This window comes from Massilia sp. (assembly GCF_031995545.1).
Classification (GTDB): Bacteria; Pseudomonadota; Gammaproteobacteria; order Burkholderiales; family Burkholderiaceae_D; genus Telluria.
Genome location: NZ_DAMAGA010000005.1, coordinates 1 through 115343 on the forward strand (window position 1 = coordinate 1; position 115343 = coordinate 115343).

Below are 115343 nucleotides of genomic sequence, written 5' to 3' on the forward strand. Positions count from 1 at the left end.
CTTCGGTAATCTCGAGTACGTTCTTATTGTGGAACGACCTGTTGTCCTTGCGCAGACGCGCGAAGGCAAGCCAGGGTTCGAGCACCATCCGGTAGAAGGCAAAGCCGCCATCGCTGCGCAGGAAACGGAACTCGGTGATATAGCCGTTGAAGTAGCGCTGGGACCCGTCTTCCCGGACCAGGGAGATCGTCACCATTCGGCCCATCAATATTTTTAGAGGAATGCGCGGATCGTCCGACAGCACCTCGATGTCAAAACGGAAACTGCGCGAGACCTCCTCATGAGCGACCAGCTTGTTAGGAAGAAGAATCGCGGGTGGCCCGTCCTTGAACGGAAAGTCGAGCCGCATGAGACGATGGTGTTGTGATGCGTCGCTGAATGCTGACAGCGCGGCGTCGACCGCGATTTCCAGACTTTCGCCCATTGATTGCCTCCGATTGCCTTGGCCACAGCACACGTGAAAAGACCAGCAGCCAAGTTACCCCGACGTTGCTAAGTAGAACTTGAGCGGCCTCAACACGATTTCCCTGCTTCATTTCTGAAGTCTTTAGGCGGTTTGCGGGAGGAGTAATGGAAAGAACGTCAGCTGGTAGCGCTGGCGGTCAAGGCGTAGTGAGCAAAATTGCGACGCCGTTCGAGTTTCAGGCGCTGGAAGGGCGGCTCAAGCTGCTGGCGTCGGGAGAGGCGCTTGGGGACTCGCGCAAAGCGGCGGGTGATGCTGCTATTGCGTAGGGTCGGCGGCTCTGCCGCCGACTCGTTGGTTGTTACTGGCTTCGCTTATGCGCCGGATGACCTCGCCGCCAACTACCACCGCGTCGGCGGCGGAGCCGCCAACCCTACGGGTTCACGCGCAGCAGGCGCACGCCGTAGATGTCAAAGCGATTCGACGGCTGTGCGCCGCCGGCGCCGCTGAAGCTGCGGTTGCTTTCGAGGTAGCTCATGTTGAAGAAGTCGGTCATCTCCAGCTTGTAGCTTCCCGGCTTCAGCTGCGCTGCCAGCGGCGTTGAGTACACGCTCGGCGTATTCGTCTTGAGCAGCGGTGCGTGCGGCAGCTGGATCACGCCCTGGGCCACCACCTTGCCGCTGGCGTCCTTCAAGGCCAGCCATTTGACGCCGTTGCTCACGCCCAGGTTCACCTGGTTGGCGCCGTTGTGATAGCGCACCTGCAGGCGGTAGCTGCCCGGCTGCGTTACCGCGATGCGCTCCACGCTGAAGCGGTCGTTCGGCTGGCCCCAGGCGGCCAGGTGCGGCCGCGTGAAGCGGGCATCGGCGGCGGTGGGTTTGAGGTTCGACGTGACGCGCGCATCGGTGACGGGAATCTCGATGCCCGCATCGACGCAGCGCGGCATGCTGTGGTGACTCACGTTCCCGCTGTCGGTGAAGCGTGCCTCGAGCGCGTAGCACGACGCCGCGCCGCCCGTACGATCGACCCAGTCGCCGGCTTTCAGATCGCTGGCGACAAGCTTGCTGTCGCGGTAGACGCTGTAGCTGACGTTGTCCGCATTGCCGCCGGCGCCGATGCCGACTTTCACGCCGCCTGACGTCAACTGCTCCAGACTCGCGACGACCGGCTCGCGCGGCCCGAATGCCACGCTCGATTCGACGTATGGATCGGCGTTCACGCGGCGGATCTGTTCCTGCCCCGTCACCAGCTTGCCGAGCGTGATCTCGATGCTGTTGGTCTCTCCCAACTCCGCCAGACGCACGGTCTCCTTCACCGGCTTGCCATTCAGGACAATCCGCTCTACCGCATAGTGTCCGTTGACCGCACTTGCAGCAGGAAGCCGCAGCAGCACGTCGATACGCTTGCCATGCAGGCGCAGGTCGTTCAGCGCAATACGGTCGGTGTCGCCAAAGGTCTCGCGGCGCAGCTTGGCCGTAACGAAAGGACGCAGCGCGATGCCATCATCCTGCGCCGTCACGCCGAACACGTTCTCGATCACCATGCCGAGATAGCCGCCCACGGACCACAACTGGCGCCGCGAATTGATCACCGGCCCGATCAGCGACGGATTTTTCTCGTCGAGCAGAAGCGGTTGCCCTGACAGCCACTCCAGGTTTTCCATGTTCGACAGATTGACCGCCGCCCCGCGCATCAGCGACTCGTAGGCAGCATCGGCCACCGCCGCGTTGCCGGCGCTGGCCGCCGCGCGCAGGCCGTAGGCGGTCACGAACGGCCAGATCGAGCGGTTGTGATAAATCGGCGCGCCGAGCTGCTGCGGCCAGATCATCGGCGCGCCCATCGGGCCGTGCGGGTAGTGCGCCAGGATCGAGGCCGCGCGTTCGGCGTCGGCCACGCCGGTGATGATGGCAAGTGCTTGTCCGAGCCAGTCGAACTTGTGCAGCGGCGCGTCGTCCAGGTGGCCGGCGGTGAGGCTGCTGTACATGCCGGCGTCCTTCAGCCACAGGCGCTCGTTGATGGCGCGCTTCAGGTCTGTCGCCCATTCTTCGTAGCGCTGCGCGCGCGGTGCGTCCTTGTGCTCGCGCGCCAGTTTGGCGGCCAGGCGTAGCGCCTGGTAGTACACCACGTTGGTGGACAGCGCCCTGGAGCTGGCCATCGACGCCAGGTCGCCCGGAATCCAAGATGCGTAGGTCTGGTCGCGCCAGTCGAGATAGGACTGTTCGCCCGTGTACAGGCCGGTCTTGGCGTCGAACGCCGCCACGCGGTCGATGTCGATCGTGTTCGACAGCGCCTTCAGGGCACGCGCCGCGAATGCCGCGCGCTCGGCGGCGGGCAGGGTGCGCAGCGTCTCTTCGGCAGCGAAGGCCCAGGTCAGGCGGTCGGTGCTGACCGGCCAGCTGCCGCCGCTGCCGGTGTCCTGCACGATCTGCAGGCCGTCCCGCGTGCCCGAGATCTGCGGCGCCGGTTTGATTTCGGGACGCCAGCTGGATAACTTGAAATCGAGTGAATTACGTACCCGCCCCGGGTCGAGCAGGGCCAGGCCCAGGTCGGCCGCGTATGACAGGTCGCGGGTCCAGACATAGGCCCATTTCTCGCCGGTCGAGAAACAGTCGCAGTCGATCGCCTGGCCGCCATTGTAGTTGCCGTCCTTGATCTGGCTGACGGAATTCAGCCGCATCTCGGTGCCGGCCAGCGCGAACAAGGCGTCGAAGGCCAGGTTGCCGCTGCGCACGCGCGGCAGGCCTTCCTGCTCGGCGTACTCCACGTGTTGCGGACCGGGGTCGCGCAGTGCCATGGTCGACGACTGCACGTAGCGCCGCAGCGGCGTGGTCGCATCCGGCGTCGAGTAACGCACGGTTTCCTGCTTGCCGTCCCAGGTCGGCCAATGCTGGAGCGCCTGCTCGCGATGGCCGGCGTGCGGATCGGGCGCGTTGGCCGACTGCGCATCGGCGATGCGCGCGACCTTCAGTACCGGCTTGCCCGGAGTGGAGGCGTCGACCGTGAAGCGGTAGGTACCGGTGCGGCGCACGAACAGGAAGGTCTCGGGACCGGACTGCTGCTCGATGTCGTATGCCTGGTCCGGCGCCACGCTGGTGCTTTTATCGGGATCGATCACCCATTCCCGGCCCCAGTCGCCGGTGCCGAGCTTGAAGGCGTGGTTGCCGGGGCTGACCAGAATGTCCGCCTGATACACGCTATTCCCCTTGGCGACCAGCGGACTGGCGGTGCCCCAGCCATTGAAGGCGCCGCGCACATACAGTTCGGAGATGTCCTGCGCCGCGGCCGTGCCGCAGGCGAGGAGGGCGGCCAGCGCGATCAGGCGGCGCCGCATCATGGCTGGCCTTGCGGCTGCTGCAGCTCCAGCACCAGCGCTGCGCGCGCCGGCAGGCGCAGCTTGCCGCGCAGGTCGTAGGCCTGGCCGGTGAGGGCGTCGGTGCCGCCGGCGACGCCGTCCAGCATCTCGCGGAAGCGCTCGGTGTCGAGCGTCATTTCCTTGCTGTTGTTGTTGAAGACGACCATGACTTTCTTGTTGTCGTTGTAGCGGAAGTAGACCCAGGTGTTGTCGCGCGGCGCGTAGTGCATCATTTTACCGTCGTGGATCACCGGCTGGTCCTTGCGCCAGTTGGCCAGCTTGCGCACGAAGTCCTGCGCCGCGCGTTCCTTGACCTTCAGGCCCTTGCCGCTGAAGGCGTCGACCCGGTCGCCGGCCCAGCCGCCCGGGAACGGGGTGCGGTAGGTGGCGTCGTTGCGTTCCTTGGTTTCGCTGGTCATCAGGATTTCGTCGCCGGTATAGAACTGCGGGATGCGCGGCGCGGTCATCATGAAGATCATGCTCATGCGGTACTTGTCGAAGTCCTCGCCCACCACGCTGTAGATGCGCGACATGTCGTGGTTGTCGGCAAACAGCACCAGGTTGCCCGGTTCCGGGTACAGGTAGTCGAGCGACAGCGTCTCGTAGACATCATTGAACACATTGCCGCCCTTGGTATCGGCCAGGGCGTTACGCATCGCCTCGGCCACCGGGAAGTCCATCAGGCTCGGGGTGTAGGCGCGGTAGCCGTCGTGATTGACCTTGCCGCGCTGCCAGTAGGCGACCACCGGCACCTTGGTATTCCACTCCTCGCCCACCAGGTTCAGCTTCGGATATTCGTCCATCAGGCGCTTGGTGTACTGGGTCAGGAAGGCCGGGTCCGAATAGCCGAAGGTGTCGATGCGCAGGCCGGACAGGCCCGCGTACTCGATCCACCAGATATTGTTTTGGATGAGGTAATTGGCCACGAAGGCGTTCGACTGGTTCAGGTCCGGCATGCTCTGCACGAACCAGCCGCGGGTGAAGTTGTCGGCGTCTTCCTTCGACGCGTACGGGTCCTGCACCGCGGTATGGTTGTGGTGGGTCGGGGTGAACTTGTTGCCGTAGTTGATCCAGTCGGCGGTCGGCAGGTCCTTCATCCACCAGTGGTTGCTGCCGATGTGCGACAGCACCACGTCCTGGATGATGCCGATGCCCTGCTTGCCGGCTTCCTTCGACAGGCGGCGGAAGTCGTCGTTGCTGCCATAGCGCGGGTCGATCTTGTACAGGTCGGTCGCGGCGTAGCCGTGATACGAGAAGGCGCGCGAGTTGTTCTCGACCAGCGGTGTCGGCCACAGCTGGGTGAAGCCCATGTCCTTGACGTAGCCGAGGCGGTCGATCATGCCCTTGATGTCGCCGCCGTGGCGGCCCAGGCCGCCTTTGCGGTCGAGCTTGTCCGGCATGCCTTCGACGCTGTCGTTGGACGGGTCGCCGTTGGCGAAGCGGTCCGGCATGACCTGGTAGATGGCGTCCTTGCTGCTGAAGCCCTGGCGCTCGCGCGAACCGGGGTCGCGCGCCAGTAGGCGGTAGGTGTAGCTCGCCGTGCGGCCAGCGCCGCTGAAGGCGATCTCGATGTCGCCCGGACGCACCTTCTTGTCCAGCACCAGGTCGATGAACAGGTAGTTGCGGCTCTGCACCCGCGACACCGAGGCGATGCGTACGCCCGGATACGACAGCGACGGTTCCAGGTCGGCGATGCGTTCGCCATGGACCATCAGCTGCAGTTTCTGGTCCTGCATACCGGCCCACCAGAACGGTGGCTCCATATGGGCGATCGCAGGGGATTGGGCGTGGGCGGCGAGCGAGGCGGTACCGAGCAGGATGCAGGCAAGAATATGTTTCATGATTTTGCAATCCCAGCATCAGGAATGCGCCACGTAGTCTCACTACATGAGTACGCGCATTCCATGCACTGTGGATAGTCTCCGTTGTTGTCGTGCCGGAAGATTACTATAGAAACGTTTTTCCAAGCTTAACGAAGGCTAAATTGGTTTACTCGAACTACATGTGTTTTATGAAACCGTTTTCACCTAAAGATAATCTGAAGATTAGCAGGTTTTCGTGGCTAAAACAGTGTGTATTCAGGTTCGTAAAATGCATCAAAACATAGTTATCAGGAAATTTTGTAGTGAAATTACGATTTTCGAGAATGGCGTTTGTAGCTTAATCACAACGAAATTAGTGTGCGCCATGCCCGTATGTATCAAAAGCATGCCATCATCCTCAGAACAAAGAACTCAGCGATTGCGAATCTAGTTTTAGTACAGAGCGTGCGCTGGACATAACATGTTTAAACCGAGGAGACGCATGAAACCCATCGCTACCAAGCGTGCCGGCGCACCCGTTCGCCGTGCTTTCCAGCTCAGCCCAGTCGCCGCAGCCTGCACCGTCCTGCTGTCGGCCTTCGCAGGCAATGTGTACGCGCAAGCGTCCGGCAGCGAAGCCCAGACCACCGTTGCTCCCAACACCCCGGTAACCGCCGCCGAAACGCCGGTCCCGGCCGACCAGGCCACCGCGCCGTCGACCGCGTCGCCGACCCCGGCCGGTTCCAACGCCACCGCGTCCACCTCCAACTCGGCCACGCCGAACTCGGCCGCACCGGCACGGGTGCAGGTGACCGGTATCCGTTCGGGTATCGAAGCCGCGATCTCGGTCAAGCGCAATTCGAATTCCATCGTTGAAGCGATCTCGGCCGAAGACATCGGCAAGCTGCCGGACCAGAGCGTCGCCGAATCGATCGCGCGTCTGCCGGGCGTGACCGCCCAGCGTAGCCGCGGTTCGGGACGCGCGTCCGAAATCTCGGTGCGCGGCCTGTCGCCAAGCTTCAACGGCACCCTGCTCAACGGCCGCGAAATGGCCTCGACCGGCAACGCCCGCAATCCTGAATTCGACCTGTTCCCGGCCGAACTGATGGGCGGCGTGACGATCTACAAAACCCCGGACGCGAGCGTCATCGGCCAGGGCCTGGCCGCGACCATCGACCTGAAGACCGTGCAGCCGCTCGACTTTGGCAAGCGCGTGATCGCCGTCAACTACAAGAAGAGCCGCCTGGGCGTGCGTACTTCCGAAGAAGGCGATGGCGACCGCTTCTCGCTGTCCTACATCGACCAGTTCGCCAACCGCACCATCGGCGTCGCGGTCGGCCTGACCTCGTATGACGAAACCGGCGGCGAACAGCGCAAGTTCGACGCCTGGGGCGGCAGCACCGCCGAGCTGCCGTACAACGGCCAGAACGTGCGCGTGCCGCTCGGCTTCACCGCCGACACCGAAACCGGCTACCACAACCGCGACGGCGCCTTCGCCTCGCTGCAATGGCGCCCGAACCGCAACTTCCGTTCGACCGTCGACCTGTTCTACTCGGCCGGCGAAACCGGCTTCAAGCGCACCGGCCTGGAAGGCGCGATCGGCGCCAACACCTCGGGCCGCTACGACCCGGCCGGCGTGCTGACCAATGCGACCATCGCCAATGGCGTGGCCACCAGCGGCACCCTGACCAACTACAAGGGCATCGTCCGCAACCACATCGAATCGGCCGAAGACGACCTGAAGACGGTCGGCTGGAAAAACGAACTGAAACTGGGCGAGTGGAACACCAGCGCCGACATCACCTGGTCCAAGGCGACCAAGCTGAGCTCGCGCTACGAAACCACCGCCGGCCTGCCGGGCAATGCGGCCACGCTGGACACGATTTCGTGGACCGGCTTCAACGGCGGCAACTTCACCGATGTGGCCTACCGCACCGGCCTGAACTACGCCGATCCGAATGTCGCCCAGCTGACCGACGTCAATGGCTGGTCGGGCACCGAAACCGCGCCGCTGGCGCAAGCCGGTTACCTGGCCCAGCCTTACATCGACGACAAGCTGAAGGCGATCCGCCTGAACGCCAAGCGTTCGGTCGAATGGGGTCCGGTCTCGGCCTTCCAGTTCGGCTATAACTACACTGACCGCGAGAAGCGCCGCAGCGGCGAAGAAGGCCGCCTGGTCATTGGCGACGGCCTGTACGGCGCGATCCCGATGCCGGACAGCACCCCGAACACCGCCGGCACCACCGGCATCCCGGTCGCCTCCTGGAACCCGCTCGGTTCGCTGGGTACGGTGTACCAGTTGGCGCCGAAGGTCAACGCCGACATCCTGACCAAGCTGTGGGACGTCAAGGAAACCGTGCAGACCGCCTACCTGATGGGCGACCTGAACGGCGAGCTGATGGGCTTTGAATTCCGCGGTAACGTCGGCACCCAGTTCGTGCATACCAAACAGCGCGGCGGCGGCTATAACAGCGGCAACTGCACCGGCGAAACCGCCGACACCTGCCCGGTGGTGCGCGTCGATGAGGGCACCGACTACTGGGACGTGCTGCCGAGCCTGAACCTGTCGTTCGACCTGACCAATGACCAGGTGCTGCGCATGGGCGTGGCCAAGGTGCTGTCGCGTCCGAGCCTGGACGACCTGCGCGGCGGCCTCGGCTTCGGCGTGAACACCGGCGTCGCCAATCCGTTCCTGAGCGGCGGCGGCGGCAACCCGACCCTGAACCCGTTCAAGGCCAACCAGTTCGACCTGTCGTACGAAAAGTACTTCGCCAAGAAGGGCTATGTCAGCGTTGCCGGCTTCTACAAGAAGCTCGACAGCTTCATCCTGCGCACCCCGTCGGAATACGACTTCGCGCAGTACGTGACCCCGACCACGCCGCTGCCGGCAACCGGTCCGTTCGCAGGTTCCACCGTTGGCGTGCTGAACCGTCCTGAAAACGGCGACGGCGGCAGCATCAAGGGTTACGAGCTGGCGATCAACATTCCGCTGGAAATGGTGAGCTCGTGGCTGGACGGCTTCGGCATCATGGCCAACCACTCGGACACCAAGTCGGCGATCAACATCCCGGCGCTGGGCTTCGGCAACGTGCAGACCGCGGCGCAGTCGATCCCGCTGCCGGGCCTGTCGCGCAAGGTGAGCAACCTGCGCCTGTACTACGAGAAGAACGGCTTCCAGATCGCCGCCGCGGCGCGCAAGCGTTCGGACTTCCTGGGCCAGTCGCCTGACTTCTCGGACACGCTGCAGTACACCTTCGTGAAGGGCGAGACCATCGTCGACTTCCAGATCTCGTACGAGATCCAGAGCGGCTTCGCCAAGGGACTGGGCATCTTCGCCCAGGCCAACAACTGGAACAATGCACCGTACCAGGAGTACACCGACAGCCGCGACTCGGTCACCCGCCGTGTCGAGTACGGCCGCACTTATCAGTTCGGCGCGAACTACAAGTTCTAATCACGGGGTTTCCAACTTCGGGCAGGACTACAATGCAACCCCTGACGGCGCCAGCCGCAGGGGTTGTTTTTCATTTGACGGGATTTCCAGGCAGGGCAGGGACATGCAGAACACACCAATCAAGGACATCGTCATCGTCGGCGGCGGCACCGCCGGCTGGATGACGGCAGCGGCGCTGAGCAGCATGCTCAACGGGCGCTTCAATATCCGCCTGGTCGAGTCCGACGAGATCGGCATCGTCGGCGTGGGCGAAGCGACGATTCCGATGATCCAGCGCTTCAACCGCGTGGTCGGCATTGACGAGAACGAATTCATGCGCGAAACGCAAGGCAGCTTCAAGCTGGGCATCGAGTTCGTCAACTGGGGCAAGCTGGGCGAGCGCTACATGCACGGCTTCGGCCGCGTCGGCCAGGACTTGGCGACGGTGCCGTTCGAGGGCTACTGGCAAAAGATGCGCGCACTGGGCAAGGCGGCGCCGCTGGGTGAATACTCGATCACGCGCATGGCGGCCAAGGCCGGCAAGTTCATGCCGCCGTCGAACGAAGTCAAGAATTCGCCGCTGGGTGATATCGCCTATGCCTATCACTTCGATGCCAGCCTGTATGCGAAGTACCTGCGCAAGTTGTCCGAGCAGCGCGGCGTGACCCGCATCGAAGGCAAGATCACGCGTGCCACCCGGCGCGAGCCGGACGGCTTCATCGACGCGGTCGTGCTGGAAAACGGCCAGCGCGTGGAAGGTGAACTGTTCATCGATTGCTCGGGCTTCCGTGGCCTCTTGATCGAGCAGACCTTGGAAACCGGCTACGAAGACTGGACCCATTGGCTGCCGGCCGACCGCGCACTGGCGGTGCCGTGCGAATCGGCCCCAAGCATCACGCCGTACACCCGCGCCACCGCGCACAAATCCGGCTGGCAGTGGCGCATCCCGCTGCAGCACCGCACCGGCAACGGTCACGTCTACTGCAGCCGTTTCATCAGCGACGACGAGGCGGCGGCCACGCTGCTGTCGAACCTGGACGGCCAGGCGCTGGCCGATCCGCGCCTGATCAAATTCCAGACCGGCATGAGGAGGCAGGCCTGGAACCGCAACGTGGTGGCGATCGGCCTGTCGAGCGGCTTCCTCGAGCCGCTGGAATCGACCAGCATCCACCTGATCCAATCTGGCATCGCGCGCCTGGTCGAGCTGTTCCCGGACAGCCGCTTCAGCGCGACGGACCGCGACGAATACAACCGCCAGTCGCGCTTCGAATACGAGCGCGTGCGCGACTTCATCATCCTGCACTATCACCTGAACCAGCGCACCGATTCGCCGTACTGGACTGAATGCGCGAATATGGCGATCCCGGCCACGCTGCGCCAGAAGATGGACCAGTACCGCTCGCGCGGTCGAGTGATTCGCGAGAACAATGAGCTGTTCTCGGAAGTGGGCTGGCTGCAGGTGTTCGAAGGGCAGAACATGGCGCAGGACGGCTACCATCCGCTGGCCGACACGCAGGGTGAAGCGGATATTGCCGACTACCTGGAAAGCGTGCGCAGCGTGATCGCCAAGTGCGTGGAGGTGATGCCGTCGCACGATCAGTACATCGCGCAGCATTGCGCGGCGCGCAAGATGTAAGCGCAGTCATGCGCAGTTCAAAAGGCCGCTTCGTGCGGCCTTTTTTTCGTCCGTCGATCCGCGCTACGGCTATTTTCTGTCTGCGTAGTAAGTTTACAGGTATTGGTTTTGGTTATGAAGGTTTTACTACGAGATTCGCACCAACATGGTGCATGTACGTAATTTCTGCACAAATGTGCAGCATATGTAGTGCTACTACAAATCGGAAAAATCTCTCCTGTAGTCGAAATGCAACGCCATTCCCCTTGTTTTACGGTATGGATCGCAAAACCATGCCATTATCGCTACCGCAATGGACTCCCGTTGACAGTGCATCTAGTTTTAATACAGAATCGCGGCCAACATGCCAATTGTCTAGAGCAATGATCCACAGCTCTAAGCCAAGCGAATAACTGCTTGCGGGAATTGCGCTGAGACACTACATCGATCCATCTGAGGGGACACATGAAATACTTCGCTTCCAAGCGTGCCGCATTCCAGCTGAGCCCAGTGGCGGCCGGCTGCGCCATCTTCGCCACCATCCTGGCCGGCAGCGCTCACGCGCAGACCGCGAGCACGGGCGAAGCCGCCAATCCGAACCCTGATGCACCAGTCACCACCGTCACCGTGACCGGCATCCGCCGCGCGATCGAAGATGCGATCGCGGTCAAGCGCGAATCGACCGGCATCGTTGAAGCGATCTCGTCGGAAGACATCGGCAAGCTGCCGGACGTCTCGATCGCCGAATCGCTGGCGCGCCTGCCGGGCCTGTCGGCCCAGCGCGTGAATGGCCAGGCGCAGTCGATCAGCATCCGCGGCACCTCGGGCGACCTGTCCACCGCGCTGCTCAACGGCCGCGAGCAGGTCACCACCAGCTCGGACCGCACCGTCGAATACGACCAGTACCCATCCGAACTGATCAACGCCGTCACCGTGTACAAGACCGGCGACGCCAGCGTGATCGGCCAGGGCCTGTCCGGTACCGTCGACCTGCAGACCATCAAGCCGCTGTCGCTGCGCGAGCGCACCGTCACCGTCAATGTGCGCGGCGAAAAGAATTCCAAGGGCGAGATCAGCCCGGGTGCACCGGACACCGGCAGCCGCGTCAGCGCGTCCTACATCGACCAGTTCGCCAACCGCACCATCGGTGTGGCAATCGGCTACGCGCGCCAGGACAAGCCGAACGTCGGCCAGCAATTCGAAACCTGGGACTGGGTTGACCAGGCCGACGGCAATCCGGTCAAAGTGCCTAAGGGCATGAAGTCGATGGCGATCACCGGCGACCAGGTGCGCGACGGTCTGATGGGCGTGCTCGAGTTCCGTCCGAACCGCAACTTCAGCTCGACCTTCGACGTCTACCACTCGCGCTTCGACCAGGAAGAAATCCGCCGCGGCATCGAGATGCCGCTCAAGGATGACGGCAGCGTCACCTTCGCCGGCAATGTGGTGAACGGCACCATGGTCAGTGGCACCGCCAGCAACGTCAATCCGGTGGTGCGCAACAACCGCATGACGCGCGAAGACAAGCTGACCGCCTTCGGCTGGAACAACCGCTTCAGCTCGGGCGACTGGGTCGGCATCGTCGACATCAGCCGCTCCAAGGCCGACCACAAGGAAGAGCTGATCGAGATCAACGCCGGCCTGCCGACGCGCCAGACTCTCGACTTCAACTACAACGGCGGCACCATCCCTACCCTGGGCCTGAGCGGCATCTACACCGACCCTGCGCTGCTGCGCATCGGCGGCCAGTTCGGCGACGGCTACGTCAACGCGCCGTACATGACCGACAAGATGACCTCGGCGCGCGCCAGCATCGAGCGCAAGTTCGACAACGCCTACTTCAGCAGCCTGGAACTGGGCTTCAACGTGTCCAAGCGCGAAAAGGAAAAAGAGCACCTGGAAACCGGCTTCACCAAGCTGGGCGACGGCAGCTTCGCACCCGACGTGCTGAACGGCGTCCAGGGCCTGTTCGGCCTGCAAGATTCGCTGACCTGGGACATTGACCGCGTCCTGGCCGGCAACTTCGCGCCGTACACCCCGGCCGTGCTGGTGCCATGGGGCGCGACCAAAAACTGGTCGATCGACGAAAAGGTCAAGACCGGCTACGCCAAGCTGAACATCGACACCGAACTGATGGGCATGGCGCTGCGCGGCAACGTCGGCATGCAAGTCATCAAGACCGACCAGAGCTCGACCGCGAACACGCTGCGCGCCTGGCCGTTCGCCGACCTGGTGCCGCTGACCGACGGCAAGAAGTACACCGACTACCTGCCGAGCCTGAACCTGGCCTGGAGCCTGCCTGAGCAGCAGTTCATCCGCTTCGGCGCCGGCAAGACCCTGGCGCGTGCCAAGCTGAACCAGCTGAACGCGGCGCTCGAAGTCGGCCTGACCCAGCAGACCACCGGCACCCCGTGGGGCAACGGCGGCAACGCCCAGCTCGACCCGTGGCGCGCCAAGCAGGTCGATCTGTCGTGGGAAAAATACTTCGGCAACCGCGGCTATGTGTCGGCGGCGGGCTTCTACAAGGACCTGTCCTCGTACATCTACAGCGTGACCGTGCCGCGTGACTTCTCCGAGTTCAACCTGCAGGGCGCGACCAGCCAGATCGGCACCATGACCCAGCCGATGAACGGCGAGGGCGGCAACCTGAAGGGCCTGGAATTCGCCGCCTCGGTACCGCTGGAGATGGTGCACCCGATGCTGAACGGCTTCGGCGTCACCGCCAACGCCTCGTTCACCAACAGCGAGATCTCGATCGTCGACCAGCGTTTCGGCAGCATGGCGATTCCGCTGCCGGGCCTGTCGAAGCGCGTGTTCAACGTCACCGCCTACTATGAGAACGACGGTTTCTCGGCGCGTGTCAGCCAGCGTTATCGCAGCGACTTCGTGGGCGAGATCGGCGGCATCGGCGGTGCGACCGAGCTGACCTATGTGAAGGCGGATAAGGTGGTCGACCTGCAGCTGGGCTACGACTTCAAGCAGATCGAAGGCCTGTCGGTGCTGTTCCAGGTGAACAACCTGACCGACACCGCGTTCCGCAGCTATGCCGGTACCGAAGACCGTCCACGCGGCTATGCCAAATATGGCCGCCAGATGCTGTTCGGCCTGAACTACAAGCTGTAAGTTTCACCGCCGCCGCGTGCGGCCGCATCAGCCCTTGCCGGCAGCAGTGCCGGCAAGGGCTTTTGTTTTTCCTGCATGTTTGGCGCGTTTCGCGCGGCCTGCGCGTGGTCCCCCGACCACAATCGGGCACGCCAACAGGGGCAACAGCGTAAAATGTCGCCTTTCGTATCAATATAATGAGCAACTCTTCCATGTCCGACACCCCCATCCCATCGTTTTCCGACCTCAATCTCTCGGCGCCCGTCGTCAAGGCGTTGAAGGATGTCGGCTACGAGACGCCGTCGCCGATCCAGGCCGCCACTATTCCTTTGCTGCTGGAAGGTCGCGACGTGCTGGGACAGGCCCAGACCGGTACCGGCAAGACCGCCGCCTTCGCGCTGCCGATCCTGTCGAACATCGACATCAAGCAGGCCGCGCCGCAAGCGCTGGTGCTGGCGCCGACGCGCGAGCTGGCGATCCAGGTCGCCGAAGCCTTCCAGAGCTACGCCGCCCACATCAAGGGCTTCCACGTGCTGCCGATCTACGGCGGCCAGAGCTACGGCCCGCAATTGTCGGCGCTGCGCCGCGGCGTGCACGTGGTGGTCGCGACCCCGGGCCGCGTCATCGATCACATCGAAAAGGGTTCGCTGGACCTCTCGCAGCTCAAAACCCTGGTGCTGGACGAGGCCGACGAAATGCTGCGCATGGGCTTCATCGACGACGTCGAGCACATCCTGCAGCAGACCCCGGCCACGCGCCAGACCACGCTGTTCTCGGCCACCATGCCGCCGGCGATCAAGCGCATCGCCAAGACCTACCTGAACGAGCCGGCCGAAGTCACTGTGGCGGCCAAGACCGGCACCGCCGAGAACATCACCCAGCGCTACTGGCTGGTGTCGGGCATGCACAAGCTGGACGCGCTGACCCGCATCCTGGAAGCCGAGCCGTTCGACGGCATGATCATCTTCGCGCGCACCAAGCTCGGTACCGAAGAACTGGCGACCAAGCTGCAGGCGCGCGGCTTCGCGGCCACCGCCATCAACGGCGACATGGCCCAGCAACAGCGCGAGCGCACCATCGAGCAGCTCAAGAACGGCAAGATCGACATCCTGGTTGCCACCGACGTCGCCGCGCGCGGCCTGGACGTGGAGCGCATCAGCCACGTGATCAACTACGACGTGCCGTCGGACCCGGAAAGCTATACCCACCGCATCGGCCGCACCGGCCGCGCCGGCCGCAGCGGCGACGCCATCCTGTTCATTACCCCGCGCGAGCGCGGCCTGCTCAAAGCCATCGAGCGCGCCACCCGCCAGCCGGTGTCGCCGCTGGCGCTGCCGACCATCAAGGCGGTCAACGAAGTGCGCATCGCCCGCTTCAAGGACCAGATCCGCACCACGCTGGCCGAGGGCGGCCTGGACGCGTTCCGTTCGCTGATCGAGGACGTCGAGCGCGAAGACAATGTGCCGATGATCGAGATCGCGGCGGCCCTGGCCAAGCTGGCGCGCGGCGACGAGCCGCTGCTGCTGGAAAAGCCGGACCGCGAAGCGCGTCCGGAAGGCATCCCGCTGCCAAGCCAGCGTGAATTCGGCGGCGAGCGTGAGCGCGCGGTGCGTGAACCACGCGAACCGCGCGGCGACTGGGAAGAGCGTCCGTCACGTGCGCCGCGCGAACCCGGCTTCAAGAAAGAGCGCGTGGCACGCGAGCCGGAACCGGGCATGGCCACCTTCCGCATCGAAGTCGGCTACACCCACGGCGCCAAGCCGGGCAACATCGTCGGCGCGATCGCCAATGAAGCCAACATCCCATCGAAGTACATCGGCCGCATCGAGATCTACGACGACTACAGCACGCTCGACCTGCCGGACGACATGCCGTCCGACCTGGTCGACCATCTTAAGACCGTGTGGGTGGCCGGCCAGCAGCTGAACATCACCCGCGACGGCGAAACGCCGGCGGCGCCGTCGGCCAAGAAGCCGTATGCCAAGAAGGGTGGGGACCGCCGCGTGGCCGAGAAGCCGGCAGGTGGCAAGAAGCCGCATCGCAAGGGCACGTCGCAGGGCTAATCGGGCGGCGTGCATGCCCGCGCTGTTGATAACCACTGTTAGCTTTAAAACCGTCATCCCCGCGCAGGCGGGGACCTAAGTTTCCATGCACACCACTTATGTCAAACGCGAGTGGCAGCGCAACGAACTTGGGTCCCCGCCTTCGCGGGGATGACGTTTTGGGGGAGCGGGCATTGTCGAGTTGAGGTAAAAGCGCTGCTGTTGTTTGACTACAAAATCCATCCTCACACTCATTTGCGACACTCTTCCTTCTATATACCATCCACAATTGACACCCCCATACCACCATGTTATTTTGCTACAGATACGCTAGCCGGACTGTAGTCTCATATCATCTCCGGCCACGCACCTAACGCACCACCGGCACGCCAGCTTAGCGGCCGCGCATTCACAGTAGAGCCCGACATAATCGCGGGCCAGATTGGGGACACACATGGATATGCAAACCAGCGTGCTCAAGCCGCGCCTGTCGTTCTGGCAGCTGTGGAACATGAGCTTCGGTTTCTTTGGCATCCAGTTCGGCTTCGCCCTGCAGAACGCCAACACCAGCCGCATCTTCGCCACCCTCGGCGCCGACCCCGAAAACCTGTCCTGGTACTGGCTGGCCGCCCCGGTCACGGGCCTCTTGGTGCAGCCGATCATCGGCTACCTGAGCGACAACACCTGGCACCCGAAATGGGGCCGCCGCCGTCCGTTCTTCTTCATCGGTGCCGTGCTGGCGGCGATCGCCCTGTTCCTGATGCCTAATTCCACCGCGCTGTGGATGGCGGTGGCCGTGCTGTGGATGATGGACGCCGCGATCAACGTGTCGATGGAGCCGTTCCGCGCTTTCGTCGGCGACAAGCTCGATCCGTCGCAGCAGACCGCCGGCTATGCGATGCAGACCTTCTTCATCGGCTGCGGCGCGGTGATCGCCTCGCTGCTGCCGACCATCTTCGAGAGCATGGGCGTGTCCAACTCGGCCGCCGGCGGCGTGATTCCCGAGACCGTGCGCTATTCGTTCTACGCCGGCGGCGCGATCTTCTTCCTGGCGGTGTGCTGGACCGTGTTCACTGCCGACGAACTGCCGCCGGCCGATATGGAAGCTTTCAACCGCGAGCGCAAGCAATCGCGCGGCCTTGGCGTGGCGCTGAAAGAGATCGTCGGCGGCTTCGGCCAGATGCCGAAGACCATGGTGCAGCTGGCCTTCGTGCAGTTCTTCACCTGGATCGGCCTGTTCGCGATGTGGATCTATACCGGCACCGCGGTGGCCGACAGCATCTACGGCACCCGCGACGCGCAGTCGCTGGCCTACCAGGAAGCCGGCAACTGGGTCGGCGTGCTGTTCGCCGTGTATGGCGGAGTGTCGGCGCTGGCCGCCTTCCTGCTGCCGGTGTTCGCGCGCTACACCAGCCGCAAGACCGTGCACGCGGTATGCCTGGCCATCGGCGGCATCAGCCTGGCCAGCATTTATCTGGTCAATGACAAAACCGGATTGATCCTGCCGTTCATCGGCATCGGCCTGGCCTGGGCCTCGATCCTGACCATGCCGTACGCGATCCTGGCCGGTTCGCTGCCGGCCAAGCGCATGGGTTATTTCATGGGCCTGTTCAACTTCTTCGTCGTGATCCCTCAGATCGTCAGCGGCATGCTGCTGGGGCAGATCAGCATCCACGTGTTCGGCGGTCACGCCGTATTGACGCTGGTGCTGGGCGGCGTGTGCATGCTGATCGCGGCGGTGCTGACGCTGCGCGTCACCGACAAGGCGGCGCCGGTCAAGGCTGCCATCTGAAGTCTGGCTTCACGCCGCGCGACGTCATTTTCGCGGCTGTCGTATCGTAACGTTTTATCAACATATGCCGGGATCGCTCACGCGCTCCCAGCGTATGGCAACGTTCACTGACAGGAGCACAGCATGACCATCCAGACCGTCGCGACCACGCCGTTCGCGGGACAACGTCCCGGCACGTCGGGACTGCGCAAGAAGGTGCTTGAATTCCAGCAGCCAGGCTACCTGGAAAATTTCGTCGAATCGATCTTCCTGACCCTGGGCGCCGGCAAGTGCCGCCACCTGGTGGTGGGCGGCGACGGCCGCTACTTCAACCGCGAAGCGATCCAGACCATCCTGCGCATGGCCGCCGCCCACGGCGTCGAGCGCGTGCTGGTGGGGCGCGGCGGCATCATGTCGACGCCTGCCGTGAGCTGCGTGATCCGCAAGCACGCCTGCTACGGCGGCATCGTGCTCTCGGCCAGCCACAATCCGGGCGGCATCGACGGCGACTTCGGCATCAAGTACAACACCGAAAACGGCGGCCCGGCGCCGGAAAAAATCACCGACGCCATCTACGAGCACACGAAGACGCTGAGTGCATACCACATCAGCGACGCCGCCCCGGTCGACCTCGATCACATCGGCACCACCCGCATCGAGAACATGACGATCGAGGTGATCGACCCGGTCGCCGACTACGCCGACCTGATGGGCCGTCTGTTCGACTTCGACGCCATCCGCGCCCTGTTCGCGAGCGGCTTCCGGATGCGCTTCGACGCCATGCACGCGGTCTCGGGCCCGTACGCCAAGGCAGTCCTGGAAGGCATCCTGGGCGCGCCCGCCGGCACCGTGGTCAACGGCGAGCCGCAGGAAGACTTCGGCGGCGGCCACCCGGACCCGAATCCGGTCAACGCTGCCGAACTGATCGCCGCCATGGCCGCTCCAAATGCGCCCGACTTCGGCGCCGCCTCCGACGGTGACGGCGACCGCAACATGATCGTCGGCCGCGGCATCGCCGTGACCCCATCCGACAGCCTGGCCATCATCGCCGCCAACGCCACCGTGGCCCCGGGCTACGCCGGCGGCATCACCGGCATCGCGCGCTCGATGCCGACATCCACCGCGGCCGACCGCGTGGCCAAGGCGCTCGGCATCTCGTGCTTCGAGACCCCGACCGGCTGGAAGTACTTCGGCAACCTGATGGACGCCAACCTGGCCACGCTGTGCGGCGAAGAGAGCTACGGTACCGGCTCGTTCCACATCCGCGAAAAGGACGGCCTGTGGGCCGTGCTGTTCTGGCTGAATCTGCTGGCGGTGCGCAAGCAATCGGTGGAGCAAATCGTGCAGGAACACTGGGCCAGATTCGGCCGCAACTACTACTCGCGCCACGACTACGAAGCCGTCGACGCCACGGCAGCGAATGCCATGATGGACGCACTGCGCGAACGCCTGCCGGAACTGGCCGGCCAGACCCTGGACGGCCACCACGTGTCGCAAGCCGACGATTTCGCCTACAACGATCCGGTCGACGGCTCCACCTCGACCAAACAAGGCATCCGCATCGTCATGAGCGACGGTTCGCGCATCGTGTTCCGCCTGTCCGGCACCGGCACCGAAGGCGCCACCGTGCGCCTGTACCTGGAGCGCTACGAAGCCGATCCGAGCCGCCACGATCTCGACACGCAGGAAGCGCTGACCGGCCTGGCGCAGGTTGCCGAAAACGTCTCCGGACTGCGCCAGCGCACCGGCCGCAGCGAACCCACCGTCGTCACCTGATTTCACCCCCACCAACACAGGAACCCGCATGAAACTACCCGTCCTTGCCGCCTCCATGCTGCTCGCCTTCGGCGCCATGTCCTCAGCTCAGGCGCAGGCGCCGGCATCGAACGGCAAACCGTTCGTCTGGGAGAACGCCACCGTCTACTTCCTGCTGACGGACCGCTTCAACAACGGCAACCCGGCCAACGACAGGGCGTATGGCCGCAAGGACGATGCGGCAAAGCTGCGCGGCTTCATGGGCGGCGACATCGCGGGCATCACGGCGAAGATCAAGGACGGCTATTTCAGCAACCTGGGCGTGAACGCGATCTGGCTCACGCCGGTCATCGAAAACATCCACGGCTCGACCGACGAAGGCACCGGCAAGAGCTATGGCTTCCACGGCTACTGGGCCAAGGACTTCACGGCGCTGGACGCGGCCTTCGGCACCGAGGACGAACTGCGCACGCTGGTCGATACCGCGCACGCGCAAGGCATCCGCATCATTTTCGACGTGGTGCTGAACCACACCGGCCCGGTCACCGCGCAGGATCCGGTGTGGCCGAAGACCTGGGTGCGCACCGGTCCGAAATGCACCTACAAGGATGCCAAGACCACGATGGATTGCACCCTGGTCGACAATCTGCCGGACATCCTCACCGGCAGCAACCAGAACGTCGAGCTGCCGCCGCAACTGGTGGCCAAATGGAAGAAGGAAGGCCGCTACGAACGCGAGGTGAAAGAGCTGGACGACTTCTTCAAGCGCACCGGCTACCCGCGCGCGCCGCGCTACTACCTGATGAAGTGGCACAGCGACTGGGTACGCAAGTTCGGCATCGACGGCTTCCGCGCCGACACCGTCAAGCACACCGAACCGGGCATCTGGAAGGAACTGAAAAAAGAAGCCAGCCTCGCATATGAAGACTGGAAGCGCGCCAATCCAGCCAAGCGCCTGGGCGACCTGCCGTTCTTCATGACGTCCGAAGTCTACGGCTACGAGATCAAGCACGCGCGCAGGTATGACCTGGGAGGCGGCATGACCGTCGACTACCTGGCGCAGGGCTTCGACAGCATGATCAACTTCAGCCTGCGCAGCGATGCCAGGCAGGGCTACGAAAAGGTGTTCTCGGACTATTCGAACATCCTCAATGGCGACATGAAAGGCTTCTCGGTCCTCAACTACATCAGCTCGCACGACGACGGCAGCCCGTTCGACCCGCTGCGCGAGCGTCCGCTGGAAGCGGCCAACAAGCTGCTGCTGGCGCCCGGTTCGGCCCAGATCTACTACGGCGACGAGACCGCGCGCCTGCTGAAAGTGGAGGGCGCCGAGGGTGACGCCACCCTGCGTTCGTTCATGAACTGGGATGAACTCAAGAACAACGCCCAGCGCGGTGCCTACCGCGTGGCCGACATCCACGACCACTGGGCGCGCCTGGGCCGCTTCCGCGCCGCCCACCCGGCGGTCGGCGCCGGCGTGCACCAGATGCTGGCGCAAAGCCCGTACACCTTCAAGCGCACCTGGGAAAAGAATGGCGTCAGCGACCGCGTGGTGGTGGCGCTCGATCTGCCGGCCGGCAAGCCGACCGCGATCTCGGTGCGCGGCGTGTTCAACGACGGCCAGACCGTGCGCGACTGGTACACCGGCAAGAGCGCCACCGTCAAAGACGGCAAGGTGCAGTTCGAACTGGCCGCGCCGGTGGCGCTGATCGCCCAGGACTGAGTCGCCCCGCGCTCCCTCTACGATAAATCCATTACCCGCGCCGCATATTTTACTGCCGCGCGGAATTGGCCTTGCTGGTTTTTCTGTATTTGTACGAATGCTGTTAAGCTAGCAACAAATTCGTAGTGCATGGAACCGTGCACCGACAGAGTGTGCGGCCGTGACGCATCGCCCGATGCGGCAGAGGGAGAGCAACATGACGAGTAACATCGCAAGAGTGCGGATGCTGTACCGGCTGGTGCGCAGCAGGACACGCCCGGTCGCGCAGGAGGCGGGCGCCCTGCATGGCATCGAAGCGCTGCGCAACGATCCGGGTCCCGGCGGCGTGGTGCTGACCGACCCGCCCGACGCCAAGCTCGATTACATCACCCGCCTGGCGGTGCAGGCCACCGGCGCCGACATCGGTGGCATCAGCCTGATTTTCCAATCCCAGATCTGGCTGCCCTCGCGCATCGGCGTCGAGGCTAGCATCCTGCCGCGCGCCGGATCGTTCTGCCACAGCGCGGTGGAAGAGGGCGCGGGCAGCTGCTGGTTCGAGGTCGACGATGCGCGCGGCGACCCGCGCTTCGCCGCCAATCCGCTGGTGGCGGGGCCGCCGCACTACCGCCACTACGCCGCCGTGTCGCTCAAGGGCGACAGCGAACACCTGCTCGGCACCCTGTGGGTGATGGGGCGCGAAGCGCGCCGGCTCGACGCCGCCCAGCAGGCGCAGATGCGGCTGCTGGCGCGCATCATCGTCGACATGCTCGAGCTGCGCTATTGCGATCCGGTGTCGGGCATGTTCAACCGCTCGGTGTTCCTGCACCACCTGCAGCGCATGCTGGGGCAGGAGGACAACACCACCGTCACCGTCGGCCTGATCGACCTGATCGGGTTCCGCCAAGTCAACGATTTATTCCGGCGCGAAGCGGGCGACCGCATCCTGCGTCTGATGGCCAAGCGCCTGGAAGCGTGGGGCGAGGGCGCCCTGCTCGGCCACCTCGGCGCCGACCAGTTCGTGTTCGCGCTCACCAGCCTGCCCGACCAGCATGAGGCGCGCATCCAGGCCCTGTGCCGGGCGATCGACCAACCGTTCGAGGTGGAGCCGGGCTGCATGCACACGCTGCATGCGCGCATCGGCCTGCGGCGCGAAGTCACGCCGTACGAAGGCACGGCCGGCGACCTGCTCGATGCCGCCGATATCGCGGCCTCCTCGATCCGCCAGCACCGCGACAGCAGCGTGGTGCACGAATACGACAGCGCCCTGGTGGCGCGTGCGCGCCTGCGCTACGAACTGCGCGAAACCATCCGCGGCGTGCAGCGCTTCGGACGCCTGGAAGTGCATTACCAGCCGCAGGTGGACGTGGCGCGCGGACGCCTGATCGGACTGGAAGCGCTGGTGCGCTGGCGCCATCCGGTATATGGCCTGGTGGGGCCGGCGATGTTCGTGCCGCAGGCCGAGAATTCGGGCCGCATCTTCGAGCTCGACATGCACGTGCTGGAACTGGTGTGCCACGACATCGCGGCCTGGCGCGCGCGCGGCCTGGACGTGGCGCCGGTGGCGCTGAACTTCTCGCGCGCTTCCCTGATGCACGGCGAGATCTTCGCGCGTCTGGCGCGGGTACTGGAAGACACCGGCGTGCCGGGCGAGCTGCTCGAATTCGAGGTCACCGAAAGCCTGCTGCTCGACTCGCAGCAGCTGCTGCACCAGCGCGTGTCGGCGCTGCGCGCGCTCGGCGTGCGCGTGGCGGTGGACGATTTCGGCACCGGTTACTCGAATCTCGATGCGCTCACCAGCTTCCCGTTCGACCGGCTGAAGGCCGACCGCCAGTTCGTGCACGGCGTGGCCAGCGACGCCCGCACCGCCGGCGTGTTCGCGCTGATCCAGGGCATCGCCGCCGTGTTCCACGCCGAGTTGCTGTGCGAAGGGCTGGAAGACGAAGCCGACCTGGCCTGGCTGGCGGCGCGCGGCGTGCACTGCGTGCAGGGCTGGTACTTCAGCCGTGCGCGCCCGGCGCCGGCGATCGAGTGCGTGCTACGGCGGTTCCAGGATGCGCGGGCGAGCCGGCTGTCGGTGCCGGAGATGCGCGCGCTGCTGGCCTAGTGATGTATCGGACGCGCATGCAATTGCGCTAGACTGGTGATTCCGTCAACTTTGATTGAATTGCCATGCCAGTCTTTACACGCATCGCACGCGCCGTCGCGGGTGTCAGCTTCGCGCTCGCGCTCCTGCCCGCGCAGGCGGCCGCCGCGGCCACTACTTCGGCCACTGCGGAGCCGAGCTACGGCCCCGAACTGGAAGGCTTCCAGTACCCGGAACCGACGCAGCAATACCGCTTCAAGTCGCAGGGCGTCGACCTGCAGATGACCTATATGGACGTCAAGCCGGCCAAGCCGAATGGCAAGACCGTGGTCCTCATGCACGGCAAGAACTTCTGCGGCGCCACCTGGGACGGGACCACCAAGGAACTCACCAAGGCCGGCTACCGCGTGGTGGTGCCGGACCAGATCGGGTTCTGCAAGTCGACCAAGCCGGCGCACTACCAGTACACCTTCCAGCAACTGGCCGACAACACGCACCAGCTGCTGCAGTCGATCGGCGTCACCAAGGCGATCGTGCTGGGCCACTCGACCGGCGGCATGCTGGCCACGCGCTACGCGCTGATGTACCCGCAAGCGACCGAGCAGCTGGTGATGGTCAACCCGATCGGCCTGGAAGACTGGAAGAACCTGGGTGTGCCGTCGCTGGGCGTGGACAAGTGGTACAAGCGCGAGCTGAATACCTCGGCCGACAAGGTGCGCAACTACGAGCGCACGACCTACTACAACGGCCAGTGGAAGCCTGAATACGAAACCTGGGTCCAGATGCTGGTCGGGATGTACCGGGGTAAAGGCAAGGAAGTGGTGGCGTGGAACTCGGCGCTCATCTACGACATGATCTACACGCAGCCGGTGGTGTATGAATTCCCCTTGATCAAAGTGCCGACCTTCCTGCTGATGGGATTGAAGGATACGACGGCGATCGGCAAGGACGCGGCGCCGGAAGCGGTGCGGCCGAAGCTGGGGAACTATACGGTGCTGGCGCAGAAGACCAAGGAGGCGATTCCGGGTTCTGTTCTCGTGACCTTCCCGGAGATGGGGCATGCGCCGCAGATGCAGGATCCGGTGCAGTTCCATCGGGCGCTGCTCAAAGGCCTGGTACGCTGATTGGTGGTGTAAGGTGTAAGAGCGGCTCGTGGTCCGAGCCGCTCCCACCGCCGCCCACGTGTTTCGTGCCCGCCCCGAAGTACGCACCACCCCATTTGTTTGCAATTCGTTCAATGGTATCCTTACAAGATGACCGTTGACCCCGACACCCCCGCCACCAAACCCACGCGCGCCGCCTTTGCCGACGGCCCGCGGCTGCTGGCCGATATCGGCGCCACCCACGCGCGCTTCGGCCTCGAAACCGCCCCCGGCGTGCTGGGACGCGTGGCCGTGCTGCGCTGCGACGACTACGACGGCATCGTGCCGCTGCTGCACGCCTACCTCGAGCAGCATCTCAGTCAGCACCCCAGCCAGCGCATCAACCATGCCGCCTTCGCCCTGGCCAATCCGATCAGCGGCGACTTCATTCGCATGACCAACCGCGACTGGCAGTTCTCGACCGACGAGGTGCGCCGCACCCTGGGCTTGTCGACGCTGCTGATCGTGAACGACTTCACGGCGCTGGCGATGGCGCTGCCGGGCTTCCAGCCGAAAGACCTGATGCAGGTCGGCGGCGGCGCCCCGCAGACGCACGCGGTGTCGGGCGTGCTGGGACCGGGCACGGGCCTGGGCGTGTCGGGCGTGATCCCGACCATCGACGGCTTCGTCACCCTCGGCAGCGAAGGCGGCCACGTCAACTTCGCGCCGAGCGACGAGCGCGAATTCGCGATCCTGCAATTCGCCTGGCGCGAGTGGAAGCACGTGTCGAACGAGCGCCTGATCTCGGGACCGGGCATGGAGCTGATCTACCGCGCGCTGGCCCAAAGGAACGGTGTGGAAGTGACGCCACGCAGCGCGGCCGACATCATCGGCGGCGCGCTGGAACAGAACGACGCGCTGTGCCTGGAAGTGCTGGAGTGCTTTGCCGGCATGCTGGGCAGCGCAGCGGCCAACCTGGCGGTGACGCTGGGCGCCTTTGGCGGCATCTTCATCGGCGGCGGCATCGTGCCGCGCATGGGCGAATGGTTCGCGAACTCTCCGTTCCGCGCCCGCTTCGAAGCCAAGGGCCGCTTCACGGATTACATCGCCCAGATCCCGACCTACGTGATCAAGACCCCGAACCCGGCCCTGTACGGCGTGTCGGCGATCCTGTCCGAGCACCTGCGCGGACGCAGCGGCGCCAACACCCTGATGGACCGCGTGCAGCAGCTGCGCCACGAACTCTCGCCGGCCGAGCAGCGCGTGGCGGCGCTGGTGGTCGACCATCCGCGCAAGGTGCTGTCCGAGCCGATCGCCGAGATCGCGCGCCTGGCCGACGTGTCGCAGCCGACCGTGATCCGCTTCTGCCGCTCGCTCGGCTTCCAGGGCCTGGCCGAATTCAAGCTAAAGTTCGCGGGCAGCCTGACCGGCACCATCCCCGTGCGCCACAGCCAGGTGCGCCTGACCGACAGCACCCACGACCTGTCGGCCAAGGTGATCGACAACACGGTGTCGGCGATCCTGAAATTCCGCGACCAGCTCGACGTGCATGCGATCGACCGCGCGATCGAACTGCTGCGGCGCGCGCGCCGCGTCGAGTTCTACGCGATGGGCAATTCGCGCGTGGTGGCGCTGGACGGCCAGCACAAGTTCTTCCGCTTCCGCATCCCGGCCGCGCTGTACGGCGACTCGCACCTGTTCAACCTGGCCGCGGGCCTGCTGGGACCGGGCGACGTGGCGATCGCGATCTCCACCGCCGGCCAGCTGCCCGAACTGCTGGAAGCGGTGGACACGGCGCGCGCCGCCGGCGCCGACGTCATCGCCATCACCAGCAGCAAGTCGGCGCTGGCGAAGAAGGCCAGCGTGTGCCTGGCGGTGGACCACAGCGAAGACAGCACCACCTTCCTGTCGATGATCTCGCGCATCCTGCAGCTGCTGCTGATCGACATCATGTCGGTCGGGATCTCGCTCGGGCCGCAAGGGGAGGGAAGCCAGAACGACATCGAAGGGCGCCGCCTGCTGATTTCGCACCTGGACATCTGACCGGTCACGCCAGTGTCACAACTGGCCTCCACACTGCCGTCACGTCCTTTACCGGAGTACGCCGTGCGGCAACCTGTCTCGCTCCCTGCCTGCCTGCTGGCAGCGCTGCTCGCCGGCTGTGCCGGCTCCGCGCCCGACCTGAAGAACCCGGGCCCGTCCTGGCCACCGTCGCCGAGCGTCACCGCCCATCGCGGCGCTTCCGCGCTGCGTCCCGAACACACGCTGGCTGCCTACCGCAAGGCGATCGAGGACGGCGCCGACAGCGTCGAACCGGACCTGGTGGCGACCCGCGACGGCGTGCTGGTGGCGCGCCATGAGAACGAGATCTCCGGCACCACCGACGTCGCGCAGCATCCGCAGTTCGCCGCCCGCAAGACCGCCAAGACGGTCGACGGCGTCAGGATCGAAGGCTGGTTCACCGAAGACTTCACCCTGGCTGAACTGAAGCAGCTGCGCGCACGCGAACGCATTCCCCTCAACCGTCCGGCCAACACAAGCTACGACGGCCAGTTCGCCATCCCGACGCTGCAGGAGATCGTCGACCTGGTCGCGAGTGAAAGCCGGGCGCGCGGCCGCGTCATCGGCCTGGTGCCGGAACTGAAACACCCGACGTATTTCCAGTCGATCGGCCTGCCGCTGGAACGGCGCCTGGTCGAGGTACTGGACGCCAGCGGCTATCGCGGGCGCGACGCGGCGGTGCTGATCCAGTCGTTCGAGGTGTCCAACCTGAAGGCGCTGCGCGCGATGGGCAGCTACCGCCTGGTGCAGCTGGTCAGCGCGCCGGACGAAGCGCCGTACGACGCGGTGGCTGCCGGCAGCGCGCTGACCTATGCCGACATGATCACCCCCGCCGGCCTGCGCGCCATCGCCGCCTATGCCGACGTGGTGGCGCCGCTCAAGAACATCGTCATCCCGCGCGACGCCGCCAACGGCCTGGCGGCGCCGACCCGCTTCGTAGCCGATGCGCGCGCCGCCGGGCTGGCAGTGCACGTCTGGACGGTGCGCCCGGAAAACCCGTTCCTGCCGGCGCCGCTGCGCGCGCCGCCAGCGGATTCCCCCAGCGTGCGCGGCGACGCCGGCGCCGAAATCCGTGCCTATCTCGATGCGGGCGTGGACGGCATCTTCAGCGACGACCCGGCGGTCGGCCGCGCCGCGGTCGATGGATTTATTCGGCGCCGATGAGTTTTACTCTTGGTTTTGGAAATAAATCACTGTGCATAAATCCAGTTCTTGACAATCTGTATTGACAATTGTCCAGCAACCGTCTACGCCACGCGACGTTGCTCTCGGAAATTGTAGTTGCCGTCAGGAACGCCATGCTAAGATTTCGCCGTGGCTGCCCCCGTCCCCGGCACCTGTCGATTCGCCCGGCCCAGACCCGCCGTCCACACTTCCGGTTACCCACACAGGACCTGCATGGTTTCCACCACTTCTACAGAACAAGCCCGCCTTTGTGCGCTGGCCGAACTCGATATCCTCGACACCCCTGCCGAGACCCGCTTCGACCGCTTCACGCGGCTGGCGGCGATGACGTTCGACGCGCCGATCGCACTGGTGTCGCTGGTCGACGCCGACCGCCAGTGGTTCAAGTCGCGCCATGGCCTGGCGGCGCCGGAGACCCCGCGTTCGCTCTCGTTCTGTGCCCATGCCGTCGCCGCCGGCGGCATGCTGGTGGTGCCCGATGCTGCTGCCGATCCGCGCTTCGCCGACAACCTGCTGGTGACCGGCGAACCGCATATCCGCTTCTACGCCGGCCAGCCGGTGTACAACGAAGGGCAGGCGGTCGGTACCCTGTGCGTGATCGACACCAGGGCGCGCACCTTTTCAAGCGAGCAGCGCGCGGTGCTGGCCGACCTGGCCAGGCTGGTCGAGGCCGAACTGAACCAGACCCGGGTGGTGGCCGCGCGCATGCTGGCCGAGCAGGCGCTCAAGTCGCTCAACACCGAACTCGAAGGCCGCATCGCGGCGCGCACCGCGGAGCTGGAAGAAAAGGTGGCCCAGGCCGAGGCGGCCGAAGCCCTGCTGCGCCAGAGCGAAGCCTGGAACCGCACCATCATCGCTTCCTCGTTCAGCGGCTTCATCGGCGCCGACAGCGAGGGCCGGGTGGTGGCCTGGAATCCGTCGGCCGAGCGCATCTTCGGCTGGACCGAGGCGCAGGCCAAGGGCCGTCCCCTGGCCGAACTGATCGTGCCGGCGCCGCAGCGTGCGGCGCACCTGGACAATATGCGGCGCCTGGTGGAGCTGGGCGAGGGGCCGTACCTGGCGCGCAGCGTGCAACTGGCGGCGCTGACGCACAGCGGGCGCCAGATCACGATCGAGATGACGCTGGCAACCCACGTCTGGAACGGCGCGCGCTATGTCGGCGCCTTCGTCAACGACATCTCGGAGCGCATCCGCATCCAGCAGCAGATGGAAGAGAAGGAAGAGCTGCTCGACGCGGTGCTGGAATCGATCGACGTCGGCGTGGTGGCGTGCGACGCGGTCGGCAACCTGTCGCTGTTCAACCGCAGCGCGCGCGAATTCCACGGCTTCGACCTGAAGGCGGTGCCGGCGGCGGAATGGCCGCAGCATTATTCGCTGTTCCATGCCGACGGACGCACCGCGATGACGATGGACGAAGTGCCGCTGGTGCGCGCCCTCAAGGGCGAGGTGGTGCGCAACGGCGCCATGGTGATCGCCCCGTCCGGGCGCGCGCCGTACACCCTGATGGCGAGCGGCCGTCCGCTGCGCAGCGCGCAGGGCAAGACCCTGGGCGCGGTGGTGGCGATGAAGGACATCACCGAACTGAACGCCTCGCGCAACCGCGTGCTGGAAAGCGAAAACCGCCTGCGCACCATTACCGACAACCTGCCGGTGCTGATCGCCTACCTCGACCACGAACAGCGCTACGGCTTCGCCAACGTGGTGCACCAGTCGTGGCTGGGCAAGACGTCCGAGCAGATCGTCGGCCTGACCATGGTGGAAGCCTTCGGCGAAGAATACTACGGCCCGCAGAAGGAAGCGATCGACGACGCCTGGCAGGGCAAGGCCTCGCAGTGCGAGCACGACATCATCCGCAAGAAGCATGCGCGCATCGTGCACTCGACCTTCCTGCCACACGTGCGCGACGGCGCCGTGGTCGGGGTCTATATCCTGACCACCGACGCCACCGCGGCGCGCATGCACGAGCGTAACCTGCATGCGCTGGCGCATACCGACGCGCTGACCGGGATCCCGAACCGGCGCCAGTTCGAGCTCGGCCTGCAGAGCGCGGTCGAACGGGCACCGTCGCGCGAGAAGGGCTTCGCCCTGTTCTACCTCGACATCGACCACTTCAAGGCGATCAACGACACCCATGGCCACGCGATCGGCGACATGGTGCTGGTGGAGTTCGCGCGCCGCGTGCGCAACGTGGTGCGCAGCTCGGACCTGGTGGCGCGCCTGGCCGGCGACGAATTCACCGTGCTGCTCGAGGAATGCGGCTCGCCGCGCGACGTCGAGCTGGTGGCCAAGAAGATCCTGCAGGCGCTGGAAGCACCGTTCATGGCCGGCAGCCACGCGCTGCGGATCGGCGCCACGATCGGCATCGGCCTGGCCGACGCGCCGGGCGTGACCGCCCAGGGCATCGGCGAACTGGCCGACCGCGCCCTGTACCAGGCCAAGGCGGCCGGCCGCAATACCTTCGCCATCGCGCGCATGGCCGAGCTGCTGCCGCTGGATAATGCGGCCTGATATCCGGTAGTATTCCACCCTCGGACCCGCCGTGGCGGCGGGTCCGCTCCCCCTTCCTATTCATCGATCGCCGCGATTGATGAATTGGCATCATAAGCCCATGCGAATTCACGCATGAGTGCGCAGTTGATCTTCACTTAACATCGCTTCTTTACCTGTCGGGCCGAGGGATGGCGGACTGCGTCCGTCGTTCGTGGCCTGTTGACCATGAGCTGAAAGGAAGCGACATATGGATGCCCGCAAGGATGCCCCCACGCTGGACGATACCCAGGACATCAATCACACCAGGCGCAACGTCCTGATCACCGGTGCGCTGTCGGCCACGGCCGCCGCCGTGCCGACCGTCGCCTCGGCCCAGCCGGGCGGCGCAGCGGCCGCACCGGCCAGCACCCCGGCCCCGGTCAAGGCCAAGGTCGCGCTGAGCGTGAACGGCCAGCGCCACGAAATGGAACTCGACACCCGCACCTCGCTGCTCGACATGCTGCGCGAGCACCTGCACCTGACCGGCTCCAAGAAGGGCTGCGACCAGGGCCAGTGCGGCGCCTGCACCGTCATCGTCGACGGCCGCCGCATCAATTCCTGCCTGTCGCTGGCGATCATGCACGACGGCGCCCAGATCACCACTGTGGAAGGCCTCGGCACTCCGGACAAGCTGCACCCGATGCAGGCCGCCTTCGTCAAGCACGACGGCTACCAGTGCGGCTACTGTACCCCGGGCCAGATCTGTTCGGCCGTGTCGGTGCTCGACGAGATCCGCAAGGGCATGCCGAGCCATGTCACCGGCGACTTGAACGTCAAGCCACTGCTGAGCGTCGACGAGATCCGCGAGCGCATGAGCGGCAACATCTGTCGATGTGGCGCCTACTCGAACATCGTCGACGCGATCGCCGAAGTGGCGGGCGGCGTCGCCGGTGCGAAAGGCGGTGCAGCATGAGGGCCTTTACCTACGAACGCGCCAAGACGGCGCAGGAAGCGGCAGCGGCAGCGGTACGCGTGCCGGGCGCGCGCTTCATCGCCGGCGGCACCAACCTGCTCGACCTGATGAAGCTCGAGATCGAGACCCCGTCGCACCTGATCGACGTGAACGGCCTGGATCTGGACAAGATCGAAGCGACGCAAGAGGGCGGCCTGCGCATCGGTGCGCTGGTGCTCAATGCCGACCTGGCGGCCGACGCCCGCGTGCGCAAGGACTACGCGGTGCTGTCGCGCGCCCTGCTGGCCGGCGCCTCGGCCCAGCTGCGCAACAAGGCGACCACCGCCGGCAACCTGCTGCAGCGTACCCGCTGCCCGTACTTCTACGACACCAACCAGGCCTGCAACAAGCGCGTGCCGGGCAGCGGCTGCTCGGCCATCGGCGGCTTCACCCGCGGCCACGCCATCGTCGGCCACAGCCAGGCCTGCATCGCGACCCATCCGAGCGACATGGCGGTGGCGATGCAGCTGCTCGACGCCGGCGTCGAGACCGTGAACGCGAACGGCGCGCGCCGCACCATCCCGATCGCCGACTTCTATCGCCTGCCGGGCAATACCCCGCACATCGAGAACAGCCTGGCCCCGGGTGAACTGATCACCGCGGTGACCCTGCCCAAGCCGCTGGGCGGCAAGCATTACTACCGCAAGGTGCGCGACCGCGCCTCGTACGCCTTCGCCCTGATTTCGGTAGCGGCGGTGGTACAGCCGGACGGCAGCGGCCGCGTCGCCGTGGGCGGCGTGGCGCACAAGCCGTGGCGCGTGGCAGCGGCCGATGCGGCCCTGCCGCAAGGCGCCAAGGCGGCGGCCGCCCAGCTGCTGGCCGACGCCCGCACCGACGAGCACAATGCGTACAAAGTCGTCCTGGTCCAGCGCACGCTCAATGCCGTGCTGACCGATGCCAAGAAAGGCTGACCATGAAATTCACCAAACCCGCGACCACCAATCCGATCGACCGCATGCAGGTGGTCGGCAAACCGATCGACCGCATCGACGGCGCCCTGAAGACCACCGGCCTCGCGCCCTACGCCTACGAACAGCACAAGGCGGCGCCGAACGCCGCCTACGGCTATGTGGTGGGATCCGCCATCGCCAAGGGCCGCATCGTGTCGATGGATATCGCCGCAGCGCGCCGTGCGCCGGGCGTGATCGCCATCGTCAATGCCGAGAATGCCGGCAAGCTCGAGAAGGGCAACTTCAACACCGCCAGATTGCTGGGCGGCCCCGAGATCCAGCACTACCACCAGGCGGTGGCGCTGGTGGTGGCCGAGACCTTCGAGCAGGCGCGCGCCGCCGCCTCGCTGGTGAAGGTCGAGTACGCGAAAGAGCAGGGCGCCTATGACCTGGCCGCGGCCAAGGATTCGGCCACCATCCCCGAGAAGCACGATCCAATCTCGAAAGCCGGCGACTTCGAGAAGGGCTTCGCGGCGGCGCCGGTCAAGCTCGACCTGACCTACACCACCCCAGACCAGAGCCACGCGATGATGGAACCGCACGCGTCGATCGCCAGCTGGGACGGCGACAAGGTCACCGTGTGGACCTCGAACCAGATGATCAACTGGGGCAAGAAGGACATGGCCAAGACGCTCGGCATCCCGGAAGCCAATGTGCGCCTGGTCTCGCCGTACATCGGCGGCGGCTTCGGCGGCAAGCTGTTCCTGCGTTCGGAAGCGCTGCTGGCGGCGCTCGGCGCGCGCGCGGCCAAGCGTCCGGTCAAGGTGGCGCTGCAGCGCGCCCTGATCATGAACAACACCACCCACCGTCCGGCCACCATCCAGCGCATCCGCCTGGGCGCCAACCGCGAAGGCCGCATCACCGCGATCTCGCACGAAAGCTGGTCGGGCGACCTGCCCGAGGGCGCACCGGAACCGGCGACTCAGCAGACCCGCCTGCTGTACCGCGGCGCGGATCGCCTCACCCAGCTCAAGCTGGCCAAGCTGGATCTGCCGGAAGCGAACGCGATGCGCGCGCCGGGCGAAGCGCCGGGCATGATGGCGCTGGAAGTGGCGATCGACGAGATGGCCGAAAAACTGAAGATGGACCCGGTCACCTTCCGCGTCATCAACGACACCACGGTCGACCCGGAAAAGCCGGGCCGCAAGTTCTCGGTGCGCCGCTACGTGAATTGCCTGCGCACCGGCGCCGACAAATTCGGCTGGAAGAATCGCAAGGAAAAACCGGCTTCGGTGCGCGACGGTCGCTGGCTGGTCGGCATGGGCGTGGCCTCGGCCTTCCGCAACAATATCGTGATGACCTCGGCCGCGCGCGTGCGCCTGGAAACCGATGGCAGCGTGACGGTGGAAACCGACATGACCGACATCGGCACCGGCAGCTACACCATCATCGCCCAGACCGCGGCCGAGATGCTCGGCCTGCCGGTCGAGCGCATCAAGGTGCTGCTGGGCGACTCGGACTATCCGGTGGCGGCCGGTTCGGGCGGCCAGTGGGGCGCCAACAGCTCGACCGCCGGCGTGTATGCGGCCTGCGTCAAGCTGCGCGAGCAGATCGCACAGAAGGCCGGCCTGGATGCGGCCAAGGCCGAGTTCACGGGCGGCAGCGTGAGCGCGGGCGGGAAATCGGTCGACCTCAAGCAGATCGCATCCGGCGGCGCCATCACCGGCGAAGACAAGATCGAGTTCGGTGACCTCGGCAAGACGTGGCAGCAATCGACCTTCGGCGCCCACTTCGTCGAAGTCGGCGTCGACGTCGATACCGCCGAGATCCGCATCCGCCGCATGCTGGCGGTGTGCGCGGCGGGCCGTATCCTGAACCCGAAGACCGCGCGCAGCCAGGTGATCGGCGCCATGACCATGGGCGTCGGCGGCGCCCTGATGGAAGAGCTGGCGGTGGACAAGCGCCTCGGCTTTTTCGTCAACCACGACCTGGCGGGCTACGAGGTACCGGTGCATGCCGACATCCCGCACCAGGAAGTGATCTTCATCGACGAGACCGATCCGTACTCGTCGCCGATGAAGGCCAAGGGTGTCGGTGAGCTGGGCCTGTGCGGCGTCGGCGCGGCGGTGGCGAATGCGATCTACAACGCCACCGGCGTTCGCGTGCGCGAGTATCCGGTGACGCTGGATAAGCTGCTGCGCAAGATGCCGGACGTGGCGTAAGCGCCGCCCCGTTTCATGATGTTCGGAACCGTAATCGGGTTCCGACTCATGATCGTGGCTCATAGGGCCATGTAAATCCGGCCCCGTTACAGGGGCCGGTTTGCCGTTACCATGTTCGCAAGCTCGTCGCGGGCGCTGTTCCTGATAATGGGGACAGCGCCCGCTGCCATTCAAACCTGTCTACTCATCCGAAGGAGCAATCCATGTCCGTCAAAGCCTACGGCGCCCACGCCGGCGACCAGCCGCTCGAACCCATCGACATCACCCGCCGCCAGCCCGGCGCGCACGACGTCCAGATCGACATCGCCTTTTGCGGCGTATGCCACTCCGACCTGCACCAGGTGCGCGGCGAATGGGCCGGCACCAGGTACCCGTGCGTGCCGGGCCACGAGATCGTCGGCCGCGTCTCTGCGGTCGGCGCCCACGTCAAGAACTTCCAGGCCGGTGACCTGGTCGGCATCGGCTGCATCGTCGACAGCTGCAAGGAGTGCCCGGATTGCGGCGACGGCCTGGAAAACTATTGCGACAACATGATCGGCACCTACAACTCGCCGACCCCGGACGCGCCGGGCCATACGCTGGGCGGCTACTCCGAGCAGATCGTGGTGCACGAGCGCTACGTGCTGCGCGTGCGCCATCCGGAAGAACAGCTGGCCGCCGTCGCGCCGCTGCTGTGCGCCGGCATCACCACCTATTCGCCACTGCGCCACTGGAACGCCGGTCCCGGCAAGAAGGTCGGCATCGTCGGTATCGGCGGCCTGGGTCACATGGGCATCAAGCTGGCGCGCGCGATGGGCGCGCACGTGGTGGCGTTCACCACCTCGGAAAACAAGCGCAAGGACGCCGAAGCACTGGGCGCGCATGAAGTGGTGGTGTCGAAGGATGCCGACGCGATGGCGGCCCACGCCAAGTCGCTCGACCTGATCGTCAACACGGTCGCCGCCCCGCACGACCTGGACGCGCTGCTGCAGCTGCTCAAGCGCGACGGCACCATGGTGCTGGTCGGCGCGCCGGCCACGCCGCACCCGTCGCCGAATGTGTTCAACCTGATCATGAAGCGGCGCGAGATCGCCGGCTCGATGATCGGCGGGATTCCGGAAACCCAGGAGATGCTGGACTTCTGCGCCGAGCATGGCATCGTCGCGGACATCGAGATGATCCGCATGGAAGAGATCAACACCGCGTATGAGCGCATGCTCAAGGGCGATGTGAAGTACCGCTTCGTGATCGACAGCGCGACGCTGGCGGCGTAAGTCCGGCCAGTTCCAACCCGCCGTTTCCGCATTCGCAGGAACGGCGGTCTTGCAGCATCCCGCACGCGTCTTTTCCTCTCCCCCGACTTTCGATATTTTTCTTGCCGCGCGAGCGGCATGGCTTCGTATTTTCTAACAATAATGACTCCACCCTCTGCAACATCCACCACCCAGGCAACGCTGCCGGCCCAACCCGCCGCCTGGGGCGCCGTCCTCGCCATGTCGCTCGGCGCCTTCGTGCTGGTCGCTTCCGAATTCATGCCGGTCAGCCTGCTCACGCCGATCGCCTCCGACCTGCGCATCACCGAAGGCCAGGCCGGCCAGGCCATCGCGGTCTCGGGCGCGTTTGCCCTGGTCACCAGCCTGTTCATTTCCATGCTGGCCGGACGCCTGGACCGCAAGCTGCTGCTGCTCGGGCTGACGCTCTTGATGATCGTCTCCGGCACCATCGCCGCCTTCGCGCCCAACTATCCGGTGTTCATGATCGGCCGCGCCTTCATCGGCGTGGCGATCGGCGGCTTCTGGTCGATGTCGGCCGCGATCGCGATGCGCCTGGTGCCGCCGGACGCGGTACCGCGCGCGCTGGCCATCCTCAACGGCGGCAACGCACTGGCGACCGTGGTCGCGGCGCCGCTGGGCAGCTTCCTCGGCGCGGTGATCGGCTGGCGCGGCGCCTTCTTCTGCCTGATCCCGTTCGCCGCCATCGCCCTGGCCTGGAAGGCCGTGAGCCTGCCGGCCATGCCACCGAAGAAAGCCGCAGGTGGCGCCGGCGTATTCGCATTGCTCAAGCGCCCGCCGGTGGCGCTGGGCATGGCGGGCGTCGGCCTGCTGTTCATGGGGCAGTTCGCGCTGTTCACCTACCTGCGCCCGTTCCTGGAAACGGTAACGCGGGTCGATGTCTCGACGCTGTCATTGATGCTGCTGCTGGTCGGCGTCGCCGGCTTCGTCGGCACCACGTTGATCGGCTCATTCCTGAAGGATGGCCTGTACCGCACGCTGGTGGTGATGCCGCTGCTGATGGCGGCAATCGGCGTGGCGCTGCTGGCGTTCGGCCACTCGAGCGCGATCACGGCGCTGCTGCTGGGATGCTGGGGCCTGATCGCCACCGCGGCGCCGGTCGGCTGGTGGACCTGGCTGGCGCGTTCGCTGCCGCAGGATGCGGAAGCGGGCGGCGGTTTGATGGTGGCGGTGGTGCAGCTGGCGATCGCGCTCGGCGCGACCGTGGGCGGGGTGCTGTTCGATGCCAGCGGTTATGCGCTGACGTTTGGCGCCGCCGTCGTGGTATTGATACTGGCGGCGCTGCTGGCCGCGCTGGCGGCGCGCGCCGCCGGCCGCGCGTCGACCTGAATCAGCCCTTGTAGCGGATCGCGTCGATCACCAGCCCGAGCGCGCGCGACGAATGGCGCCGGCTCGGGTAGTAGGCATGCAGGCCGGGGAAGGACGGGCACCAGTCTTCCATCACGCTTACCAGGCGGCCTTCGCGCACATGGTCGCCCACCACGTCCTCAGTCAGATAGGCCAGGCCCGAGCCGCTGAGCGCCGCATTGCGCATCTGGTACACGCTGTTGAAGGTGAACTGGCCGCGCAGGCGCGCTTCGATCGGACGGCCTTCCTGCAGCAGTTCCCAGGCATACACGCCGCCCTTGCTGGCCAGGCGCAGCTGCACGCAGTTGTGCTTCATGAGGTCCTGCACCGACGTCGGCACCGGACGGTGCGCGAAGTAGGACGGCGAACCGACGATCATGGTCTTGATGTCGGGCGTCAGGCGCACCGCGATCATGTCCTTGTCCACCTGGTCGCCCCAGCGCACGCCGATGTCGTAGCGCTCGGCGGCGATGTCGATCATGCGGTAGTCGCTGCTGATCTCGACCTGGATGTCGGGATACTGCGGCAGCACCGGGGCCAGGCGCGGCCACAGGAAGTTGTCGATCACGTGATCGGTGGAAGTGATGCGGATCAGGCCCGAGGGCTTGTCGCCCAATTCGCTGATGGCGGCGATCTCGGCGTCGATCTCCTGCAGCCGCGGCGCCACGTTCTGCAGCAGCCGTTCGCCGGCCTCGGTCGGCGACACGCTGCGCGTGGTGCGCGTCAGCAGGCGCACGCCCATGCGCGACTCGAGCGCGCGCACGATGTGGCTGAGCGCCGATTGCGTCATGCCCAGCTTGGCCGCGGCGCGCGTGAAGCTGCGCTCGCGGGCTACCGCCAGGAAGACGAGGATGTCACTGATATTGTCGCGCGCCATGCGGTGGGAATCCGGTAGAAGTCGGGTAGAAGAAACGCTTGATTCTACCTGTCCGTCCGACATGGCGCTGGCGAGCGCCGGATCCTCAGTCGGCCACGAACACCACGGCGGTGCGCGCGGGAATCGTGAACGTGCCGCTGGCGCTGTCATAGCGTGCCTGGGCCGCGCGCTTGTCGGCCGCGCTCTTGGCCGTATGCACCGGATGCAGGCGCAGGCGCTTGCCGCGCAGGGTCTCTTCCTTGACCGTGCGCGCCGCCTTGTCGACGTTGACCAGGTACGTCAGGCTGCCGAAGCGCGCGCCCGGATAGCCGCGGCCGTCGATCGATGCCGCCAGCACCGTCGGCACCTGGCCGGGACCGGTGTTGAAGAAGCGCAGGCGCTTGACGATGTCGTCCGAGGTGCGCAGGCGCAGCAGCGTGGTGCTGGCGCGGATTTGCAGCAGGTCGCGGAAGGCATCGCGCGCGAAGGCGATGTCGGCAGGCGCCGGCTTCAGGGCGGCATTCGCCAGCAGCGGCTTGAACAGCGGCCAGTCCTTGGCGTTGTCGTCGGCGGGCGGCAGGCCGGTGCCGAAGAAGTTGTCCTGGTAGGTCCAGTCGAGGCGATTGAACCAGTCGCCCGAATTGAAGCTGTTGCGGTCGAGCGACTTGGAACGCAGGGTGTCGATGCCGGCGTGGTAATAGGCCACGCCCTGGCTGAAGGCGTTGATCGCCATGCCCAGCACCTGCACCCGCGCACGTTCGGCGGCGGAGGTATTCACCGGGAGCTTCAACACGTTGATGTCGTACAGCGTCTGGTTGTCGTGGTTCTCGACGTAGTTGACCGCTTCGCCCGGTTCTCTAGCGTAGCCGGCCGGCTGGTTGCCGCCATAGACGATGCTCTCCAGGCGGCGCGTCTGGCCGTCGAAGGTCTGCATCGGGAACGCGCGTACCGAGCCGGCCAGGCCGACTCGGATCAGGTCCGCGGCTTTCAGCAGGTCGCTGTGCTGGCGCCCGCCGCCGAAGCGGTTCGGATCGTACACCAGGCCGTTGATGTAGCCCTGCTGGCGCAGCACGGTCTCGCCCGAGTCGCCGGGCGAACCGCCGCGCACGGCGTCGCGCGCGCGGTCGCTGAAGGTGCCGATGCCGCTGCCGTTCAATGACAGCTGCGAGGCCTGCACGAAGCGCGCGCCGTCGGCGACTTCGCCGAAGTTCCAGCCTTCGCCGATCAGCTGCACATGGCGGCCGGCGGCGCGGTCGACTTCGCGTTGCAGGCGTTCCATCGCAGAACGCGGCTGGTGGCCCATCAGGTCGAAGCGGAATGAATCGATCTTGTAGTGGCGCGTCCACAGCACGCTTGAGTCGATCATCAGCTTGGCCATCATGGTGTTCTCGGTGGCCGTGTTGAAGCAGCAGGTCGACGATTCGATGCCACCCGTCGCATTCAGGCGGTGATAGTAGCCCGGCACCACGCGGTCCAGGATCGATTTCTCGTTCTGGCCGGCGATGAAGGTGTGGTTGTAGACCACGTCGGTGCCGACGCGCAGGCCGGCATTGTGCAGGTCCATCACCATTTGCCGGAATTCGACGATGCGGCGCGCACCATCCTGCGGGTCGCTGGCGTAGCTGCCTTCGACCGCGTTGAAGTGCTGCGGGTCGTAGCCCCAGTTGAAGCAGTCGGTGTGGGCGGTCTTGCGGATCAAAGCTTGTTGCGTTTCGCCGTCCGGCGCGCCGGATGGCTGGGGCAGGGCGCAGCCGAGTTCCGGGATGCTGCCGATGTCGTACACCGGTAGCAGGTGGATGTCGGTCAGGCCCGCCTTCGCCAGGGCGCGCAGATGCTTCATGCCGTTCGAGTTGGTCTCGGAGAAGGCGCCGTACTTGCCGCGCTTGGCTTCCGGTACAGTCCCGTCGATCAGCGAGAAGTCGCGCACGTGCAGCTCGTAGATCGCCATGTCGGTCTGCGCCTTGACCGTATCCGGCGCGCGGGTGGCGTCCCAGCCCTGCGGCTTGAGGTTGGCCGCGTCGAGGTCGGCCACGTAGCTGCGCTTCGAATCCGCATTCAGGCTGACCGAGTACGGGTCGGTGACCATATTGCGTACCAGGCCGGCGCCGTCGACCACCACATCGACCGCGTACTTGTAATAGGTGCCGGAGAGGTCGCGCGGCACGCTGGCGCTCCAGGCGCCGGTGTTCGGCTCCAGTGCCATCTGCTGCACCGCGCCCGCCTTGCCGGTGGCGCTGTCGTAGGTGCAGAGCGCGACCTGGCGCGCGGTCGGCGCCCACAATTTGAAGCCGGTCTGTCTGGCGCCCGGGGTGGCGCCCAGGTCCGGGATGTTCTGGGCGGCGGCGTACAGGTCGTCCAGCGCGCCGGCCGATTGCAGGCGCGTGGCGGCGATCACGACTCCGTCAGCGCCTTCCTGCACCAGTACCAGCTGGCCGCGGTGCAGTTCGGGCAGGCGCGCCAGGTCGGCGTCGTTCACGGCCAGCGTGGCGCCGGGAGCGACATACTTGAAGCGGGTCGCGACGGCGCTCGGCACCGCAGTGCCGGAGACGTTCAGGGCCAGGTAGCCGGCGGCGCCCGCGACCTTGCTGCCCGGTTTGGCGACGATGGCACCGGTAGGGGAGTGGTACAGGCGGAACGCGCCATCCTGGGCGGCGCCGGGCCAGCGCACCAGGCGCCGGTCGAGCCAGACCGCGCGCGCGTCCAGCGTCTCGCCGGAGGCGTTCAGGACTTCCTGGAACGATGGGCTGTCGCAGGCTTCGAGCGGGACGGCGGCGTAGGCGGACGAGGACAGCGAGACCGCGATCAGGGCAAGGTGTAGTTTATTCATACGATCAGGCAGCGGTGCCGCGGTAGTGGTCGACCATCTTGTAGCGCGTCGCGTACCAGCCGAAGGCCAGCGCCGACAGCAGCGCGAAGCCGGCGAAGAAGTACATCTGCGCCGCCATCACGCCCATGCCAGTGCCTTCGATGTACGACACCACCGATTCGTTCTTGACGCTGGCGTTCACGATCAGCACCCACAGGTTACCGACCGTCACGGCCAGGTACCACAGCGCCATGATCACGCCCTTCATCGAGGCCGGGGCCTGACTGTAGGCGAATTCGAGGCCGGTGGCCGAGACCAGTACTTCGCCCAGCGTCAGCAGCGCATACGGCGCGATCTGCCACGCGATCGACAGGGCGTCACCGGCATCCAGTTGCATCTGCAGGTAGCCGACCACGATCCAGGCCAGGGCCGAGAACACGATGCCGGCGGTCATGCGGCGCAGCGGCGTCGGTTCGATGCCGATCGAGCGCAGCATCGGGAACAGGGCGAAGTTGTTGAACGGGATGAGCAGCATCACCAGCAGCGGGTTCAGAGCCTGGACCTGGGCCGGGATCACGTCCCAGGTCCAGCCGAACAGGCTTACCTGGGTGGTCATGGCGTTGGCCTGCACGATCCAGGTCGAGGCCTTCTGGTCGAACAGCGACCAGAACGGGGTCACCAGCGCGAACACGATCAGGATGCGCAGCACGGCGCGCACGCCGGCCACCGCGTCGTCGGGGTGGATGCCGCGCGCGCGATCGAGCTGCATCGAGGCGCCGATGCCGCCGAAGGCCATCACCAGCACCAGGGCCATGCAGGCGGCGATCACGAAGCCCCATTGCGGGATCATCGCCAGCGACACCAGCGCGCCGATGGCGCCGATGGCGGCCACCATCAGGCCCGGACGGCCTTCGCCGTCGCGGCGTGCCAGCAGCGCGGTGCGCGCCACGCGCATGAACGAGTGCGGATTGGCAGGCGCCGGCGGCACGTGCACGTATTTCTTCTTGCCGCTCCAAAACACCATGGTGGCGATGAACATCAGGATGCCCGGCACGCCGAAGGCCCAGGCCGGACCGAAGTCGCGCAGCAGCAGCGGCATCAGCAGCGACGCGAAGAACGAGCCGAAGTTGATGATCCAGTAGAAGGCGTCGAACACGACTTTCGCCTTGTCCTTGTTGGTCTGGTCGAACTGGTCGCCCACGAAGGACGCCACCAGCGGCTTGATGCCGCCCGAGCCGAGCGCGATCAGGAACAGGCCGAAATAGAAGCCGTTGACGTTGTCCTCGAAGATGGCCAGGCAGGCGTGGCCGGCGCAATACACGAGGCTGAGCCAGAACACGGTGTTGTACTTGCCAAAGTAACGGTCGGCCAGCCAGCCGCCCAGCAGCGGGAAGAAGTACACGCCGATCACGAAGGTGTGGAACACGTGCTTGGCTTCACCGGTGCGCATGTCTTCCGGCAGGAACATCAGCAGGGTGGTGATCAGGAACGGCGTCAGGATATTGCGCATGCCATAGAAGCTGAAGCGTTCGCAGCCTTCATTGGCGATGATGTAGGGAATCTGGCGCGGCATGCGGCCGGAAGTCGGTTTGGCGAGATCGGTCATGAGCCGGTTCCTTGAAAATGGCAAACAGACGCGATGCTATGACGAGGCTGCCTTGTTTTGCAATAAAAATATCGCTGTGAAACAAAGGCGATACATTCGCGCGTAGTTTAATTACAAAGCAGTCGCAATGGAAACGTTTTCGTTACGCTAAGCGATTGAAAGTAAAGGAAATGTGTGTCGGATTTGCCGGTTTGAGCCAATTGTCAGCCCTTGGTGCATCATGTATATTGCCTAAAATTTTAAAAACACCGGAGCAGCCATGACCCAGATCCCGACGACCGACAACCCGCACTGGTGGCGCGACGCCATCATCTACCAGGTGTATCCGCGCAGCTTCCAGGACAGCAACGGCGACGGTGTCGGCGACCTGAACGGCATCACCGAGCGGCTCGACTATATCGCGAGGCTGGGCGTGGACATCGTCTGGCTGTCGCCGTTCTTCAAGTCGCCGATGGCCGATTTCGGTTATGACATCTCGGATTATTGTGACGTCGATCCGTTGTTCGGCACCCTGGCCGACTTCGATCGCCTGATCGCCAGGGCGCACAGCCTGGGCCTGAAGATCATGATCGACCAGGTGATGTCGCATACCTCGGAAGCGCATCCGTGGTTCGTCGAGAGCCGCGCCAGCCGCGACAATCCGAAGTCCGATTGGTACGTGTGGGCCGATCCGCTCCCGGACGGCAACCCGCCCAACAACTGGCTGTCGGTGTTCGGCGGCTCGGCGTGGCAGTGGGATACGCGCCGCAAGCAGTACTACATGCACAACTTCCTGGTGAGCCAGCCGCAGCTGAACTTCCATAATCCGCTGGTGCAGCAGGCGCACCTCGATGCGCAGCGCTTCTGGCTCGAGCGCGGCGTGGACGGCGTGCGCATGGACGCCTGCGTGTTCCACTTCCACGACCGCCAGCTGCGCAGCAATCCGCCGGCGCTGGTGCGTGACACCTCGACCGTGACCGACGTGAACCCGTACGGCATGCAGGCCCACATCTACGACAAGACCCAGCCCGAGAACATCGCCTTCATGGAGCGCCTGCGCGCCCAGCTGGACGAATTCGGCGCGGTCTCGATCGGCGAGATCAGTTCGGACGACGCGCTGGCCCAGATGAACGAGTACATGGCGGGCGGGAACAAGCTGCACATGTGCTACAGCTTCAACTTCCTGACGCCGGTGTTCACGGCGCAGCATATCCGCACCCAGGTCGAGGATTTCGAGCGCCGCGTGCAGGAAGGCTGGGCCTCGTGGTCGGTGGGTAACCACGATGCGATCCGCGTGATGACGCGCTGGGGCAATGCCGGTGCGACGCCGGCGCGTCCTGCGCTGGCCAAGCTGGTGCTGGCGATGCAGCTGTCGCTGAAAGGCACGCCGTGCCTGTACCAGGGCGACGAGCTGGCACTGACCGAAGCCGACGTGCCGTTCGAACTGCTGCAGGATCCGTACGGCAAGACCTTCTGGCCCGAGTTCAAGGGCCGCGACGGCTGCCGCACGCCGATGCCGTGGCAGGCCGATGCGCCGCACGCGGGCTTCACCGAAGGCACGCCATGGCTGCCGGTGGAGCCGTCGCACGCCGCCGCCGCAGTCGACGTGCAGGACCGGGATCCCGAATCGATGCTGAATTTCCAGCGCCGCTTCATCGCACTGCGCCGCACCCTGCCGCAGCTGACGCACGGCGAGATCGCCTTCTTCGACGCGCCGGAACCGGCACTGGCGCTGCGGCGCGATCTGGAAGGGGAGGCCAGTGTGCTGGCGGCCTTCAATCTGTCGCATCAAGAAGTCAGCTTCGACTGGCCTGCCAGCGCAGACGCGACCGGGCTGCAGGTCGAGGGGTTGGCCGGCAGCGCTGCAGGCGGACGGGTGACGCTGCCGGCCTATGGCGCCTGGTTCGGCACTGTGTCCGCAATATAAGCAGAACCGATGCAGGCGCCGCTGCAGGCCGCATCTCCTGGCGGCTGTCCGGCCCGCACCCGCGCGCCGGGCAGCCGGCGCGATCGATCTGGTTCAGCGACGATCGAGAAAAATCGGACTGTCAGTTCTCTTCCATATGCTACTCTTGATTGGATCGGCACCGGAATATCGGTGAGCAAACCACAGCTAGTCAAGGAGAATATCCGTGAAGAGATTGATGGACCGTATCAAGCGCAGCATGAACCCGCCGCATGCCGTTCCCGCGGCGCGCTCTCAGCTGGAAGACAACGAGACGCAACGCATCATCCAGGCCGACGGCGATGCTGTCCGCCATGTCATCACCGACATCGGCGGCAAGCCTTATCGCATCGAGTCCGATGATGATTATCTCGAACACATCCAGGGGGCCTTCGAGCCGCACATGGTCGAGTTGTTCGATACGCTGCTCACGCCATCCGATATCGTGCTCGACATCGGCGCCAATATCGGATGCACATCGATCCTGTTCGGCAGCCGCGCCCGCCAGGTTTTCAGCTTCGAACCGTCTCCGACCACTTATCGGCTGCTCGACAAGAACGTCACGGCGGCCGGGCTGGACAATGTCTCGCTTCACAATATCGGGTTGGGCAAAACCCCTGGCCGGTTCGAACTGACGTTTTCGGCGAACAACCGCTCAGGCGGATTCGTCTCGAACCAGACCAGGGCGTCGGCCGGCCATCAGGTGGAACCCATCGAGATCGCCCGTGGCGACGACTTCCTGAGCCGGGCCGGCATCGATGCGGTGGACTTCATCAAGATCGATGTCGAAGGTTTCGAGCGCGACGTCATCGAGGGCTTGCGCAAGACGCTGGCGGTTTTCGAGCCGACGGTCACGCTGGAATTGAATCACTGGTGCCTGAATGTCCTGCAGCGCACCTCGGTGCCGGATTTCCTCGACTTCCTGCGCAGCGTCTTTCCCTGCCTGTATGCGGTGGATCTGGACGATATCCGCAACCTGCACGATGGCGACGAGGCATATCACGTCATGTTTTCCCACGTGGTCGGCGGCTTCAAATATCCGAACATCGTCGGCGCCTTCGATCCGGCGCGGTTGGCCGCATTCGGCGCCAGGTTCGGACGGACGATCGGCTAGCTCAGTTGGCGCTCTTGAGGTCGACCCGTTCGATCGTACGGCGCCACTCCTGCAAACTCAGCAGCGTATCGGTATCCGTATCCTCCACCAGAATCTCGCCTCCCTCCTGCGCTACCAGGAAGCTCTCGCGCCGCTGCACATCCTGCACACGGTCTTCGACAAAACTGAGCTGGTAATACTTCTTGCCATTGATCTCGCGCGGCACCGGATCGTCTTCGATCACGGCGCCGTGCGCCTTGCCGCGCGAACGGGTTTCGATCTGTTTCGACCAGGCCTGCAATTCGGGCAGGGCCAGCAGCGCCGCCATGGCCTGGTCCCTGGTCTGCACCGGTATGTCGGCCACGGCCGGCGCTGCCGGCGCAGGCTTGGGCGTCTCGCGTTCGGCGCGCTTGCAGCCTGCGAACGCGCACGACAGCGCAAGGGTGGCGGCGAGCAGGCGCAGGGAAGGACGGACAGCGGCGCGTGAGAACATGGAATGCCTCGTGAGGTAAGGCGGTCATACTAAACCATGCGTGTTTGAGCAGCAACTTGGCATGTCCCTACGGATTGGCGGTAGGCTGCGTCAGTCGCCCGGTCATGCGATGCCGCGTTGTCATGGAAACCACCACAAATGCGTTTGTAGATTTTCCATGTGGAAACAAATTCAACATTTGCGCCACGGATTGGCGCTTATTTGTTATGGGGCGGCAATTTACTATTAGAAATACTGCTATCCTGTAGGATCACTCCTACTTCAGCTCTGCAATGGATTTTCGCACCGCCTATACCCGCCGTTTGGAAAAATCCTCCCGGCGTCAGAAACGCCTCGGCACGCTGGCCGTGTTCGGGGTTGCGGCCGGTGTCGCTGCGCTCATGCTCCCGGAGTTGGCTGCATCGCACGACGAGCAACGGGTGAGCAGCAGCGCCGGCCTGGCGCTGGCGGCGGCGCCGGTCATCGGTGCGGGATCGGCCGCGCAAGGTGCCGCCTCACCGCGCCGTGTCTATCCGTACTCGATCATTCCCGGCGGCGTCTCCGGCGCCGCGGAACTCAAGCGCGTCATCCGGGCGGACCGGGTGGTAGCGGCGCACTATGCCAACTTCGATGCCGACAAGGCCAGGGAAGTCACCGTGACCAAGCCGCGCGCCGTGCACGTGTCGTACCGCAAGGGCGACCAGGTGTTCTGGACCGCGAAAAAAGTCATGCTGGCGCAGGGCGAAACGCTGCTGTCCGACGGCAGCAACGAAATGCGCGCGCGCTGCGCCAACCGCATTTCGGACACGCCCCAGTTTCCCGTCGAAGCCCATGGCCCGAGCGAAGAAGAACTCGACACCGTGCTCGCCGCTGCCAGCGGCGAACAGGGCATGTTCCTGGCCGCGTCGGCCGGGGTCGATGGCGATGGCGGCGGCAGCGGTTCGCGCTACCCGCTTGGCTACTTCCCGGATGGCGCCGGCCTGGTGCAGCCGGCAGCGGCACTGGCCAGCATGCGCTCGGCCACGCCGTCAGTGCCGCAGGCCGACCGCTCGGCCCTGTATGACCTGAGCACCGGCAACCGGATCAGCCGCACGGCGCAGAGCAGCGCCTCGGAAGGGGACGCGGCTGCAACGCCAGCCATCGGTTCTTCCGGCAGCGGGTCGACCGGCAGCGGCGGCGACACTTCCCAGGCGCCGGGCGACGCCAGCGCGCCCGCGACGGGCGGTGCCGGTACGCCGGCCGGTGGCGATCCATCGACCGCACCCGCTACCGGCGATCCAGCCACGCCGGGCACCGGCAATGGCGGCACCGGCACCGGCACCGGCGGTAATGGTGGCGCAGGCGGCCCTGCGACGGGCGGCAACGGCGGAACCGGAGGCCCTGGTACCGGCAATACTGGCAACGGCAACGGCGGCGACAGCAAGGACGGCACCGGTTCCGGCGGCCAGCCATCGACGCCGCATCCGGAATCCGGTCCCGAGGTGCCGCCGCAAACGCCGGGTACTCCGGGCGCACCGTCCACCCCGGGCAACGCCGAGCTCCCGGCCGCACCGACCGAAGTACCCGAGCCCGGCACGCTGTGGCTGGCGGGTGCCGCGGTGGCGGCGATGCTGTGGCTGCGCCGCAAAGGGTCGCGCGCGCAGCATTGAAACACCAAGGCCGCACGACCGCGGCCTGACCGCCGGACGACAAAAAGCCCGCGAGGCGTGAACCTCGCGGGCTTTTTGTTTGGCTTGAAAGACCGGTGCGCCGCGTGGCGCCGCACCGGTTTTCAGGCAGGGCCGTGGCCCGGCAGATTACATCATGCCGTCCATGCCGCCCATGCCACCCATACCGCCCATGCCGCCCATACCGCCGGCCGGCTTGTCTTCGACGACTTCCGAGATCATGCAGTCGGTGGTCAGCATCAGGCCGGCGATCGACGCTGCATTTTGCAGGGCCGAGCGGGTGACCTTGGCAGGATCGAGCACGCCCATTTCGACCATGTCGCCGTAGGTGCCGTTGCCTGCGTTGTAACCGTAGTTACCGGTGCCGGCCAGGACTGCAGCGACCACGACCGACGGCTCGTCGCCGGCGTTCTGGACGATCATGCGCAGCGGCTCTTCCATCGCGCGCAGGACGATCTTGATACCGGCTTCCTGGTCAGGGTTGTCACCCTTGATGTCCAGCGAAGCGCGGGCGCGCAGCAGAGCGACGCCGCCGCCTGGCACGATGCCTTCTTCGACGGCTGCGCGGGTTGCGTGCAGCGCGTCTTCGACGCGGGCCTTCTTCTCTTTCATCTCGACTTCGGTGGCTGCACCGACGCGGATCACGGCAACGCCGCCGGCCAGCTTGGCCACGCGCTCTTGCAGTTTTTCGCGGTCGTAGTCCGAGGTCGCTTCTTCGATCTGGGTGCGGATCATCTTGACGCGGCCCTCGATCGATTCAGCCTGGCCGGCGCCGTCGATGATGATGGTGTTTTCCTTGCCGACTTCGACGCGTGCAGCCTGGCCCAGTTCCGCCAGGGTGACTTTTTCCAGGGTCAGGCCGACTTCTTCGGCGATGACCTGGCCACCGGTCAGGATGGCGATGTCTTCCAGCATGGCCTTGCGGCGGTCGCCGAAGCCAGGTGCCTTGACGGCGACGGTCTTCAGGATGCCACGGATGTTGTTGACCACCAGGGTCGCCAGCGCTTCGCCTTCGATGTCTTCGGCGACGATCACCAGCGGACGGCCGGCCTTGGCGACTTGCTCCAGCACCGGCAGCAGGTCACGGATGTTCGAGATCTTCTTGTCGCACAGCAGGATGAACGGCTGTTCGTGCACGGCGACTTGCTTGTCCGGGTTGTTGATGAAGTAGGGCGACAGGTAGCCGCGGTCGAACTGCATGCCTTCCACGATGTCCAGCTCGTCGTTCAGCGACTTGCCGTCTTCCACGGTGATGACGCCTTCCTTGCCGACTTTTTCCATCGCCTCGGCGATACGCTCGCCGATCGAGGTTTCCGAGTTGGCCGAAATGGCGCCGACTTGCGCGATTTCCTTGGTAGTGGTGGTCGGCTTGGCGATCTTCTTCAGTTCTTCGACGGTCGCTGCGACGGCCTTGTCGATGCCGCGCTTCAGGTCCATCGGGTTCATGCCGGCGGCAACGAACTTCATGCCTTCGCGCACGATGGCTTGTGCCAGCACGGTTGCGGTGGTGGTGCCGTCACCGGCGTTGTCGCTGGTTTTGGAAGCGACTTCCTTGACCATCTGCGCGCCCATGTTCTGGAGCTTGTCTTTCAGTTCGACTTCTTTCGCGACCGAGACACCGTCCTTGGTGACGGTCGGGGCGCCGAACGAGCGCTCCAGCACGACGTTGCGGCCTTTCGGGCCCAGGGTCACCTTGACCGCGTTGGCCAGGATGTTGACGCCTTCGACCATCTTGGCGCGCGCTGCGTCGCCGAACACTACTTCTTTAGCTGCCATTTGTTATTTCTCCGAATTTCGTGAATGAGGTCAGGGAATTACTGCGCCACGACGGCCATGATGTCTTCTTCGCGCATCACCAGCAGCTCTTCGCCGTTGACCTTGACGGCCTGGCCCGAGTATTTGCCGAACAGCACGCGGTCGCCGACTTTGACTTCCAGCGGACGGACCTGGCCGTTGTCTTGCACTTTACCGTTACCAACGGCGAGGACTTCGCCCTGGTCCGGTTTTTCTGCCGCGGCATCAGGGATGATCAGGCCGGACGCAGTTTTGGTTTCCTGGTCGAGGCGCTTCACGATAACGCGATCGTGCAGAGGACGAAGGTTCATGCAAAACTCCTTAATATTCAATGGATTGACTAGCGTTTTTTGACACCGTCGCAGCAACTTCGAAACGCTGCGCCGGCTGCAAAGAGTTGTTAGCACTCTCTACTAACGAGTGCTAATTATAGGGACGATAAATTGCCATTTCAAGCTGCAATATTGCTAAATTAGCTGGGGCATTTGAGTTGGATCAATCGTTTTGTTGGATCTTGCACAATATATAGTGGAAAGCTTCGCCACGACATGAACGTATTGGCAAGAGCCGGGCAGAGTACACTGGCTGGGACTTTCATGCCGCACGCCTGTCCCGAGCGACCGTGGAAGTCCGGGTCCGGTAACGTGATTCGATTGACGGAAAAACCATCTCGATCCTATAGTGTCGAATGATTTCCGAATTCCAAGACCTCTCAGACAAAATCGACCGGCTCGCCCAGCTGACCCAGTCGCTGCGCGCCGAGAACTATCTGCTGCGCCAGGCCAACACCCTGCTCAGCGCCGAGAACCTGTCGTTCAAGGAACGCCTGTTCGCGGCCCAGCAGCGCATCGAGGCCATGCTCGACGAGCTGCCCAAGCCGCCGGGCGAGGAAGCGGAAGGCGAGGGCGCCGCCGCCGACGCCGCCGATACTGCTGCCGGTACCACTTCGAACAACGGCGCGAACAACGGCGCGAACAACAGCGAGGCCGCGCGATGATCCATCTCGACGTCACCATCATGGGCATGTCATACCGCCTGGCCTGCCGCCCCGGCGAAGAGCGTACCTTGCGCGAAGCGGTGAGCTACCTCGACGGCAAGATGTGCACCCTGCGCGATTCGGGCAAGGTCAAGGGCACCGACCGCATCGCCGTCATGGCCGCGCTCAGCGTCGCCGCGGAATTTTTATCGGTCAAGTCGCCGCAAGGGCCGTTGTCGGACCTGTCGATTCTCGAGGTCAAGCAAAAACTCGAGTCGATGCATGCCGTCCTGGACAAGGTTCTTTCGCCGCAGGAAAATCTGGTTTAAAAGTTCGGGTGAGCCCGAATCCGTTTGACAGGACGGAACAAAAGAGTAAACTGCGCTCTACCCTGCGGTGTTCGAGATTTGCCATATATTCCTTGAACCATTCTTACGCATAGGTCGTGGAACAAGTTCGATGGGCGTGAGCGTCGCTAGTCCGACGAACCCGAAATTGATCTGACCGTGACCGCCTTGAACCGTTTTGGTTCAGGATGCCGGCAAAAACGGCACATGCGGGGCATGAACACACAAGCGGTTGCGCACTCTGTACGCAGCCGCTTTTTTTTATGCCTGTCCGCAGCACGATGTACGAAAGAGAGGCGCGATGCGCTATTGGTTAATGAAATCCGAACCGGACGACGTCAGCTTCGACGACGTCCTGGCCGCGCCGCGGCAGACCGTGTCCTGGTACGGCGTGCGCAACTACCAGGCCCGCAACTTCATGCGCGACGCCATGTCGGCCGGCGACGGCGTCCTGTTCTATCACTCCAGCTGCGCGGTGCCCGGCGTCGCCGGCATCGCCGAAGTCGCCAGCGGCCCGTATCCCGACGCCACCCAGTTCGACCCCGCCAGCAAGTACCACGACCCCAAGGCCACGCAGGAAACGCCGCGCTGGATCTCGGTCGATGTGCGCGCAGTCGAACAGGGACGCTACCTGCCGCTGTCCGAGATGCGTGCCATCGCGGCGCTGGAAGACATGGTGCTGCTGCAGAAGGGCAGCCGGCTGTCGGTGTCGCCGGTGACCGAAGGCGAGTGGAACGCAGTGGTCGCGCTGGTGCGCGGCAAGGAGGCGTGATGGACCCGCTCCTGATCCTGGCATTGCTGGCAATGGGTACCTTCGGCGGCTTCGCGGCCGGCCTGCTCGGCATCGGCGGCGGCATGGTGCTGGTGCCGTTCATCACCATGATCTTCACCGCGCGCGGCTTCCCCGATTCGCTGGTGGTGCACATGGCGATCGCCACTGCGCTCGGCGTGATCCTGTTCACCTCGATGTCGTCGGTGCGCGCGCATCACAAGCACGGCGCGGTACTGTGGCCCGTGGTCAAGCTGCTGGCGCCCGGCATTCTGATCGGTTCCTGGATCGGTCCCTGGATCGGCAAGCAGATGGACACCGCCGTGCTGGCGACGTTCTTCGGCTGCTTCGTCGCCTACTCGGCGACCCAGATGCTGATCGGGAAAAAACCGGCGGCGGCGCGCGAGCTGCCCGGCAAGGGCGGCATGTTCGCGATGGGCGGTTTCATCGGCGTCCTCTCGGGCCTGGTCGGCGCCGGCGGCGGCTTCGTCTCGGTGCCGTTCATGACGCGCTGTAATGTGCGCATTCACAATGCGGTGGCCACCAGTGCGGCGCTGGGCTTTCCCATCGCGCTCTCGGGCACGCTGTCGAACATCTATTACGGCTGGGGCGAGCCGGGACTGCCGGCGTGGTCCCTTGGCTTCATCTACCTGCCGGCGCTGGCGATCATCGTGGCCGCCAGCGTCGTCATGGCGCCGCTCGGCGCACGCGCCGCGCACAAGATGCCGGTGCGGCAGCTGCAGCGCATCTTCGCGGTGATCCTGTATGCGCTGGCGGCGTACATGTTCTGGAAGGCGGTCAACTAGGAACGCCAGTTGCGGTCACTGCGCCGGGATGTCGAGCGCTTCGTGTGCGCGGCTGGCAGCCACGCCGACCTTCTCGCCACCGCCCATCAGGAAGATCCGGTTGCCGACGACGGCCGTGCCGTGTCCATGGCGTGGCGTCGGCATCGGCGGCAGGGCCGACCAGCGGTCCGACGCCGGATCGTAGACCCAGGCTTCGGCGAACACCTTCCGCTCCGGCACGAACTGTTCGCCGCCAAAGGCGTACAGGCGCCCATCATGGGAAGCCGCCGCCAGGCCGCCCTGGGCCAGCGGCATCGGTGACTTGGTTTCCCAGCGGTCAAGGGCAGGGTCATACACTTCCAGGGTCGCTACATTCACCGGACGTTGACCGCCATTCGGCTGCACCACCATCTGGCGGCCACCCACCACGTAGATCTTGTTGCCGATGACCGCTGCGGCGGCGCTGTTGCGCGCAGTCGGCGCATCGGCGATGCGCTTCCACTGGCCGGAGCGCACGTCCAGCACTTCGCCGCGATTGGTGTCGGCGTGCTGGCTGATGTGGACCGCATCCGCGCTGGCCGGCATGCGGCCGCCGATCAGATAGATCCTGTCGCCGATGGCCGCCACCACGCCTTCGGCGCGTGGCTGCGGCAGGGCGGGGCCCGGCGTCCAGCGATCGAGTTTCGGATCGTAGACGAACACCGTGGCGTGCGCGCGCCAGTCGGGAATCGCGCCGGAGAAGCCGCCGATGCCGTAGACCTTGCCGCCGGCGGCGGCCAGCGCGATGTGGTGCCGGCCTTCGGGCAGCGGCGACAGCTTGCGCCACGTGTTCGCTGCCGCATCGTAGGCTTCGACGTACGCGGTAAAACCTGGCGCATCGGACAGGATGCCGCCCGCCACATAAATCCTGCCATCAAGGACGGCCGGATAGATTTCCTGGCGCGCCAGGCTGGCGTCGGCCACGCGCGACCAGCGCGGCGCCGATGGCGACGCGGCGTCCGGCTGTGCGGGGGATGGGGTGGAAACGGCGAGCAGTGCTGCGGCCAGCAGCGTCGGCAGGATGGCGTTCAAACGGTGTCCTCGAATATTGTCATCGCCCGGTGCAGGCGACGCACATGTAGCTCGCTACTATACCTGCAGTGCTAGGCGCGCCGCATGCGCTGGCGGTCCAGCGGCAGGTCGCGCATGCGCAGGCCGCAGGCATCGAACACCGCATTCGCAATCGCCGCCGCGGCCGGGCCCTGCGCCGCTTCGCCGGTGCCCAGGAACGGCTGGCCGGGGCGGTCGATCAGGTGCACGCCGACCGTGTCCGGCACCTGGGTGAAGCGCAGGATCGGGTACGAGGCCCAGTCGACGGTCAGCACCTTCTGTTCGTCGTAGCGCACCTTTTCGAGCAGCGTCCAGCTGGTCGATTGCACGATGCCCCCTTCGATCTGGTTGCGCACGCCGTCCGGGTTGACGATCTCGCCGCAATCGACCGCCGCCTGCGCGCGCACGATGCGCACCAGGCCGGTCTCCAGCGCCACCTCGACTTCGACCGCCAGCGCGCAGTAGGCCAGCAGATTCTTGTAGCGCGCAAAAGCGAAGCCGCGTCCGCGCCGGGTAGTGCCCTGTGGGCGGCGGTAGCTGCTCCAGCCGAATTTGGAAGCCGCCAGCTTGACCACGTCGATCGCGCGTGGGTCGCTCAGATGGCGCAGCCGGAACTCGACCGGGTCGGCATTCGCGGCGCGCGCCAGTTCGTCCATGAAGCTCTCGATCGCGAACACATTGCAGTAGGCGCCCAGGCCGCGCAGGGCCGAGGTGCGCAGGATCGCCTGCGGCTGGAAGTGGTGCGTCACGCGCGCGTTGGGGATCGCGTAGTACGGAATCGCATTACGGTCGCCGCTGCCTTCCGGCTGCGGGCTCGGTTTCGGCACCGGCGGCGTGAATGGCCTGGCCAGGTGCGTCGCGGCCAGCAGGTTGCCGGCCTTGCCGGGACGCTGGTTGTGCGACGGCGTCAGCACCGCGTACTGCCAGTCGGCGATGCGGCCATCCAGGCCCAGCGTGGCGGCGACGTCGACCACCATCGCCGCGCCGAGCGGCTCCCATGCATGTTCTTCCTCGCGCATCCACTGCACCCGCACCGGCCGGCCGGGCAGGGCGCGCGCCAGCAGAGCGGCGTCGGCCGCGACATCGTCGGCGCCATTGTGGCCGTAGCAGCCGGCGCCTTCGAGGTGGATGCAGCGGATCGTGCCGTCCTTTACGCCCAGCAGTTCGGCCAGCGCGCCGCGCAGCGGGAACACGCCCTGCGAATGGGTCCACACGGTGTAGCGCCCGTCAATGAATTGCGCCACCGCGCACGACGGGCCGATCGAGCCGTGCAGCTGGAACGGGCGGGTATAGGTCGCGCGCAGGGTCTTGCCGGGAGTGCCGGGTGCGCCGCGTTCCAGGATCGGATAAGGTTGCGCCGGCTGGGCGCGCACCAGCGAGGCGATGTCGGGGTGCTTCGGCAGCGACGCCGGCGTCTCCCAGCGCGCGGCGCGCGCCAGCGCGGTGGCGGCTTTCACGGCGCGGTATTCGCCATCCGCGATCACGGCCAGGAAGCGGCCGTCGCGCACCACTTTCAATACGCCCGGCAGGCGCATCACGGCGGCGCTGTCGACCTCGATCAGGCGCGCCGCCTGCGACGGCGGACGCACCACGCGCGCGTGCACCATCTGCGGCAGGCGCAGGTCCTGGATATAGGCGCGTCCGCCGGTGAGCTTCGGGGGAATGTCGACGCGCGGTACCGATTTGCCGATCGCGGTTTTCGGGCCCGGTGCCGGCGGCGCCGGATCGGGCGTGGCGCGCACGTGCAGCTCCTGGCCCGTGACCAGCTGACCGAAGGTGACGCGGCCGCCGCCCGGCGCGACGAAGGCGCCGTCCTTTAGCGCCAGCATGGCCGCCGGGACCGAGAGGCGCGTCGCCGCCAGTTCAGTCAAACGCGCACGCACCTGGCCGGCCGCGTGGCGCAGCGCGGTGCCGCTGTCCTTCATCGAATTGCTGCCGGCGGTGAGGCCTTCGTCCGGTGTACGTTCGGTGTCGGCGGTCACCAGAAGCAGGCGGCCGACGGGCAAGCGCAATTCGTCGGCCGCCACCTGCAGCAGGGCGGTCTTGATGCCTTGTCCCAGTTCGACCTTGCCGGTGAAGACGGTGATGCGTTCATCGGCGCCGATGCGGATCCAGGCGTCGAGCCACGGGGTCTTGTCCAGGCTTTTCGGCAGTTCGCCGGATGCCGGCCACGCCGGCATCGCGAACGACAGTGTCAGTGCGCCGCCGGCCGCAATGAAGCGGCGTCGGCCTGCATTGCAGGGCACCTGTTCGCTCATCGCTGCGCTCCGCCTGGGGTCCTGGCCAGCACGTCGGCCGCGCGCCGCACCGCGCGCAGGATGCGCATGTGGGTGCCGCAGCGGCACAGGTTCGGTGACATGTGGGCGCGGATCTGGGCGTCGGTCGGCCGGGGCGTACGCTCGAGCAGGGCGCTGGCCTGCATGATCATGCCGGCGATGCAGTAGCCGCACTGCGCCGCCTGCTCGTCGATGAAGGCTTGCTGCAGCACGCCCGGCTTGTCGCTGCTGCCGAGTTCTTCGACGGTGCGCACGGCGCGCGTGCCGACGCTCGACACCGGCACCAGGCACGACATCGCCGGCTTGCCGTCCACCAGCACCGTGCACGAGCCGCACTGACCCAGGCCGCAGCCGAACTTGGCGCCATTGAGTTCCAGGTCGTTGCGCAGCACGTACAGCAGCGGCGTATCGGGGTCAAGATCGACGGCGTGCTGCTTGCCGTTGACCTGCAGGCGGTAGGTGGTCATGGTGCTCTCGCTTTGCGGACGGCGTCGTCCAGGTCGGGCCAGGCCGGCTGGCCGGCGCCGTACTTGCGCAGGTAGGCGGCCAGCGCGCCGGTCTGCTCGTCGGTCAGAATCGTGCGGTAGCCGGGCATCCAGCGTCCCGGTTCGCCGTCCGGCGGCAGGATGCCGTCGTCGACGATGTGAATCAGGCTGCGCGGATCGGGGTCGTACAGCGCCACCGCCTTCTGCAGCGGCAGCGCGGTGCCGGAGCTCGGCGCGCGGCCGGCGTCGTGGCAGCGCGCGCAGGAGTTGGCGTACAGCGCGTAGCCGGTGCGCATGCGCTGCAGGTCGGGGTCGTCGGCTTTCGGTTCGGGCAGCGATCCGGCCTGCTGCGCCGGGGTGCTGCGTGCGGGCGCCTGCGCCAGGTGGCTATGGGTCCAGGTGGCCAGCGCGGCGACGTCGCGTTCATCGGCCTGCGCCAGGTGCATCACCACGTCCTGCATCGGGCCGCCGGCCACTGCGTGGTCGTTGGCGATGCCGGTGCGCAGATAGGCGTGCAGCTGTTCGCGCGTCCATGGCAGCGGCGACGGCGCGCGCGCGTTCAGGGCCGGGGCGTACCAGTCCTCGGCTTCGCCGCCGTCGAGCGGCCGCGACAGGTCGGGGCCGCCCAGCATCGTGCGCGGGGTGTGGCAGGCGGCGCAGTGGGCCACCGCGCCGGCCAGGTAGGCGCCGCGGTTCCATTCGGCGGACTGCTTCGGATCGGCTTCCCAGGCCGTGTCGTCCAGGTACAGCACGTTCCAGAACGCGACCAATGGGCGGAAGCCGAACGGGAAAGTCATGTCGTTGTCGCGTGCCGGCGCGTGGATGGCGGGGCGCGTCATGAAATACGCGTACAGGTCGTCGATGTCGGCCTGGGTCATGCGCGTGTAATGGTTGTAGGGGAAGGCCGGATACAGGTGGTGGCCGTCGCGCGAGACGCCCTTGCGCATGGAGCGAGTAAAAGCGTCAGGGCTCCAGCGCCCGATGCCGGTTTCGGGGTCGGGCGTGATGTTGGTGCTGTAGACGGTGCCGAACGGCGTTTCCATCGGCTTGCCGCCGGCGAACGGCTTGGCCAGGTCGGGCGTATGGCACGAGGCACACATGCCGAGCCGCGCTAGGTTGGCGCCGCGCGCGATGCGGGTCTGGTCGAACGAAGGGGCGGCGGTCAGCGGCGCGATCGCCGGGCGCCACATGATGGCGAAGGCCACGCCTGCGAGCACGATGGCCGCCGCAAGCAGCCACTTTCCGACATGCCGCTTGCGTCGAGGGTGATCCATTCAGGGCTCCGATGGGTGGAGCCCCATTCTCGGGGAGGCGTGGGCGGCGCTCTGTGCGCTCGCCCACTAAACAGCAGGGGAATGCCGTCAGGCCGCCACCGGCTGGCGCGGCGCCTGGCGATAGGCCCACGCCAGCATGATGAGTGCCGCCACGATCATCGGCAGCGACAGCACCTGACCCGAGGTGATCGGCAGGCCGAACACGGTGGTTTCCCAGTCCGGCACGCGGAACCACTCGGTGAAGAAGCGCGCGCACCCGTACAGCAGCGTGAACATGGCGCCGACCGCCAGGCGCGGACGCGCCTTGCGTGCGAACAGCCACAGGATGATGAACACCAGGATGCCGTCCACCAGCATCTGGTACAGCGGCGACGGATGGCGCGGCCCCGCCACGCCCGGCCACAGCATGGCCCACGGCAGGCTCGGATCGGCCAGGCGGCCCGGCAGTTCGGCGTTGATGAAGTTGCCCATGCGGCCGCACGCGTAACCCAGCGGCACCAGCGGCGCGATGAAGTCGTACACGTCGAGCAGGTTGCGCTTGCGTTTGCGGGCCCACAGCGCCATCGCGATCAGGACGCCCAGGAAGCCGCCGTGGAACGACATGCCGCCGCGCCAGATCATGAAGATCTCGGCCGGATGCTGCAGGAAGTACAGCGGCTGGTAGAACAGCACCTCACCCAGACGGCCGCCCAGCACCACGCCCAGCATCCCGTAGAACAGCATGTCGTCCAGGTCGTCCCTGGTCCAGCCTTGCGCGGCCACGTGCGGCATGCGGATGCGCACCCGGCCCAGGATGATGAACAGGGCGAAGGCGAGCACGTACATCAGGCCATACCAGTGGATCTGCACCGGTCCGAGCGAGAGCGCGATCGGGTTCGGCTGCGGGTGAATCAGCATAGTCAGTCTTTCTTTATCAGGTCCAGGAATCCCTTGAGGACGGGCGAATCGTTGTCGCGGCGCCAGGCCAGGCCGGTTTCGGCCAGCGGCGTCGGGTCCGATAACGCCCGGTATTCTACGCCCGGCCGCATCAGGTTCGACACGGATTGTGGCACAAGTGCCAAGCCCATGCCGCCGGAGACCAGGCTGACGATGGTCTGCATCTGGATCGCTTCCTGGCCGATCGTGGGCGTCACGCCGGCCGCGCGGAAGCACGCCAGGATGGCGTCGTGCAGGCTCGGGGCCAGCGCGCGCGGGAAGATCACCAGCGGCAGCGGCGGCAGGTCGCGCAGGCGCACCGGGCCTGGCCTAGACAGCGCATCCAGCCCGCTCGGAGCGCACAGCACCAGCGGTTCTTCCAGCACCTTCAGATAGTCCAGCGCCGCGTCCGGGGCGCCAGTCTGCAAGGGGATGACGAAACCGGCGTCGATGCGGCCGGCCAGCAGTTCCTCGAACTGGACGTCGGACGTCGATTCCTGCAGCACCAGCTGGACTTGCGGATAGGCCGCGCGGTAGCGGCGCAGCATGTCGGGCAGCAGGCCGAGGCCTGCGGTGGAGACGAACGACAGCGCCAGGCGGCCCGCTTCGCCGCTGGCGGCGCGCCGCACCAGTTCAACCAGGCTAGAACTTTGCTCGAGGATGCGGCGTGCCTCGGGCAGCAGGGCGCTGCCGGCGGCGCTCAAGCTGACGGTGCGGCGGTTGCGCAGAAACAGCGGGGCGCCGAGCAGGTCTTCCAGGTTGGCGATGCTCTGCGACAGCGGCGGCTGGGTCATGTGCAGGCGCCGGGCGGCGCGGCCGAAGTGCAGTTCTTCGGCGACGGTGACGAAGTGGCGCAGCTGGCGCAGTTCGGGATGCATTGATATGTGCTACGTATGGACGCGATTCGGTGATACGTCCAATGTATCACATAGAGAGATTGGCTCAGCGGCGCTTGTCGAGCGACTTTTTCACGCGCTCGCTGCGGTGCTTGTCCTGCAAATCGTGCTCCTTCTTCTTGTCGAGGCCCAGCATCTTTTCGATGAACTCGAACCAGATGAAAGCCACCACCATCAGGCCGATGATGTACCACCATGACAGGTCGGCGAAACGCCATACTTCAAAGCCGCGCAACGCGACCAGAGCGACGATGAACAGGATCAGGCGCATGGTTCAAAACTCCTTCGAAGCTGCTATCTTACAAAGAAACCCGCTGCAAGAAGATGCTCTGTGGAAAATTAAAGACGTTTGGGCCGCTGTCAGGTGTTACCAATGCCGCGTCCAGGTTACAGAGTGTATCGGTCTGCGGTTCGCTTGAGGATTGCAGGTAGAATCGCTTCAGTGATAAACACGGAGAATTTCATGAAGCGCTCGCTGTCGTTATGTGTGATGTTGTCGGCCCTGGCCTCTGGCGGCGCGTTCGCACAGGCCGACCTGGCGAAGGCCAAGAACTGCATGACCTGCCACACGGTGCAGACCAAGCTGGTCGGCCCGGCGTACAAGGACGTGGCGGAACGCTACGCGGGCCAGAAAAGCGCCGAGGACAAGCTGGTGCAGAAAGTGCTCAAGGGTGGCGCCGGCGTCTGGGGTCCGGTGCCGATGCCGGCCAACCCGCAGGTAAGCGAGGCGGAAGCGCGCAGCCTGGTCAAGTGGGTGCTGTCGACCAAGTGATGTCCTGAGTAGTTACCCGATTCGAGAAAGCGCGCCTGCGTCAGCACGGCGCGCTTTTTTCATGGGCCGAATTACAGTCGACCCTAAAGCTGACTCTTGCATTGAGGCGGCCGCGTTTCTTGTGTAAGATGCTCGTTTGGGTGCGTTCATCCTTCCAAGGGATGACGTTAAACGGGAAACCGGTGACACCGCTTCGCGCGGCCATTCCGGTGCAGCCCCCGCTGCTGTAAGCCTGACGACTCCGTCGATACGCCACTGCCTGGTTCACACCGGGCGGGAAGGCACGGAGAAGGATGAAGGCGAGCCAGAATACCGGCCCGAATCGCCAGCATCATTCCCCGGGGTGACGGGAAGCCGCTGTCGGCCGGCTTCGCGCTCCTGAACCCTGTCGACCGTCCTTCCGCCTCCCCGCATGGTGTCCTTATCGACCATTCGACGGGAGGTTTCGAATGCATATCATGGAAGGTTTCCTGCCGCCGGCGCACGCCATCGGCTGGGCCGCCGCTTCTTTGCCTTTCCTGGCCTTCGGCCTGCGTAGCGTCAGCCGCACGCTGGCCACGCATCCCGAACAGCGCATGCTGCTCGGCGTCGCCGCCGCTTTCGCTTTTCTTCTTTCCGCCCTCAAGCTGCCGTCGGTGACGGGCAGCTGCTCGCACCCGACCGGGATCGGCCTCGGTGCGCTGCTGTTCGGCCCCGCCGCCATGGTGCCGGTGGGGTTCGTGGTGCTGCTGTTCCAGGCGCTGCTGCTGGCGCACGGCGGCATTACCACGCTCGGCGCCAACGTGTTCTCGATGGCGGTGGTCGGCCCGTTCGTCGCCTACGGCGTGTTCCGCGCGGCGGCAGGCGCCGGCGCATCGCGCTCGGTGGCGGTGTTCCTGGCCGCCTGCCTGGGTGACCTCGCCACCTACGTCACCACCTCGATCCAGCTGGCCTGGGCCTTCCCCGACGCGGTCGGCGGCTTCAGCGCATCGTTCGTCAAGTTCGCCGGCATTTTCGGCCTGACCCAGGTGCCGATCGCGATCAGCGAAGGCCTGCTCACGGTGCTGGTGGTGAATGCCATGGCACGCTTCAACGCGCACGAGCTGCGCGCGCTGCCGGTAATGGCGATGGAGAAGAAGGCATGAAGCTGCGTACCGTATTGATCTGGAGCGCCATCGTGCTGCTCACCGTGCTGCCGCTGTGGTTCGCCAGCGCGCCGCCGGCCGAACCGGGCGCCGAGGCGCCGGCCATGTTTGGCGGCGCCGACGAACGCGCGCAGCAGGCCATCGGCACCGTCGCGCCGCACTACACGCCGTGGTTCGAGCCGCTGTTCGAGCCGGCCAGCGGCGAGATCGCCTCGCTGCTGTTCGCGCTGCAGGCGGCGATCGGCGCCGGCGTGATCGGCTACTGGCTCGGCACCTCGGTGACGCGCGAGCGCGTGCGGCGTGAAGCTGCGGAGTCCCATGCTGATTGAGACGGCGGCCTACGCCAGCCGCTGGCGCCCGGTCGCGCCTTCGGCCAAGGCGCTGTTCGCATTATGTGGGATCGGCGCTGCCTGGATCGCGCACAGCCCCTCAATGCTGGCGGCGCTGGCCTGCATGCTGGTGTTGACCGCATTGCTGTTCGCGCGTGTGCCGCTGCGCACCTATGCGGTGCTGGCGATCGCGCCGGTCGGCTTCCTGCTGTTGTCGTGCGTGGCCATGCTGGCCGGTCCCGGCGCGGACGGGCACTGGGGCTGGCATGGTGCGCCGCTTGATCTGGTGGCGCGCACCGCCTTGCGCTCGCTGACGGTGCTGGCTGCGCTCCTGGGCCTGGTGCTCACCACGCCGCTGCCTGACCTCATCAACCTGCTGCGCCGCGTACGCACGCCGGAACTGCTGCTCGACCTGATGGTGCTGTGCTACCGCATGCTGTTCGTGCTGCGCCAGGCCTGGGACGATGGTGTGCAGGCCCAGCGCGCGCGCCTGGGCTATGGCGGCTGGCGCCATGCCTGGCGTTCGATGGGCCTGTTGGCCGGCCAGATGGCGGTGCAGGTGTGGCAGCGCGCCTCGGCCCTGCAGATGGCGGCCGACGCGCGCGGCTACCAAGGCGCGCTGCGCTTCCTGCCGGCGGTGTTCCCACAGGCGCGTGCGCAGAACCTGCGCGCGGCACTGGCCGGAGCGTTGCTGCTGGCGCCGGCCATCGGAGACCGCCTGTCATGAATCCTGTGCTCGCCCTCGATGCGGTGAACCACGTGTTCGCGGACGGCAGTGCCGGCCTGCGTGGCTGCAGCCTGTCGTTCGAACGCGGCATGCGCCACGCGCTGCTGGGCGCGAACGGCGCCGGCAAGACCACCTTGCTGCAGCACCTGAACGGCTTGCTGCGACCGAGCGCCGGCACGCTGCGCTGGGACGATCAGCCGTTCGACTACAGCCGCGCAGGACTGGCCGAATTGCGGCGCCGCGTCGGCCTGGTGTTCCAGAACCCGGACCGCCAGCTGTTTTCGGCCCAGGTCGAGGAGGACGTTTCTTTCGGCCCGCTCAACCTCGGCCTGGATGCCGCCATTGTCCGTGCCCGCGTGGCGTCCGCGCTGGAAGCGGTCGGCCTGCAGGGGCAGGGCAGCCGCGCCGTACACCACCTGAGCTTCGGCCAGAAGAAGCGCGTCTGCATCGCCGGCGTGCTGGCGATGGAACCCGACGTGCTGCTACTGGACGAACCGATGGCGGGCCTGGACGCGCCGATGCAGCACGAACTGGCGGCGCTGCTCGACCGTCTGGCCGCGCGCGGCGTCACCGTGCTGCTGTCTACCCACGACGTCGATTTCGCCTACCGCTGGGCCGATCGCATCCATCTGATGGCGGACGGGCGCTGCATCGCGTCCGGTCCGACGCAGCAGGTGGCGCGCCAGGAAGACGCGTTGCGCGCGGCCGGCCAGCGGCTGCCGGCGGCGCTGGCGCTGCACGCGCTGCTGGCCGAACGCGGCGTGCTGGAATCCGGCTCGGCGCCACGCAGCATCGACGCAGTGCTCGACGCGCTGCGCTCTACCCATCCACAAGAGACGATTACATGACGGCAGAAACGACCCCGCAGACCCCAGGCAAGATCTGGTTCGTCGGCGCCGGCCCGGGCGACCCGGAACTCATCACGGTCAAGGGCCAGAAGCTGCTGGCGCAGGCCGGCGCGGTGCTGTTCGCCGGTTCGCTGGTCGACCGCGCCGCCACCCTGTACGCCCCGGAAGGCTGCGCGATCCGCGACTCGAAGGACATGACACTGGAAGAGATGACCGCCTGGCTGATCGACCAGGCTAGATGCCACGCGGTCGTGGTGCGCCTGCAGACCGGCGACCCGGGCCTGTACGGCGCGCTGATCGAGATGGCGCGTCCCTTGACGGATGCCGGCATCGAATGGGCGGTGGTGCCGGGCGTGTCGTCGGCGATGGCCTCGATGGCGGCCGCCGGCGAGTCGATGACGCTGCCCGAAGTGACCCAGACCGTGATCCTCACGCGCGTCGAAGGCCGCACCCCGATGCCGGAAGGCGAAGACCTGGCCAGCCTGGCCGCGCACCGCACCACGATCTGCATCTTCCTGTCGATCACCCTGATGCACAAGGTCGAGAAGGCGCTGCGGGAAGCCGGCTGGCCAGAAGACTCGCCGATGCTGGTGGTGCACAAGGCCAGCTGGCCGGGCGAGCAAAAAATCCTGCGCGGCACGCTGGCCGACATCAAGGCACGCTGCCGCGAGGCCGGCGTGGCCAGCCAGGCGATGATCGTCGCCAGCCCGACGCTGGGCGCGCTGCACTGGGAAACCCTGGTGCGCTCCAAGCTGTACGACCCCACCTTCACCCACCGTTTCAGAAAGGCCAGCGCATGAGCGCGGCGACCACGATGCAATCACCTGTCAACTTCATGCCTTCTTCACTCAACGGCGGCGACACCATTCTCATCGTCGGCCACGGGTCGCGCGAGGATTCCGGCAACCAGGAAATCCGCGAATTCACCGAACAGTGGCGCGCCCAGCGTCCCGACTGGCGCATCGAACTGTGCTTCATCGAGTTCGCGCCGCCCGAGATGAACGCCGCGCTGCTGTCTGCCGCGCGCAGCTCGCGCCGGGTGCTGGTGGTGCCGCTGATCCTGAACGCGGCCGGCCACGTCAAGATGGAGATTCCGGAAGCGATCGAAGGCGCGCGCGCCGCCTGCCCGCAAACCGAGATCCTGCTGGCGCCGCACCTGACCGCGTGCGACCCGATCCTGGCGATCCTCAAGCGCCGCCTGCGCAAGGCGATGAACGCGCTCGACATGCCCGATCCGACCAGCACCGGCGTGGTGGTGCTGGGACGCGGCTCGTCCGACCGCGGCGCGAATGGCGAGATGGCCAAGATGGCGCGCTGGCTGATGGAAGAGGGCGACCATGAACTGGTCGACCTGGCCTTCACCGGCATCACCTGGCCGCGCCTGGAAAAAGTGGTGGCGCGCCAGGTGCTGCTGGGCATGCGCCAGGTCGTGGTGCTGCCGTACTACCTGTACACCGGCACCCTGATGCAGCGCATCCACCGCCAGGTCGAGCACCTGCGCGGCCAGTATCCGCAAGTGCGCTTCTTCTGCGGCGAGCACTTCGGCTTCGAGAAGGAGATCTTCGCGCTGATGGACGAGCGCGTGGAAAACCTGCGCGCGGGGGTACCGGATAGCCGCCTGCCATGCGACGGCTGCAGCTACCGTGAGCTCGCCCATGAGATGGGGCATGGTCACTCGCATGCGCACACACACGATCATGGACATGTGCACGGGCCGGAGCATGCGCACGAGCATCCGCATGGCCATGAACACGCGCACGGCCACGACCACGCACACGATCACGCACATGGCCACGACCACGCACACGATCATGGCCACGATCACTGTCATGACCACGACCACGCACATACCGCCAAGGAGCAGCCGGCATGAGCACGATTAACACCGTCACCGAGCAGCTGACCCGCGCCGGCCAGGCGATCGAGCATGACAGCTTCGCCATCATCGACGCCGAAGTCGGCCCGCATGCCTACACCGAAGGCCAGTGGCCGATCGTGCGCCGCATGATCCACGCGAATGCCGACTTCGACTTCAACGGCCTCACCGACTTTCATCCCGACGCGGTGGAGGCAGGCGTGCGCGCCATGCTGGCTGGCGGCGCGCCGGTCGTGGCCGACGTCGAGATGATCTGCTCCGGCCTGTCGAAGCCGCGCCTGGCGCACTTCGGCATGTCCACTTACCAGTTCATCAGCGACGCCGACGTGATCGAAACGGCCAAGCTGGAAGACACCACGCGCGCGGTGCAGGCGATGCGCAAGGCGCACCGCAAGGGTTTACTGGACGGCGCCATCGTCGGCATCGGCAATGCGCCGACCGCGCTGATCGAGCTGGTACGCCTGATCCGCGAAGAGGGCGTGCGCCCAGCGCTGGTGGTCGGCATGCCGGTCGGTTTCGTGTCGGCGGCCGAATCGAAAGACCTGATGGCCGAACAGCCTGACGTGCCCTGGATCGTGATCCGCGGCCGCAAGGGCGGCTCGACGCTGGTGGTGGCGGCGCTGCATGCGCTGCTGTCGCTGGCCGAGGCACGACAAAAGGCTGCCTGACGAAGTGGACATCCAACCATGGGCATGAAAGACAAGGCGGCCGAACGCGGCACGCGCACCGGCTTCACCACCGGCGCCTGCGCCGCCGCCGCTGCGCGCGCGGCGGTGCTGGGCATGGCCGGCCAGGGCGTGCCCGAGGAAATCGAAAGCCTGCTGCCTAACGGTACCCGGGTGCGCTTCGCCGTTCAGGACGGCCGCAGCGACACGCAGTCCGCCCACGCGATGGTGATCAAGTTCGCCGGCGACGATCCCGATTGCACCGACGGCGCCCACATCACGGTCGACCTGCGTTTGCTGCCCGGCCAGGCCGGCGAAGTGACCTATGTCGCCGGCGACGGCGTCGGCACCGTCACCATGCGCGGCCTGGGCCTGGAAGTCGGCGGCCCGGCGATCAACCCGGTCCCGCGCCGCAATATCGCCGACAACCTGCGCGAAGCCGCGCCCGCGCTGCTGCAGCAACACGGCATCGAAGTCACGGTCAGCGTGCCGGACGGCCAGACCATGGCCAAGAAGACCACCAATGCGCGCCTGGGCATCCTGGGCGGCATCAGCATCCTCGGCACCACCGGCATCGTCAAACCGTATTCGACCGCCGCCTGGCGCGCCAGCGTGGTGCAGGGCGTGCAGGTGGCGGCGACCACCGGCCACGACGTGGTGGCCTTGACCACCGGCGGGCGCACGGAGACCTTCGCCATCGGCGCGCTGCGTGCGGAACGGCCCGAGTTGCCGTCGGCCTGCTTCGTGCAGATGGGCGACTTCCTGCGCTACGCATTGGACGAAGCCGTGGCGCAAGGCATCGGGACGGTGGTGCTGGCGGTCATGGTCGGCAAGCTGACCAAGATCGCGCAGGGCGAGACCATCACCCACGCCAACCGCAGCGAAGTCGATACCGACCTGGTGGCCGCGATCGCGCGCCAGATCGGCGCCGCGCCGGAAGACTGCGACGCCATCGCGGCGGCCGAGACCGCGCGCTTCGGCGCCGAGTTGATGGTCGAGCGCGGACTGGGCGACGCATTCCACCACGCGCTGGCGCAGGCCGCGATCGACACACTGACCGCGCCCGACCGCTATGGCCGTGCGTTCCAGCTGCGCGTGCTGGTGTGCGACTTCAGCGGCGTGCAGGTGGCCGACGTGTGGTCTCTGCCCGCGTTGCCGCAGGAGCGCCCGGCAAGCGCGGGCCGCATCGGCATTGACCACCTGCCCGAAGCCGACACATTCCATCAATAACGCCATGGACACCATGCTGAAAGATCCCAATCCCTGCCGCGTGATCGGTGTGCTCGACGATGGCGCCGCCAGCCTGAGCCCGACCGCGCTGGCTTACATCCGCAATGCCGACGTCGTGATCGGCGGCGCGCGTACGCTGGCGCTGTTCGAGCGCGAGTTCAAGCCGGGCGCGCTGCGCCACGACCTGACCAAGCGCCTGAAGGAAGTGCCCGAGTGGGTGCGCGCCGCGCGCAACGACAACCTCGGTTGCGTGGTGCTGGCCACCGGCGACCCGCTGTGCCACGGGATCGCGCCATACCTGGCGCAGCACCTGTGCGTCGATGCGCTCGACATCCTGCCGAACCTGTCGACGCTGCAGCTGGCCTGCGCCCGCGTCGGCCTGGCCTGGCAGGATGCGCGCATCGTCTCGGTGCATGCGCGCGATGCCGGCGAATGGACGCGCGGCAGCGCGCCGACGCACGGCTTGTACGCGCTGGCGCAGGCGCTGCGGCGCGAGTCGCGTTTGCTGGTGTTGACCAGCCCCGATAACTCCCCCGACCGCATCGCGCGCCTGCTGCAGGCCGAAGGCCTGGCCGGCGACTTCCACATGGCGGTGGCCGAGAATCTGCTGCAGCCGGAAGAGCGGGTGGTGGCCGACCTGAATCCCGACGACGCTGCCGGCATGCGCTTCGCCGACCTGAACGTGGTGCTGCTGTGGCGCGTGACCGCCAGCGCGAAGCCGGTACGCTTCGGCCTGATGGACAGCGAGTTCGCGCAGCGCCAGCCCGAGAAGGGCCTGATCACGAAGCAGGAAGTGCGCGCGGTGAGCCTGGCGCGCATGCAGCTGCGCCAGGACAGCGTGGTGTGGGACATCGGCGCCGGTTCCGGCTCGGTGGGTCTGGAAGCGGCACGCCTTTGCCCGGACGGCCACGTGTGGGCGACCGAAAAGAACGAGCTTGATCACGCCATCGCCGGCCAGAATCACGCCGCCTTCGGCATCAGCAACTACAGCCTGTTCCATGCCAAGGCGCCGGAAGGACTCGACACCTGGCCCGACCCGGACGCCGTCTTCATCGGCGGCTCGGGCGGCGAACTGGCCGGCCTGATTGCCATGATCCTGGGGCGCCTGCGCCCGAACGGTTCCTTGGTGATGAACTTCGTCACGCTGGAAAACCTGGCCACGGCCACCGCCACGCTGCAGTCGATGCAAGAGCAGGGCGTGAGCTGGGACGTGCTGCAACTGCAGGCCGCGCGCAGCAAACCGATCCTGCACATGCACCGCATGGCGGCCGAGAATCCGGTGTGGATCGTTTGCGCCCGCAAAGGAGAAGCCCAATGAGCGGCACCCTGTGGGGCATCTCGCTCGGCCCCGGCGATCCGGGCCTGATCACGCGCGCGGCGTGGGAAGCATTGCAGCGCCGTGACACCATCTGGGTGTATCCGGCGCGCAGCGGCAAGACGCCGAGCTACGCCTTCGACATCGTGGTGCGCGCCGGCATTGAGCCGCCTCTTGAGCACACCCAACTGCTGTTCCCGATGACCCATGACGGCGAGAAGCTGGCACGTGCCTGGCTGCGCGCCGCCGAGACCGTGCTGCCCTGGCTGCGCGCCGGCCGCGACGTGCTGTTCCTGGTCGAGGGCGACGCCAGCACCTACGCCACCTTCGGCCACCTGGCGCGCACCGTGCGCGCATTGGACGACAGCATCGCCACCCCGATCGTCGCCGGCGTCAACGCCTTCACCGCTGCCTGCGCCATGGCCGACGTGCCGTTCGCCGAGCAGGACGACACGGTCGCCATCGTGCCGGCCGCGTACGGCGTCAGCGCGGTCGAGCGCCTGCTGCCCGACTTCGACACGCTGGTCTTGATGAAGGTGAAGCCGATCCTCGACGAATTGATCGAGTGGCTCGAACGGCGCGACCTGCTGGCCGGTTCGCACTTCATCGAACGCGTCGGCGCGCCGGACGAGCGGCGCTACAGCGGCGCCGAGATCCTCCTGCTTCGCGGCACCAAGGTCAGCTACCTGTCGCTATTAATCGTCAAGCACAACCACCGCATCCGCGGCGAACGCATCAAGGGCTGCCTCAAGAAAAGCAGCCCATTACCTCTACCTACGGAGACCGCATGAGCAATCCATCCATCCAGGTCGTAGCAAATACGCCGCGCGTGTGCCTGGTCGCCATCACCAAGCACGGCGCCGCGCAGGCTGCGCGCCTGGCCGCCGACCTGCCCGACGCCGCGATCTGCACCTCGGCCAAGTTCGCAGCCACCTTCAGCGACGTCGCCAACCCCGTGCGCGCCTACGACGGCGCCCTGCGCGACGAGATCGCGCCGCTGTTCGCCGACTACGATCAGATCGTGTTCTTCGTCTCGCTCGGCGCCGTGGTGCGCCTGATCGCGCCGCACCTGCGCAGCAAGGACGAAGACCCGGGCATCATCGTGGTCGACGACGCCGGCCAGTACGTGATTCCCGTCCTCTCGGGCCACGTTGGCGGCGCCAACGAATGGAGCGAGCGCATCGCGGACCTGATCGGCGCCGCGCCGGTGCTGACCACGGCGTCCGACGTCGGCCGCACCATCCCTGTGGACATCCTCGGCCGCCACCTGGGCTGGCGCGTGGAAGCCCCGAAGATCAACATTACGCGCGTCTCGGCGCACGTGGTCAACGGCGAGCCGATCGCCTTCGTGCAGGAAGCCGGCAGCCCTGACTGGTGGACCCGCCCGACGCCACTGCCCGACACCATCCACCGCTTCGAACGTTTCGAAGATGTCGATCTGGATAAGCATGCGGCCGTGCTGTGGGTGACGCACGCCGAAGTACCACAGGAGCAGTGGGACGCATTGCACGAGCGCCTGGTGGTGTACCGCCCGCCACAGGAAACCGTATGACGAGTTTCACCGTCGGCCTGGGCTGCGACCGCGGCGTGGCCTTAGTGACCGTGCGCGAAGCGGTGCAGGCCGCGCTGGTGCAGGCCGGCGCGCGTCCGGAGCAGGTGGCGATGGCAGCGTCGATCACGATCAAGCAGGACGAAGCCGCGCTGCTGGCGCTGGCGCAGGAACATGGCTGGCCGCTGGTGTTCTACCCGCCCGAGAAGCTGGCGCAAGTGGCGGTGCCGAATCCGTCGGAGACGGTGCGCAAGTACACCGGCACGCCGTCGGTCAGCGAAGCCGCGGCGCTGCTGGCCGCCGGACCAGATACCCCGATGGCCGCATTGGTCGTCGAAAAACACAAACACCGGGGCGCGGACGGCCGCAACGCCACCGTCTCGATCGCAAGGAAAGACTGATGACTACTGAAACCGAAGTGCAGGCGCCGGGCGCCGGCAAGATCATGCTGGTGGGGATCGGCCCCGGCAGCGTGGAGCACATGACCCAGCGCGCGCGCGACGCCATCGCCGAAGCCGACGTGGTGATTGGCTACGTCACCTACATCAAGCTGGTGGCCGACCTGATCGAGGGCAAGGAGATCATCCGCAAGTCGATGACCGAAGAACTCGACCGCGCCGTCAGCGCACTGGAAGCCGCGCGCGCCGGCAAGAAGGTGGCGCTGATCTCGTCCGGCGACGCCGGCGTGTACGGCATGGCCGGACCTACCTACGAGGTGCTGTTCCAGTCCGGCTGGACGCCGGACGACGCGGTGCAGGTCGAGATCATTCCGGGCGCTTCGGCCCTGAACAGCTGCGCCGCCCTGGTCGGCGCGCCGCTGACGCACGACTTCTGCGCCATCTCGCTGTCCGACCTGCTCACGCCGTGGCCGACCATCGCGCGCCGCCTGGACGCGGTGGCGATGGCCGACTTCGTGGTCGCGCTCTACAACCCCAAGAGCGGGCGCCGCACGCGCCAGATCGTCGAAGCGCAGCGCCTGTTCCTGCGCCACCGCCGTCCCGACACGCCTGTGGCGATCGTGAAAAGCGCCTACCGCCGCCGCGAGAACATCGTGTTCACCACGCTCGACAGCATGGCGGAAGCCGACATCGGCATGCTCAGCACGGTCCTGATCGGCAACAGCAACACGTTCATCCGCAACGGCCTGATGGTGACTCCGCGCGGCTACGCCAACAAGTACGACATGCAGGACGGCGGCGCCACCCGCGAAGGCGAACGCGCCGGCCGCTCGCTGTCCACCGGCCTGCTCGGCTGGCTGGACAACCTGGCCGCCGAACATGCGGCCGGCGACAGCATCGAGACGCTGGCCGCGCGCTACCGCCTGCCGGCCGACTACATCCAGTCCACCCTGGACGAACCATGGGAAGCGCCAAGCGCCGTCCCGAGCGAGGAGAGCGAAGCATGAGCACCATCGACACCACCCAGACCGACGCCCCGGCGCAGCCGGTAAAGCCGAAAATCGGCAGCTACCACCGCCACCTGCTGGTGTGCACCGGCCCGCGATGCAGCGAAGACGGCGCCTCGCAGGCGCTGTTCGACAGCCTGGGCGACAAGTTCAAGGCCAGTGGCCTGAATAGCGGCCCGCTGCGCGTCAAGCGCAGCCGCGTGAGCTGCTTCGCCGCCTGCAAGGGCGGCCCGATCGTGTGCGTGCAGCCGGACGGCACCTGGTACTACAACGTCACGCCCGAGAACATGGACCGCATCATCGACCAGCACCTGTGCAAGGGCGAGAAGGTCGAAGAGCTGGTGTTCCACCAGGCCGGCGAAACGGACGGCGATGCCTGAACACCGCTTCGGGCAGGAGCAGGTCGATGGCGTCTACCGCGCCATCGCCGAGCGGCGCGACGTGCGCCACTTCGTGCCGGGTGCGGTGGACGAAGCGCTGCTGGCGCGTCTGCTCGCGGCGGCGCACCAGGCGCCCAGCGTCGGGCTGATGCAGCCGTGGCGCTTCATCCGCGTCAAGAGTGCGGACCTGCGCGAGCGCATCTGCACGCTGGTCGAAGAAGAACGCATCGCCACCGCCGATGCCCTGGGCGAGCGCGGCGCCGAATTCATGCGCCTCAAGGTCGAAGGCATGCGCGACTGCGGCGAAGTGCTGGTGGCGAGCCTGATGGACGGGCGCGAGCGCCACGTGTTCGGCCGCCGCACGCTGCCCGAAATGGACCTGGCCTCGGTTTCGTGCGCGATCCAGAACATGTGGCTGGCGGCGCGCGCCGAAGGCCTGGGGATGGGCTGGGTATCGCTGTTCGATCCGCGCAAACTGGCGCAGCTGCTCGGTATTCCCGAAGGAGGCAAGCCGATCGCCATCCTGTGCCTGGGCCAGGTGGCCGAGTTCTATCCGGCGCCGATGCTGGAGCTGGAAGGCTGGGCGCGACGCGCGGAGCTCGGCGACCTGGTTTCCACCGACCGCTGGTAACCCTCAGCGGATCACGTCCATGCGCGTGCGTTTGCCGCCTTTGTAGGTGTACAGCGTCAGCGCGCCGTTCAGGATGTCGCCCGACGGATCGAAGCCGATGGTGCCGGTCACGCCCTCATACCTGATCTTCTTCAGCTCCGGCAGGTACCTGGCCGGTTCGGCCGACTTGGCGTTCTGCATCGCGGTTGCCATTACCATCACCGCGTCGTACACGTAGGGCGCGTACAGCTGCACCTCGATCCCGGTCTTCTGTTTGAAGCGGGCGCGGAAGTCGTTCATCTTCTGTTCCTGGGCGCCGCCTTTGACGCCGCCGGCTTCGGCGCATACGACCTTGCCTTCGCCGACGGCGGGACCGGCCAGGCGGCCGAGCGCTTCGGTGCACATGCCGTCGCCGCCCATGAAGCGCGCGTCGATGCCGAGTGCACTGATTTGCTTGAGCATCGGGCCGGCCACCGCGTCCATGCCGCCGAAGAAGATCAGGTCGGGCTTTTTGGCGCGGATCGCGGTAAGAATCGCCGTGAAGTCGGTGGCGCTGGCGGTGGTGAACTGCTTGTCGACGATCCGCACGCCCGGTCCCTTGGCCGCGCGCGCAAATTCGGCCGCCACGCCCTGGCCGTAGGTGGTGCGGTCGTCGATCACGGCGATGTTCTTCACCTTGAGCGTCTCGACCGCGTACTTGCCGAGCGTGCCTCCCAGCTTGGCGTCATTGGCCACCACGCGGAACACACCCGGGAATTTCTGTTTGGTGAACAGGGTGGCGGTGGTGGCAGGCGAAATCTGCACCATGCCGGCGTTGTGGTAGATGCGCGAAGCCGGCACGCTGGTGCCCGAGTTCAGGTGGCCGACAACGCCATTCACCCTGGCATCGACCAGCTTCTGGGCCACCGCCGTGCCTTGCTTGGGATCGCTGGCGTCGTCCTCGGCCAGCAGCTGCAGCGTGACGCGCTGGCCGTTGATCGTGAAACCCTTGGCATTGAGTTCGTCGATCGCCATGCGTGCGGCATTTTCGTTGTCCTTGCCGAGGTGGGAGTTGGGACCGGAGACCGGGCCCACGTGGCCGATTTTCACGACCTGCTGAGCGTGGGCGCTACTGGCGCAAGCCAGGGCGATGGCGAACGAAGCGAGCTTGGTGCTGGACCGCATGGTGTCTCCGTGAAGTGAGAACTGCGCAGGGCCGCTGGCGCGGCTGACCAGGAATTACGGAGCAACGTTACCGTAAATATCGCTTCAGGAAAAGGGGGATGGCGCGCCGGCGTAGGGTGGACGGCCCGGCCGCCCACCCTACGGTGCCAATGCCAGGTTGCGCTCAGCGCGTGATGCGGCGCTTGGCCACATCCTTGAGCGCCTTGCCCAGCCCGCGCACGCCGGCTTCGCTGCTGGCGGCGACATAGCCGCGCGCGTAGGCGGCCTGCTTGGCGACCTGGCTGCTGCCGCCCTTGAGTTCATCGAGCAGGTGCTCGGCCACGGCCAGGTCGTTCAGTGCGCCGAGGCGGTCTTGCAGCCCCTCGAGGTGGCCAACGTAGCGCTTGACGCGGCGCGCCGGCAGCAGGTCGCGGAAGAATTCGGCGGCGTAGCGCGCCTTCTTGGCGGCGATGCGCACGCGGTGGCGGCCCGGCGCGTCCGATTCGTCCAGGCCGTCGATGCGTTTGGCCAGGCGCTTTTCGGCCTTGCGCAGCAAGGGCAGGGCGCCTTTCCAGGCGCGTTCGTGCAGCGGCGAATCCTTCGGCAGCACGCCGTCGGGACGCCAGCGGCGCTCCTGCAGCCAGTCGTTCAGTTGCGCCATCAGCTCGTCGAAGCGCGGCTCGCGCAGCACGAACAGGATCTGGGCGTGGTGGGCCACGGCGCGTTCATGGGCGGCCTGGCGCAGCGCGGCGGCGTCGATGCCTTGCACCTTTTCGAGGGTGGATTCGGTGAGCACGTCCCAGTCGCGCGCGGGACCGAGTTCGCCGGACAGCCACTCGATGCCGGCGTGCAGGGCGACCGGTGGCGCGGCCAGGTCTTCGAACATGGCCAGCAGCGCGCGCAGGCGGCGCAGGCCGACCCGCATCTGGTGCAGGCTCTCGACGTTCTTGTGCAGCACGCCGGGGATGTTGGCTTCGATCTGGCGTACGCAGTTGACGCCGATGCACTGGAACGCATCTTCCAGCGTCATGCGCGCGCGCAGGCGCACCGGTTCCGCCTTGACCGGACGGATTTCCGTCGGCGCCTGGGTGGCCTGTGGCTCGTTGGCGGCCTGCTCGCCGGAGGTTTGTTCCAGTGCCGGTTGTTGTTCCTGGGCGGGCTTATGCAGGTCGGGCTGCAGCTTGGGTTGCACTTCGTCCGTAGCCTGTTTCGGTTTCTGTTGGTTGGCCATACGTCATCCTTTCACTGTGGCGCAGCGGCGTATCGGACGCACGCTGACGACTTCGGGTTAATGAACTCATCATACTCCCGCTGTCGTTACGTGTTCGCTCATCATGACAGGACGATGACATGCTCATTCCCGCAGGGCGGGGAAGGCGTTGACGTGGATGAACGGATACGAAGGCAGGTCGGCCGTGCGCGCGGGCAGGCAAGTAGCGGCGGCGATGGTCAGCGCGATGACGGTCGGTTTCAGCATGACGGTCATTGTGAGCCAATGGAAGGCCAGCTCAGCTAATCTCGACGTCAATGTCTAGATCGTGACCACATCGCATGCGGACGGGATAATCGCGGTCGTCAGGCAAAACGCCGGTAGGCGCGGTCGCGGAAGTAGCGCACGATGGCGTCCGGCCCGGCGCTCGGATCGCACAGCGCGACGTGGCCGTCGGGCCGCAACAGGTAGTGGGCGTTGCGCATGAAGCCGGCTTCCTCGTAGCCCGCGCTCCAGGCGTATTCACGCAGGGGCATCCCGTGCAGATCGCACCAGGTGCGCAGGGCGTCGCCGGCGGTGCCATAAGCCTGCACCTGCCAGTCGATGCGCTCCAGCGGCGCGTGGTTGTCGGCGCCATCGTCCGTGCGCACCCACGGCAGCCGGTCGCCGGCCTTGATCGCCCCCGTGCCGCCCACGCTCAGGGGGCTGTCGTGGTAGCTGATCGTGATCTGCGAGATGATTCGGAACAGCAGCTCGCGCACCGCGTCGATGCCATAGGCGACGGTGGCGAACAGCGGCGCGATGTGGATGCGCACGAAGTCGGCCAGGTTGCCCTCGGCGGTGATGAAGGTGAACATGCGGTCGGTGGTGTCGACCAGCTTGCGTGCAAAGGCGATGCGCTCGCTCTCGTAGCTGTCGAGCAGGCTGTCGGGCGCTTCGCGCCGCACCACGGCGGCCAGCTTCCAGGCCAGGTTGACGGCGTCGCCGATGCCGGTGTTCATGCCCTGGCCGCCGGCCGGGCTGTGCACGTGGGCGGCGTCGCCGACCAGGAATACCTGGCCGCTGCGGTAGTGGTTCGTGATCCGATGGTGCACGCGGTAGGCCGAGAACCAGTGCACGGTGTCGACCTCGATGCCGAGACTGGTCAGGGCGCGGTGGGCGACGTCGTCGAAGGTCCAGCTGGCCGGGCCGTGCGCGCGCTGTTCGGGCGAACGTTCGCGGATGGTGCCGACCAGGCGCGCGCGGCCGCTATCCGTATAGGGCAGCAGGATCACGAAGTCGGCGGTCTCGAGCGACAGGTGCACTTCGCCGTCCGCGGCCGGCCCGCGCGCATCGACGTCGGCCACATAGAACACGTGCTCGTAGGTGCCGCCCGCGAAGCCGGCGCCGAGCTGGTTGCGCACCACCGAACGGGCGCCGTCGCAGCCGGCCAGGAAGCGCGCCTCGCATTCGCGCTCGCTGCCGTCCGGGTCGCGCAGGCGTGCCAGCACGTAGTCGTCGCGGTCGTCGAAAGCGACGAGTTCGACCGGGCGCTGGACCCGCACCCCGGCCAGCTCGAGGTGGCGGATCAGGAGCTGCTCGTGGCGGTCTTGCGGATAGACCAGGATGAAGGGATAGGGCGTGAGCCGCGCGCCGGCCGAGCGCAGCGGCAGGTGGGCCTTGCGCTTGCCGCGCACCCACAGGTTGATCGCATCGTTGCGCTTGCCGGCGGCGACCGTCTCGTCGGCCAGGCCGAGCTGGCGGTACAGTTCCAGCGTGCGCGCCTGCACCGCCATCGCGCGCGAGGTGGTGCCGGGTTCGGCCGCCTTGTCGACGATCGCGACCTTGATGCCCTGGTGCGCCAGCCACAGGGCCAGCACCAGCCCGGTTGGCCCCGCGCCGGCGATGAGTACGTCGACCTTGTCCATGGCGCCACCCCCTCTGTTTCTAGATGCCGGGGCGGCGGATTGGTTCCCGGCCGGGCTTATTCGACCACGAAGGCCAGGTCGCGTCCGTTTTGCGCCACCTGGCCCGAGTAGTCGGCCGCATAGATGCGCAGCGTGTAGCTGCCCGGTTCCAGCGTGTCGATCTTCCAGGCGCCGGTCTCGATCTCGCCGTCGCGCATGCGGTTGTGGAGCGCGTAGTCGAACTGGGTCGAGGCGCTGCCGTACACCGTGATGCCGCTGGTTGGCGCATACACAGCCTTCACTGCATCGGGATTGCGCGGCAGGCGGTCGTACACCTGGGTGATCAGCGGCTGCTCATAGCCGGGCAGGGCGGAGCCGTCGGCGCGCAGCAGCTGGTAGCCCAGCTTGTACAGGCCTAGCTTGCGCCGCGCCAGGTTGCCGTTGACCTGGTCATAGGCATTGACCACCACCTGCAGCTCGCCCAGCGTGCGCGCCACCCGCAGCGGCTGGCCCTTCTTCGCCGTGATGCGCTTGCCGGCACTGTCGTACAGGGCAATGCGCTGGATGGTCGGCGGCACCGTGTCGGTAAAGCCGACGAACGGCAGCGTCAGCGGATTGACCACCGTGCCGCCCTGGTAGTAGTCGAGGTGGACGTGGGCCATGGCGTTGATGGTGCCGAGCGCGTCGCCGACGGCGAAGCGGGTGCCGCGCGGCACGCGCACGCGCTCGGCCTTGTTTTTGGCGTCGCGCAGGATCTGGAAGCGCGGATCGAGCGCGCGGCCCTGCGGATCGCGGCCGACGCGCATGTGGATGTACGACAGCGGGCCTACGGTCAGGCCTTCGCTCAGGGTATTGAAACCCCAGTTGGCGAACGGATCGGTGACCTTCGATGCGAACACCGCCAGCACCTTCGAGCCGACGTCGGCGCGCACGTCGAGGCCGGCGTGGAAATGGTCGCGCGCGTCGCCGTTGTAGGCGCCGCGCACCTCGCCCATCACGCCGACCACCTCGTGCACGGTGTTCTGCGGGCCCACCGGCCATGGCATCGGCTCGCTGCGCCTGGGCAGCGCCGGGCGCGCCAGCACCGGCATCGCCTCGCCCTTGCGCGGCGGGGCCAGGCGCAGCACGCGGTGGGCGTTGGCGTCGGCCACCACCAGGCTGCCGTCGCGGTTGACGGCGATGCCGCGCGGCGCGGTCAGCTGCACCGTGCCGTCGCTGCCGAAGCCGTCGGGCGCGGCCGGGCGGTCGGCATCGAGCAGAGGGCGGTATTCGCCTTCCGGCGTGCGCTGCAGGATGCGGCCGCCCGAACTGGCGGCGATGTACAGGTAGCCGTCGCGCGTGACGGCGACGCCGGTCGGGCGGCGCAGCGGCGGACGGCGTTCGCCTTCGACCGGCATTGCCACCGTGTCGACCGTGCCGTCGGCAATGATGCGGCGGATGGCATGGTTGCCGGTGTCGGCCACGTACAGCGTGCCGTCCAGGCTGACGGCCAGTGCGCTCGGGGTATCGAAGGCGGATTGCATGGCCGGGCCGTCGAACAGGGCGGGCACGCCGCTGCCGGCCAGCGTGGTGACGCTGCCGTCCCTGGCGATGCGGCGGATGCGGTCGTTGTAGGTGTCGGCCACGTAGACGATGCCGGCGGCGTCGACCGCGATGCCGACCGGGCCGTTGAACTGGGCGGCGCGGCCGACGCCGTCCAGGTAGCCGGGGCTGCCGTTGCCAGCCAGCGTGGTGACGCTACCGTCGGGCGCGACCCTGCGGATCGCGTGGTTGCCGGTGTCGGCCACGAACAGGTTGCCTTCATGGTCGAGCGCGACGGCGGACGGGGTGTGGAAGGCGGCAGCGCTGCCTTGGCCATCAGTAAAACCTTCGCTGCCGCCGGCCAGGGTGGCGACCGTGCCGTCCGGGGCAATGGTGCGGATGCGGTTGGCCTCGCCGCCATCGGCCACGTAGACGATGCCGCGCGGGCCGATGGCGACGCCGTACGGGTCGCTGAAGCGGTTGGCGCCGGCTGCGCCGTCGAGTGCGCCGTCCTGGCCGTCGCCGGCCAGCGGATGGATGCGTGCCGGCCAGAATGGGGTGGTCTTGGTCACGGCCGGGGTCAACACGGCCAGAGGACTGCCCGGCTGCGGTTCGATGGTGTCGGTGTAGATGACGGCGATGCCGGCGATGACGACGGCTGCGCCCGCCAGGGCGGCGATGAGGGTTGTGCGTTTCACTGAGACGGCCGTAGGATTGCTGAGGCTGCAATCTTAGCCGATGAAACCGGTTTGAAGCGCTGAAGGAAGTAGAGCAAGTGCTTGCCGCCGGACTCGCGTCGCGGCGGCGCGCAGGGGAACAGCTTAAATGCGCAGGTCGTCCAGCGATTTGCCCTTGGACAGAGCCTCGGCAACCCATTTCGGTTGACGGCCGCGGCCGGTCCAGGTCTGGGAATTGTCGGCTGGATTGTGGTATTGCGGATTGACCTTGGCGCCGGTGGATTTTTTGGATTTGCCACTGCCGCCCTTGGCGATCAATTCATCGACCGAAATCCCCATTTTCTGAGCGATCTCGAGAATTTGCTCGCGCGCTTTTTTTACATCCTGGTGCTGGCGGTTTTTGATCTCTTTTTCGATGTCGAATTGAAGACCTTTCAGCTCAGCGAGGTTGTAGCCCGACAGATCGATATTTGCCATTATTAATCATCCTTTATGGGTGGATCGTTTCAAGGAAACCGCATTGCTGCGTAACCGCGAAAAGGATTTTACTATTTAATGGTTAATAATGAATGACAATCGTGCGCAGGGTATTTAGCGCGGTGAATCGCTGTGGTTTTATGGGAAATCCGGTTTTTATTTGCCCAGGGTTTGAAGGTGGGCAATTTCTTGGGATACGGCGCGGCTGACGACCTCGCCCAGCGTGTCCTGCAGGCCGAGGCGGAGCTCGTCGGCCAGGCCGCCCAGCGCGCGTTCGACTGCTTCATGGATGCCTTCGCGCAGGCGCTGCTCCAGCACGAAATCGACGCGGCCCTGCAGCTGCTGCAGGATGCGGTTGGTGACGCGCCGCTCCATCACGCTCCACTGCTCGCCGCTCCAGCGGTCGATGGCGCGCCGTTCCATCTGTTCGCCGAGGTCGGCGCCGGGCGCGCTGCCGGTGCTGTCCGCAAGGACCGGTGCCGCATTCGATTCGCCCGCCGCCTTCTCGGGCGCTGGCGATTCGCCGGCTAACGATTCATTCGCCGCAGGTGGGTTCACCTCATCGCTTGCCACCTCGGTAACCACCTCGGTCAATACCGGAATGCTCGCATCGAAAGCGGGATCTTGGTTCATGACTGGCCTGCCACGAAATGGGTCAATGGGTAAGATTGTTTTTTATACGCGACGTAGCGTTTGCGGCCTTCGGCGGCGTCTTCTTCGTCGACCGAGATAATCTCGAACACGCGCGCGAATTGCGTGAAATTGGCCGGCGTGCGGCGCGTGAGATTCACCAGCATTTCGTGGTGCGGCACTTCGGCCGATTCATCGCAGGTGATCACGATCGGCGTTTGCGGCGCCAGCGGATCGCCGGCCAGCACGTGCGGAATGAAATCGAGATCCGACACGGTCCACAGCGAGGCATTCAATTCCTCGGCCTGCGCCGCATTCTCGGTCAGCACCACGACCTTGGCGCGCGCCGCATACGCCTTGCGCGCCAAACGGCAGGCGTAGGCCAGCTTGTCGGGGATATTGGTGTGAAAGTCGATCCGGGTCATGGTTCAAATAAAAAGAGGGAGGGCCGCAGCCCTCCCGGTACATCAGGCGTGGGCGCCGGCGCCGTCGGTGCTCATGCCGCTATGGCGCAGCAGCGCGTCGATCGACGGCTCGCGGCCGCGGAAGGCCTTGAACGAATCTAGCGCCGGACGCGAGCCGCCCACCGACAGGATCTCGCGCTGGAAGCGGCGGCCGGTCTCGAGCAGGTCGCCGCCGTCCGCCGTGGCTTCTTCGAAGGCGGCATAGGCGTCGGCCGACAGCACTTCGGCCCACTTGTAGCTGTAGTAGCCGGCCGCGTAGCCGCCCGCGAAGATGTGGCTGAACGAGTGCAGGAAGCGGTTGAACTCGGGCGGCGTGATCACCGCAAAGTTGCGGCGCACGTCGTCGATCAGCTCTTGCACGTGCTGGTTATGGGCGTCGAAATCGTAGTGCAGGTGCATGTCGATCAGCGAGAACTCGACCTGGCGCAGGGTCTGCATCCCGGACTGGAAGTTCTTCGCCGCCAGCATCTTGTCGTACAGTGCGCGCGGCAGCGGCTCGCCCGTTTTGACGTGGGCGGTCATCTGCTGCAGTTTGTCCCACTCCCAGCAGAAGTTTTCCATGAACTGCGACGGCAGCTCCACCGCATCCCATTCCACGCCCGAGATGCCCGATACCGGCAGTTCTTCGACTTCGGTCAGCATGTGGTGCAGGCCGTGGCCGAATTCGTGGAACAGGGTCGTGACTTCATCGTGCGTGAACAGCGACGGCTGCAGCTTGCCGTCCACGGTTGCCGGCGGCGTGAAGTTGCAGACCAGGTAGGCGACCGGGGTCTGCACCGTGCCGCCGCCGAGCACGCGGCGGCCGCGCGCATCGTCCATCCACGCGCCTTGCGCCTTGCCGGGACGCGCGTACAGGTCGAGGTAGAACTGGCCGACCAGCTGGCCGTCGCGCTCGATGCGATAAAAACGCACGTCCGGGTGCCAGACTGGCGCGTCATCCAGGCGGATACTTACGCCGAACAGGTTCTGGATCACGCCGAACAGGCCTTCGACCACTTTCGGCTCGGGGAAGTATTCCTTCACTTCCTGGGCCGAGAAGGCGTAGCGCTGTTCGCGCAGCTTTTCCGAGGCGTAGGCCACGTCCCAGGATTGCATGTCGTCGATGCCCAACTGCTCGCGCGCGAAGGCGCGCAGCTCGGCCAGGTCTTTCTCGGCGAACGGGCGGGCGCGGCGCGCCAGGTCTTCCAGGAATTCGATCACGTGCTGCGGGCTCTGCGCCATCTTGGCCACCAGCGAGACGTCGGCGAAGCTGCCGTAATCGAGCAGCTTGGCTTCTTCGTTGCGCAGCTTGAGCAGGTTGACGATGTTCGACGAGTTATCCCACTTGGCCAGGTCGCTGAACATCACGCCGGTGTCCGAGGCCTTGGTGGCGCTGGCGCGGTACAGCGTTTCGCGCAGGGAGCGGTTATCGCAGAACTGCAGTACCGGGTAGTAGGACGGGAAGTGCAGGGTGAACTGGTAGCCGGTCTTGCCGTCGCGTTCAGCGGCGGCTTTGGCGGCCTGCTTGGCGTCGTCGGGCAGGCCGGCCAGGTCGGCTTCGTTCTCGACCAGCAGCTTGTAGTCGTTGGTCGCATCCAGCACGTTTTCCGAGAAGCGGGTCGAGAGTTGCGACTGCTGTTCCTGGATTTCGGCGAAGCGCGCCTTTTTATCTTCCGGCAGCTCGGCGCCGCCCAGGCGGAAGTCGCGCAGGGCGTTTTCGACGATGCGCTTGCGGGTCGGGCTCAGCGACTCGTAAGCCGGGCCGTCGCGCAGTGCCTTGTATTTGGCGAACAGCGCTTCGTTCTGGCCGATCGAGGTCGAGAACTCGACCACCTTCGGCTGGTTTTCGTTGTAGACGGCGCGCAGCTCGGGCGTGTCCATCACGTGGTTCAGGTGACCGATCACGCCCCAGGCGCGGCCCAGGCGCTCGCTGGCGTCGTCGAGCGGCGCCAGGGTGTCCCAGGTGACGTTGTCGATCGGCGCCTCCAGTTGGGCGACGATGGCGTTGGCGTCGGCGATCAGCTGTTCGATGGCCGGCGTAACGTGCTCGGGCTTGATCGCGTCGAAGCGCGGCAGGTCGCCGAAGTCGAGCAGCGGATTGTCGAGCAGGGGGTTGGTAGCGGTCGTCATCATGTTCCTTCAAAAATCGTTAATCATTGGTACGCCGAGGCCAACCCGCCGGTGCCGGTTCAGGCCACGCCGGCCTTCGGCTCCATGCCCGATGCCTGGTCCGGCGCAGCCTGGCCGCTCTTGTGCACGCGCTCGGCGGATTCCACGGTATTCATCAACAGCATCGTGATCGTCATTGGACCGACGCCACCCGGCACCGGCGTGATGTGCGAAGCCACTTCGGCCACGCCCGCGAAATCGACGTCGCCGCACAGCTTGCCCGCATCGTCGCGGTTCATGCCGACGTCGATCACGATCGCGCCCGGCTTGACCATGTCGGCGCTCAAGGTATTGCGGCGGCCGACGGCGGCCACGACCACGTCGGCCTGGCGGGTGTGGTAGCCCAGGTCCGGCGTTGCGCTATGGCAGATGGTGACGGTGGCATTGGCTTGCAAGAGCAGCAAGGCCATCGGTTTGCCGACCGTGTTCGAGCGGCCGATCACCACCGCGTGCTTGCCGCGCAGGTCGACGCCGGTGGTTTCGATCAGCTTCATGCAGCCGTATGGGGTGCAGGGGCGGAAGCCCGGCAGGTTGGCGACCAGTTCGCCGGCCGACAGCACCGAGTAGCCGTCCACGTCCTTCGAGGTGGCGATCGCTTCGATCACCTTGCTCGGGTCGATGTGCTTCGGCAGCGGCATTTGCACCAAAATGCCGTGGATCGCCGGGTCGGCATTCAATGCTGCAATGCGATCGAGCAGGGCCGACTCAAGCAGGTCGGCCTCGTATTTTTCCAGCACCGAGTGGAAACCGACGTCGCCGCAGGCCTTCACCTTGTTGCGCACATAAACGTGGCTGGCCGGGTCTTCGCCGACCAGGATCACCGCCAGGCCCGGCTGCTTGCCGGCGGCCGTGAGTTTGGCGGCGCGCGCGGCGATGTCGGCGCGCAGTTGTTGGGAAAGGAGGACTCCGTCGATCGTTTGTGCTGGCATGGTGAAGGCTCGTCGCTGGGCAAAAAGCGAATTATACGGCGCGCGCACCCAATCCCCTTAGTTGATCGACTAAATCGCCGCCAAAACGCCGCTAACTGAACGCTTCGTTATACGATAGCCGCTGCTCGAAAGTGCAGAGTTTCTCCTATGAAAATTGTGCACTTGCAGCATAGGATTTTATATTGTGAAATGGCATATCGTAATTTGAAAATGCAAAAATCCACCCGTATAATCCATGGGTTTATCTAAAAAGATAGTCTGAATTTTCATCAATCGCCGCCAGCCTGCGCAGGGATCGGATGGGGCGCACCACTCTAGGAGACGCATAACATGTCAGCTCAACTCGACCAGTTGACCGCGCAAGCCGCCAACGATCCGGATGCCATCGAAACCAAGGAATGGCTCGACGCGCTGGAAGCGGTGATCGAACACGAAGGCACCGAGCGCGCCCACTACCTGATGGAGCGCCTGGTCGACCTGGCGCGCCGCCGTGGCGCCCACGTCCCGTTCTCGAGCAACACCGCGTACGTCAACACGATTCCCGCGCACCTGAACCAGAACAGCCCGGGCAACCTCGAATACGAAGAGCGCCTGCGCTCGTGGATGCGCTGGAACGCGATGGCGATGGTCGTCAAGGCCAACCGCGCCGACGGCGACCTCGGCGGCCACATCTCGTCGTTCGCCTCGCTGGCCAATATGCTGGGCACCGGCTTCAACCACTTCTGGCACGCTCCGACCGAAGACCACGGCGGCGACCTGCTGTACATCCAGGGCCACTCGTCGCCCGGCATCTACGCGCGCGCCTTCCTCGAAGGCCGCCTGACCGAAGAACAGCTGCTCAACTTCCGCCGCGAAGTCGATGGCAAGGGCCTGTCGTCGTACCCGCACCCGAAACTGATGCCGGACTTCTGGCAGTTCCCGACCGTGTCGATGGGCCTGGGCCCACTGATGGCGATCTACCAGGCGCGCTTCCTGAAGTACCTGCATGCACGCGGCATCGCCAAGACCGACAACCGCAAGGTCTGGGTCTTCTGCGGCGACGGCGAGATGGACGAACCGGAATCGATGGGCGCGATCGGCATGGCCGCGCGCGAGCAGCTGGACAACCTGGTCATGGTCGTCAACTGCAACCTGCAGCGCCTGGACGGCCCGGTGCGCGGCAACGGCAAGATCATCCAGGAACTGGAAGCCGACTTCCGCGGCGCCGGCTGGAACGTCGTTAAAGTCATCTGGGGCTCGCAGTGGGATCCGCTGCTGTCGCAGGACAAGGAAGGCATCCTGCAGCGCGTGATGATGGAAACCGTCGACGGCGAATACCAGAACTACAAGGCCAAGGACGGCGCCTACGTGCGCAAGCACTTCTTCGGCAAGCATCCGAAGCTGCTCGAGATGGTCTCGAAGATGAGCGACGACGACATCTGGCGCCTGACCCGCGGCGGCCACGATCCGCACAAGATCTACGCCGCCTTCAAGAACGCGCAAGAGAACAAGGGTTCGCCGACCGTGCTGCTGGTGAAGACCGTCAAGGGCTTCGGCATGGGCAAGTCGGGCGAGGCGCGCAACACCGCGCACCAGACCAAGAAGCTCGATGACCAGGCGATCCGCGACATGCGCGACCGCTTCAATATCGCGATTCCGGACGACCAGCTGGCCGACATCCCGTTCTTCAAGCCGGCCGACGACGCGCCTGAAATGCAGTACCTGCACGAGCGCCGCAAGGCCCTGGGCGGCTACCTGCCGCAGCGCCGCGAAAAGGCCGACGAGCAGCTGGTGGTACCAAAGCTCGAATCGTTCAAGGGCGTGCTCGAGCCGACCGCGGAAGGCCGCGAAATCTCGACCACCCAGTCGTACGTGCGCGTGATCACCAGCCTGCTGAAAGACGAAAGCATCGGCCAGCGCATCGTGCCGATCCTGGTCGACGAATCGCGTACCTTCGGCATGGAAGGCCTGTTCCGCCAGATCGGCATCTTCAACCAGCAGGGCCAGTTGTACGAGCCGGTCGACCGCGACCAGGTGATGTACTACCGTGAAGACAAGGCAGGCCAGATCCTGCAAGAAGGCATCAACGAAGCGGGCGGCATGAGCTCGTGGATCGCAGCGGCGACGTCGTACTCGTCGAACAACCGCACCATGATCCCGTTCTACACCTTCTACTCGATGTTCGGCATGCAGCGCGTCGGTGACCTGGTCTGGCTGGCGGGCGACATCCGTGCGCGCGGCTTCCTGATGGGCGGCACCGCCGGCCGCACCACGCTGAACGGCGAAGGCCTGCAGCACGAAGATGGCCACAGCCACGTGATCGCCGCCACCGTGCCGAACTGCCTGCCGTACGACCCGAGCTTCGGCCACGAAGTCGCCGTCATCATCCAGGACGGCCTGCGCCGCATGGTGGAAGAACAGGAAGACGTGTTCTACTACATCACCATCATGAACGAGAACTACGCGCAGCCGGGCCTGAAGGCCGGCCAGGAAGAGGGCATCCTGAAGGGCATGTACCTGCTGCAGCCGGGCGCCGCCTACGAAGGTGCGAACACCAGCGCACCGCGCGTGCAGCTGATCGGTTGCGGCACCATCCTGCGCGAATCGATCTTCGCGGCAGAACTGCTGAAGAACGACTGGAACGTCGATGCGGACGTGTGGTCGGCCCCTTCGCTGACGCTGCTGGCGCGCGATGGCCAGGATTGCGAGCGCTGGAACATGGTCAACCCGGAAAGCGAACAGCGCGTGCCGTACGTGACCTCGCTGCTGCAGAACACCAGCGGCCCGATCGTCGCCACCACCGACTACATGCGCATGTTCGCCGAACAGATCCGCGCCTTCATGCCGAAGGACCGCACCTATAAAGTGCTGGGCACCGACGGCTTCGGCCGCTCGGATTCGCGCGTCAAGCTGCGCGAGTTCTTCGAGGTGAACCGCTACTACGTGACGGTTGCCGCGCTGCGCGCGCTGGCCGACGAAGGCAAGATCGACCGTGCCATCGTGTCGCAGGCGATCGCCAAGTACGGCATCGATGCGAACAAGCCGAATCCGGTGACCCAGTAAACATGCTCTGGTGAACCGCCGCTCTTGCGCTATGCGAGGGCGGCGGTCTTCAGGCCAACAAATAAAAAATTTGGAGCTAACACTATGAGCATTGTGGAAGTCAAAGTCCCCGATATCGGCGACTTCAAGGAAGTCGAAGTCATCGAACTGATGGTCAAGCCGGGCGATACGATCAAGGTCGATCAGTCGCTGGTGACCGTCGAATCCGACAAGGCAAGCATGGAAATCCCATCGAGCCATGCCGGCGTCGTCAAAGAAATCAAGATCAAGGTCGGCGACAAGGTTGCCGAAGGTTCGCTGGTGCTGCTGCTCGAAGAAGCAGGCGGCGCCGCTGAAGCACCTGCTGCTGCTCCAGCACCGGCTCCTGCAGCCGCTGCACCTGCTCCAGCTCCTGCTGAAGCGCCAGCAGCTGCCCCTGCCGCATCGGGCGGCATCGTCGAAGTCACCGTGCCGGACATCGGCGACTTCAAGGAAGTCGAAGTCATCGAACTGATGGTCAAGCCGGGCGACACCATCAAGGTCGACCAGTCGCTGATCACGGTCGAATCGGACAAGGCCAGCATGGAAATCCCGTCGAGCCATGCCGGCGTGGTCAAGGAACTGAAAGTGAAGGTCGGCGACAAGGTCGCCAAGGGCTCGCTGGTGCTGATCGTTGAAGCGACCGGCGGCGCGCCTGCAAGCGCTCCAGCTGCCGCCGCACCGGCTCCTGCCGCAGCACCTGCGCAAGCATCGGCACCGGCACCGGCGCCTGCCGCTGCACCAGCACCGGCACCGGCCGCACAAGGCGCCACCGGCTCGAAAGCCCACGCTTCGCCATCGATCCGCAAGTTCGCGCGCGAACTGGGCGTCGACCTGGGCCGCGTGCCGGGCACCGGTCCGAAAGGCCGCATCACCCAGCAGGACGTGCAGAACTTCGTCAAAGGCGTGATGGCCGCGCCGGCTGCAGCTCCTGCAGCCGCCGGCGGATCGGGTGCAGGCATCGGCGGCATCAACCTGCTGCCATGGCCGTCGCTCGACTTCTCGAAGTTCGGTCCGACCGAAACCGTGCCGCTGTCGCGCATCAAGAAGATCTCGGGCGCGAACCTGCACCGCAACTGGGTCATGATCCCGCACGTCACCCACTTCGACGAAGCCGACGTGACCGACCTTGAACAGTTCCGCGTCGATTCGAACGCGTCGCTGGCCAAGCAGAAGTCGGCCGTCAAGCTGACCATGCTGGCCTTCGTGATCAAGGCCAGCGTCGCCGCGCTGAAGAAGTTCCCGCAATTTAATGCGTCGCTGTCGGAAGACGGCGCTGCCTTGATCACCAAGCAGTACTACAACATCGGCTTCGCCGCCGACACCCCGAACGGCCTGGTGGTCCCGGTGGTGAAGGATGCGGACAAGAAGACCATCTCGCAGATCGCTCTTGAGATGGGCGAGCTGTCGGCACAGGCGCGCGACGGCAAGCTGCCGCCGACCGCGATGCAGGGCGCGACCTTCACCATCTCGTCGCTGGGCGGCATCGGTGGTACCGCGTTCACGCCGATCATCAATGCACCGGAACTGGCGATCCTGGGCCTGTCCAAGTCGGCGATGAAGCCGGTGTGGGACGGTTCGAGCTTCCAGCCGCGCCTGATGCTGCCGCTGTCGCTGTCGTACGACCACCGCGTGATCGACGGCGCCGGTGCCGCGCGCTTCGCCGCCTACCTGGCCGAAGTGCTGGCCGACCTGCGCAAGACCCTTCTGTGATTGGAGCGCATAGATGAGCACTGTTGAAGTGAAAGTCCCGAATATCGGCGACTTCAAGGAAGTCGAAGTGATCGAGCTGATGGTCAAGGCCGGCGACACGATCAAGGTCGACCAGTCCCTGATCACCGTGGAATCGGACAAGGCGAGCATGGAGATCCCGTCGACCCACGCCGGCACCATCAAGGAAGTGAAGGTCAAGGTCGGCGACAAGATCGGCGAAGGTTCGCTGTTGTTGCTGGTGGAAGAGGGTGCCGCTGCTGCTGCTCCTGCTGCTGCTCCTGCAGCTGCCCCTGCCGCCCCAGCGCCATCGGGCGCCAGCGACAAGCCTGCCGCGCAGATCGGCGCGCAAGCCGTGGCGCCGACCGCCGCCGCCGGCCCGACCGACTCGTACGCTCCTGCGCACCCGGCGCCGGCCGCACCGAAAGATGCGACCCCGGCCCCGAACGCGTCGAGCTACAGCGGCCAGGTCGACATCGAATGCGAGATGATGGTGCTGGGCGCCGGCCCTGGCGGCTACTCGGCCGCCTTCCGCGCAGCGGACCTGGGCATGAACACGGTCCTGATCGAGAAGTACGCGACCCTGGGCGGCGTGTGCCTGAACGTGGGCTGCATTCCATCCAAGGCGCTGCTGCACGTGGCGCACATCATGGATGAAACCGCGCACATGGCCGATCTGGGCGTGTCGTTTGCCAAGCCGCAGGTCGACATCGACAAGCTGCGCGCGCACAAGGACGGCGTGATCAAGAAGATGACCGGCGGCCTGGCCTTCATGGCCAAGGCGCGCAAGGTCAATGTGGTGCAGGGCGTGGGCCAGTTCCTCAGCCCGAACCACATCGAAGTCACCGGTCCTGACGGCGCGAAAAAAGTCGTCGGCTTCAAGAAGGCGATCATCGCCGCCGGTTCGTCGGTGGTGAAGCTGCCATTCGTGCCGGAAGATCCGCGCATCGTCGATTCCACCGGCGCGCTGGAACTGCGCCAGGTACCGAAGCGCATGCTGGTCATCGGCGGCGGCATCATCGGCCTCGAAATGGCGACGGTGTACTCGACGCTGGGTTCGCGCATCGACGTGGTCGAGATGATGGATGGCCTGATGCAGGGCGCCGACCGCGAGGCCGTCAAGGTCTGGCAGAAGTTCAACGCGCACCGCTTCGACAACATCATGCTGAAAACCAAGACCGTCGGCGTGGAAGCGCTTGCGGAAGGGATCAAGGTCACGTTCGAGTCGGCCGAGGCAGGCGTGGCCGCACCGGAACCGCAGGTGTACGACCTGGTGCTGGTGGCCGTCGGCCGCAGCCCGAACGGCAAGAAGATCGCTGCCGACAAGGCCGGCGTGGCGGTGACCGACCGCGGCTTCATCGGCGTCGACAGCCAGATGCGCACCAACGTGCCGCACATTTTCGCCATCGGCGACCTGGTGGGCCAGCCGATGCTGGCGCACAAGGCGGTGCATGAGGCGCACGTCGCGGCAGAAGCAGCCCTGGACAAGAAGACGCACTTCGACGCCAAGGTGATTCCGTCGGTGGCGTACACCGATCCTGAAGTGGCATGGGTCGGCGTGACCGAAGAAGAAGCCAAGCAGAAGGGCATCAAGGTCGAGAAGGGCCACTTCCCGTGGAACGCCAGCGGCCGCGCAGTCGCCAACGGCCGCGACGAAGGCTTCACCAAGCTGCTGTTCGACGCAGAAACGCACCGCATCATCGGCGGCACCATCGTCGGCACCAATGCCGGCGACATGATCGGCGAGATCGCGCTAGCGATCGAGATGGGCGCGGATGGCGTGGACATCGGCAAGACGATTCACCCGCACCCGACGCTGGGTGAGTCGATCGGTATGGCTGCCGAAGCGTATGAAGGCGTCTGCACCGACTTGCCGCCACCGCGCAAGCGTTAAGCCTGTAGCAGTAGCTCCGTCATCCCCGTCTGCACGGGGATGACGTTTTTGGGGCGCAGGCAAAAGGAAACGCAGCGCGTATTCCACTTGCCACCACCCACCGATGGTCTATCATAAAACCACCAGCGGCACCCGCCGCAGCGGAGGTTTCGATGGACGACCACACCCACGAATACGTCGGCACAGTCTACGTATTGCCCCAGTCCCGCGCGTTCGAACTCAGCACCACCATCCACGGCGTCCCCGCGACCGTGACCGGCACCATCGCCCAGCACCTGGCCGAACAGCTCATCGACCACACGCCCGACTGGCTCGATCCGCGCCAGCTCGCCTTGCGTCCGCGCCGGGTCGAAGTGCTCACGCGCGAAACCCATGAACGTCACCGCGCCCCGCGCAAGCAGCACTTCCTGATGCGCGTGCACGAAGTGGAAGAGCAGGCGCGCCCCGTGCCGATGTCGACCACGTAAACCGGCAAGGCAAAAAAAATGCCGCCCGGTTCACACCGGACGGCAGCTTGCTGGTTGATGCGCGGTCAGCCGAAGCTGACGAAGCGCTCCGGAATATCGATGGCGCCGGATTTGGCGGCGGCGGCGTAGGCGCGCATTTCGGTGACGACTGCTTCAAGCTGTTCGTTACTCGGATTCTCGATGAATCCCTTCATGCGCTCCTGCAGCGACGCTTGCTGGTCACGCCATTCATATCGGGACGACTTGCTCATTTCATTTCTCCTCGCGGTACACCGCTGTTATTGGTATTCACGACACCCTTGTGTGAAGGAGTACAGGTTGGCACAGTCGAGCATCGGCGGTCCGTGCGATGACGCACAGACCCGGCATGCTATGGATGCTTGAGCACGCTTCGATAGAACAATTCGAGACGCGCCGCAAGCTGGCGCTGTGCTTCGTCATTACAGGGTTCGGTATCCGGGAACAAAAAGCGGCCGATAGGGTCGCCATTGATGCAGCCGATCAGGTGCGTCGGCAGCAGCTCCAGCGGCACGTCGTCGCGCAACTCGGCGCGGATGTCGGGGCGAGCGAAATAGCGTGCCAGCATCTCTCGGGTCAGGCGCGGACCGCCATCGTAGAACGCTTCCGCCAGCTCCGGATTGGTGGCAGCCTCGGCAATCACGACGCGGTGCATCGCCATCGATTCGGGCGAACGCAGCAGGGCATGAAAACAGCGGGCGAACTCGTCGACCACGACCCGCAGCGGACGGGTGTCGGTTTCCATGACGCGCCCGTCGAGCACGCGTTCGCGGCGCGACGCCAGCACCGCTCGCAAAAGGCCGGCTTTGCCGCCGAACTTGACGTAGATCGTGCGCACCGCCACGCGCGCCTGGCGTGCGATCGCTTCCAGGCTCACCTTGGTGTAGCCGTTTTTCAGGAACAGCATGCCGGCCGCCTCGATCAATTCCTGGGTGCGGGCTTCGACTTCAGACGCCTTGGGACGCCCGGCGGACTTGGTGCATGGGTGGGATGTGCTCATGCCGCCGACTGTAGTGGAATTCAAAATGAAATGCAACCGTTTCATTTCTTGACTTTGCTTCCCGCTTGGCAAATAATGCGATGAATTCGTTTCATTTAACTCTCAAATTTCACTCCGGAGCAATCCATGGCAGAGATGCACAGCACGGCAGGACAGACGCCCGCCGCACCCGCGACCCAACCGGCAGGCGCCCCCGGCAACACGCCGCCAAAGGCTCCGCCCAACAAGCGCGTGCTGGCCATCGTCGGCCTGATCGCGCTGGTGGCGATCGGCGCCGGCGGGCGCATGTGGTATCGCAGCCACCATTACGTCGAAACCGAAAACGCCTACGTCACCGGCCGCGTGCACCAGGTGTCGTCGCGCGTCGCCGGCGTGGTGACCAAGGTGCTGGTCGAGGACAACCAGATGGTCAAGGCCGGCGACGTGATCGCCGAGCTGGACCCGGCCGACCACCGCGTGCGCATCGAGCAGATCGAAGCGCAGATCCTGAGCGTGCAGCAGCAGGTCGGCCAGGCCGATGCCCAGCTGGCGCAGGTGCGTGCCCAGGCCGCCGCCGCCGGCGCCCAGGTCAAGCAGGCCGAGGCCCAGCTGGTGCGTGCGCGCCAGGATGCCGAGCGCTTCGGCCAGCTGTACAACGAGACCATGAAGGCGGTCTCGAAGTCGGAAGTCGATGCATCGAGCGCCGCGCGTGCCAGCGCCGTCGCCGACGTCGCCGCACGGCGCGACAACGCCACTGCAGCGCAGGCCCAGATCGGCGCCGCCGAAGCGGGCCGCGACGTGCTCAAGGCGCAGGTGAAGGTGCTGCAGGCGCAGCTCAAGGACGCCCGGCAGCAGCTCGGCTACAACCGCATCGTGGCGCCGACCGACGGCCGCGTCGGCCGCCGCAGCGTCGAGGTCGGCGCGCGCGTGCAGCCGGGCCAGGCCCTGCTGGCGGTGGTCGAAGACAATGTGTGGGTGGTCGCCAACTTCAAGGAAACCCAGCTCGCCGGCCTGCAGCCGGGACAGGCGGTGAGCCTGGAAGTCGATGCGCTGCCTGACCATCACCTGGTCGGCCGCGTGGACAGCTTCGCACCGGCCTCGGGCAACCAGTTCGCGCTGCTGCCGGCCGATAACGCGACCGGCAACTTCACCAAGATCGTGCAGCGCGTGCCGGTCAAGATCACGCTCGACCCGCAGGACGTGAAGAAGTACGCCGGCCGCCTGGTGCCGGGCATGTCGGTGGTGGCCGAGATCGAACTGAATCAGAAGGCCGAAGGCAGGACCGCGTCGACCCAGACCGCAGCCGCACGCTAAGAGCCGATCATGACCAGCTTGAGCAAACCCGCTGCTGTCGGTAGAGATGCCGATTTGCGCTCGGTGACCGGCGCGCCGGCGAATGGCGCCAAAGTCGACGCGCGCACCTGGATCGCGGTCGCCGCCGGCATGCTGGGCGCCTTCATGGCGGTGCTCGACATCCAGATCACCAATTCCTCGCTGCGCGACATCCTCGGTACGCTGTCGGCCACGCAGGAAGAAGGCTCGTGGATCTCGACCGCCTACCTGTGCGCCGAGATCGTCGTCATTCCGCTGACCGCGCTGTTCACGCGCGCCTTCGGGGTGCGCAACTACATGATCGGCACCACCTCGCTGTTCCTGCTGTTCTCGACCCTGTGCGGCGCGGCCTGGAGCCTGGAGAGCATGATCGTGTTCCGCATGCTGCAGGGCTTTACCGGCGGCGCGCTGATCCCGATGGCGATGACGCTGGTGATCACACGCCTGCCGGCCTCCAAGCGCGCCACGGGTCTCGCCATCTTCGGCCTGACCGCGACGCTGGCGCCGGCCATGGGCCCGACCCTGGGCGGCTATCTGTCCGAGTTGTATGGCTGGCCGTCGATCTTTTATATCAACTGGGTGCCGGGCGTGCTGCTGATCGCCGGCATGTGGTGGGGTCTGGCGCCGGAGACGGCCGACCTCAAAACGCTGGTGAAGGCCGACTGGCTCGGCATCGCCATGATGGCGATGGGCCTGGCGTGCCTGACCATCTTCCTGGAAGAAGGCAATTCGAAGGACTGGTTCGAGTCGAGCTTCATCGTCACCTTCGCCGCGCTGTCGCTGATCGGTTTGCTGGGCTGGATCACGCTCAGTTTCATGCGGCCCGACCCGTTCGTCGACCTGCGCCTCTACGGCCAGCGCAACTTCCTGGTCGCGACCGCGCTGTCGGCGGTGATCGGCATGGGCCTGTACGGTTCCTCGTACCTGCTGCCGCTGTACCTGGGCCAGATCGCGGGTTACTCGCCGATGCAGATCGGCGAAGTGATCGCCTGGATGGGATTGCCGCAGCTGATCGTGATGCCGTTCGCGGCGGCGCTGTCGTCGAAAGTCGACAATCGCATCCTGTGCAGCTTCGGGCTGTTCATGTTCGGCATCTCGTGCGTGATGAACGCCTACATGGACGCCACCACCGGCTACGACCAGCTGCTGTGGACCCAGGTGATCCGCGCCATCGGCCAGCCGTTCGTGATGCTGACCCTGTCGAACTTCGCGATGTCAGGTTTGAATCCGCGCCAGATGCCGTCGGCCTCGAGCCTGTTCAACATGACGCGCAACCTGGGCGGCTCGATCGGCATCGCACTGCTGGCGACCTCGCTCACCAACCGCGAGCACTTCCACTCGGCGCGCCTGGGCGAAGCAGTGTCGAACTATGCGCCGGCGACCCAGGAACGGCTGGACGGCCTGACCCAGAACTTCATCGCCAGCGGCATGGACCCGGCGACGGCGGCCAACCAGGCGCTGGCCGTGGTCGACCGCCTGGTGCGGCGCGAATCGTATGTGATGGCCTACAACGACGGCTTCTGGATCATCGGCATGATCCTGATCGCCTGCATCGCCGCGATCTGGATGGCCGACAAGGTCAAGTCGCCCGGCGGCGCCGGCGGCGGTGGTCACTAAGCGGTCACTGATATCGAATTTGGAAAAGAAAATCACTATGTTCAAACCTTTCGCATCGACCCTGATCGCGGTCGCCATCAGTACCCTGACCGCCGGCTGCACCACGCTCGGCCCGGATTTCCAGGCGCCTGCTGCGCCGGTGGATACGGCGTTCCGCCACGTTGCCATTAGCGGCAACGACAGCGCGCGCCTGCCGGCCGCCTGGTGGAGCGTGTTTGGCGACGCCACCCTCGACAGCCTCGAGACACGCGCGCTGCGCGACAATCCGAACGTCCAGGCCGCGGCCCAGCGCCTGCTGCAGGCGCAGGCGCAACTGGGCGTCGTGCGTGCCGGCCAGCTGCCGTCGGTGTCGGTCGGCGCCGGCGTGTCGAACGCGCGCACCTCCGCCGAAACCTCGCAGGGCCTGGCCCTGGGCGGGCGCTCGATCGAAGGCAACAACTACAGCGTGGCGGCTTCGCTGTCGTATGAACTCGACCTGTGGGGCCGCGTGCGCCGTGTGGTGGAAGCGAGTGACGCGCAAGCACTGGCAGCCCAGTTCGACCGCGACGGCGTGCTCTTGATGCTGTCCGGCCAGGTGGCTTCGTCGTACTGGCAGCTGCGCGGGCTGGACGCCGAGCTGGCGATCCTGACGGACGCGCTGGCCACGCGCAGCGAATCGCAGCAGCTGGTGGAAGCGCGCTTCAATGCCGGCCTGTCGAACGAGCTGGATGTCTCGCGTGCGCGCATCGAACGCGCCAACGCCGAAGCCGACCTGCATGAGGTGCAGCGCCAGCGCAACCTGGTCGAGCATGCGCTGGCAACCCTGGTCGGCGCCTCGCCGAGCGCGCCGCTGCTGGCCGCCACCGCAGGCACGCAGCAGGGTAGCAAGGATGCGGCGGCATCACTGCCGCTGCCGCCCGCGATTCCGGTCGGCCTGCCGGCCAGCCTGGTGGGCCGGCGGCCCGACCTGGCCGCCAGCGTGGCCCAGCTGAAGGCGGCCAATGCGCAGATCGGCGTGGCCGAAGGCGCCTTCTATCCGTCGCTTACCCTGACCGGCAACTTCGGCTATGCCTCGGAAAGCCTGAGCAACCTGGCCGGCGGCAGTGCGCGCCAGTTCTCGGCCGGTCCGCTGGCGTTGTCGCTGCCGGTCTTCGACGGTGGCCGCAACCGCGCCAACCTGGACCTGGCCAAGGCGCGCTACGACGAGGCGCGCGCCAACCACGAGACGCGCCTGCTGACCGCCCTGCGCGAAGTGGAGGATGCGCTGTCCGACCTGCAGCAGCGCCAGAAGCAGGGCGATGTGCAGGCCCAGTCGCAGGAAGCGGCGGCGCGCGCGCTGCTGGTGGCGCAGGCACGCTACGAGCGTGGCGTGTCAACCTATCTGGATGTGACCGACGCCCAGCGCAGCACCCTGAGCGCGGACCGCGCGGCGGCGCAGATCCGTACCCAGCGCCTGCTGGCGGCGGTGGCGGTGGCGCGGGCATTGGGCGGCGGCTGGGAGCAGGGGCCGGCACTGGCGACCGTGCGGTGATTGCGCGCTGATGTATCGGACAGATCGCTGATATTCACGAGCAGTTGTCCGACAGAAACATTAATCGATAGCTGATATAGTTGTTGTTACTAAAAGGAAACATATATTTCCTTAATATAAACAACTATCGCTGACTATCATCATGCAATCCAAGCAACTCTCCATCGGCGCCCGGCTGGCTATCGGCTACAGCGCCGTTTTTTTTCTGATGATCGCGCTCACTGCGCTGGCCGCCAACCGCGTCGGCCACATCGAAAACGTTCTCAACCAGATGAACGACATCAACAACGTCAAGCAGCGCTACGCGATCAACTTCCGCGGCAGCGTGCACGACCGCGCGATCGCGCTGCGCGACGTGGTGCTGGCGGCCGATCCGGCTGCGGCAGCGGTGCCGGTAGCGCTGATCGCCACCCTGGACCAGAACTATGCCCGCTCGGCGGCCCCGCTCGATACCCTGTTCAATGGCCGCACCGACATCCTGCCTGAAGAAAAGGAAGCGCTGAGCGCCATCAAGGCCCAGGAAGCGCTGACCAAGCCGCTGATCGACCAGGTGGTCGAACTGCAGCGCAGCGGACAGGGTGCGCAGGCGGCGGCCGTGCTGGCGCAGCAGGCGGCGCCGGCTTTTGTCGGCTGGCTGGCCAGCATCAACCGCCTGATCGACCTGGAAGAGCAGCTGAACAAGGACGCCGCTGCCGACGCCCGTGCGGTGGCTACCGGCTTCTTCGGCTGGATGGCGCTGCTGTGCGCCGGCGCCATCGTCATCGGTTCGCTCGGCGCCTGGCTGATCAGCCGCGGCCTGCTGCGCCAGCTGGGTGGCCAGCCCGACTACGCCGCCTCGATCGTGGCCGCAATCGCCGCGGGCGACCTGGGCGTGAACATCGCCACCCGTCCCGACGACCGCTCCAGCCTGCTGTACGCGATGCAGGGCATGCGCGACAGCCTGGTGCGCATCGTGGCACAGGTGCGCAGCGGTACCGAAGCGCTCGCCAGCGTCTCGACCGAGATCGCCAGCGGCAACCGCGATTTGTCCGGCCGCACCGTGCGCCAGGCCGAGACGCTGGAAGCGACCGCCGCGTCGGTCGAGCAATTGACCGGCACCGTGCGCCAGAACGCCGACAACGCCCGCCAGGCGAATGCCCTGGCCGAGTCGGCCTCTGCGGTGGCGCTGCGTGGCGGCGACGTGGTGGCGCAGGTGGTGCAGACCATGGCCTCGATCAATGCGTCGTCGAAGAAGGTGGTCGACATCATCGGTGTGATCGACGGCATTGCGTTCCAGACCAATATCCTGGCGTTGAATGCGGCGGTGGAAGCGGCGCGCGCCGGCGAGCAGGGACGCGGCTTCGCCGTGGTCGCCAGCGAAGTGCGGAACCTGGCGCAGCGCTCGAGCGCGGCCGCGAAAGAAGTCCGGGAACTGATCGGCAGTTCGGTCGAGAGTGTCGACGCCGGCGCGCGCCTGGTCGACCAGGCCGGCGCCACGATGGAAGAGATCGTCACCAGCGTGCGCCGTGTGACCGATATCATGGCCGAGATCACCCATGCCAGCACCGAGCAGAGCGCCGGCATCGAGCAGGTCAACGGCGCCATCGGTCAGATGGACGAAGCCACGCGCCAGAATGCGGCGATGGTGCAGCAGGCCAGCGCGGCGGCCTCGGCGCTGGAAGAAGAGGCCGAGCGACTGGCGACCCTGGTCAGCGTGTTCCGCCTGGAGCAGGGCGCCGTTTCTGGCGTGCCGCACGGGGGCGCGGCACGGCCGGCGCTGGCACTGGCCTGAGCGGCCTGGGTTGAAGGTGTGAAGGTGGCGGATGTACTGTTCTGCCACCTTTACTCATTTGATTACACGCAAATATTTTCCCGAAGATGGTGCCGTTACCGGAGATAGAATTTCCAGTAGGAATTTCGCTCGACCCGGAGACGCACCATGCTCAAGTCCCTCGCTTTGGCGGCACTCACCATTGCCGCCGCCAGCCTCCCGCTGCACGCCGCCGAACTGACCCCGCAGGAAACCCGCTGGCTGCGCGCCGCCGCTCCGGTGCTCAATTTTGCCAGGCAGATCGCGCTGCCGGTCGATGTCGTGGTCCAGCCCCAAGCCAATCCCGGCGCCGTGCCGCTGGCAATGGGCTTTGCCAGGGGCCGCTGCAAGCTGGTGCTGTCGATGCGCGGCAATCCCGATGCCGAAAAGGTGCTGGCCGGCGTGCCCGATTCCGGGCAGGCGCTCCTGATCGAAGCCATGGCGGCGCACGAACTGGCGCATTGCTGGCGCTATGCCCAGGGCGAGTGGCATGCGCTGCCGGCCGGCTTCGTCGAGGTGAACCGCGAAACGGCGCGCGATCCCGGCCTGCTGGCGGCGTCGAAAGCGATGCGTGAAACCCGGCGCGAGGAAGGCTTTGCCGACCTGGCCGCGCTGGCCTGGATCCAGCGCACCAATCGCGCGGACTATGCGCGGGTGCACGCCTGGCTGAGCAGCGTGCGGGCAGCGGTGGCGATTCCCAACAGCGGCCACGACACGCGAGTCTGGGTAAGACTGGCCGAAGACGGGGCGCGCTTCGATGCGGACGCGACGCCGTTCGAGGCGGCGCAGGCATTATGGCGCGAGGGCTTGATGCAGTAAGTGCATAAGGATATGTGAAAGCTATTGCGGGGCGCGGTTTAATTGAAATTTTGACAAGTGTGCGCTGTCGTACAGATGTGTTCCCTCCTAAGGCGTGTAATGACACCCGTCACGTCAACTATCGAAAGGGAACCAACATGAAATCGTTCATCGCTACTCTCGTTGCCACCGCCGCTCTCGCCGCTGTCGGTATCGCTCCTGCTTCCGCCCAGACCAACAAAGAAGCGCACAAGACCGCCATGGACAAGGCCAAGGCCGACTACAAGGTTGCCAAGGACAAGTGCGACGCCATGAGCGGCAGCGCCGAAGACATCTGCGAAGACCAGGCCAAGCTGGCCCGTGCCAAGGCTGAATACGATGCCACCGTCAAGTTCGACAATACCGGCAACAATGTGTACAAGGCACGTAACGACGTGATCGACGCCGAGTACGAACTGGCCGACGAGAAGTGCGACGAGCTGAAGGGCGACGCCGAAGACCGCTGCGAAATGCAGGCCAAGTCGGCCCGCGACGCGGCACGCGACGCCAACAAGGCCAAGCGTTCGTAATCGATACGGCTGAGCGCCTGGCAACAGGCGCCGGCCGGCGCTTCGTCCGGCCATGTGCCCGGCGAATGCATCCTCCGGGGCTGCCATTGGCGGCCCTTGTCGTTTGCTGCTGCAGGGCGTGCGGCGGGCCGGGCTGTAGGAGCCAGGCGCGTCCGGCGGACAGTGTTCGGTGTCGCACGGAAGCTGACACAGGGCAGGGCTTTAATGGGGTCATCACAACGACCACATGCACGGGATCCATCATGAAAACATTGATCGCTACCCTGATCGCAAGCGCCGGCCTGGCTGTCATTCCTGCTCAGGCGCAGACGCAAGCACAGAACGCCCAGGCCCAGGCCAAAGAAACCAGCGGCGGCCTGGTCACGCGCATCGACACCACCGACCCGGCCAAGGCCGATGCGGTGGCCAAATGCGAACAGATGACCGGCAATGCCCGCAGCGCCTGCCTGGTCGATCACAAAGGCAATGTCACCACCGCCGGCGCGGCTGCTGCGGCGAGCGGCGCGGCGATCGCGGAAAATACCCGCAACGCCGCCGCCAACGCCGCCGAGGGCACGCGCGAAGCGGCGCGCACCGCCGCCGACAAGACGCGTGAACTGGCGGCCAGCGTGGCCGAGAAGACCGGCATGGCCGGCGCCGGCGAGCGTACCCGCGAAGCGCTCGCTACCGTGAAGGAAAAAACCGCCGCCGCGGTCGACCGCACCAAAGAGGTGGCGTCGAACGCCACGCGCAAGGCCGGCGATGCGGCCGACCGCGCCGGCGAACGCACCGCGCGCGCGGCGTCCGACAGCGCCATCACCACCAAGGTCAAGGCCGGCCTGGTGGCCGAGCCGGACCTGAGCGGCATGGAGATCGCCGTTGACACCGAGCAGGGCGTGGTGATGCTGAGCGGCTTCGTCGAATCGAAGACCGAGGCCGACCGCGCGGTGCAGCTGGCCAAGAGTGTCGAAGGCGTGACCAGCGTGAAGAGCGCGATCAAGGTCAAATAAGCCACGCCCGCGCCGTGTCCGGTCATGGTCCGGATGCGGGCGCCGTGCGCAGTTACTCACTGTGGATACGCCGCCACAGTCGGCGCGACCGGCAGCCGTCGCCGGACCATCGCCCGCGGAGTAGCGCCACCCCGGCGCTATAATTACGCGCGTGAACAAACTCGAAGCCTTCGGATACATCGCGGCACAAGCCGTACGCGGTGAAATCACCTTTCCCACCAGCGTCAATGCCGTGCTGCGCCTGCAGCTCGCGCTCGACGATCCCGATTGCCATATCGACGAGGCAATCCGCCTCGTGCTGTCCGAGCCGCAGCTGGCGGCGCGCACGGTCGCCATGGCGAATACCGCGACCTTCGGCGGCAGCGGCGGCGCGCCGGTGACCAATGTGCGCAGCGCCGTCGGCCGCATCGGCTACCGCCGCCTGCAGGCATTGGTGGCCAGCCTGGTGGTGCGCCAGTTCGGCAACCGCATCGTCGACCCCGGCCTGCGCAGCAAGGCGGAACAGTTGTGGGAACACACCACCCATGTGGCGGCGATCGCCCATTCGCTGGCGCGCCGCATCACCGGCATCGATCCCGATACGGCGCTGTTCGCCGGCATCGTGCACGAGGTCGGCGCCTTTTACCTGCTGGCGCGCGCCGATGAATTCCCGGGTTTGCTGGACGACGACCCCGAGAACTGGGGCGCGCTGTGCGAGGACGTGGTCAGCGTCGAAGTCATGAAGAAGCTCTCGATTCCACCGCTGGTGGCCGAAGCCATCGGCGGCATGCGCGGCGGCTGGCTCAATATGCCGCCGGCAACCCTGCTCGATACGCTGCTGTTGGCGAACCAGTATGCACCGGTGCCTTCCCCGCTCGACGGCAAGCGCACGGCATTGCCGCCGCATGGCGAGAGTGCGGTCGACTTCGTGTTCGATGAACAGACGCTCAACGAGATCCTGGCCGAATCGGCCGAGACCGCTCGCGCGATGGGCGACGCGGCGCTGGTCTAGAAGGAAAAGCCAAATGAAATCGCCATGCGCTGAACGGAGCGCACGGCGAATGGTGTTACTCTTGCGAATTATAAATTTCTTTATGGAATCGAAATGAGCAAGCTTGGCATTTTCCTGATGACGGCACTTGCAACGACTGGCGCGCAAGCGGGCGTGATCGATATCGGTTCCATGATGGGCGGCGCCAATATCTACACGGCAGGCGACTTCAAGGCGCACTCGAGCGACGTCGAAGGTTCGATCGTCGCCGGCGGCAACGTCACGATCCAGAATTACGCCGTCAACCTCAATAACAAGAAAGCCTACGGCGACTATGCGGTGGTGGCGGGTGGCGACATTCGCCTCACCAGCGGCGCCATCAATAACGGCAAAACCTATGCCGGCGGCACGACGTCGCTGCAGCAGGCGGCGCGGGTAGAGAGCGGATCGGCCCAGCCGGTCGACTTCACCACGGCCAGCCAGCAATTCAAGGATCTGGCCAACGGCTTGTCAAACCTGGCGTCGACCGGCACGGTCGAGTCGCTGTGGAGCGGCGCCAAGGTGACCGGCAGCGGCAATGGCGGCGTCGACATCTTCAATGTATCTGCCGACATGTTCCGCAACTCCAGCCACTGGATGCTGGATGAGCTGATTGCCGGCCAGACCCTGATCTTCAACGTCAGCGGCAGCCTCGGTACCTTCAACGATGGCGGCATCAGCTTCGAGCCGCTGTCAGGCTACAACGTGCTGTTCAACTTTTTCGAGGCGACCGAGGTGAACGTGCGCGGCGTGATCGGGACCGTGCTGGCGCCGAACGCCAGCGTGAATGCGGACTGGGGCGTCATCAACGGGAATGTGATCGTCGACCAATGGAATTCGACCATCCAGGTCAATTCGAACCACTACTTCAAGCCGGTCGACATTCCAGGCTTCGGCCTCGAGCAGGGCGATCCGGCCGAGGTGCCGGAGCCGGGCACGCTGGCGCTGCTGGCGGCCGGCGCCTGCGCGGTGATCGGTCTGCGCCGCCGGCGCGCCTGATTCTCTTCAAACCTCAGGCCAGGGCGCGCATCTGCACGCGGTGCCGCGCCAGCATCGCCAGCGCCAGGATCACGCCGAGCGCCGCCACCGCCGCCGCCACCCACTGCGGCGCGACGAAGGAATAGCCGAGCGTCAGTGGAATACCACCCAGGAAGGCGCCCATCGCATTGCCGATGTTGAAGCCTGACTGGCCGAGCGACGAGCCCAGCATCTCGGCTTCGCGCGACTGTTCCATCAGCATCATCTGGATCGGCGGACCGAGCGCCAGCGCATTGGCGCCGGTGGCAAAGGCCAGCACCACCATCGCCGCCTGCGACTGTGCGAACAGGCCGTTACACAGCAGCAGCAGCGTCATCGACACCAGCAGGATCAGCACCGCCGGCAGCGGGTGGAAGCGGTCGGCCAGGCGCCCGCCGAGCTGGACGCCAACCGTCATCCCGACGCCGACCACGGTCATGATCAGTGGGATGGTGGTCGACTCGAAGCGCGTGACATCGGTCAGCAGCGGTGCGATATAGCTGAACCAGGCGAAGAAGCCGCCGGTGCCGATCGAGACAATGGCGAGCGCCAGCCATAGGTCGGCCTTGCGGAAGATGCGCAGGTCTTGCAGGATGCCGGTGCGCTGGCGCGGTTCGATGAACGGCACCCATTTGTGCAGGCTCACCATGGTCAGCAGGCCAATCGCCGCCACGATCAGGAACACCAGGCGCCAATCGATCGTATGGCCGATCCAGGTGCCGAGCGGGACGCCGACCACGTTGGCCAACGTCAGGCCGGTGAACATCGAAGCCACCGCCGCCGCCACCTTGCCCTTGTCGGCCAGGCGAGTGGCAACGATCGCGCCGACGCCGAAGAAGGCGCCGTGCGGCAGACCGGCCAGGAAGCGCGACGCCATCATGATCTCGAAATTCGGCGCGAATGCGGACATCGCATTAAATACCGCAAACATCAGCATGAACCACACCAGCACGCTGCGCGGCGGACGGCCGGCCACCAGGCTGACCAGGGTCGGCGCGCCGACCACCACGCCCAGCGCGTAGGCGGTGATCAGGTAGCCGGCTTGCGGGATGGTGATGTGCAGGCCGCCGGCGATATCGGGCAGGATGCCCATCATGACGAATTCGGTCATGCCGATGCCGAAGCCGCCAAGGGCGAGAGGTGCGAGGCTTTTCTTGATCACTTGGATTTTATTTTAGAAGGGAAAGAGCCGGCCGACATGCAAGGCGGCCAGGACCGGGCACTATACCGGCTGGCGCCGCTTGCGTCCGCTTTCGTGTGGTGATGACGGGTATAGGAGGGCGCTATGGCCGTCGTTACGCGTCGCCGGCGTCGGTGTCCGGATCCGGTTTCGGCCAGCCGATGCGGCCGTGTCCGGCTTCATCGAGACGGGCGCGCAGGGTTGCGGCCTGCTCGGCCGGCAGGCTGAAGACGAACAGGACATCGTCGCCATGGCGGACTTCGTCGAGGGTGGCGCCGCTGGCGTCGAGTTCGCGCCGCAGCATGCCTTCCATGGCGTAAGGCACGGTGCAGCGCAATTGCTGCAGTTTGACGATCGCCACCTTGTCCGCCGTCAGCAGGGCTTGCGCCACGCTGTCGGTGTAGGCGCGTACCAGCCCGCCAGCGCCGAGCTTGACGCCGCCGAAGTAGCGCACCACGGTGGCCAGCACGCCTTCCAGATCCTGGTGGCGCAGCACGTCGAGCATCGGGCGGCCCGCGGTGCCGCTCGGTTCGCCATCGTCGACTGCCGCCGACTGGCCGCCGGCCAGCAGTGCCCAGCACACATGGGCCGCGCCCGGATGCTCGGCACGCAGCGCCGCCACGATCTTCTGCGCCCCGGCGCGGTCCGGCATCGGCTGCACGCAGGCGATGAAGCGGCTTTTCTTGATGATCAGTTCGTGGTGGACGGCGCTGGCGATCGTCTGGGGCATGGGCGCTTGAAGGGAAGTGGCAAGGAAAAGCGGAAACGGAAATAACAACGCCAACCCGAAGGTTGGCGTTGTTGTTGAATCTTTGGTAGGCCGTGCGGGATTCGAACCTGCGACCAACGGATTAAAAGTCCGCTGCTCTACCAGCTGAGCTAACGACCCGAAGAAGACAAGATTATAGCGGGAGTTCCGCGATTGTCCAAGTGCTTCCGATTACTTTTTCTTTTCGTCTACGTCGGCGTGATAGTCCTCGCCGTGTTCTTCGGCATGTTGTTCGCCTTCTTCGCCGACGTCTTCGCCTTCGATGACCTTGTCTTCGGCCTGCACGTCGTGCATCGCGTGCGGCTCGAGTTCCTCCGCGCTGACGTTGAGTCGGACGAACAGCCCCCACGTTGCCAGCAGAGCGGCGGCAGCGACACCGATCGACGCAGCGTGCGGCAGGTATTCAGGGCTACCGTGGACGTACTGGAAGACGCCGATCAGGCATTCGACCGACAACGAAACGACGATGACGATCAGGAAGCGGGACAGGAAGCGGCGCACGCGCGTCGGCGAACTGATGTTGGCTTCGCGCTGGATTTCTTCTTCCAGCACCGTCTGGCCGAGGCCCAGGGCGGCGACGGCGATGGTCAGCATGCCGATGCATTCGAGGATGAGGTCGAAGCGGTCGCGGGCGGCGGTGCCGGCGGAGATGTTCAGGGCGGACCAGATTTCGACGCCTGCAAGGACGATCAGGCCGATGCCGCAAGCGAAGAACAGGGTGACGATGAAGATGTAGCCGAGTTCGAAGAGTTTTGTGATGGCTTTCATGGTGCGCAGTGTTTTTAAAGTAACAACACTGTAGCACTGAATGACGGGAAAGCTGTGTTCGCGATTGCACACAGTTTAAGCAGGCCCTCAGAAGATAATTGTGGACTGACGGATGTGTCGTCCTGTGAACTAAATCGCCTCAGCGTTCATCTAGACCGGCGCGTGTGAGTCGAATCGCTATCCTTGCACTAGATCGTAATATTCCACTACGTCTTCAACTAGCCGTTGCAGGCATGCTACCTGTCAGCTTGCACCCGCACTTCGTCGCGGATCCATCGACCGCAACCGGTACTCCATTGACTGTAAGGGTGTTGTGAGCAGTAATTATTTTGTTTATACCATGCGGTTTGCCGCCAGGGTAAAACTGCGGGCAGGCTACCTTGTCACCTAGGCGGGCGATGGCTCGCCCTCGGATATGGTGGTCGGGCGAGCCACTGATAACCGTGCCGCCGTGATCAGTTTTATCGCCCACTGTGATTATTATCAATGACATTTAATCCTCCTACAAGAATAGTAAGGATGTGAGCTCGTTGAGCTTCCTATTTTTGGGTCCAATCATTGAACGACCTCACTGAGGTTCCATGAAGATGTCAGCCTGATAAGCACGTGGCTCATATACTACGTCAATTTTCCCCCACTTGAGGCGCCATATGCTTTTTCTATTTTCTATATGGTCAGGGGGAGCCCCGAGCTCTTTTTCCACGAACTTCAAAAGCACCCGGTACTCATCCATCATAGCTTTATCACTTACGTCACTCCAACTTTTTACAGGGCTGTCTAGCCAGCTTAATCGTATCCAATCGATCTTTCTCTTCTTCAGGCTGATGAAAACACCAAATCGCATCTCGCCGGCCTTGTCTTCAACGTAGTAGTACGCACCGACAGCATCTCGTTGTCTTTTTATTATGCATTCTTTTGCAAGGGAATCTAATTCATTTTCGGAGGCGGAGAGAATATTCTTTTCGCCAAGCTTGATTTTTCCTTCAGCGAAATTAATCATGGGTCTATTAAATTTGCAGGACCAGATTGCGTGTTGCTATTCGCTCCATGGATGCGAATAGCAATGATGACGACCGCGTATCAGATTTTTGAACGAAGAACGCTTAGAGCCGCTTGGATCTTGTCTATTACCTCTGGTCTTAATCCTCCTTGATTATTCCCGATGCGCTGCCAACAGTAAAGAAAGTGCCTCAATGCTTCTGTAGTCCAGGTATCAGACGGTGTGGCGCTTGCAGATACCTGATTGAACTCGTCTGTAGTGTCAGATAGGGGAACAAAAGTTAATGCAAATTTTGAGAATGTAGACCAGTTGAAATTTCCTTGTGGTATATCGCCTTTGCGTAGATCGCGAGTCGCAATAATTGTCATGGTACTTTCTTGTTCGATAATTTCGCTTAGGAGGGCAAGTATCAACCACTGCATTTCATCGAGCAGTTTTTATTTGCATCTGCGGGTGCTATCAGTTTTTTTGAATTTGGATTGTCTCCTTGATAAAAATTGGCATTCGTTTTTTGTCGCCAAGACGAAAAATTTCAGTCTTTCTGCCAACGTCATCATTGCGCCAGGATAAAAAATTCTTCTTAACGCACATGGCTGATAGCGCATATCTGCGTGTCTGGTTTAAGACGCCACGACGTTACCTATTTTTTGGGTATCATGTAGATGGTTGAAACGCGTTTCTACAAGATCCGACAGCAGACGATACTCATTCTTTAATGCTTTCTCACTAATGTCATCTCATGTTCTCATAGAGCTTATTAGTCGTCTCAATCGCAACCACTCGATATTTTTTGCAATCTAATGAAGATGTGGCCTTGCCGACGGATCATAAAAATGGCTGCATCAAAAGAACATGGTTCGTAGTTTACATCAACTTGTCCCCACTTGAAGTACCACGTACGCTGCCTATCTTTTTTTCTGTCAGGCGGACCTCCGACCATCTTTTCCACAAAAAGCGATAGAAGACGATATTCATCTTTTAGCGCCTTTTTACTTACATTATTCCACGTCTTAGTGGGGCGGTCTAGCCAGCGCAATAATAGCCATTCAATTTTTTCTCGTGCAACCTGATGAAAGCTCCAAACCTCCTATCCATAACGGCTTCAACATAGTAGTAAATCCTACTGCCATTACCTTCCCGTTTCTCAATTAATCCTTCTTCGGCGAAAGAATTTAAGTCTAGATAATTAGATGTGGAAAAGATATTTCATGCGCCGAGATTAATTTTTCCATCAACGAAATTTATCACGGGTTAGTTAACTTTTTGATTGATCTAATTCCCATGTTCTCAAGATCTTTGCGGCAATATTTTGTTCTGAATGCAATTCTGAATAAATGGTGGGGCTTAGATTTGCTCGAGGTGCTGATCCATGTTTTGCACGTCAGGTGTTTAACTGGATTGATTTGGGCTGTGCTCGAATATAATATCCAGACTTAGATCTCCTTGCTTAGGATCATAAGAAAATACAACTTGCCCCCAGTTAAAGGGATCTAGGAAAGCAGCGCTTGGATGATCGCTCATGAATTTCACATTTAAAGACTTTTCGCATGCTTTTAATACTTTTGATTCAAGAATGCTAGACTCGAAAAACTCGATTAGATCAAACAAAAATGCTACCGCATACAGTCTTCCTTCTCCGATTTCAATCACGACATCGCATGACTGCCCGCAAAAGATGGCCTTTCTTGATGAGCGATATTGAGTTCGCCCCTCATCCGTTTGAGTCGGTGTCGAACAAAGTTTTGCGATGGATTTTGCGAGAATTCCTTTCTCGTTGACTGCAATAATCTCTGAGTCAAAAAAAACCGAACCATGTGTCAAATCTAACTTGATGGTGTTCATTATTAATTCCTAAAGGTTATAATGCGTCCTGTATCTGTAAGGTTCGGCTTGTCCCTATTTTCTATGAAGTATTGCGTGGCACCGCCAGCTCCAAGGTGTGGGTTGTTTTTTGCAGTGCTAATGGCCATGCAAATATCTTTCGTAAGAGTATAGCCGTGAACTTTTGTCCGCATAGGTCGGGCATCTCGATGTTTCCAATTTTCCTTGTGAGCGACTTGCACTGAGTCATTGTATTCCCTTGCGCTGCGAGCACCTAATACGACGCTCGATTTCACCAAATAGTTTCCTGGAGCGTCTCCGTGTGGATAAAGTGTATAGAATACGGTGTTCTTTTTCACAACAACGTTGGTATAACTATCGACGCCAGTATACGGAGTTTTGCCTTGCCACGATCGCGCGACGGCTGCGGGATTACGGCCTTGGCATGGATCGCAATTAGTGCATCTGTTTTTGGTAGCGTTCTTCTTTTCAGGTTTCAAGCCTAGGGGATCAATCCATTGCACAGGGTTCGGTGCGTATGAATAAGTGTTGAAACCACCAAGCAATCCAATCGGATCCTTGCACATAAATCGTCCGCTGAATGGATCGTAATAGCGGTGTCGGTTGTAATGCAATCCCGTCTCATCGTCAAAATACTGCCCCTGGAACCGAATTGGATTTCGAGTTCTAGCGTAGTACCCTCCCTGCTTCGCTTGCCCCCATGCCTTGTATTGCGCCGACCATGCTACCTTGGCTTCATGATCGGTTAATTCTTGCGGAGTTCCTAGATGATCGCATTGGTAGAAAGTAATCTGATCCTTATCGAACGGTTCGGCTTTCTGCTCGGATTCTTCGTTCCATAGCGGATCGAGCGCAAGGTCATACTTGCCAGCGTTCGCAGTTATCAGCCCCTTGACATCGGTAGTAGGCACTAGGCGAAGCGCGGAGCTTCGGTCAGCTTGCACTAAGGGCACGAAGCTGTCGCGCTCATACACATAGTGAACCGTACGTTCGTCCGGCACATGACCTTTCTGCATGCTGCTTTCCAGCGCCAGCGTGTCGCCATCCCAGCCGTACATGGTCCGCGTTATCTTCCGGAGTGCGGTGCCTTCCACCGAGTGGTTGTGCTTGGCAATGCGCCGCCCAAGCGGATCGTAGGCGAAGGTGGTGACACCATGCCAGCTCGTGGCGCGGGTCAGCCGGTTGAATACATCCCATTCATATTCGGACCGTGTGCCGTCCTGGGTACGCTGCACAACGTTGCCGCGTTCGTCGTAGCGGTAGCTAATGCCGGCATACCCTTTAACCAGGTTGTCCAGCAGTTTCGGCAGCGGAACGCGATGGGCAATCGGCTCCTGCTGCGCGGTGTCGGCGGCCTGGATGTTGCCAGCCGGATCGAAAGCGAAGGTTTCACGACCCAATGCACTGTTTGCCACCAGCAGCCTACCGACTGAATCGTATCGGTATTCAACGCGGCCGCGCCGACTGTCTTCGATGCTAGTTAGTTGCCCGGCTGGGTCGTAACGGTAGTGCCGTAGAAGCGTAGCTTGGATGCCAACCTGGCCACCGGGAGGGTACTGGTTGGGGTAGAAAGACCAGTCCTTCCGACCGGCTTGCGCAATGGGACCGAGCTGCTGTTCCACCAAGCGGCCTGTCAAGTCGTATCTCATCGTTTGCTGCAGGCCGTTGGCCTGGGTACGGCTGGTTTCCTGGTACAGCGCGTTCCGCTCGAACGAGACAAGCTCTTGCCCGTCGAGCAGCAGGCCATGGACATGGCCGGAGCCGTAGGTCAGCCATTCGATGCGGTGACCATCGGGGCGGGTCGTGCCAATGCGTTGGTTGAGTTCGTCATAGCGGTGATGCCAGATCGCGGTGCGCTTGTCGGGATGGAATGGCCCTTGGTAGTGCTGGTGCTCACGCACAAGATTGCCGACGTCGTCATAGAACCACTGCAGTCTGGCGTGTTCGTTCTGCGCTTCGGCTAGCTGACCGTTAGCGTTGTAGGCGAATGTTTCGATTTGTTCCGGCTGGCCAGGGGCTGCGGCGCGGCGTTGCATGAGCCTGCCCATGGGGTCGAAGTCGAGCCGCGTAGTCACTCTGGCTTCGATGATTTCCGCCAGGACGCCGCTATCTTCGTCGTAATGGTATTCAGTAGTCTTGCCGTCGAAGCCATGTTCTTGTAGTAAGCGGCCGACCGGGTCGTACTGAAAGCGATAGACGCTGCCGTTTTCGTTTTCCAGTGCGGACAAGCGGCCGAGCGCATCCCATTGGTAGTGAAGGTTGTATCCCAGCGCATTGGTGCGCTTCGCTATCAGTCCTGTGGTGGTGTATCGGTAGGCGGTGGTGCGTTGCAGTGCATCGGTGTGCGCAAGCAGCCGGCCTTCAGCATCATGACTTAGTTGCTCCTGGGTGCCGTCGGGATGGACTACAGCCTCGAGCTGGCCGGGGTGATTGCCATAGTCGGTGCCTGCGCTGTGCGCTTGTGCCAGCGTTTCGCTGTTTACCGGCGTGTAACGGTAGCGCGTGACGTTGCCAGCGGCGTCGATGCTCTTGGTCAGGCGTTTGCGGTCATCGTATTCCCATTGGCTGCTGTGGCCCGAACAGTCGGTGTAGCTGCCGAGCTGGCCGTCCGGCGTATAGGCGAGCTTCGTGACGCCGCCCTTGGCATCGGTGACTTCGACAGGCTGGCCAGTCTTGTCGTAGGCATATTGAGTTTTGTTGCCTAGCGGGTCTGTCTCCTCGACCAAGTGCCCTTGTGCGTTGTATTCGCGTTTCCAGATGCCGCCTTCGCCGTCGCGGATGCCGGTGAGGCGGTGCTTGTCGTCATACTCGAAATGGACCTCGCTACCGTCGGCGCGGGTATGCGTGAGCAGGTTGCCATGTGCATCGTAACGGTGATGCTCGCTGCTGCCGTCGGCATGGATGTGACGGACGACGTTCTTGGCGTCGTCGCGGAACAGCCATTCCTCGCCCCCGTCCGGATACACGACGCGGTAGGTATAGCCGGCGATGTCGTAGTAGTAGCGGGTCTCGTGACCAAGCGCATCGGTGACGTAAGTCAGGCGGATGTTCTTGTCCCACTCAAGCCGGGTGGCGCCGCTGCCATCGTCGGCCCACTCGCGGATCGCTTTGGCGTGAAGCCCGCTGTCGACGCTGGTGTCGTAGGCGAGGTTCATGCCGCGACCGGTGCGGTCGGTGTAGCGGGTGACGAGGTGGCGATCATACTGATACTGCCAGGTGGCGGCGTTTTCTTCCTGGGCTCGGATCAGGTCGCCATGGTCGTCGTAGTCATAGCCAGCCAGCTGGCGCACCAGCTTGCCGTCCCTGATTTCCCAGAGTGCACGAATACGGCCGCTGTCAGTATCGATCTGGGTGCCGGCATGGGCGACGACGGTCTCGCCCTGCTTGCTGATGATGTCGCTGAGTACTTCTTCGCCGGTGTACGGGCCATTGGCTACGACATGGTCGTAGCGTAGGCCAATGGCTGCGCCTTCGCCAGCATGGAGCGCGACTAGCCGGAAATGCTCTTTGCCAAAGTCGGTTGCTTTAGCGCGCACGGTGTCGACCAGCTCGTAAGTTTCGCGCCAAGGACTAGGTTTGCCCTCGGGCAACGGCTTGCCGAAGTCGAGCGTGAGCAGGGTGGCGCTAATGCGGGTGAGCATGATTTGCTCGACCGGATCGTAGTGTCGCTGGCCAATGCCCAGCCACGGATAGCGGTGGCTACGGCCGTCTGCGGCGTGATAGAGCAGGGCAGTGGGCTTGCCTTGCCCGACGACATCGACGCGGGTGCTGTACGGGGTGAGCCAGCGTGCGCCGAGATTGCCCTGGTCATAGGCGATCAGCTGGCTGCGGTAGGTGCGGCTCCATTCAATGGAAAGCGGCGCGTCCAGTACGAAGTCGGTGTGGGTGAAGGTTTCGGCGCCCGGTGGCAAAGCTGATCGAGTGCGCGGTGCCACCTTTTGCGGGGCACAGCTTGCAGGCGTTGGCGTCGCCCTTGGCCGGGCTTTGCTGGCCGGTGGTGCCCAGCCCGTTGCCGGCGTTGTTCTTCTTGTGGTCCGCGCCCTTGCTTGATGGGACCATCGCCGGATACCGCTTCTTGTGCTTGATGACCGCGTCGCGTAGCCGCTTCAATATCCAGCGGATGCTCATCTCCTCCTGTTCGTTGGCCAGGGCGGCAAGCTTGCCGCGAAACGCCGGCTTGAAGTTGGTCAAGTGGCCGATGATGCTCGTCACGCCATCCTCTGCGCTCTTTGGCAGCTGGCTGGCGGCTGCGGCAACAGCGTAGTTGGCGGCCTTCTTGTACTGCTGGCCAATGGCGCCGAGCATGCGGCGCCAGCTACTTTTCACCTCGGGATCATGCAGCTTGTTTTCGACTTCCGCCGGTGAGGCAACATCGAACAGCGGTTCCTTGCCAATGCAGCGGTTGAGGATCTTGATCAGATCGTCCGCAATGCCATCGGCAGTATTGGCGCAATCGTCCAGAATCCCTGCGAGCTTGTCCATCGCGCCATCGATAAACTTGTCTATCTCGCCGGCCAGCGTGGCGTTGAGGTGCATGACCAGCACTTCGACCAGCGCGCTGCCGAGATCCTTGACACCCGGTGCAAGTTTTTGCCGGACCAGATGCAGTGCCGGACGCAGGCTCATGCGCGCCGCGTTGCCCGCTCCCGGCGCTATACCGATCAGGTTGATGCCCAGACTGACCCATTGCAGGAATTCAGTTCCCTTCTTGTTGGCGTTTTGGACTATCCCCACCAGGTCCATGATGGCGTCGATCAGCGCCATGATGTTGCCGATCACGGGCAGGCTGCCAGCCACGGTGCTCAGGCGCTCCAGCGTAACGTAGTCATAGCTGATCTTGCGTAGCCATTTGTCGAAGGCCGCTGCGCCAGCGCTAACGTCGCGTTGGTCAATGGTGTCGAGCGGGGCAACCGCGACTTCCGGCGCGCGTTCGACAGGCTTGGATGGGGCTTGCGTGGGTTCGGTCATGGCGGATTTAGATGATGGATTTTTTCGGAATCGAGAACGGAACTACGGCGCCGATGCGCGGCAGCGATCCGGGCAAACCGACAACTGATGCGGCAGGCTTGCTAGCACTTGATGCACCGTAGGTATTCGTAACCGTTGCGCCGCCCGGGAGCTTGCCTGTGATATTGGCGGCGGCCGCCCGTCCGATTGGTGCCAGCAATGCTTGTGCGCCGCCTTGTTGCAGCGATTGCGTCGTGCTGACCGCTTTCTCTGCAGCGTGTGCAATCGCGCCAGCTTTGCCAGCTGCGCCGTTGAGGCTGCCTGCTGCAGCTTTGACGCCGGCGAGTAGTCCGGAATTCTGAGTTCCCGGAACCTGTGTTCGGGCAGCCATTGCCGCCGCGTCGACACCAGCCTCGGGCAGCGCTACGCTCGGCCATTCGGCCCCCTGCCCGAAGTAGCTGTCTTCATCCCATGGGTCGCGCGGGTCCTTGCCGTAGCTGACCGTGGCCATCCCCATCGGCAGGCCGGCGACACTGGCAAACCCATCATCGTCAAGCGTCCCTTGGTGAACGCCGCCTTCGGCGTCGATAACGGTATAGTCGCCTTGCCGGATGCCTTGCTTCTTATTGCCTTCCTGGTTCACGTACTGGTGATACAAGTTGAGCTGTCCCGGAGGCAGCTGTACGGTCTGCGGCAAGCTTGGCGTGCCTTCGCTCTTTCCAGGATCGAAGTGGTGTTTTGCCGCATGCTGGCGCCAGGTGCCTTTGGTGCCATGGACGATCCCCGACGCATTCCAGCGGCTAAAGCTGGTCCCGCCGTTGATTACCACTTCTTCCTTCGCCGTGATCGTGATCCGGTTGGCGGTATGGGTGATGTTGAGCTTGGCAAGGATGTTGACGCTGTCCTTCAAGGCGGTGATGTCGATGTCGGCGCTGGCCGCCACCAGTTTCATGCCGGCCTTGTAGGCAAACATGCGTACCGCTTCCTTGACGCTGACGAGCAGGCTCTTGCCCGCGCTCAGGCTGGCATGGCCGCCGCTGGTCAGGGCGGTGTGCTCCACGCTCATCAGGTGCGTGGAGCCCTGCGTGCTGGCTTCGATACCGGCAGGGCTGGCCAAGGTCAGGTGGGGTGCTTTGAATTCCGGGAATTCGCCTTGCGCAGCCTGGCCTGCCTGGCCTTTGATGGCGTCGACCTGCGCCTGCAGCGCGGCGACCACCTGATCCTGGTCGCCTGCCTGGTGCGCCTGTGCCTGTTGCGCGGCCTGCGACAGGCTGTCGTGCAACTCCTGGCCCTGTGCCATGCGATCCAGCGTATCCGCCATGTCGGTGATGTGGGCGCGCGCGTTCGGCCGTCCTTCGGTGCTGATCAGCAGCCCCTGCTGCGCGCGCAGCGCGCCGTGGCCGTCGCTGCGCAGCTCGAAACCCTGGCCGCGCGCACCCTTGCGTCCGGCATTGTCGTCGATGCGGTTGATATGACCGAGGCTGAGCTGGCTGGCAAGATGGTCGCTCTTGAGCTGCGCCTGGATCTGCCCCTGTGTGTCATCCAGCACCAAGTGGTTGCTGCGCCCGCCTGGCGTATTGCCGCCCCCGGTCGTCAGCTCGCGGCTCCTGAGCCCCATCAGCGCACGCTGTTCTGGCAGCTTCCACGGCGGCATGTAGCTCTGGTTGTAGACCGAGCCGGTGACGATCGGATGGTCGGGATTGCCATCAAGCCACTGCACGATCACTTCCGATCCTACCCGCGGATGGCTGGTCAAACCTTTCTCGCCGCCGGCCCAGTTGCTGCTTACCCGTACCCAGCAGCTACTGCTTTCGTCACGGTCCCAGTGAAACCTGACCTGGATGCGCCCGTACTGGTCCACGTTCAGGCTGCCTTGGCCTTCGGCGCCGACCACGACGGCGGTCTGCACGGCCAGCAATCTGGTGTCGGTGCTGTTGAAGCCGCGCCCCGGACGCCAGGGCAGGGACTTGCTCTGGCACAGCAGGCGGTTCTTGTACTCTGCTACCGCGCCCTTGCCTTGCAGGTAGTTGTTGCTGGCTTCGTGATGCACTTCCAGAACCAGGAATTCGCTGTGTGCGCTTTCGCTGAAATGCTCGAGCAGCGTGAACCACCTGCCCGCCGCAACCCGCCTGTTGTTGCCCTTGGCTTCGACGATCTTGCCGCGCGCTTCGATCTCTTCCATGCGCAGGCGTGCCAGCTGGTCGGCACCGGACTGGTGCTTGAAGCCGTAATGGCCTTCATATCTGTGCACTTCCAGCTGCGGAATATCGCCTTGCTCGCTGACGGTGACGATGTCCGCGTGGATCGGACGTGGATTCTTGAAGTCGAAGCCGCTCACTGCGGCCGTTCCGGACGCCCACTGGCGCAATGGACTCCATTCGCCGATCGCATCCACTTCGGCGGAGCCGCCTGCGCGCTGGAAACGAACGCTGGGCGACGCCCCGTCGATTGGCGCCGCGGTGCGCGTATCGTCGCAGACCACCAGCATGTGACCGTCGTCGGTGTGCTCGTACCAGTAGCTGTAACCCGCGGCTTCCCAGCGCCGGCACAGGTAGTTGTGGTCGGTCTCGTCCCACTGCGTAGCCATCGTGAACTGTCGCTGTTCGCCGGAGACTTTCCATTCCCACGCAGGCAGGCTGTCGTAGCCGGCGAAGATGGTCTCCGTCTGTTGGCTCAGGCTTTGCGCATGGAACAAGCGGTTGTTCTGGCGCAGGCGCGTGTACGCCAGCCATGGTTTCAAGACGGCTTCATAGAACACCAGGCCGCCGTCTGTCTTGACCAGCTTGAACGAAGCAATATAACCGGTGAATGGACGAAGGCTGCCGTCGTGCTGCACCAGCGATACGCACAGCAGCTTGCCGTGCATTGACTCGAGCTCGACCCCGGCATCGTCGCTTAGCAACTCCACCTTGAACTCGAAGTCGCGTGAGAGGTATTCCGTGCCTTCGAACCGGTTCACCATCAGCGTGGCTTGCGGGCCGTCGTCTCTTGGAAACGACAAACGCAACAGGCGAGTGCTCTGGTGCACATCCAGCAGTGCTTGCAGGTCAGTCATCGTTTTGCTCACCAGTCGAGCTGCGCGTGGTTGAAATGCCGGACGCTCGAAGTCGCTATCCGAGCGCGTCTGAAGTTGCGACGAACTTCTTGACTGTAGTCATCAAGTTGCGATTGGCCACTGAGAAACCGCAAGCCCAACTCGGGCGCTTGGAAGAGTGTCCTCGGGTGTATCTTTTCTGCGAACTGCCGAGAATGCGTGGTTGGAAATGCGTGGCAATAGCGCAGCAGCAGAGTGCTGGCGCACGCACATCACTAGTACGGCACGGTTGGGAGAAGAGAGACTGCTGCGAGAAAAACAAAAAAGGCGTCACGATTTCTCATGACGCCTTCATTGCTGCAACAAATTCGTGGTAGGCCGTGCGGGATTCGAACCTGCGACCAACGGATTAAAAGTCCGCTGCTCTACCAGCTGAGCTAACGACCCGAAAGAGGCAGCATTATAGCCGGCGATTTCGATTTGCGCCAGAGGAACTTTGGC

The 115343-nt window shown here is 64.8% G+C and carries 91 protein-coding genes, 2 tRNA genes, 1 other RNA gene and 1 riboswitch; of the genes, 54 read left to right on the top strand and 40 right to left on the bottom strand.

The window, feature by feature from the left end; genetic code table 11:
- The 3 genes from RTQ83_RS05590 to RTQ83_RS05600 all read right to left on the bottom strand — a co-directional run.
- Positions 1-424, bottom strand: a 424-nt coding sequence (locus RTQ83_RS05590) for a contractile injection system protein, VgrG/Pvc8 family (protein ID WP_312511938.1), incomplete at its 3' end; no start/stop codon positions are given.
- Positions 425-836: 412 nt separating this feature from the next.
- The gene (locus RTQ83_RS05595; RefSeq protein WP_312511940.1) at positions 837-3737 is read right to left on the bottom strand and encodes an MGH1-like glycoside hydrolase domain-containing protein; all 2901 of its coding nucleotides are present in this window, start codon (positions 3735-3737) and stop codon (positions 837-839) included.
- Complete coding sequence (locus RTQ83_RS05600) at positions 3734-5596, bottom strand: glycoside hydrolase family 13 protein (RefSeq protein ID WP_312511942.1); 1863 nt, start codon at positions 5594-5596, stop codon at positions 3734-3736. The genes RTQ83_RS05595 and RTQ83_RS05600 overlap by 4 nt, the downstream gene beginning before the upstream one ends.
- 463 nt (positions 5597-6059) lie before the next feature.
- Here RTQ83_RS05600 and RTQ83_RS05605 point away from each other — a divergent pair, with 463 nt between their 5' ends.
- From RTQ83_RS05605 to RTQ83_RS05685, 17 genes are all read left to right on the top strand, one after another.
- Positions 6060-9011: a TonB-dependent receptor gene (locus RTQ83_RS05605; RefSeq protein ID WP_312511944.1), complete on the top strand. Its 2952-nt coding sequence runs from the start codon at positions 6060-6062 to the stop codon at positions 9009-9011.
- A 103-nt stretch (positions 9012-9114) separates the two neighbouring features.
- The gene (locus RTQ83_RS05610) at positions 9115-10626 is read left to right on the top strand and encodes a tryptophan halogenase family protein (protein WP_312511946.1); all 1512 of its coding nucleotides are present in this window, start codon (positions 9115-9117) and stop codon (positions 10624-10626) included.
- 444 nt (positions 10627-11070) lie between these two features.
- Complete coding sequence (locus tag RTQ83_RS05615; protein ID WP_312511948.1) at positions 11071-13728, top strand: TonB-dependent receptor; 2658 nt, start codon at positions 11071-11073, stop codon at positions 13726-13728.
- 191 nt (positions 13729-13919) lie between these two features.
- On the top strand, positions 13920-15770 hold the full coding sequence (locus tag RTQ83_RS05620) for a DEAD/DEAH box helicase (RefSeq protein WP_312511950.1): 1851 nt from the start codon (positions 13920-13922) through the stop codon (positions 15768-15770).
- Positions 15771-16203: 433 nt separating this feature from the next.
- Positions 16204-17541: an MFS transporter gene (locus RTQ83_RS05625; protein WP_312511953.1), complete on the top strand. Its 1338-nt coding sequence runs from the start codon at positions 16204-16206 to the stop codon at positions 17539-17541.
- Between the two features lie 123 nt (positions 17542-17664).
- Positions 17665-19296 carry an alpha-D-glucose phosphate-specific phosphoglucomutase gene (locus RTQ83_RS05630; RefSeq protein WP_312511955.1) on the top strand — a complete coding sequence of 544 codons (1632 nt, stop codon included), beginning with the start codon at positions 17665-17667 and terminating at the stop codon, positions 19294-19296.
- 28 nt (positions 19297-19324) lie between these two features.
- A complete protein-coding gene (locus tag RTQ83_RS05635; protein ID WP_312511957.1) occupies positions 19325-20998 on the top strand; it encodes an alpha-amylase family glycosyl hydrolase in 1674 nt (557 codons plus the stop codon).
- A gap of 196 nt (positions 20999-21194) precedes the next feature.
- The gene (locus tag RTQ83_RS05640; RefSeq protein ID WP_312511960.1) at positions 21195-23081 is read left to right on the top strand and encodes an EAL domain-containing protein; all 1887 of its coding nucleotides are present in this window, start codon (positions 21195-21197) and stop codon (positions 23079-23081) included.
- Between the two features lie 65 nt (positions 23082-23146).
- The gene (locus RTQ83_RS05645) at positions 23147-24184 is read left to right on the top strand and encodes an alpha/beta hydrolase (protein WP_312511963.1); all 1038 of its coding nucleotides are present in this window, start codon (positions 23147-23149) and stop codon (positions 24182-24184) included.
- A 129-nt stretch (positions 24185-24313) separates the two neighbouring features.
- Positions 24314-26185: a glucokinase gene (locus RTQ83_RS05650; RefSeq protein WP_312511967.1), complete on the top strand. Its 1872-nt coding sequence runs from the start codon at positions 24314-24316 to the stop codon at positions 26183-26185.
- 63 nt (positions 26186-26248) lie between these two features.
- Complete coding sequence (locus RTQ83_RS05655) at positions 26249-27367, top strand: glycerophosphodiester phosphodiesterase (protein WP_409456083.1); 1119 nt, start codon at positions 26249-26251, stop codon at positions 27365-27367.
- Between the two features lie 234 nt (positions 27368-27601).
- Positions 27602-29896: a diguanylate cyclase domain-containing protein gene (locus tag RTQ83_RS05660; protein ID WP_312511969.1), complete on the top strand. Its 2295-nt coding sequence runs from the start codon at positions 27602-27604 to the stop codon at positions 29894-29896.
- A 229-nt stretch (positions 29897-30125) separates the two neighbouring features.
- Complete coding sequence (gene paoA / locus RTQ83_RS05665) at positions 30126-30830, top strand: aldehyde dehydrogenase iron-sulfur subunit PaoA (RefSeq protein ID WP_312511972.1); 705 nt, start codon at positions 30126-30128, stop codon at positions 30828-30830.
- Positions 30827-31780, top strand: coding sequence for a xanthine dehydrogenase family protein subunit M (locus RTQ83_RS05670; RefSeq protein WP_312511974.1), 954 nt, complete (start codon positions 30827-30829; stop codon positions 31778-31780). The genes paoA and RTQ83_RS05670 overlap by 4 nt, the downstream gene beginning before the upstream one ends.
- 2 nt (positions 31781-31782) lie before the next feature.
- A complete protein-coding gene (gene paoC, locus RTQ83_RS05675; protein WP_312511976.1) occupies positions 31783-33981 on the top strand; it encodes an aldehyde oxidoreductase molybdenum-binding subunit PaoC in 2199 nt (732 codons plus the stop codon).
- A 203-nt stretch (positions 33982-34184) separates the two neighbouring features.
- Positions 34185-35234, top strand: a complete 1050-nt coding sequence (locus RTQ83_RS05680) for an NAD(P)-dependent alcohol dehydrogenase (RefSeq protein ID WP_312511978.1) — start codon at positions 34185-34187, stop codon at positions 35232-35234.
- Between the two features lie 141 nt (positions 35235-35375).
- Positions 35376-36581 carry an MFS transporter gene (locus tag RTQ83_RS05685; protein WP_312511981.1) on the top strand — a complete coding sequence of 402 codons (1206 nt, stop codon included), beginning with the start codon at positions 35376-35378 and terminating at the stop codon, positions 36579-36581.
- Position 36582: 1 nt separating this feature from the next.
- Here the strand turns inward: RTQ83_RS05685 and RTQ83_RS05690 are convergent, their stop codons facing one another.
- The 3 genes from RTQ83_RS05690 to RTQ83_RS05700 form a co-directional block, all read right to left on the bottom strand.
- The gene (locus RTQ83_RS05690) at positions 36583-37476 is read right to left on the bottom strand and encodes a LysR family transcriptional regulator (protein ID WP_312511984.1); all 894 of its coding nucleotides are present in this window, start codon (positions 37474-37476) and stop codon (positions 36583-36585) included.
- An 85-nt stretch (positions 37477-37561) separates the two neighbouring features.
- Entirely contained in the window at positions 37562-40282 is a 2721-nt protein-coding gene (locus tag RTQ83_RS05695; protein ID WP_312511987.1) for an alpha-1,6-glucosidase domain-containing protein, read from the bottom strand.
- A gap of 4 nt (positions 40283-40286) precedes the next feature.
- Complete coding sequence (locus tag RTQ83_RS05700; protein WP_312511990.1) at positions 40287-41867, bottom strand: oligopeptide:H+ symporter; 1581 nt, start codon at positions 41865-41867, stop codon at positions 40287-40289.
- Positions 41868-42126: 259 nt separating this feature from the next.
- Between RTQ83_RS05700 and RTQ83_RS05705 the strand changes: the two genes are divergently transcribed.
- Positions 42127-43773, top strand: coding sequence for an alpha glucosidase (locus RTQ83_RS05705; RefSeq protein WP_312511993.1), 1647 nt, complete (start codon positions 42127-42129; stop codon positions 43771-43773).
- Positions 43774-43978: 205 nt separating this feature from the next.
- Positions 43979-44905, top strand: coding sequence for an FkbM family methyltransferase (locus RTQ83_RS05710; protein ID WP_312511996.1), 927 nt, complete (start codon positions 43979-43981; stop codon positions 44903-44905).
- A gap of 1 nt (position 44906) precedes the next feature.
- On the opposite strand, the gene RTQ83_RS05715 is transcribed toward RTQ83_RS05710, so the two are convergent.
- Positions 44907-45377 carry a hypothetical protein gene (locus RTQ83_RS05715; RefSeq protein WP_312511998.1) on the bottom strand — a complete coding sequence of 157 codons (471 nt, stop codon included), beginning with the start codon at positions 45375-45377 and terminating at the stop codon, positions 44907-44909.
- A 272-nt stretch (positions 45378-45649) separates the two neighbouring features.
- On the opposite strand from RTQ83_RS05715, the gene RTQ83_RS05720 reads away from it, so the two are divergent.
- Positions 45650-47005, top strand: coding sequence for a PEP-CTERM sorting domain-containing protein (locus tag RTQ83_RS05720; protein WP_312512000.1), 1356 nt, complete (start codon positions 45650-45652; stop codon positions 47003-47005).
- Positions 47006-47152: 147 nt separating this feature from the next.
- Here RTQ83_RS05720 and groL read toward each other — a convergent pair whose 3' ends face one another.
- Both groL and groES read right to left on the bottom strand, forming a co-directional pair.
- On the bottom strand, positions 47153-48799 hold the full coding sequence (gene groL / locus RTQ83_RS05725; protein WP_312512002.1) for a chaperonin GroEL: 1647 nt from the start codon (positions 48797-48799) through the stop codon (positions 47153-47155).
- Positions 48800-48837: 38 nt separating this feature from the next.
- A complete protein-coding gene (groES, locus tag RTQ83_RS05730) occupies positions 48838-49128 on the bottom strand; it encodes a co-chaperone GroES (protein WP_005665652.1) in 291 nt (96 codons plus the stop codon).
- Positions 49129-49505: 377 nt separating this feature from the next.
- Between groES and RTQ83_RS05735 the strand changes: the two genes are divergently transcribed.
- From RTQ83_RS05735 to RTQ83_RS05755, 5 genes are all read left to right on the top strand, one after another.
- Complete coding sequence (locus RTQ83_RS05735) at positions 49506-49814, top strand: hypothetical protein (RefSeq protein ID WP_312512004.1); 309 nt, start codon at positions 49506-49508, stop codon at positions 49812-49814.
- On the top strand, positions 49811-50122 hold the full coding sequence (locus tag RTQ83_RS05740) for a cell division protein ZapA (RefSeq protein ID WP_312512007.1): 312 nt from the start codon (positions 49811-49813) through the stop codon (positions 50120-50122). The genes RTQ83_RS05735 and RTQ83_RS05740 overlap by 4 nt, the downstream gene beginning before the upstream one ends.
- A gap of 56 nt (positions 50123-50178) precedes the next feature.
- Positions 50179-50360: non-coding RNA, 6S RNA (ssrS, locus tag RTQ83_RS05745), on the top strand.
- A gap of 81 nt (positions 50361-50441) precedes the next feature.
- On the top strand, positions 50442-50912 hold the full coding sequence (locus tag RTQ83_RS05750) for an EVE domain-containing protein (RefSeq protein WP_312512010.1): 471 nt from the start codon (positions 50442-50444) through the stop codon (positions 50910-50912).
- Positions 50912-51715, top strand: a complete 804-nt coding sequence (locus RTQ83_RS05755) for a sulfite exporter TauE/SafE family protein (protein ID WP_312512012.1) — start codon at positions 50912-50914, stop codon at positions 51713-51715. Before RTQ83_RS05750 ends, RTQ83_RS05755 begins: the two co-directional genes overlap by 1 nt.
- A gap of 15 nt (positions 51716-51730) precedes the next feature.
- Here RTQ83_RS05755 and RTQ83_RS05760 read toward each other — a convergent pair whose 3' ends face one another.
- From RTQ83_RS05760 to RTQ83_RS05790, 7 genes are all read right to left on the bottom strand, one after another.
- Positions 51731-52765, bottom strand: coding sequence for a kelch repeat-containing protein (locus tag RTQ83_RS05760; protein WP_312512015.1), 1035 nt, complete (start codon positions 52763-52765; stop codon positions 51731-51733).
- A 71-nt stretch (positions 52766-52836) separates the two neighbouring features.
- Positions 52837-55041, bottom strand: coding sequence for a molybdopterin cofactor-binding domain-containing protein (locus RTQ83_RS05765; RefSeq protein WP_312512018.1), 2205 nt, complete (start codon positions 55039-55041; stop codon positions 52837-52839).
- Entirely contained in the window at positions 55038-55526 is a 489-nt protein-coding gene (locus RTQ83_RS05770; protein ID WP_312512021.1) for a 2Fe-2S iron-sulfur cluster-binding protein, read from the bottom strand. The genes RTQ83_RS05765 and RTQ83_RS05770 overlap by 4 nt, the downstream gene beginning before the upstream one ends.
- The gene (locus tag RTQ83_RS05775; protein ID WP_312512023.1) at positions 55523-56818 is read right to left on the bottom strand and encodes a cytochrome c; all 1296 of its coding nucleotides are present in this window, start codon (positions 56816-56818) and stop codon (positions 55523-55525) included. The genes RTQ83_RS05770 and RTQ83_RS05775 overlap by 4 nt, the downstream gene beginning before the upstream one ends.
- A gap of 87 nt (positions 56819-56905) precedes the next feature.
- Positions 56906-57715 carry a prolipoprotein diacylglyceryl transferase gene (gene lgt / locus RTQ83_RS05780; RefSeq protein WP_312512025.1) on the bottom strand — a complete coding sequence of 270 codons (810 nt, stop codon included), beginning with the start codon at positions 57713-57715 and terminating at the stop codon, positions 56906-56908.
- Between the two features lie 2 nt (positions 57716-57717).
- Positions 57718-58611 (bottom strand): LysR family transcriptional regulator, encoded by an 894-nt coding sequence (locus RTQ83_RS05785; RefSeq protein WP_312512028.1) that lies wholly within the window; start codon positions 58609-58611, stop codon positions 57718-57720.
- A 64-nt stretch (positions 58612-58675) separates the two neighbouring features.
- A complete protein-coding gene (locus RTQ83_RS05790; protein ID WP_312512030.1) occupies positions 58676-58900 on the bottom strand; it encodes a TIGR04438 family Trp-rich protein in 225 nt (74 codons plus the stop codon).
- A 192-nt stretch (positions 58901-59092) separates the two neighbouring features.
- Between RTQ83_RS05790 and RTQ83_RS05795 the strand changes: the two genes are divergently transcribed.
- The 16 genes from RTQ83_RS05795 to bluB all read left to right on the top strand — a co-directional run bounded on the left by RTQ83_RS05795 (position 59093) and on the right by bluB (position 71480).
- A complete protein-coding gene (locus RTQ83_RS05795) occupies positions 59093-59401 on the top strand; it encodes a c-type cytochrome (protein WP_312512031.1) in 309 nt (102 codons plus the stop codon).
- Between the two features lie 121 nt (positions 59402-59522).
- A riboswitch (cobalamin riboswitch) is annotated at positions 59523-59737 on the top strand.
- A 113-nt stretch (positions 59738-59850) separates the two neighbouring features.
- Complete coding sequence (locus RTQ83_RS05800) at positions 59851-60525, top strand: energy-coupling factor ABC transporter permease (RefSeq protein WP_312512034.1); 675 nt, start codon at positions 59851-59853, stop codon at positions 60523-60525.
- Complete coding sequence (locus RTQ83_RS05805) at positions 60522-60854, top strand: energy-coupling factor ABC transporter substrate-binding protein (RefSeq protein ID WP_312512036.1); 333 nt, start codon at positions 60522-60524, stop codon at positions 60852-60854. The genes RTQ83_RS05800 and RTQ83_RS05805 overlap by 4 nt, the downstream gene beginning before the upstream one ends.
- Complete coding sequence (cbiQ, locus tag RTQ83_RS05810; protein ID WP_312512038.1) at positions 60844-61581, top strand: cobalt ECF transporter T component CbiQ; 738 nt, start codon at positions 60844-60846, stop codon at positions 61579-61581. Before RTQ83_RS05805 ends, cbiQ begins: the two co-directional genes overlap by 11 nt.
- Positions 61578-62429, top strand: coding sequence for an ABC transporter ATP-binding protein (locus RTQ83_RS05815; protein WP_312512040.1), 852 nt, complete (start codon positions 61578-61580; stop codon positions 62427-62429). The genes cbiQ and RTQ83_RS05815 overlap by 4 nt, the downstream gene beginning before the upstream one ends.
- Positions 62426-63229, top strand: coding sequence for a precorrin-4 C(11)-methyltransferase (gene cobM, locus RTQ83_RS05820; RefSeq protein ID WP_312512041.1), 804 nt, complete (start codon positions 62426-62428; stop codon positions 63227-63229). Before RTQ83_RS05815 ends, cobM begins: the two co-directional genes overlap by 4 nt.
- 14 nt (positions 63230-63243) lie before the next feature.
- The gene (locus RTQ83_RS05825) at positions 63244-64302 is read left to right on the top strand and encodes a sirohydrochlorin chelatase (protein ID WP_312512042.1); all 1059 of its coding nucleotides are present in this window, start codon (positions 63244-63246) and stop codon (positions 64300-64302) included.
- The gene (locus RTQ83_RS05830; RefSeq protein ID WP_312512044.1) at positions 64299-64973 is read left to right on the top strand and encodes a precorrin-8X methylmutase; all 675 of its coding nucleotides are present in this window, start codon (positions 64299-64301) and stop codon (positions 64971-64973) included. The genes RTQ83_RS05825 and RTQ83_RS05830 overlap by 4 nt, the downstream gene beginning before the upstream one ends.
- A gap of 24 nt (positions 64974-64997) precedes the next feature.
- The gene (locus RTQ83_RS05835; protein ID WP_312512318.1) at positions 64998-66200 is read left to right on the top strand and encodes a cobalt-precorrin-5B (C(1))-methyltransferase; all 1203 of its coding nucleotides are present in this window, start codon (positions 64998-65000) and stop codon (positions 66198-66200) included.
- 4 nt (positions 66201-66204) lie between these two features.
- A complete protein-coding gene (cbiE, locus tag RTQ83_RS05840; RefSeq protein ID WP_312512046.1) occupies positions 66205-67518 on the top strand; it encodes a precorrin-6y C5,15-methyltransferase (decarboxylating) subunit CbiE in 1314 nt (437 codons plus the stop codon).
- On the top strand, positions 67515-68306 hold the full coding sequence (gene cobI, locus RTQ83_RS05845) for a precorrin-2 C(20)-methyltransferase (RefSeq protein WP_312512048.1): 792 nt from the start codon (positions 67515-67517) through the stop codon (positions 68304-68306). The genes cbiE and cobI overlap by 4 nt, the downstream gene beginning before the upstream one ends.
- Positions 68303-69067: a cobalamin biosynthesis central domain-containing protein gene (locus RTQ83_RS05850; protein WP_312512050.1), complete on the top strand. Its 765-nt coding sequence runs from the start codon at positions 68303-68305 to the stop codon at positions 69065-69067. The genes cobI and RTQ83_RS05850 overlap by 4 nt, the downstream gene beginning before the upstream one ends.
- Positions 69064-69465 carry a cobalamin biosynthesis protein gene (locus tag RTQ83_RS05855; RefSeq protein WP_312512052.1) on the top strand — a complete coding sequence of 134 codons (402 nt, stop codon included), beginning with the start codon at positions 69064-69066 and terminating at the stop codon, positions 69463-69465. The genes RTQ83_RS05850 and RTQ83_RS05855 overlap by 4 nt, the downstream gene beginning before the upstream one ends.
- Entirely contained in the window at positions 69465-70469 is a 1005-nt protein-coding gene (cobJ, locus tag RTQ83_RS05860; protein ID WP_312512054.1) for a precorrin-3B C(17)-methyltransferase, read from the top strand. Before RTQ83_RS05855 ends, cobJ begins: the two co-directional genes overlap by 1 nt.
- Positions 70466-70849: an NAD(P)H-dependent oxidoreductase subunit E gene (locus RTQ83_RS05865; protein ID WP_312512056.1), complete on the top strand. Its 384-nt coding sequence runs from the start codon at positions 70466-70468 to the stop codon at positions 70847-70849. The genes cobJ and RTQ83_RS05865 overlap by 4 nt, the downstream gene beginning before the upstream one ends.
- The gene (gene bluB / locus RTQ83_RS05870; protein ID WP_312512058.1) at positions 70842-71480 is read left to right on the top strand and encodes a 5,6-dimethylbenzimidazole synthase; all 639 of its coding nucleotides are present in this window, start codon (positions 70842-70844) and stop codon (positions 71478-71480) included. Before RTQ83_RS05865 ends, bluB begins: the two co-directional genes overlap by 8 nt.
- Positions 71481-71483: 3 nt before the next feature.
- Here bluB and RTQ83_RS05875 read toward each other — a convergent pair whose 3' ends face one another.
- From RTQ83_RS05875 to folD, 10 genes are all read right to left on the bottom strand, one after another.
- Complete coding sequence (locus tag RTQ83_RS05875) at positions 71484-72623, bottom strand: branched-chain amino acid ABC transporter substrate-binding protein (protein WP_312512061.1); 1140 nt, start codon at positions 72621-72623, stop codon at positions 71484-71486.
- Between the two features lie 163 nt (positions 72624-72786).
- Positions 72787-73833 (bottom strand): CHAD domain-containing protein, encoded by a 1047-nt coding sequence (locus RTQ83_RS05880; RefSeq protein WP_312512063.1) that lies wholly within the window; start codon positions 73831-73833, stop codon positions 72787-72789.
- 123 nt (positions 73834-73956) lie between these two features.
- Positions 73957-74079: a hypothetical protein gene (locus RTQ83_RS05885; RefSeq protein ID WP_312512065.1), complete on the bottom strand. Its 123-nt coding sequence runs from the start codon at positions 74077-74079 to the stop codon at positions 73957-73959.
- 98 nt (positions 74080-74177) lie between these two features.
- Positions 74178-75719 carry an FAD-dependent oxidoreductase gene (locus RTQ83_RS05890; protein WP_312512068.1) on the bottom strand — a complete coding sequence of 514 codons (1542 nt, stop codon included), beginning with the start codon at positions 75717-75719 and terminating at the stop codon, positions 74178-74180.
- Between the two features lie 56 nt (positions 75720-75775).
- A complete protein-coding gene (locus RTQ83_RS05895; protein ID WP_312512070.1) occupies positions 75776-77917 on the bottom strand; it encodes an NHL repeat-containing protein in 2142 nt (713 codons plus the stop codon).
- A 123-nt stretch (positions 77918-78040) separates the two neighbouring features.
- The gene (locus RTQ83_RS05900) at positions 78041-78373 is read right to left on the bottom strand and encodes an H-NS histone family protein (protein WP_312512073.1); all 333 of its coding nucleotides are present in this window, start codon (positions 78371-78373) and stop codon (positions 78041-78043) included.
- Between the two features lie 156 nt (positions 78374-78529).
- Positions 78530-79006, bottom strand: coding sequence for a hypothetical protein (locus RTQ83_RS05905; protein ID WP_312512075.1), 477 nt, complete (start codon positions 79004-79006; stop codon positions 78530-78532).
- Entirely contained in the window at positions 79003-79428 is a 426-nt protein-coding gene (locus RTQ83_RS05910; protein WP_312512077.1) for a DNA polymerase III subunit chi, read from the bottom strand. The genes RTQ83_RS05905 and RTQ83_RS05910 overlap by 4 nt, the downstream gene beginning before the upstream one ends.
- A gap of 42 nt (positions 79429-79470) precedes the next feature.
- Entirely contained in the window at positions 79471-81576 is a 2106-nt protein-coding gene (locus RTQ83_RS05915; protein ID WP_312512320.1) for a M3 family metallopeptidase, read from the bottom strand.
- Positions 81577-81635: 59 nt separating this feature from the next.
- Positions 81636-82544 carry a bifunctional methylenetetrahydrofolate dehydrogenase/methenyltetrahydrofolate cyclohydrolase FolD gene (gene folD / locus RTQ83_RS05920; protein WP_312512079.1) on the bottom strand — a complete coding sequence of 303 codons (909 nt, stop codon included), beginning with the start codon at positions 82542-82544 and terminating at the stop codon, positions 81636-81638.
- Between the two features lie 330 nt (positions 82545-82874).
- Here folD and aceE point away from each other — a divergent pair, with 330 nt between their 5' ends.
- The 4 genes from aceE (at position 82875) to RTQ83_RS05940 (ending at position 89675) form a co-directional block, all read left to right on the top strand.
- Positions 82875-85586 (top strand): pyruvate dehydrogenase (acetyl-transferring), homodimeric type, encoded by a 2712-nt coding sequence (gene aceE / locus RTQ83_RS05925; protein WP_312512081.1) that lies wholly within the window; start codon positions 82875-82877, stop codon positions 85584-85586.
- Between the two features lie 84 nt (positions 85587-85670).
- Positions 85671-87317, top strand: a complete 1647-nt coding sequence (gene aceF / locus RTQ83_RS05930; RefSeq protein ID WP_312512084.1) for a dihydrolipoyllysine-residue acetyltransferase — start codon at positions 85671-85673, stop codon at positions 87315-87317.
- 13 nt (positions 87318-87330) lie between these two features.
- Positions 87331-89208: a dihydrolipoyl dehydrogenase gene (gene lpdA, locus RTQ83_RS05935; RefSeq protein ID WP_312512086.1), complete on the top strand. Its 1878-nt coding sequence runs from the start codon at positions 87331-87333 to the stop codon at positions 89206-89208.
- 152 nt (positions 89209-89360) lie between these two features.
- On the top strand, positions 89361-89675 hold the full coding sequence (locus tag RTQ83_RS05940) for a hypothetical protein (protein WP_312512088.1): 315 nt from the start codon (positions 89361-89363) through the stop codon (positions 89673-89675).
- 65 nt (positions 89676-89740) lie between these two features.
- Here RTQ83_RS05940 and RTQ83_RS05945 read toward each other — a convergent pair whose 3' ends face one another.
- Both RTQ83_RS05945 and RTQ83_RS05950 read right to left on the bottom strand, forming a co-directional pair.
- Positions 89741-89926, bottom strand: coding sequence for a hypothetical protein (locus RTQ83_RS05945; protein ID WP_290416370.1), 186 nt, complete (start codon positions 89924-89926; stop codon positions 89741-89743).
- Between the two features lie 119 nt (positions 89927-90045).
- Positions 90046-90693, bottom strand: coding sequence for a TetR/AcrR family transcriptional regulator (locus RTQ83_RS05950; RefSeq protein ID WP_312512098.1), 648 nt, complete (start codon positions 90691-90693; stop codon positions 90046-90048).
- A gap of 126 nt (positions 90694-90819) precedes the next feature.
- On the opposite strand from RTQ83_RS05950, the gene RTQ83_RS05955 reads away from it, so the two are divergent.
- The 9 genes from RTQ83_RS05955 (at position 90820) to RTQ83_RS05995 (ending at position 101284) form a co-directional block, all read left to right on the top strand.
- Positions 90820-91986 (top strand): HlyD family secretion protein, encoded by a 1167-nt coding sequence (locus RTQ83_RS05955; protein WP_312512100.1) that lies wholly within the window; start codon positions 90820-90822, stop codon positions 91984-91986.
- A gap of 9 nt (positions 91987-91995) precedes the next feature.
- On the top strand, positions 91996-93621 hold the full coding sequence (locus RTQ83_RS05960) for a DHA2 family efflux MFS transporter permease subunit (RefSeq protein ID WP_312512103.1): 1626 nt from the start codon (positions 91996-91998) through the stop codon (positions 93619-93621).
- Between the two features lie 37 nt (positions 93622-93658).
- A complete protein-coding gene (locus tag RTQ83_RS05965) occupies positions 93659-95131 on the top strand; it encodes an efflux transporter outer membrane subunit (protein ID WP_312512106.1) in 1473 nt (490 codons plus the stop codon).
- Between the two features lie 142 nt (positions 95132-95273).
- A complete protein-coding gene (locus RTQ83_RS05970) occupies positions 95274-96902 on the top strand; it encodes a methyl-accepting chemotaxis protein (RefSeq protein ID WP_312512108.1) in 1629 nt (542 codons plus the stop codon).
- A gap of 147 nt (positions 96903-97049) precedes the next feature.
- On the top strand, positions 97050-97739 hold the full coding sequence (locus RTQ83_RS05975; RefSeq protein ID WP_312512109.1) for a hypothetical protein: 690 nt from the start codon (positions 97050-97052) through the stop codon (positions 97737-97739).
- 137 nt (positions 97740-97876) lie between these two features.
- Positions 97877-98287 (top strand): cell envelope biogenesis protein TolA, encoded by a 411-nt coding sequence (locus RTQ83_RS05980; RefSeq protein ID WP_312512112.1) that lies wholly within the window; start codon positions 97877-97879, stop codon positions 98285-98287.
- Positions 98288-98529: 242 nt separating this feature from the next.
- Positions 98530-99276 carry a BON domain-containing protein gene (locus RTQ83_RS05985; protein ID WP_312512114.1) on the top strand — a complete coding sequence of 249 codons (747 nt, stop codon included), beginning with the start codon at positions 98530-98532 and terminating at the stop codon, positions 99274-99276.
- Between the two features lie 151 nt (positions 99277-99427).
- On the top strand, positions 99428-100267 hold the full coding sequence (locus tag RTQ83_RS05990; RefSeq protein WP_312512116.1) for an HDOD domain-containing protein: 840 nt from the start codon (positions 99428-99430) through the stop codon (positions 100265-100267).
- A 93-nt stretch (positions 100268-100360) separates the two neighbouring features.
- Positions 100361-101284 carry a choice-of-anchor A family protein gene (locus tag RTQ83_RS05995; RefSeq protein ID WP_312512118.1) on the top strand — a complete coding sequence of 308 codons (924 nt, stop codon included), beginning with the start codon at positions 100361-100363 and terminating at the stop codon, positions 101282-101284.
- A gap of 13 nt (positions 101285-101297) precedes the next feature.
- Here RTQ83_RS05995 and RTQ83_RS06000 read toward each other — a convergent pair whose 3' ends face one another.
- The 12 genes from RTQ83_RS06000 to RTQ83_RS06055 form a co-directional block, all read right to left on the bottom strand.
- Positions 101298-102464 (bottom strand): MFS transporter, encoded by a 1167-nt coding sequence (locus tag RTQ83_RS06000; RefSeq protein WP_312512120.1) that lies wholly within the window; start codon positions 102462-102464, stop codon positions 101298-101300.
- Positions 102465-102597: 133 nt separating this feature from the next.
- Complete coding sequence (locus RTQ83_RS06005; protein WP_312512121.1) at positions 102598-103212, bottom strand: YigZ family protein; 615 nt, start codon at positions 103210-103212, stop codon at positions 102598-102600.
- Positions 103213-103295: 83 nt separating this feature from the next.
- Positions 103296-103371, bottom strand: a tRNA-Lys gene (locus RTQ83_RS06010).
- 51 nt (positions 103372-103422) lie between these two features.
- On the bottom strand, positions 103423-104091 hold the full coding sequence (locus RTQ83_RS06015) for a hypothetical protein (RefSeq protein WP_312512123.1): 669 nt from the start codon (positions 104089-104091) through the stop codon (positions 103423-103425).
- Between the two features lie 142 nt (positions 104092-104233).
- Positions 104234-104512, bottom strand: coding sequence for a PAAR domain-containing protein (locus RTQ83_RS06020; protein WP_312512125.1), 279 nt, complete (start codon positions 104510-104512; stop codon positions 104234-104236).
- 75 nt (positions 104513-104587) lie between these two features.
- The gene (locus RTQ83_RS06025) at positions 104588-105019 is read right to left on the bottom strand and encodes a hypothetical protein (RefSeq protein ID WP_312512127.1); all 432 of its coding nucleotides are present in this window, start codon (positions 105017-105019) and stop codon (positions 104588-104590) included.
- An 80-nt stretch (positions 105020-105099) separates the two neighbouring features.
- Positions 105100-105387 carry a hypothetical protein gene (locus RTQ83_RS06030; RefSeq protein WP_312512129.1) on the bottom strand — a complete coding sequence of 96 codons (288 nt, stop codon included), beginning with the start codon at positions 105385-105387 and terminating at the stop codon, positions 105100-105102.
- 1021 nt (positions 105388-106408) lie between these two features.
- Entirely contained in the window at positions 106409-106861 is a 453-nt protein-coding gene (locus tag RTQ83_RS06035) for a hypothetical protein (protein WP_312512132.1), read from the bottom strand.
- Positions 106862-106863: 2 nt separating this feature from the next.
- Positions 106864-110772 carry an RHS repeat-associated core domain-containing protein gene (locus RTQ83_RS06040; RefSeq protein WP_312512134.1) on the bottom strand — a complete coding sequence of 1303 codons (3909 nt, stop codon included), beginning with the start codon at positions 110770-110772 and terminating at the stop codon, positions 106864-106866.
- A complete protein-coding gene (locus RTQ83_RS06045) occupies positions 110708-111829 on the bottom strand; it encodes a hypothetical protein (protein ID WP_312512136.1) in 1122 nt (373 codons plus the stop codon). Before RTQ83_RS06045 ends, RTQ83_RS06040 begins: the two co-directional genes overlap by 65 nt.
- Before the next feature lie 7 nt (positions 111830-111836).
- The gene (locus RTQ83_RS06050) at positions 111837-114863 is read right to left on the bottom strand and encodes a type VI secretion system Vgr family protein (RefSeq protein WP_312512139.1); all 3027 of its coding nucleotides are present in this window, start codon (positions 114861-114863) and stop codon (positions 111837-111839) included.
- Positions 114864-115213: 350 nt separating this feature from the next.
- Positions 115214-115289 (bottom strand) — tRNA-Lys (locus RTQ83_RS06055).
- Positions 115290-115343 lie beyond the last annotated feature (54 nt).

Bases quoted from the DNA above. Each gene is read 5' to 3' on its own strand.
- RTQ83_RS05595 (WP_312511940.1), bottom strand. From the start codon at position 3,737: ATGATGCGGCGCCGCCTGATCGCGCTGGCCGCCCTCCTCGCCTGCGGC.
- RTQ83_RS05600 (WP_312511942.1), bottom strand. From the start codon at position 5,596: ATGAAACATATTCTTGCCTGCATCCTGCTCGGTACCGCCTCGCTCGCC.
- RTQ83_RS05605 (WP_312511944.1), top strand. From the start codon at position 6,060: ATGAAACCCATCGCTACCAAGCGTGCCGGCGCACCCGTTCGCCGTGCT.
- RTQ83_RS05610 (WP_312511946.1), top strand. From the start codon at position 9,115: ATGCAGAACACACCAATCAAGGACATCGTCATCGTCGGCGGCGGCACC.
- RTQ83_RS05615 (WP_312511948.1), top strand. From the start codon at position 11,071: ATGAAATACTTCGCTTCCAAGCGTGCCGCATTCCAGCTGAGCCCAGTG.
- RTQ83_RS05620 (WP_312511950.1), top strand. From the start codon at position 13,920: ATGTCCGACACCCCCATCCCATCGTTTTCCGACCTCAATCTCTCGGCG.
- RTQ83_RS05625 (WP_312511953.1), top strand. From the start codon at position 16,204: ATGGATATGCAAACCAGCGTGCTCAAGCCGCGCCTGTCGTTCTGGCAG.
- RTQ83_RS05630 (WP_312511955.1), top strand. From the start codon at position 17,665: ATGACCATCCAGACCGTCGCGACCACGCCGTTCGCGGGACAACGTCCC.
- RTQ83_RS05635 (WP_312511957.1), top strand. From the start codon at position 19,325: ATGAAACTACCCGTCCTTGCCGCCTCCATGCTGCTCGCCTTCGGCGCC.
- RTQ83_RS05640 (WP_312511960.1), top strand. From the start codon at position 21,195: ATGACGAGTAACATCGCAAGAGTGCGGATGCTGTACCGGCTGGTGCGC.
- RTQ83_RS05645 (WP_312511963.1), top strand. From the start codon at position 23,147: ATGCCAGTCTTTACACGCATCGCACGCGCCGTCGCGGGTGTCAGCTTC.
- RTQ83_RS05650 (WP_312511967.1), top strand. From the start codon at position 24,314: ATGACCGTTGACCCCGACACCCCCGCCACCAAACCCACGCGCGCCGCC.
- RTQ83_RS05660 (WP_312511969.1), top strand. From the start codon at position 27,602: ATGGTTTCCACCACTTCTACAGAACAAGCCCGCCTTTGTGCGCTGGCC.
- paoA (WP_312511972.1), top strand. From the start codon at position 30,126: ATGGATGCCCGCAAGGATGCCCCCACGCTGGACGATACCCAGGACATC.
- RTQ83_RS05670 (WP_312511974.1), top strand. From the start codon at position 30,827: ATGAGGGCCTTTACCTACGAACGCGCCAAGACGGCGCAGGAAGCGGCA.
- paoC (WP_312511976.1), top strand. From the start codon at position 31,783: ATGAAATTCACCAAACCCGCGACCACCAATCCGATCGACCGCATGCAG.
- RTQ83_RS05680 (WP_312511978.1), top strand. From the start codon at position 34,185: ATGTCCGTCAAAGCCTACGGCGCCCACGCCGGCGACCAGCCGCTCGAA.
- RTQ83_RS05685 (WP_312511981.1), top strand. From the start codon at position 35,376: ATGACTCCACCCTCTGCAACATCCACCACCCAGGCAACGCTGCCGGCC.
- RTQ83_RS05690 (WP_312511984.1), bottom strand. From the start codon at position 37,476: ATGGCGCGCGACAATATCAGTGACATCCTCGTCTTCCTGGCGGTAGCC.
- RTQ83_RS05695 (WP_312511987.1), bottom strand. From the start codon at position 40,282: ATGAATAAACTACACCTTGCCCTGATCGCGGTCTCGCTGTCCTCGTCC.
- RTQ83_RS05700 (WP_312511990.1), bottom strand. From the start codon at position 41,867: ATGACCGATCTCGCCAAACCGACTTCCGGCCGCATGCCGCGCCAGATT.
- RTQ83_RS05705 (WP_312511993.1), top strand. From the start codon at position 42,127: ATGACCCAGATCCCGACGACCGACAACCCGCACTGGTGGCGCGACGCC.
- RTQ83_RS05715 (WP_312511998.1), bottom strand. From the start codon at position 45,377: ATGTTCTCACGCGCCGCTGTCCGTCCTTCCCTGCGCCTGCTCGCCGCC.
- RTQ83_RS05720 (WP_312512000.1), top strand. From the start codon at position 45,650: ATGGATTTTCGCACCGCCTATACCCGCCGTTTGGAAAAATCCTCCCGG.
- groL (WP_312512002.1), bottom strand. From the start codon at position 48,799: ATGGCAGCTAAAGAAGTAGTGTTCGGCGACGCAGCGCGCGCCAAGATG.
- groES (WP_005665652.1), bottom strand. From the start codon at position 49,128: ATGAACCTTCGTCCTCTGCACGATCGCGTTATCGTGAAGCGCCTCGAC.
- RTQ83_RS05735 (WP_312512004.1), top strand. From the start codon at position 49,506: ATGATTTCCGAATTCCAAGACCTCTCAGACAAAATCGACCGGCTCGCC.
- RTQ83_RS05740 (WP_312512007.1), top strand. From the start codon at position 49,811: ATGATCCATCTCGACGTCACCATCATGGGCATGTCATACCGCCTGGCC.
- RTQ83_RS05750 (WP_312512010.1), top strand. From the start codon at position 50,442: ATGCGCTATTGGTTAATGAAATCCGAACCGGACGACGTCAGCTTCGAC.
- RTQ83_RS05755 (WP_312512012.1), top strand. From the start codon at position 50,912: ATGGACCCGCTCCTGATCCTGGCATTGCTGGCAATGGGTACCTTCGGC.
- RTQ83_RS05765 (WP_312512018.1), bottom strand. From the start codon at position 55,041: ATGAGCGAACAGGTGCCCTGCAATGCAGGCCGACGCCGCTTCATTGCG.
- RTQ83_RS05770 (WP_312512021.1), bottom strand. From the start codon at position 55,526: ATGACCACCTACCGCCTGCAGGTCAACGGCAAGCAGCACGCCGTCGAT.
- RTQ83_RS05775 (WP_312512023.1), bottom strand. From the start codon at position 56,818: ATGGATCACCCTCGACGCAAGCGGCATGTCGGAAAGTGGCTGCTTGCG.
- lgt (WP_312512025.1), bottom strand. From the start codon at position 57,715: ATGCTGATTCACCCGCAGCCGAACCCGATCGCGCTCTCGCTCGGACCG.
- RTQ83_RS05785 (WP_312512028.1), bottom strand. From the start codon at position 58,611: ATGCATCCCGAACTGCGCCAGCTGCGCCACTTCGTCACCGTCGCCGAA.
- RTQ83_RS05790 (WP_312512030.1), bottom strand. From the start codon at position 58,900: ATGCGCCTGATCCTGTTCATCGTCGCTCTGGTCGCGTTGCGCGGCTTT.
- RTQ83_RS05795 (WP_312512031.1), top strand. From the start codon at position 59,093: ATGAAGCGCTCGCTGTCGTTATGTGTGATGTTGTCGGCCCTGGCCTCT.
- RTQ83_RS05800 (WP_312512034.1), top strand. From the start codon at position 59,851: ATGCATATCATGGAAGGTTTCCTGCCGCCGGCGCACGCCATCGGCTGG.
- RTQ83_RS05805 (WP_312512036.1), top strand. From the start codon at position 60,522: ATGAAGCTGCGTACCGTATTGATCTGGAGCGCCATCGTGCTGCTCACC.
- cbiQ (WP_312512038.1), top strand. From the start codon at position 60,844: ATGCTGATTGAGACGGCGGCCTACGCCAGCCGCTGGCGCCCGGTCGCG.
- RTQ83_RS05815 (WP_312512040.1), top strand. From the start codon at position 61,578: ATGAATCCTGTGCTCGCCCTCGATGCGGTGAACCACGTGTTCGCGGAC.
- cobM (WP_312512041.1), top strand. From the start codon at position 62,426: ATGACGGCAGAAACGACCCCGCAGACCCCAGGCAAGATCTGGTTCGTC.
- RTQ83_RS05825 (WP_312512042.1), top strand. From the start codon at position 63,244: ATGCAATCACCTGTCAACTTCATGCCTTCTTCACTCAACGGCGGCGAC.
- RTQ83_RS05830 (WP_312512044.1), top strand. From the start codon at position 64,299: ATGAGCACGATTAACACCGTCACCGAGCAGCTGACCCGCGCCGGCCAG.
- RTQ83_RS05835 (WP_312512318.1), top strand. From the start codon at position 64,998: ATGAAAGACAAGGCGGCCGAACGCGGCACGCGCACCGGCTTCACCACC.
- cbiE (WP_312512046.1), top strand. From the start codon at position 66,205: ATGGACACCATGCTGAAAGATCCCAATCCCTGCCGCGTGATCGGTGTG.
- cobI (WP_312512048.1), top strand. From the start codon at position 67,515: ATGAGCGGCACCCTGTGGGGCATCTCGCTCGGCCCCGGCGATCCGGGC.
- RTQ83_RS05850 (WP_312512050.1), top strand. From the start codon at position 68,303: ATGAGCAATCCATCCATCCAGGTCGTAGCAAATACGCCGCGCGTGTGC.
- RTQ83_RS05855 (WP_312512052.1), top strand. From the start codon at position 69,064: ATGACGAGTTTCACCGTCGGCCTGGGCTGCGACCGCGGCGTGGCCTTA.
- cobJ (WP_312512054.1), top strand. From the start codon at position 69,465: ATGACTACTGAAACCGAAGTGCAGGCGCCGGGCGCCGGCAAGATCATG.
- RTQ83_RS05865 (WP_312512056.1), top strand. From the start codon at position 70,466: ATGAGCACCATCGACACCACCCAGACCGACGCCCCGGCGCAGCCGGTA.
- bluB (WP_312512058.1), top strand. From the start codon at position 70,842: ATGCCTGAACACCGCTTCGGGCAGGAGCAGGTCGATGGCGTCTACCGC.
- RTQ83_RS05875 (WP_312512061.1), bottom strand. From the start codon at position 72,623: ATGCGGTCCAGCACCAAGCTCGCTTCGTTCGCCATCGCCCTGGCTTGC.
- RTQ83_RS05880 (WP_312512063.1), bottom strand. From the start codon at position 73,833: ATGGCCAACCAACAGAAACCGAAACAGGCTACGGACGAAGTGCAACCC.
- RTQ83_RS05885 (WP_312512065.1), bottom strand. From the start codon at position 74,079: ATGCTGAAACCGACCGTCATCGCGCTGACCATCGCCGCCGCTACTTGC.
- RTQ83_RS05890 (WP_312512068.1), bottom strand. From the start codon at position 75,719: ATGGACAAGGTCGACGTACTCATCGCCGGCGCGGGGCCAACCGGGCTG.
- RTQ83_RS05900 (WP_312512073.1), bottom strand. From the start codon at position 78,373: ATGGCAAATATCGATCTGTCGGGCTACAACCTCGCTGAGCTGAAAGGT.
- RTQ83_RS05905 (WP_312512075.1), bottom strand. From the start codon at position 79,006: ATGAACCAAGATCCCGCTTTCGATGCGAGCATTCCGGTATTGACCGAG.
- RTQ83_RS05910 (WP_312512077.1), bottom strand. From the start codon at position 79,428: ATGACCCGGATCGACTTTCACACCAATATCCCCGACAAGCTGGCCTAC.
- RTQ83_RS05915 (WP_312512320.1), bottom strand. From the start codon at position 81,576: ATGACGACCGCTACCAACCCCCTGCTCGACAATCCGCTGCTCGACTTC.
- folD (WP_312512079.1), bottom strand. From the start codon at position 82,544: ATGCCAGCACAAACGATCGACGGAGTCCTCCTTTCCCAACAACTGCGC.
- aceE (WP_312512081.1), top strand. From the start codon at position 82,875: ATGTCAGCTCAACTCGACCAGTTGACCGCGCAAGCCGCCAACGATCCG.
- aceF (WP_312512084.1), top strand. From the start codon at position 85,671: ATGAGCATTGTGGAAGTCAAAGTCCCCGATATCGGCGACTTCAAGGAA.
- lpdA (WP_312512086.1), top strand. From the start codon at position 87,331: ATGAGCACTGTTGAAGTGAAAGTCCCGAATATCGGCGACTTCAAGGAA.
- RTQ83_RS05940 (WP_312512088.1), top strand. From the start codon at position 89,361: ATGGACGACCACACCCACGAATACGTCGGCACAGTCTACGTATTGCCC.
- RTQ83_RS05945 (WP_290416370.1), bottom strand. From the start codon at position 89,926: ATGAGCAAGTCGTCCCGATATGAATGGCGTGACCAGCAAGCGTCGCTG.
- RTQ83_RS05950 (WP_312512098.1), bottom strand. From the start codon at position 90,693: ATGAGCACATCCCACCCATGCACCAAGTCCGCCGGGCGTCCCAAGGCG.
- RTQ83_RS05955 (WP_312512100.1), top strand. From the start codon at position 90,820: ATGGCAGAGATGCACAGCACGGCAGGACAGACGCCCGCCGCACCCGCG.
- RTQ83_RS05960 (WP_312512103.1), top strand. From the start codon at position 91,996: ATGACCAGCTTGAGCAAACCCGCTGCTGTCGGTAGAGATGCCGATTTG.
- RTQ83_RS05965 (WP_312512106.1), top strand. From the start codon at position 93,659: ATGTTCAAACCTTTCGCATCGACCCTGATCGCGGTCGCCATCAGTACC.
- RTQ83_RS05970 (WP_312512108.1), top strand. From the start codon at position 95,274: ATGCAATCCAAGCAACTCTCCATCGGCGCCCGGCTGGCTATCGGCTAC.
- RTQ83_RS05975 (WP_312512109.1), top strand. From the start codon at position 97,050: ATGCTCAAGTCCCTCGCTTTGGCGGCACTCACCATTGCCGCCGCCAGC.
- RTQ83_RS05980 (WP_312512112.1), top strand. From the start codon at position 97,877: ATGAAATCGTTCATCGCTACTCTCGTTGCCACCGCCGCTCTCGCCGCT.
- RTQ83_RS05985 (WP_312512114.1), top strand. From the start codon at position 98,530: ATGAAAACATTGATCGCTACCCTGATCGCAAGCGCCGGCCTGGCTGTC.
- RTQ83_RS05995 (WP_312512118.1), top strand. From the start codon at position 100,361: ATGAGCAAGCTTGGCATTTTCCTGATGACGGCACTTGCAACGACTGGC.
- RTQ83_RS06005 (WP_312512121.1), bottom strand. From the start codon at position 103,212: ATGCCCCAGACGATCGCCAGCGCCGTCCACCACGAACTGATCATCAAG.
- RTQ83_RS06020 (WP_312512125.1), bottom strand. From the start codon at position 104,512: ATGTCATTGATAATAATCACAGTGGGCGATAAAACTGATCACGGCGGC.
- RTQ83_RS06025 (WP_312512127.1), bottom strand. From the start codon at position 105,019: ATGATTAATTTCGCTGAAGGAAAAATCAAGCTTGGCGAAAAGAATATT.
- RTQ83_RS06030 (WP_312512129.1), bottom strand. From the start codon at position 105,387: ATGACAATTATTGCGACTCGCGATCTACGCAAAGGCGATATACCACAA.
- RTQ83_RS06035 (WP_312512132.1), bottom strand. From the start codon at position 106,861: ATGAACACCATCAAGTTAGATTTGACACATGGTTCGGTTTTTTTTGAC.
- RTQ83_RS06045 (WP_312512136.1), bottom strand. From the start codon at position 111,829: ATGACCGAACCCACGCAAGCCCCATCCAAGCCTGTCGAACGCGCGCCG.
- RTQ83_RS06050 (WP_312512139.1), bottom strand. From the start codon at position 114,863: ATGACTGACCTGCAAGCACTGCTGGATGTGCACCAGAGCACTCGCCTG.